At 65.8% G+C, this 95,609-nt stretch carries 92 protein-coding genes, 3 tRNA genes and 2 pseudogenes (1 of these 97 cut by a window edge); 79 read left to right on the top strand and 18 right to left on the bottom strand.

Annotated elements, in window-relative coordinates:
• From tuf to IBJ06_RS06775, 14 genes and pseudogenes are all read left to right on the top strand, one after another.
• Nucleotides 1-383, top strand: a pseudogene (gene tuf / locus IBJ06_RS06840) (elongation factor Tu); the annotation flags it as partial.
• A 227-nt stretch (nucleotides 384-610) separates the two neighbouring features.
• Nucleotides 611-742: a hypothetical protein gene (locus tag IBJ06_RS06835; protein ID WP_292158507.1), complete on the top strand. Its 132-nt coding sequence runs from the start codon at nucleotides 611-613 to the stop codon at nucleotides 740-742.
• 95 nt (nucleotides 743-837) lie between these two features.
• On the top strand, nucleotides 838-2,163 hold the full coding sequence (locus tag IBJ06_RS06830; RefSeq protein ID WP_292158505.1) for a hemolysin family protein: 1,326 nt from the start codon (nucleotides 838-840) through the stop codon (nucleotides 2,161-2,163).
• Nucleotides 2,164-2,306: 143 nt separating this feature from the next.
• Nucleotides 2,307-2,382: transfer RNA gene (locus tag IBJ06_RS06825), tRNA-Trp, on the top strand.
• A 72-nt stretch (nucleotides 2,383-2,454) separates the two neighbouring features.
• A complete protein-coding gene (secE, locus tag IBJ06_RS06820; RefSeq protein ID WP_292158503.1) occupies nucleotides 2,455-2,745 on the top strand; it encodes a preprotein translocase subunit SecE in 291 nt (96 codons plus the stop codon).
• Nucleotides 2,746-2,755: 10 nt separating this feature from the next.
• Nucleotides 2,756-3,331: a transcription termination/antitermination protein NusG gene (nusG, locus tag IBJ06_RS06815; RefSeq protein WP_292158501.1), complete on the top strand. Its 576-nt coding sequence runs from the start codon at nucleotides 2,756-2,758 to the stop codon at nucleotides 3,329-3,331.
• 66 nt (nucleotides 3,332-3,397) lie between these two features.
• Nucleotides 3,398-4,291 carry a hypothetical protein gene (locus IBJ06_RS06810; RefSeq protein ID WP_292158499.1) on the top strand — a complete coding sequence of 298 codons (894 nt, stop codon included), beginning with the start codon at nucleotides 3,398-3,400 and terminating at the stop codon, nucleotides 4,289-4,291.
• 153 nt (nucleotides 4,292-4,444) lie between these two features.
• Complete coding sequence (gene rplK / locus IBJ06_RS06805) at nucleotides 4,445-4,876, top strand: 50S ribosomal protein L11 (RefSeq protein ID WP_292158497.1); 432 nt, start codon at nucleotides 4,445-4,447, stop codon at nucleotides 4,874-4,876.
• Between the two features lie 4 nt (nucleotides 4,877-4,880).
• Nucleotides 4,881-5,570, top strand: a complete 690-nt coding sequence (gene rplA / locus IBJ06_RS06800; RefSeq protein ID WP_292158495.1) for a 50S ribosomal protein L1 — start codon at nucleotides 4,881-4,883, stop codon at nucleotides 5,568-5,570.
• Nucleotides 5,571-5,693: 123 nt separating this feature from the next.
• A complete protein-coding gene (locus tag IBJ06_RS06795) occupies nucleotides 5,694-6,767 on the top strand; it encodes an AI-2E family transporter (RefSeq protein WP_292158493.1) in 1,074 nt (357 codons plus the stop codon).
• Between the two features lie 79 nt (nucleotides 6,768-6,846).
• Nucleotides 6,847-7,428, top strand: a complete 582-nt coding sequence (locus tag IBJ06_RS06790; protein ID WP_292158490.1) for a DUF2059 domain-containing protein — start codon at nucleotides 6,847-6,849, stop codon at nucleotides 7,426-7,428.
• 299 nt (nucleotides 7,429-7,727) lie between these two features.
• Nucleotides 7,728-8,243, top strand: a complete 516-nt coding sequence (gene rplJ, locus IBJ06_RS06785) for a 50S ribosomal protein L10 (protein ID WP_292158488.1) — start codon at nucleotides 7,728-7,730, stop codon at nucleotides 8,241-8,243.
• Nucleotides 8,244-8,309: 66 nt separating this feature from the next.
• A complete protein-coding gene (gene rplL, locus IBJ06_RS06780) occupies nucleotides 8,310-8,699 on the top strand; it encodes a 50S ribosomal protein L7/L12 (RefSeq protein ID WP_292158486.1) in 390 nt (129 codons plus the stop codon).
• 150 nt (nucleotides 8,700-8,849) lie between these two features.
• Nucleotides 8,850-9,239 carry a hypothetical protein gene (locus IBJ06_RS06775; protein WP_292158483.1) on the top strand — a complete coding sequence of 130 codons (390 nt, stop codon included), beginning with the start codon at nucleotides 8,850-8,852 and terminating at the stop codon, nucleotides 9,237-9,239.
• A 22-nt stretch (nucleotides 9,240-9,261) separates the two neighbouring features.
• Here the strand turns inward: IBJ06_RS06775 and IBJ06_RS06770 are convergent, their stop codons facing one another.
• Nucleotides 9,262-11,208 (bottom strand): peptidase M61, encoded by a 1,947-nt coding sequence (locus IBJ06_RS06770; protein WP_292158481.1) that lies wholly within the window; start codon nucleotides 11,206-11,208, stop codon nucleotides 9,262-9,264.
• A gap of 159 nt (nucleotides 11,209-11,367) precedes the next feature.
• Between IBJ06_RS06770 and IBJ06_RS06765 the strand changes: the two genes are divergently transcribed.
• The 3 genes from IBJ06_RS06765 to egtB all read left to right on the top strand — a co-directional run bounded on the left by IBJ06_RS06765 (nucleotide 11,368) and on the right by egtB (nucleotide 15,307).
• The gene (locus IBJ06_RS06765) at nucleotides 11,368-11,673 is read left to right on the top strand and encodes an SCP2 sterol-binding domain-containing protein (RefSeq protein ID WP_292158479.1); all 306 of its coding nucleotides are present in this window, start codon (nucleotides 11,368-11,370) and stop codon (nucleotides 11,671-11,673) included.
• A 161-nt stretch (nucleotides 11,674-11,834) separates the two neighbouring features.
• The gene (locus IBJ06_RS06760) at nucleotides 11,835-13,046 is read left to right on the top strand and encodes an acyl-CoA dehydrogenase family protein (protein ID WP_292158477.1); all 1,212 of its coding nucleotides are present in this window, start codon (nucleotides 11,835-11,837) and stop codon (nucleotides 13,044-13,046) included.
• Nucleotides 13,047-13,147: 101 nt separating this feature from the next.
• Nucleotides 13,148-15,307: an ergothioneine biosynthesis protein EgtB gene (gene egtB / locus IBJ06_RS06755; RefSeq protein ID WP_292158475.1), complete on the top strand. Its 2,160-nt coding sequence runs from the start codon at nucleotides 13,148-13,150 to the stop codon at nucleotides 15,305-15,307.
• A 15-nt stretch (nucleotides 15,308-15,322) separates the two neighbouring features.
• Here egtB and IBJ06_RS06750 read toward each other — a convergent pair whose 3' ends face one another.
• Complete coding sequence (locus IBJ06_RS06750) at nucleotides 15,323-15,559, bottom strand: general stress protein (protein WP_292158473.1); 237 nt, start codon at nucleotides 15,557-15,559, stop codon at nucleotides 15,323-15,325.
• A gap of 67 nt (nucleotides 15,560-15,626) precedes the next feature.
• Complete coding sequence (locus IBJ06_RS06745; protein WP_292158471.1) at nucleotides 15,627-16,340, bottom strand: MBL fold metallo-hydrolase; 714 nt, start codon at nucleotides 16,338-16,340, stop codon at nucleotides 15,627-15,629.
• Nucleotides 16,341-16,525: 185 nt separating this feature from the next.
• Between IBJ06_RS06745 and tig the strand changes: the two genes are divergently transcribed.
• The 4 genes from tig (at nucleotide 16,526) to IBJ06_RS06725 (ending at nucleotide 21,477) form a co-directional block, all read left to right on the top strand.
• Nucleotides 16,526-17,869 (top strand): trigger factor, encoded by a 1,344-nt coding sequence (gene tig, locus IBJ06_RS06740; RefSeq protein ID WP_292158469.1) that lies wholly within the window; start codon nucleotides 16,526-16,528, stop codon nucleotides 17,867-17,869.
• A 938-nt stretch (nucleotides 17,870-18,807) separates the two neighbouring features.
• On the top strand, nucleotides 18,808-19,740 hold the full coding sequence (locus tag IBJ06_RS06735) for a hypothetical protein (RefSeq protein ID WP_292158467.1): 933 nt from the start codon (nucleotides 18,808-18,810) through the stop codon (nucleotides 19,738-19,740).
• A gap of 94 nt (nucleotides 19,741-19,834) precedes the next feature.
• Complete coding sequence (locus IBJ06_RS06730; RefSeq protein ID WP_292158466.1) at nucleotides 19,835-20,476, top strand: ATP-dependent Clp protease proteolytic subunit; 642 nt, start codon at nucleotides 19,835-19,837, stop codon at nucleotides 20,474-20,476.
• A 56-nt stretch (nucleotides 20,477-20,532) separates the two neighbouring features.
• Nucleotides 20,533-21,477: a hypothetical protein gene (locus IBJ06_RS06725; RefSeq protein WP_292158464.1), complete on the top strand. Its 945-nt coding sequence runs from the start codon at nucleotides 20,533-20,535 to the stop codon at nucleotides 21,475-21,477.
• Here IBJ06_RS06725 and IBJ06_RS06720 read toward each other — a convergent pair.
• Together IBJ06_RS06720 and IBJ06_RS06715 are read right to left on the bottom strand one after the other, a co-directional pair.
• Nucleotides 21,440-22,279: a hypothetical protein gene (locus tag IBJ06_RS06720; protein ID WP_292158462.1), complete on the bottom strand. Its 840-nt coding sequence runs from the start codon at nucleotides 22,277-22,279 to the stop codon at nucleotides 21,440-21,442. The two genes, IBJ06_RS06725 and IBJ06_RS06720, sit on opposite strands and share 38 nt — an antisense overlap.
• 4 nt (nucleotides 22,280-22,283) lie before the next feature.
• Nucleotides 22,284-22,913: an HAD-IB family hydrolase gene (locus IBJ06_RS06715; RefSeq protein WP_292158460.1), complete on the bottom strand. Its 630-nt coding sequence runs from the start codon at nucleotides 22,911-22,913 to the stop codon at nucleotides 22,284-22,286.
• Nucleotides 22,914-23,144: 231 nt separating this feature from the next.
• Here IBJ06_RS06715 and clpX point away from each other — a divergent pair, with 231 nt between their 5' ends.
• The 4 genes from clpX (at nucleotide 23,145) to IBJ06_RS06695 (ending at nucleotide 27,427) form a co-directional block, all read left to right on the top strand.
• Nucleotides 23,145-24,410, top strand: coding sequence for an ATP-dependent Clp protease ATP-binding subunit ClpX (clpX, locus tag IBJ06_RS06710; RefSeq protein ID WP_292158457.1), 1,266 nt, complete (start codon nucleotides 23,145-23,147; stop codon nucleotides 24,408-24,410).
• 239 nt (nucleotides 24,411-24,649) lie between these two features.
• Entirely contained in the window at nucleotides 24,650-27,049 is a 2,400-nt protein-coding gene (lon, locus tag IBJ06_RS06705; protein ID WP_292158455.1) for an endopeptidase La, read from the top strand.
• Nucleotides 27,049-27,324: an HU family DNA-binding protein gene (locus tag IBJ06_RS06700; protein ID WP_292158453.1), complete on the top strand. Its 276-nt coding sequence runs from the start codon at nucleotides 27,049-27,051 to the stop codon at nucleotides 27,322-27,324. Before lon ends, IBJ06_RS06700 begins: the two co-directional genes overlap by 1 nt.
• A gap of 26 nt (nucleotides 27,325-27,350) precedes the next feature.
• Nucleotides 27,351-27,427 (top strand) — tRNA-Val (locus IBJ06_RS06695).
• Between the two features lie 56 nt (nucleotides 27,428-27,483).
• Here IBJ06_RS06695 and IBJ06_RS06690 read toward each other — a convergent pair.
• Nucleotides 27,484-30,654, bottom strand: coding sequence for an autotransporter outer membrane beta-barrel domain-containing protein (locus IBJ06_RS06690; RefSeq protein ID WP_292158450.1), 3,171 nt, complete (start codon nucleotides 30,652-30,654; stop codon nucleotides 27,484-27,486).
• A 279-nt stretch (nucleotides 30,655-30,933) separates the two neighbouring features.
• Between IBJ06_RS06690 and IBJ06_RS06685 the strand changes: the two genes are divergently transcribed.
• From IBJ06_RS06685 to IBJ06_RS06665, 5 genes are all read left to right on the top strand, one after another.
• Nucleotides 30,934-31,755: an SPFH domain-containing protein gene (locus IBJ06_RS06685; RefSeq protein ID WP_292158448.1), complete on the top strand. Its 822-nt coding sequence runs from the start codon at nucleotides 30,934-30,936 to the stop codon at nucleotides 31,753-31,755.
• An 8-nt stretch (nucleotides 31,756-31,763) separates the two neighbouring features.
• A complete protein-coding gene (locus tag IBJ06_RS06680) occupies nucleotides 31,764-31,946 on the top strand; it encodes a hypothetical protein (protein ID WP_292158446.1) in 183 nt (60 codons plus the stop codon).
• A gap of 30 nt (nucleotides 31,947-31,976) precedes the next feature.
• Complete coding sequence (locus tag IBJ06_RS06675) at nucleotides 31,977-33,296, top strand: glycosyltransferase (RefSeq protein WP_292158444.1); 1,320 nt, start codon at nucleotides 31,977-31,979, stop codon at nucleotides 33,294-33,296.
• On the top strand, nucleotides 33,293-33,814 hold the full coding sequence (locus IBJ06_RS06670; RefSeq protein ID WP_292158442.1) for a phosphoglycerate mutase family protein: 522 nt from the start codon (nucleotides 33,293-33,295) through the stop codon (nucleotides 33,812-33,814). The genes IBJ06_RS06675 and IBJ06_RS06670 overlap by 4 nt, the downstream gene beginning before the upstream one ends.
• Nucleotides 33,815-33,878: 64 nt before the next feature.
• The gene (locus IBJ06_RS06665) at nucleotides 33,879-34,865 is read left to right on the top strand and encodes an SDR family oxidoreductase (protein WP_292158440.1); all 987 of its coding nucleotides are present in this window, start codon (nucleotides 33,879-33,881) and stop codon (nucleotides 34,863-34,865) included.
• Nucleotides 34,866-34,904: 39 nt separating this feature from the next.
• On the opposite strand, the gene IBJ06_RS06660 is transcribed toward IBJ06_RS06665, so the two are convergent.
• Together IBJ06_RS06660 and IBJ06_RS06655 are read right to left on the bottom strand one after the other, a co-directional pair.
• Nucleotides 34,905-34,981: transfer RNA gene (locus IBJ06_RS06660), tRNA-Asp, on the bottom strand.
• A gap of 90 nt (nucleotides 34,982-35,071) precedes the next feature.
• Nucleotides 35,072-36,736 (bottom strand): AbgT family transporter, encoded by a 1,665-nt coding sequence (locus IBJ06_RS06655; RefSeq protein WP_292158438.1) that lies wholly within the window; start codon nucleotides 36,734-36,736, stop codon nucleotides 35,072-35,074.
• 194 nt (nucleotides 36,737-36,930) lie between these two features.
• Here IBJ06_RS06655 and IBJ06_RS06650 point away from each other — a divergent pair, with 194 nt between their 5' ends.
• The 28 genes from IBJ06_RS06650 (at nucleotide 36,931) to IBJ06_RS06515 (ending at nucleotide 60,927) form a co-directional block, all read left to right on the top strand.
• Nucleotides 36,931-37,308, top strand: coding sequence for an NADH-quinone oxidoreductase subunit A (locus tag IBJ06_RS06650; protein WP_292158436.1), 378 nt, complete (start codon nucleotides 36,931-36,933; stop codon nucleotides 37,306-37,308).
• A complete protein-coding gene (locus IBJ06_RS06645) occupies nucleotides 37,299-37,886 on the top strand; it encodes an NADH-quinone oxidoreductase subunit B (RefSeq protein WP_286691410.1) in 588 nt (195 codons plus the stop codon). The genes IBJ06_RS06650 and IBJ06_RS06645 overlap by 10 nt, the downstream gene beginning before the upstream one ends.
• Nucleotides 37,887-37,909: 23 nt before the next feature.
• Nucleotides 37,910-38,518: an NADH-quinone oxidoreductase subunit C gene (locus tag IBJ06_RS06640; RefSeq protein ID WP_292158553.1), complete on the top strand. Its 609-nt coding sequence runs from the start codon at nucleotides 37,910-37,912 to the stop codon at nucleotides 38,516-38,518.
• A gap of 50 nt (nucleotides 38,519-38,568) precedes the next feature.
• Complete coding sequence (locus IBJ06_RS06635; RefSeq protein ID WP_292158551.1) at nucleotides 38,569-39,789, top strand: NADH-quinone oxidoreductase subunit D; 1,221 nt, start codon at nucleotides 38,569-38,571, stop codon at nucleotides 39,787-39,789.
• On the top strand, nucleotides 39,789-40,190 hold the full coding sequence (locus IBJ06_RS06630; RefSeq protein ID WP_292158433.1) for a hypothetical protein: 402 nt from the start codon (nucleotides 39,789-39,791) through the stop codon (nucleotides 40,188-40,190). The genes IBJ06_RS06635 and IBJ06_RS06630 overlap by 1 nt, the downstream gene beginning before the upstream one ends.
• Nucleotides 40,187-40,375 (top strand): hypothetical protein, encoded by a 189-nt coding sequence (locus IBJ06_RS06625; RefSeq protein ID WP_286691412.1) that lies wholly within the window; start codon nucleotides 40,187-40,189, stop codon nucleotides 40,373-40,375. Before IBJ06_RS06630 ends, IBJ06_RS06625 begins: the two co-directional genes overlap by 4 nt.
• On the top strand, nucleotides 40,375-41,043 hold the full coding sequence (gene nuoE / locus IBJ06_RS06620) for an NADH-quinone oxidoreductase subunit NuoE (RefSeq protein WP_292158428.1): 669 nt from the start codon (nucleotides 40,375-40,377) through the stop codon (nucleotides 41,041-41,043). The genes IBJ06_RS06625 and nuoE overlap by 1 nt, the downstream gene beginning before the upstream one ends.
• Nucleotides 41,040-41,327: a hypothetical protein gene (locus IBJ06_RS06615; protein WP_292158427.1), complete on the top strand. Its 288-nt coding sequence runs from the start codon at nucleotides 41,040-41,042 to the stop codon at nucleotides 41,325-41,327. The genes nuoE and IBJ06_RS06615 overlap by 4 nt, the downstream gene beginning before the upstream one ends.
• Nucleotides 41,327-42,640, top strand: a complete 1,314-nt coding sequence (nuoF, locus tag IBJ06_RS06610; protein WP_292158424.1) for an NADH-quinone oxidoreductase subunit NuoF — start codon at nucleotides 41,327-41,329, stop codon at nucleotides 42,638-42,640. The genes IBJ06_RS06615 and nuoF overlap by 1 nt, the downstream gene beginning before the upstream one ends.
• A gap of 3 nt (nucleotides 42,641-42,643) precedes the next feature.
• A complete protein-coding gene (locus IBJ06_RS06605) occupies nucleotides 42,644-43,141 on the top strand; it encodes a hypothetical protein (protein ID WP_292158422.1) in 498 nt (165 codons plus the stop codon).
• Nucleotides 43,141-45,186 (top strand): NADH-quinone oxidoreductase subunit NuoG, encoded by a 2,046-nt coding sequence (nuoG, locus tag IBJ06_RS06600; protein ID WP_292158420.1) that lies wholly within the window; start codon nucleotides 43,141-43,143, stop codon nucleotides 45,184-45,186. Before IBJ06_RS06605 ends, nuoG begins: the two co-directional genes overlap by 1 nt.
• A gap of 3 nt (nucleotides 45,187-45,189) precedes the next feature.
• A complete protein-coding gene (gene nuoH, locus IBJ06_RS06595; protein ID WP_292158417.1) occupies nucleotides 45,190-46,266 on the top strand; it encodes an NADH-quinone oxidoreductase subunit NuoH in 1,077 nt (358 codons plus the stop codon).
• Nucleotides 46,266-46,487: a hypothetical protein gene (locus tag IBJ06_RS06590; protein WP_292158415.1), complete on the top strand. Its 222-nt coding sequence runs from the start codon at nucleotides 46,266-46,268 to the stop codon at nucleotides 46,485-46,487. Before nuoH ends, IBJ06_RS06590 begins: the two co-directional genes overlap by 1 nt.
• 27 nt (nucleotides 46,488-46,514) lie before the next feature.
• A complete protein-coding gene (gene nuoI, locus IBJ06_RS06585; RefSeq protein ID WP_226634294.1) occupies nucleotides 46,515-47,006 on the top strand; it encodes an NADH-quinone oxidoreductase subunit NuoI in 492 nt (163 codons plus the stop codon).
• 142 nt (nucleotides 47,007-47,148) lie between these two features.
• Complete coding sequence (locus IBJ06_RS06580) at nucleotides 47,149-47,775, top strand: NADH-quinone oxidoreductase subunit J (protein WP_292158411.1); 627 nt, start codon at nucleotides 47,149-47,151, stop codon at nucleotides 47,773-47,775.
• Complete coding sequence (gene nuoK / locus IBJ06_RS06575) at nucleotides 47,775-48,083, top strand: NADH-quinone oxidoreductase subunit NuoK (RefSeq protein ID WP_123286749.1); 309 nt, start codon at nucleotides 47,775-47,777, stop codon at nucleotides 48,081-48,083. The genes IBJ06_RS06580 and nuoK overlap by 1 nt, the downstream gene beginning before the upstream one ends.
• Nucleotides 48,084-48,088: 5 nt before the next feature.
• Complete coding sequence (gene nuoL / locus IBJ06_RS06570; protein ID WP_292158408.1) at nucleotides 48,089-50,197, top strand: NADH-quinone oxidoreductase subunit L; 2,109 nt, start codon at nucleotides 48,089-48,091, stop codon at nucleotides 50,195-50,197.
• A gap of 16 nt (nucleotides 50,198-50,213) precedes the next feature.
• Nucleotides 50,214-51,698: an NADH-quinone oxidoreductase subunit M gene (locus tag IBJ06_RS06565; protein ID WP_292158405.1), complete on the top strand. Its 1,485-nt coding sequence runs from the start codon at nucleotides 50,214-50,216 to the stop codon at nucleotides 51,696-51,698.
• Between the two features lie 5 nt (nucleotides 51,699-51,703).
• Entirely contained in the window at nucleotides 51,704-53,158 is a 1,455-nt protein-coding gene (gene nuoN / locus IBJ06_RS06560) for an NADH-quinone oxidoreductase subunit NuoN (RefSeq protein WP_292158403.1), read from the top strand.
• A 4-nt stretch (nucleotides 53,159-53,162) separates the two neighbouring features.
• On the top strand, nucleotides 53,163-53,912 hold the full coding sequence (locus IBJ06_RS06555) for a biotin--[acetyl-CoA-carboxylase] ligase (protein WP_292158401.1): 750 nt from the start codon (nucleotides 53,163-53,165) through the stop codon (nucleotides 53,910-53,912).
• On the top strand, nucleotides 53,909-54,688 hold the full coding sequence (locus IBJ06_RS06550) for a type III pantothenate kinase (RefSeq protein ID WP_292158548.1): 780 nt from the start codon (nucleotides 53,909-53,911) through the stop codon (nucleotides 54,686-54,688). The genes IBJ06_RS06555 and IBJ06_RS06550 overlap by 4 nt, the downstream gene beginning before the upstream one ends.
• On the top strand, nucleotides 54,685-56,358 hold the full coding sequence (locus IBJ06_RS06545) for a ribonuclease J (RefSeq protein ID WP_292158399.1): 1,674 nt from the start codon (nucleotides 54,685-54,687) through the stop codon (nucleotides 56,356-56,358). The genes IBJ06_RS06550 and IBJ06_RS06545 overlap by 4 nt, the downstream gene beginning before the upstream one ends.
• Before the next feature lie 2 nt (nucleotides 56,359-56,360).
• Nucleotides 56,361-56,849, top strand: a complete 489-nt coding sequence (locus IBJ06_RS06540) for a hypothetical protein (RefSeq protein WP_292158397.1) — start codon at nucleotides 56,361-56,363, stop codon at nucleotides 56,847-56,849.
• The gene (gene mce, locus IBJ06_RS06535; protein WP_292158396.1) at nucleotides 56,846-57,271 is read left to right on the top strand and encodes a methylmalonyl-CoA epimerase; all 426 of its coding nucleotides are present in this window, start codon (nucleotides 56,846-56,848) and stop codon (nucleotides 57,269-57,271) included. Before IBJ06_RS06540 ends, mce begins: the two co-directional genes overlap by 4 nt.
• Nucleotides 57,271-57,528: a DUF1467 family protein gene (locus tag IBJ06_RS06530; protein WP_292158394.1), complete on the top strand. Its 258-nt coding sequence runs from the start codon at nucleotides 57,271-57,273 to the stop codon at nucleotides 57,526-57,528. Before mce ends, IBJ06_RS06530 begins: the two co-directional genes overlap by 1 nt.
• Nucleotides 57,529-57,612: 84 nt before the next feature.
• Nucleotides 57,613-58,929: a proline--tRNA ligase gene (gene proS / locus IBJ06_RS06525; RefSeq protein WP_292158391.1), complete on the top strand. Its 1,317-nt coding sequence runs from the start codon at nucleotides 57,613-57,615 to the stop codon at nucleotides 58,927-58,929.
• On the top strand, nucleotides 58,926-60,224 hold the full coding sequence (locus tag IBJ06_RS06520) for a lipoprotein-releasing ABC transporter permease subunit (RefSeq protein WP_292158389.1): 1,299 nt from the start codon (nucleotides 58,926-58,928) through the stop codon (nucleotides 60,222-60,224). The genes proS and IBJ06_RS06520 overlap by 4 nt, the downstream gene beginning before the upstream one ends.
• Complete coding sequence (locus tag IBJ06_RS06515; protein ID WP_292158386.1) at nucleotides 60,217-60,927, top strand: ABC transporter ATP-binding protein; 711 nt, start codon at nucleotides 60,217-60,219, stop codon at nucleotides 60,925-60,927. Before IBJ06_RS06520 ends, IBJ06_RS06515 begins: the two co-directional genes overlap by 8 nt.
• Before the next feature lie 4 nt (nucleotides 60,928-60,931).
• On the opposite strand, the gene IBJ06_RS06510 is transcribed toward IBJ06_RS06515, so the two are convergent.
• Nucleotides 60,932-61,762 carry an enoyl-CoA hydratase-related protein gene (locus tag IBJ06_RS06510; RefSeq protein WP_292158384.1) on the bottom strand — a complete coding sequence of 277 codons (831 nt, stop codon included), beginning with the start codon at nucleotides 61,760-61,762 and terminating at the stop codon, nucleotides 60,932-60,934.
• Between the two features lie 74 nt (nucleotides 61,763-61,836).
• Between IBJ06_RS06510 and IBJ06_RS06505 the strand changes: the two genes are divergently transcribed.
• The 18 genes and pseudogenes from IBJ06_RS06505 (at nucleotide 61,837) to lpxB (ending at nucleotide 81,803) form a co-directional block, all read left to right on the top strand.
• The gene (locus IBJ06_RS06505) at nucleotides 61,837-62,694 is read left to right on the top strand and encodes an NAD(P)-dependent oxidoreductase (RefSeq protein ID WP_292158382.1); all 858 of its coding nucleotides are present in this window, start codon (nucleotides 61,837-61,839) and stop codon (nucleotides 62,692-62,694) included.
• Nucleotides 62,695-63,020: 326 nt separating this feature from the next.
• Complete coding sequence (gene dnaE / locus IBJ06_RS06500) at nucleotides 63,021-66,482, top strand: DNA polymerase III subunit alpha (RefSeq protein WP_292158380.1); 3,462 nt, start codon at nucleotides 63,021-63,023, stop codon at nucleotides 66,480-66,482.
• Nucleotides 66,482-66,844, top strand: a complete 363-nt coding sequence (locus IBJ06_RS06495) for a GFA family protein (RefSeq protein WP_292158378.1) — start codon at nucleotides 66,482-66,484, stop codon at nucleotides 66,842-66,844. Before dnaE ends, IBJ06_RS06495 begins: the two co-directional genes overlap by 1 nt.
• A 178-nt stretch (nucleotides 66,845-67,022) precedes the next feature.
• Complete coding sequence (gene rpsB, locus IBJ06_RS06490; RefSeq protein ID WP_292158376.1) at nucleotides 67,023-67,931, top strand: 30S ribosomal protein S2; 909 nt, start codon at nucleotides 67,023-67,025, stop codon at nucleotides 67,929-67,931.
• A 92-nt stretch (nucleotides 67,932-68,023) separates the two neighbouring features.
• The gene (gene tsf / locus IBJ06_RS06485) at nucleotides 68,024-68,962 is read left to right on the top strand and encodes a translation elongation factor Ts (RefSeq protein WP_292158374.1); all 939 of its coding nucleotides are present in this window, start codon (nucleotides 68,024-68,026) and stop codon (nucleotides 68,960-68,962) included.
• A 133-nt stretch (nucleotides 68,963-69,095) separates the two neighbouring features.
• Entirely contained in the window at nucleotides 69,096-69,842 is a 747-nt protein-coding gene (gene pyrH, locus IBJ06_RS06480) for a UMP kinase (RefSeq protein ID WP_292158372.1), read from the top strand.
• Nucleotides 69,843-69,869: 27 nt separating this feature from the next.
• Nucleotides 69,870-70,427: a ribosome recycling factor gene (frr, locus tag IBJ06_RS06475; RefSeq protein ID WP_292158369.1), complete on the top strand. Its 558-nt coding sequence runs from the start codon at nucleotides 69,870-69,872 to the stop codon at nucleotides 70,425-70,427.
• A gap of 68 nt (nucleotides 70,428-70,495) precedes the next feature.
• Nucleotides 70,496-71,203: pseudogene (uppS, locus tag IBJ06_RS06470) on the top strand (polyprenyl diphosphate synthase); the annotation flags it as partial.
• Complete coding sequence (locus IBJ06_RS06465; RefSeq protein ID WP_292158367.1) at nucleotides 71,203-72,021, top strand: phosphatidate cytidylyltransferase; 819 nt, start codon at nucleotides 71,203-71,205, stop codon at nucleotides 72,019-72,021. The pseudogene uppS and the gene IBJ06_RS06465, both read left to right, overlap by 1 nt.
• Nucleotides 72,021-73,214, top strand: coding sequence for a 1-deoxy-D-xylulose-5-phosphate reductoisomerase (gene dxr, locus IBJ06_RS06460; protein ID WP_292158546.1), 1,194 nt, complete (start codon nucleotides 72,021-72,023; stop codon nucleotides 73,212-73,214). The genes IBJ06_RS06465 and dxr overlap by 1 nt, the downstream gene beginning before the upstream one ends.
• Nucleotides 73,215-73,251: 37 nt before the next feature.
• Nucleotides 73,252-74,469, top strand: a complete 1,218-nt coding sequence (rseP, locus tag IBJ06_RS06455; RefSeq protein WP_292158365.1) for an RIP metalloprotease RseP — start codon at nucleotides 73,252-73,254, stop codon at nucleotides 74,467-74,469.
• 29 nt (nucleotides 74,470-74,498) lie between these two features.
• The gene (gene bamA, locus IBJ06_RS06450) at nucleotides 74,499-76,901 is read left to right on the top strand and encodes an outer membrane protein assembly factor BamA (RefSeq protein WP_292158363.1); all 2,403 of its coding nucleotides are present in this window, start codon (nucleotides 74,499-74,501) and stop codon (nucleotides 76,899-76,901) included.
• A gap of 37 nt (nucleotides 76,902-76,938) precedes the next feature.
• On the top strand, nucleotides 76,939-77,517 hold the full coding sequence (locus IBJ06_RS06445) for an OmpH family outer membrane protein (RefSeq protein WP_292158361.1): 579 nt from the start codon (nucleotides 76,939-76,941) through the stop codon (nucleotides 77,515-77,517).
• A 15-nt stretch (nucleotides 77,518-77,532) separates the two neighbouring features.
• Nucleotides 77,533-78,534: a UDP-3-O-(3-hydroxymyristoyl)glucosamine N-acyltransferase gene (gene lpxD / locus IBJ06_RS06440; RefSeq protein WP_292158359.1), complete on the top strand. Its 1,002-nt coding sequence runs from the start codon at nucleotides 77,533-77,535 to the stop codon at nucleotides 78,532-78,534.
• A gap of 12 nt (nucleotides 78,535-78,546) precedes the next feature.
• Complete coding sequence (fabZ, locus tag IBJ06_RS06435) at nucleotides 78,547-79,008, top strand: 3-hydroxyacyl-ACP dehydratase FabZ (protein ID WP_292158357.1); 462 nt, start codon at nucleotides 78,547-78,549, stop codon at nucleotides 79,006-79,008.
• A complete protein-coding gene (lpxA, locus tag IBJ06_RS06430; protein WP_292158355.1) occupies nucleotides 79,008-79,796 on the top strand; it encodes an acyl-ACP--UDP-N-acetylglucosamine O-acyltransferase in 789 nt (262 codons plus the stop codon). Before fabZ ends, lpxA begins: the two co-directional genes overlap by 1 nt.
• Before the next feature lies 1 nt (nucleotide 79,797).
• Complete coding sequence (lpxI, locus tag IBJ06_RS06425; RefSeq protein ID WP_292158353.1) at nucleotides 79,798-80,637, top strand: UDP-2,3-diacylglucosamine diphosphatase LpxI; 840 nt, start codon at nucleotides 79,798-79,800, stop codon at nucleotides 80,635-80,637.
• On the top strand, nucleotides 80,634-81,803 hold the full coding sequence (gene lpxB, locus IBJ06_RS06420; protein ID WP_292158350.1) for a lipid-A-disaccharide synthase: 1,170 nt from the start codon (nucleotides 80,634-80,636) through the stop codon (nucleotides 81,801-81,803). Before lpxI ends, lpxB begins: the two co-directional genes overlap by 4 nt.
• Here the strand turns inward: lpxB and IBJ06_RS06415 are convergent.
• The gene (locus IBJ06_RS06415) at nucleotides 81,800-82,894 is read right to left on the bottom strand and encodes a transcriptional regulator (RefSeq protein ID WP_292158349.1); all 1,095 of its coding nucleotides are present in this window, start codon (nucleotides 82,892-82,894) and stop codon (nucleotides 81,800-81,802) included. The genes lpxB and IBJ06_RS06415 overlap by 4 nt on opposite strands.
• Before the next feature lie 103 nt (nucleotides 82,895-82,997).
• Here IBJ06_RS06415 and IBJ06_RS06410 point away from each other — a divergent pair, with 103 nt between their 5' ends.
• Nucleotides 82,998-83,276: a hypothetical protein gene (locus IBJ06_RS06410; RefSeq protein ID WP_292158348.1), complete on the top strand. Its 279-nt coding sequence runs from the start codon at nucleotides 82,998-83,000 to the stop codon at nucleotides 83,274-83,276.
• Here IBJ06_RS06410 and IBJ06_RS06405 read toward each other — a convergent pair.
• The 3 genes from IBJ06_RS06405 to gltX form a co-directional block, all read right to left on the bottom strand.
• Nucleotides 83,266-85,707, bottom strand: coding sequence for a DUF305 domain-containing protein (locus tag IBJ06_RS06405; protein ID WP_292158347.1), 2,442 nt, complete (start codon nucleotides 85,705-85,707; stop codon nucleotides 83,266-83,268). The genes IBJ06_RS06410 and IBJ06_RS06405 overlap by 11 nt on opposite strands.
• Before the next feature lie 141 nt (nucleotides 85,708-85,848).
• Entirely contained in the window at nucleotides 85,849-87,150 is a 1,302-nt protein-coding gene (gltA, locus tag IBJ06_RS06400; RefSeq protein ID WP_292158346.1) for a citrate synthase, read from the bottom strand.
• Between the two features lie 85 nt (nucleotides 87,151-87,235).
• A complete protein-coding gene (gene gltX, locus IBJ06_RS06395; protein WP_292158345.1) occupies nucleotides 87,236-88,630 on the bottom strand; it encodes a glutamate--tRNA ligase in 1,395 nt (464 codons plus the stop codon).
• An 11-nt stretch (nucleotides 88,631-88,641) separates the two neighbouring features.
• Here gltX and IBJ06_RS06390 point away from each other — a divergent pair, with 11 nt between their 5' ends.
• Nucleotides 88,642-90,810, top strand: coding sequence for a ComEC/Rec2 family competence protein (locus IBJ06_RS06390; protein WP_292158343.1), 2,169 nt, complete (start codon nucleotides 88,642-88,644; stop codon nucleotides 90,808-90,810).
• Here IBJ06_RS06390 and lexA read toward each other — a convergent pair.
• The 4 genes from lexA to IBJ06_RS06370 all read right to left on the bottom strand — a co-directional run bounded on the left by lexA (nucleotide 90,801) and on the right by IBJ06_RS06370 (nucleotide 94,018).
• A complete protein-coding gene (gene lexA, locus IBJ06_RS06385) occupies nucleotides 90,801-91,499 on the bottom strand; it encodes a transcriptional repressor LexA (protein WP_292158341.1) in 699 nt (232 codons plus the stop codon). The genes IBJ06_RS06390 and lexA overlap by 10 nt on opposite strands.
• A 98-nt stretch (nucleotides 91,500-91,597) precedes the next feature.
• Complete coding sequence (gene trpC / locus IBJ06_RS06380; RefSeq protein WP_292158339.1) at nucleotides 91,598-92,398, bottom strand: indole-3-glycerol phosphate synthase TrpC; 801 nt, start codon at nucleotides 92,396-92,398, stop codon at nucleotides 91,598-91,600.
• Entirely contained in the window at nucleotides 92,395-93,426 is a 1,032-nt protein-coding gene (gene trpD, locus IBJ06_RS06375; RefSeq protein ID WP_292158337.1) for an anthranilate phosphoribosyltransferase, read from the bottom strand. The genes trpC and trpD overlap by 4 nt, the downstream gene beginning before the upstream one ends.
• A gap of 1 nt (nucleotide 93,427) precedes the next feature.
• Nucleotides 93,428-94,018 carry an aminodeoxychorismate/anthranilate synthase component II gene (locus IBJ06_RS06370; RefSeq protein WP_292158335.1) on the bottom strand — a complete coding sequence of 197 codons (591 nt, stop codon included), beginning with the start codon at nucleotides 94,016-94,018 and terminating at the stop codon, nucleotides 93,428-93,430.
• A gap of 102 nt (nucleotides 94,019-94,120) precedes the next feature.
• Here IBJ06_RS06370 and IBJ06_RS06365 point away from each other — a divergent pair, with 102 nt between their 5' ends.
• Nucleotides 94,121-94,321 (top strand): peptidoglycan-binding protein, encoded by a 201-nt coding sequence (locus IBJ06_RS06365; protein WP_292158333.1) that lies wholly within the window; start codon nucleotides 94,121-94,123, stop codon nucleotides 94,319-94,321.
• 11 nt (nucleotides 94,322-94,332) lie between these two features.
• Here IBJ06_RS06365 and trpE read toward each other — a convergent pair whose 3' ends face one another.
• A protein-coding gene (gene trpE, locus IBJ06_RS06360; protein ID WP_292158331.1) for an anthranilate synthase component I crosses the window boundary here: on the bottom strand, nucleotides 94,333-95,609 show its 3' portion. Its footprint extends 223 nt past the window's final position; only the last 1,277 of its 1,500 coding nucleotides appear in the window; the start codon falls outside the window, past its right edge — the gene reads right to left on this strand; its stop codon occupies nucleotides 94,333-94,335.

Below are 95,609 nucleotides of genomic sequence, written 5' to 3'. Positions count from 1 at the left end.
AGGGCCAGGCGGGCGACAATGTCGGCGTGCTGCTGCGCGGCACCAAGCGCGAGGACGTCGAACGCGGCCAGGTGCTGTGCAAGCCGGGCTCGATCACCCCGCACACCAAATTCCTGGCCGAGGCCTATATCCTGACCAAGGAAGAGGGTGGCCGTCACACGCCGTTCTTCACCAACTACCGCCCGCAGTTCTACTTCCGCACGACGGATGTGACCGGCATCGTGCACCTGAAGGAAGGTGTTGAGATGATCATGCCCGGCGACAACGCCGAGCTGAACGTCGAGCTGATCACCCCGATCGCCATGGAAGAAAAGCTGCGCTTCGCCATCCGCGAAGGCGGCCGCACGGTTGGAGCCGGGGTCGTTTCGAAGATCACGGAGTAATCAGCCCCACAGGCTGAAAGACAGAGCGGCCCCCGGAGCGATCCGGGGGCCGTTTTGCCATGGACCGACGGCGTTCTGACCGGTCGCTCAGCGCAGCGCCCCGCCAAGCCCCGCCACGGTGTTCGCCGCCCGGGCGACAAACGCGGTTAAGGCGCCTCCGCACCGGTGCAGATGCTTGTTCCCCCTCTGAACCCTGACAGTCTGGCGGCGTTAGGGATCTGGAAACCATGCGCCGCTCGCTTCACATCGGACTCTTCATCGGCACCCTCCTGGGGGCGGCGGCCTGTGCCGCGCCCGGGCCGCATGACGGCAGCGTGGCCGGGCCTTACGGGTCGATTGAAGCGGGACGCGACCGCTAGGACGAAGGAATTCGTGGCGGACGGGGGAAAAGCCCCTTATCATCCGTCCTGCGGCAGTCGCAGATCGCGCCGCGTCATGGTTCCCGCCCCCCTAAATGTTACTCATCGCCATTGTCGTCGTTCTGCTGCTGATCGTGCTGAACGGCCTTTTCGCCATGACCGAACTGGCGGTCGTGACGTCCCGCAAGGCCAAGCTGCAGAGCCGGGCCGAGCGCGGGGATCGGGGGGCCCGCGCGGCACTGAACCTGTCGGAAGATCCCACCCACTTCCTGTCGGCGGTGCAGGTGGGGATCACCCTGATCGGCATTCTGGCGGGCGCCTATGGCCAGGCGGCGATCGCGGGTGACCTGAATGAGATCCTCGAGCGGATATTTCCGGCGCTGACCGCCTATACCGAAATCTTCTCCACCCTGCTGGTGGTCATCTGCATCACCTATGTCTCGCTGATCGTCGGGGAACTGGTGCCCAAGCGCCTGGCGCTGATCTTTCCCGAGAGCATCGCCGCCCGGATGGCCGCGCCCATCTCGACCGTCGCCATCGTCCTGCATCCCTTCGTGCTGCTGCTGACGGCCTCGACCTCGGGCATTCTCAAGGTTCTCGGTGTCAAGGACCGGGACGGCTCGGACGTGACCCAGGAAGAGGTCGAGTCGATGATCGCCGAGGGCACGGCATCCGGCCTGATCGAGCCCGAGGAGCAGGAAATGATCGAGGAGATCCTGCGTCTCGGGGACCGGCCCATCCGTGTGGCCATGACCCCGCGCCACGAGGTCTTCTGGATCGCGCTGGACGAGGATGAGGAGACGCTGCGTGAAGAGATCCGCACCTGTCCCTATTCCCGGATCGTTGTGGCCCGGGACGCCGATGTCGATAATCCGCTGGGCGTGGTCCACAAGAAGGATCTGCTGGACAGCCTGCTCGACAATGGCGAGTTCAACGTCGAGAAACTGGTCCAGACCCCGGCCTTCATCCCCCAGTCGACCTCTGTGCTGAAGGCGCTGGGGATCATGAAGGCGACCCGGGTCCACATGGCCTTCCTCGTCGATGAATACGGTGCCTTCGAAGGGGTGGTCACCGTCACCGACCTGCTCGAGATGATCGCCGGCGACTTCGACGAGGGCCATGACGAGGAGGAGGCCTACATCCGGCGTCGCGAGGACGGCAGCTGGCTGGTCGACGGCCAGGCCGACATCGAGGAACTGGCCGATACACTGGGGGAGGATTTCGGCGAGGTCGACGGCTTCCACACCGTGGCCGGCCTGATCCTGCACCATCTGTCGCGCGTTCCGGACGAGGGCGAGGTCCTGCAACTCGGTCGCTTCGAGGTCGAGGTCATCGACATGGATGACCGGCGGATCGACAAACTGCTGTTCCGGGCCGTGATCACGCCGGACGCATCGAAGGCTTCCGCGGGGGACGACTGAGTCCCTGGCGGAGGGGCGCTACAATGCGGCTACGGACTGAATGCCTGCTTGAAATGCGCCGCGCGGTGGGGCATACGCCCCTTCTGGTCAAGACCGCGCGCCGATGGGTCCGCCCACGGCGCGTTGTTCATTGTCCGGGCCACAGGAGTGTAGCTCAGCTGGTAGAGCATCGGTCTCCAAAACCGAGGGCCGGGGGTTCGAGTCCCTCCACTCCTGCCATTTCCCCTGTTGCCATCGCCTGGGAATGCCCATGTGGGGGGTGACAGTCCAAGAGTTTTGAAGAGACAGCAGATGGCCAAGGCGAAAACACCGGGTGGGCGTCGGACGGCGGGGGGCAAGGGCCCGATCGCCGCCCAGACCGTTTCGGTCGACGCTCCGGCGCCGAAAAAGCGGACCTCGCCGGTCCAGTTCTTCTCCCAGGTCCAGGCCGAGGGTCGCAAGATCGTCTGGCCGAGCCGCAAGGAGACCTGGATCACCTCGGTGATGGTCTTCATCATGGTGGCGCTGGCTGCTGCCTTCTTCTTCGTGGTCGATTTCGGCCTGAGCGCGATCTCGCAGCGCATTCTCGCCATCGGCTCCTGAGGATATCGACATGACCGACGCCGCACCGGCCGCGCCCGCCAACCCCCGCCACAAGTGGTACATCGTCCACGCCTATTCCAACTTCGAAAAGAAGGTGGCGCAGCATCTGGAAGAGCAGGCGCGCCAGCAGGGCCTGAGCGATTATTTCTCGGAAATCCTGGTCCCGGCCGAAGAGGTCGTCGAGGTCCGTCGCGGCCGCAAGGTCAACTCCGAGCGCAAATTCATGCCCGGCTATGTGCTGGTCAAGATGGAGCTGACCGACGAGGCCTACCACCTGGTCAAGAACACGCCCAAGGTCACGGGCTTCCTCGGTGCCCAGGGCGGCACCAAGCCGCTGCCGGTCTCGGAGCGTGAGATCCAGAACATCATCGGCACCTCGGAAGAGGGCGTCGAGCGGCCCAAGCCCCGCATCCACTTCGACATCGGCGAGACCGTCAAGGTCGTCGATGGGCCGTTCGCCAGCTTCGATGGCCAGGTCGAAAGCGTCGACGAGGACAACGCCCGCCTGCGCGTGGCCGTGTCCATCTTCGGCCGTCCCACGCCGGTCGACCTGGAATACAACCAGGTGGAAAAGGTCGCGGGCTAGGCTTCGTTACGGGCCCTGCTTTCGAACGACCGTTTTCGGTGATACCCCTTTCGCATGAGGGGACTGTTGGCACTGGCCAGTGTGGGGGTCGCGATCCTGTTGCAGGTCGCGCCAGCGCTCGCCCAGGACATTCCGCCGGATCAAGCCCTGCCCGAGACTCGCGTCGATGATATCGTCGTGGACGGTCGTCCGATCGAGGTGATCGCCGAGGAATTCGTGACAACCATCTCCGCCCCGCCGCGCAGGCGGGGACTGGCGCGCTGGAGCGACACGGTTTGCATCGGCGTGGTCAATTTCCGCAATGATATTGCCCACCAGATCATAGATCGCATTTCGGAAGTGGCCGAAAGCCTCGACATTCGGCTGGGCGAGCCGGGCTGCAAACCCAATCTGGTCATCGCAGGTACTGTCGACGCCAATGCCCTGGCGCGGGAAATGGTCCGCCGCTATCGCCGTCCGTTCTTTCGATACGGCTATACGCGGTCGAACCGCGGAAGCGGTGCCTTGGCCGCCTTCCAGACCACCGACGCTCCGGTCCGCTGGTGGCACATGAGCTTGCCCATCAATACCATCGACGGCTCGCCCGCCATTCGCTTGCCGGGGCAGGGTTACTGGGTATCTCCCTGCGCGGGGTCGAGGATCGGCGTGTGCGACGCCATTACCGACCATCTGACACGGCTGATTATCATCGTCGACATCGACCGGGTGGCGGGCACCACCGTAAACGAGCTGGCCGACTATCTGACGCTGATTGCGCTGGCCCAGATCGAGCCGGACGCTGACTACAGCGCCTTCGACACGGTGCTGAATCTGTTCGACCCGACGATGCAGGTTACCGGTCTGACCGACTGGGACCTGATCTATCTGGCCGCCCTCTATTCCGGCGAGGATGAGCGCCTTGACCCCCGCGAACAGGCCGCGCGCATGGTGCCCGCCCTGAGGGAGCGGGAAGGGCAGTAACCCCCATTTGCCAATCGGCGCCGCGTCCGCTATACGCGCGCCTCGCTCTGATCAGGGCGGTGCGGGCTTGCTCGCACAAATCCGTGGGAGGCCGCCATGCCGCACCACGGCTCATCCGCAGGGATTGATTTCCCCGCTTCATAGGAGAGACCAATGGCCAAGAAGATTCTCGGCTACATCAAGCTGCAGGTGCCCGCGGGCTCCGCCACGCCGTCGCCCCCGATCGGGCCGGCGCTCGGTCAGCGCGGCGTCAACATCATGGGCTTCTGCAAGGAGTTCAACGCGCGCACCGAGAAGGAAGCCAAGGGCACCCCGCTTCCGACCGTCATCACCGTCTATCAGGACAAGAGCTTCACCTTCGTCACCAAGACGCCGCCGGCGACCTGGTATCTGAAGGAGGCGACCAAGCTGAAATCGGGCGCCAAGGCCACCGGTCGCGAGACCGTCGGCAAGATCACCCGCACCCAGCTGCGCGAGATCGCCGAGAAGAAGATGAAGGACCTGAACGCCAACGACATCGAGGCCGCGGCCAAGATCATCGAAGGCTCCGCCCGCGCCATGGGCCTGAACGTGGTGGAGGCTTAAGACCATGACCAAGCAAACCAAGCGCATCAAGGCCTGGACCGGCGACCGCACGAACGCCCTGCCGTTCGGCGAAGCCATCAAACTGGTCAAGGACAACGCCAGGGCCAAGTTCGACGAGACCGTCGAGATCTCGGTCAATCTGGGCGTCGACCCGCGTCACGCCGACCAGCAGGTCCGTGGCGTGGTGAACCTGCCTTCGGGCACGGGCCGTGACGTCCGCGTCGCCGTCTTCGCCAAGGACGCCAAGGCCGACGAAGCCCGGGCCGCCGGGGCCGAGCACGTGGGTGCCGAGGATCTGTACGAAAAGATCAACGGCGGCTTCATGGACTTTGACCGCGTCATCGCCTCGCCCGACATGATGGCCCTGGTCGGCCGTCTGGGTAAGGTGCTGGGCCCGCGCGGCCTGATGCCGAACCCCAAGGTCGGCACCGTGACCCCGAACGTCGCCCAGGCCGTCAAGGACGCCAAGGGCGGTGCGGTCGAGTTCCGCGTCGAGAAGGCGGGCATTGTCCACGCCGGCATCGGCAAGGCCTCGTTCGCCCAGGACGCCCTGGAAGCCAACGTCAAGGCGATGGTCGACGCCCTGGTCCGCGCCCGCCCGTCGGGTGCCAAGGGCACCTACGTCAAGCAGATCAGCCTGTCCTCGACCATGGGACCGGGCGTCAAGGTCGACCCGGCCTCGCTGGGCGCCTGATTTTCTGGCACGAATGCGTGGAAAAGGCGGTCCCCCGGGGCCGCCTTTTTTCATGCCGCAGGGTCAGGATGGATACCTTGGCCGTCCCGGGACGTTCAGACCGGACACGGGCCGAGGACATCCATGAAATTTTTCAAGCGCCATGCCGAAGCGAGCGGCTCCGACTGGTCACCGGGCAAGATCGTGTTTGCGGTCGTTGCGCTCGTGGGCACGTTTTTCGCCTTTCAGCTGCTGGTCGCCCTGTCTCATCTGTGGCTGATGATGTTCGCGGCCGTCGTCTTCGCGGTCGTCATTCGCGCCGTGGCGGACCCGCTGATCAGGATCACGCGTCTGCCGGAGGTGCCCGTCGTCGTGGCATCGGTCCTGCTGATCATCGGGCCGATCGCCCTGGGGCTGACCCTGTTCGGCTCCGAGATCGCCAGTCAGGGTGCCGGCGTCATCGCGCGTATTCCCATGGGCTGGGACCGGATCCAGCAGGTGGTCGCGGATCAGCCCTACGCGGGGGAAATACAGGCCGCGACGGGGCAGCTGGGTGCCTATGCCGGACGGGCCATCGGTTGGGCGCAGACCTTCGCGATGGGGACCGCCGTTGCCCTGACCGGTCTGTTGCTGGTGATCGTCGCGGGAATTTACCTGGCGCTCTCCCCCGCGAGGGCCCGGGACGGGTTGGTCGCTCTGGTTCCCCTGGGAAGACGCGATCGCGTCCGGTACATCCTCGACACCATCGGGCGGGCGCTGAAGGGCTGGCTGAAGGGTCAGATCATTGCCATGATCGCGGTCGGGCTGGCGTCCGGCATCGGCCTGTCGATCATCGGCGTTCCGTCGCCCGTGGCCCTTGGCGTGCTCACGGGGCTTTTGAACTTCGTGCCGATTGTCGGGCCGATCCTGGCCACGGTCCCCGCGGTCCTGATGGCGGCCACGGTGGGCTGGGAGCAGGCGGCCCTGACCCTTCTGCTCTACTTCGTGGTCCAGCAGGTCGAGAGCATCCTGCTGGTGCCCCTGGTCCAGAAAAACGTCGCGAGCCTGCCGGTCATCGTGACCATCTTCTCCGTGGTGGCTTTCGGCTCCCTGCTCGGTCCCCTGGGTGTGATCCTTTCCGGTCCGCTCGCGCTGACGATCTTCGTCCTGGTGATCATGGTCTATCGGCAGGACGTTCTGGGGGACCGGACGATGCAGGCACCGGGTGAGACGCGCTGAAGGCGCGGCGGCGTTCCCTGCCTTTTTCTTGCCCGACGTGTTGCCCCGGCGCTTGCGCAGCCGGACCGGGATCGAAAGTATGACGGTGGATGTCCCGGAGTTGCCCATGCGCCGCCTGCTCTGCCTGATCACTACCCTGGCCGCCCTGCTGGCGATGCCGGCCCTGGCTACGGCCCAGACCGCCACCCCGGATCCCGGACAGGCCCGGCGCGAGGGGCTGGCGGCGCGCTATATCGAACTGTCGCTGGGCGGCAACGTCCGCGAGCAGGTCGAAAGCTGGATCGAGACCGACCTGTCCCAGGCCGATGACATGACGGCGGAGGAGCGGGCGTGGATGCGGTCCAATATGCCCAACCTCATCCTGGCCATGATCGAAGGGCTGAGCCGGGATCTGGCGCCGATCTATGCGGAGACATTCACGACCGAGGAGCTGGAGGCCATGGTCGCCTTCTTCGAATCCCCCCTCGGCCGCTCCATCGCCACCAAACAGTTCGATCTGGTCGCGCGTGAACAGGCCGTGGTCGGTGCCCAGATGCTGATCTTCCTCGAATCCATGTGGTCGAAATACTGCGCCGCCTTTGACTGCGAGGACGCCCTGACGGCTCCGGGCGTCAATATGCCGAAGGCGCGCACCCAGCGACGCCAGGATTTGCAGCGTTGATTTTTCCGCCCAGCCCTGTATGAAGCGCGCCTTGATCGGGTCCCCGGGCCCGATCTGCCTGTCCGAGAACTTCGGGGCGTGGGGGCCACCCATGCCATAAACGTCAGGGAGCCCCCTGGCACCGTGGGGAGATGGGGATGCAGACGACGCCCTCCGGCTCGCGCTCGCGGTCGGCATGGCCTCCGAGCTTCCTTCGGACATTACGACCGGCACACACGCCTCGCGGCGACGCGAACGCGTATGGGCCACCTCGTCGTCGGGAATAAGCCCGGCGATGAACCTCAAGACTGGAGACCGCAATGGACCGCGCACAAAAGGCCGAGTCGATCGAGACGCTGAAGGGCGTGTTCGCCGACGCCGGCGCCGTGGTCGTGACCCACAACCTGGGTCTGACCGTTGCGGACATGGAAGACCTGCGTGGCCGCCTTCGCAAGGAAGGCGGCGCGTTCAAGGTGATCAAGAATCGCCTGGCGCTCAAGGCGCTCGAAGCCGAAGAAGGCAGCGACTACCACGGCCTGTTCAAGGGTCCCGTGGGCATCGCCTATGCCGATGATGCGGTGACGGCTGCCAAGGTCACCGCTGAATTCGCCAAGGGCAACGACAAGTTCGTCGTTCTGGGCGGCTTCATGGGTGACAAGGTTCTGGACGCCAAGGGCGTGGAGACTCTCTCCAAGCTGCCCTCGCTGGATCAGATCCGCGCCTCGCTGCTGGGCCTGCTCAACGCTCCCGCGACCAAGGTCGCCGGCGTCGTTCAAGCTCCGGCGTCCCAGCTGGCTCGCGTGCTCAACGCCTATGCCACCAAGGACGCCGCGTAAGCGGACCGACCTCTTTCATCTCTGCAACCTCTCTACTGAAACCCAATCCTCCGAAGGAAAACTCAAATGGCCGATCTCGCCAAAATCGTTGAAGACCTGTCCGCCCTGACCGTCCTGGAAGCCGCCGAGCTGTCCAAGATGCTCGAAGAAAAGTGGGGCGTTTCCGCCGCCGCTCCGGTCGCCATGGCCATGCCCACCGGCGGCGCTGGCGGTGGTGACGCCGCTCCGGCCGGCGAAGAGCAAACCGAGTTCACCGTCGTCCTGACGGACGGTGGCGACAAGAAGATCAACGTCATCAAGGAAGTCCGTGGCGTGCGTTCGGACCTGGGTCTGAAGGAAGCCAAGGACCTGGTCGAAGGCGCTCCGCAGAACGTCGTCGAAAACGTCTCCAAGCAACAAGCCGAAGAGATCGCCAAGAAGCTGACGGAAGCCGGCGCCAAGGTCCAGATCAAGTAATCTGGCGCCATTCGGCCCTGTAACGACGAACGGCCCCGGTGGATCTCCGCCGGGGCCGTTTTCGTATCCCTGCGATTCCTTGGGATCGAGGGGCTGGACAACGGGAGCGCCAGTCCGCCAAATCTCCCGCCTGAATCAGGGGGACGACCGATGTCTGCACACACCACCGCGCTGATCGCCGCGCTCGCCGCGCTGGCGCTCGCCGCCTGTTCCGAGCAGGAGGCCAAGGCCCCCGCTGCCCCGACGCCGGCACCCGCAGCCGAGGTGCCGGCGCTGCCGGAGGGACCGCTGACCCAGATCGGGGCCGTCCGACTGATGAATGGCCTGCCGCTGGCCTGCAAGCCGATCGCCAGCCTGAAATTCGATATGCACCAGTGCGATGTGAAACGCGGTCTGGTCGAGGGCGATCAGCCGCTGATCGACGACTTGCGCACGCTGCGCGCAGAGCTGGACGCCCTGCCTGAGGGCGAGGTCACGGCGCGGTGCACGGCCCTCTATAACGAGCTGGGCGCGACACCCAAGCCCCGGGCCTGCTGGTAGCAGACCCGGGCCCGGGCGTTCGTCAGTCCCGCATCGGCGACAGGATATCGCCCAGCCGGTCCGGCGTGCCGGGGATGCGTTCCAGGCGTGGATAGCGCAGGCCGTCGTGGTAATCGATCTCCAGCGTCCGACTGCCCCGCGCATTACGGACTTCCAGCACGATGGGCGCGGGCGAGGTTCTGGCGGCCGTAATGGCGTTCGACAGCACCTCGGGCGAGGCCCGCTCGCCGTTTACCGATACCAGGGTCCAGCCCGCGCCGATCCCGGCGTTGAAGATCGGGCTGTCCCACTGCACGGCGACGATGCGGTTGCCGCCCGCCAGGTAGAAGCCCAGCGAATAGAGGTAGTCACCCGGCCCGCTGCCGTTGATGCGGGTCTCCACCTCGGTCGGGCTGTCGGTATAGACGAGGCGATAGCCGCCGCGCTCGATGCCATCCAGCGGAGCCCGGGCGTCGGGCCCGACGGCGTCCAGACGGTCGCGCAGGAAGCCCGCCCAGTCGTGTGGCACCACCGCGTTCAGCGCCGCGACGACGTCGTCGAACGTGTAGGGCGTCGCCTCCCACGATCCGTCATCGATGCCAAAGAACAGTCTGGCAAAGTCGTTCAGCGATTTGGTGTCGCCGGTCTTCTCGCGGATCAGGGTGTCGGCATCCAGCCAGATCAGGGCCGATTCCCGGTAATAGTCGCCCGTGCCGCGCATCCACGACGGCCAGGGGCTGGAGGCCCGATAGCCCAGCAGATTGTTGTTGGTCGTGTCCTGCAATGAGCGCCACTCGCGCCCGGACTGATACTGATAGAAGGCCGCGATCCCGGCAAAGGAGGCCAGCGCCTCCTCCGGGGTGCCCAGACCCGAGCGTACGGTCAGCACCTCACCCCAGTATTCGGTCTGGCCTTCATAGACCCACAACAGGGTGTTCTGGACCGGCACATTGAGGTTCGGCGTCAGCTGGTCGGCCGGCCGACGGAACTTGCCATTCCACGAGTGGACGAACTCGTGCGGCAGCAGGGTGCGGGTGCCATGGCTGGCTTCCCACCCGTCGCCGAAGAAGTTGGGCGGGGCGGTATTCTCGCTGGACCGGTGATGCTCCAGCCCGATGCCGCCCATCTCGCGGGTCAGGCCCAGCAGGAATTCATAACGGTCGAAATGGCGCGACCCGAACAAAAGATCGGCCTCATCGACCAGCGCCTCATACTTGGCCAGCTGTTCAGGCGTGGGAGCAATCTGCTCGGGCTGGTCGGCGACGATGTGCAGGGTCACCGGCGACCGGCCGCCCGGGTCCAGGTCATAGGCCCTGTAGTGCGCGCCGGCGAACATGGGACTGTCGGCCAGGGTCTCGAGGCTGACGGGGGCAAAGGTCGCCACGCCGTTCTCGAACGACACCGTGTCCATGGCCACCCCGTACTGCCACCCCTCGGGCAGGCGGATCGACGGGGCAAAGGTGATGCGGCTGTGACGATATCCCGCAGGATAGAGGACCGCCTTTTCCCACTGCATGTTCAGCATCGCCGATGCCATCACCACGCGCCAGTTGCTGGCGTCCGGCTGGGTCAGCCACTGGAACTCGACGACGATCTCGTCGACGCCCCGCGGCACCTCTATGTGGAAGGCATAGGGATCGATGGTATCGCGCAGCCACTCGATCCGGTCGCCATCGCCATGAATGGTCAGCCCCGCGATCAGCTGGATCGGCCCGGTTGCCGCGTGGTTGCCCGGGATGAATTTCGGATACAGCAGGGTCAGCGGCCCGGCGCTGACGGGAATGGTCTGGCGCACGCTGATGATCTTGCGATCGATGTCAGTGGCGTCGACCTCATAGCGGATCACGCCGGGATAGGCCTGGTCGACCGGAGCCGGGATCGCCGGAAGGGCACGGGGCAGGGCGGGCGTGCCCACCTGGGCCAGGGCGGGTGCTGCCACACCGAGGCTGAGGGCGATGGCCAGGGCGGAAACGGTCAGACGAAGACGCATGGAACACTCGCGGTCGTGAAAGGGGTCGGCGGCAGTTCGGACCAGTCCGTCCCCGGGGTCAACCCTGTTGACCGCTCACCCCATCTTTACGTGACGTGATCTTGGCAGGGGGCGGCTGGCGGGCTAGGCCATCAGCAACACCTCTCAGGGAGAAGACCCATGGCTGATCTGGCTACCGTCACCGACCACATTCGCGCTGCCGTCGGCGAAAATTCCGGCCTCGGCAAGACCGTCAAGCTCGACCTCGGCGACAAGGGCGTGATCTTCATCGACGGCGCCTCCGTGCCGAACAGCGTCACCAATGAGGACAAGCCGGCCGACGCTACCGTCTCCATGGCCTGGGACGACTTCATGGCCCTGTCGGAAGGCAGGCTCGATCCGATGATGGCCTTCATGCAGGGCAAGCTGAAGATCGCCGGCGACATGATGATCGCCCAGAAACTGGCCCCGCTGCTGAAGCGCTAGGCTGCGTTCTCCCTCCCCTTAATGGGGAGGGATGTCGGCGCGACGCGACGACAGGGTGGGGAACGCCGGTCCCGCACGGCCGGCGCCCGGCTTCACCCTTCCCCACCCGGTCGCTTCGCGACCACCCTCCCCACGAGGGGGAGGGAGAAGGAGACCTCTCCATGGAATTCCAGCACAGCGAAAAGGCCCTGCACTGGCAGGAGCGCGTCCGCCGCTTTCTGGATGACAGGGTCCTGCCGCGCGAGGCCGAATACTGGGCGCAGGTTCGCGAGGATTCGACCCGCCAGCCCCCCGCGATGGACGAGATGAAGGCCCAGGCGCGCGAGGCGGGACTGTGGAACATGTTCCTGCCCGGCGAACACGGCGCGGGCCTGACCAACCTCGAATACGCCCCGCTGGCCGAGATGATGGGCCGCCACCTGTGGACGGCCGAGGTGTTCAACTGCAATGCCCCCGATACCGGCAATATGGAAGTGCTCCATATGTACGGGGATGCGGCCCAGCAGGAGCGCTGGCTCAAGCCGCTGATGGCCGGCGAGATCCGCTCGGCCTTCCTGATGACCGAGCCCGAGGTGGCCTCGTCCGACGCGACCAACATCCAGACCCGGATCGAGCGCGACGGCGACCACTATGTGATCAACGGCCGCAAATGGTGGTCGACCAATATGGGCCATCCGAACGTCGCCGTGACCATCGTCATGGGCAAGACCGATCCGGATGCCGCCATCCACGCCCAGCAGTCACAGATCATCGTGCCCGTCGACACGCCCGGCTTCCGCGTGGAGCGGATGCTGTCCGTGTTCGGCTATGACGAAAAGCCGATCGGCCACGCCGAGGTCGTGCTCGAAAACGTGCGCGTGCCGGTCGAGAATTTGATTGCGGGCGAGGGCCGGGGCTTCGAGATCGCCCAGGGTCGTCTGGGGCCGGGCCGCATACACCACTGCATGCGCGTCATCGGCATGGCCGAGCGGGCGCTGGAGCTGATGTGCGAGCGCCTGCTGACGCGCACCGCCTTCCGCAAGGCCATCGCTGAGCACTCCGTCTGGGAGCAGAGGGTCGCCGAGGCCCGCACCAACATCGAGATGTGCCGTCTGCTGGTGCTCAAGGCCGCCTGGATGATGGACAATGCGGGCAACAAGGCGGCGCGCTCTGAGATCGCCCAGATCAAGGTCTCCGCGCCACGCATGGCGCTGAAGGTCATCGACGATGCCATCCAGGCCTTCGGCGGGGCCGGCGTCTCCGGCGACACCCCCCTGGCCGAGATGTACGGCATGGTCCGCACCCTCCGCATCGCCGACGGGCCGGACGAGGTTCACAACCGCACCATCGCCCGGCTCGAATACGCAAAGCACGGCGGGCGGCCGGTTCGCTGAGACGACACCGTTTTTGCGGCAACGCCTGAGGGGCTGATACGTTAGGTCGACTCGCGTCGGGCTTGTGGGCTCGATCCTCTCGCCGGACACCGGAGATGCCCATGAACGCGCCTGCCACCGTTCAGGATCAGAGCGCGCGGGACGTGGCCCGCTATCAGGCCTCGCGACGTGTCATGCCGGCCCTCGCCGACGGGCTGTCGTCCGAGGACCTGCAGGCCCAGTCCATGCCCGACTGCAGCCCCGGCAAATGGCATCTGGCCCACACCACCTGGTTCTATGAGGCGATGATCCTTTGCCGGGATCCGGAGTATCGCCCGTTCGACCCGGTCTGGTTCACCCTGTTCAACTCCTACTACGACGGCGTCGGCGAGCGCATCGCCCGGGACCGGCGCGGCCTGATCACGCGGCCCTCGCTGAACGATGTCCTGGACTATCGCCGTGAGATCGACCGCCGCATGGTCGAGCGCCTGCGCGCCGGCCTGACGGACGGGGAAGGGCGCTATCTGTTCGTGCTCGGCCTCAATCACGAGCAGCAGCATCAGGAGCTGTTCCTGATGGACGTGCTGAACCTGATGTCCTGTTCGCCGCTGGATCCGGTGGCCTATGAGGCCGAGCCCGGCTGGCGCGGTGACCATGCGGCGCGAGGCGGCTGGGAGGCCTTCGACGGCGGCCTGTTTACCCTCGGCCATGACGGCGCGGGCTTTGCCTTCGACAATGAAGGCCCGGCCCACCCCGTGCATCTTCAGCCGTTCCAGCTGGCCCGCGACCTGGTGACCAACGGCCAGTGGCTCGAGTTCATGGCCGACGGGGGCTATCGCCGGGCCGAGCTGTGGCTGTCCGATGGCTGGGCCACCGCCCGGGCCGAGGGCTGGCAGGCCCCCCTCTACTGGCAGATCGGGGATGCGGGCTGGACGGTCATGACCCTGACCGGCCGCCAGCCCGTCGATCCCGACGCTCCCGTCTGCCACGTCAGCCAGTATGAGGCCGACGCCTTTGGCCGCTGGTCCGGTGCCCGCCTGCCGACCGAGGCCGAGTGGGAGCACGCCGCCCGCACCCGCCCCGACGCCTTCACGGGTCTCGACGGTCAGGTGTGGCAGCACACGGCCAGCGCCTACGCTCCCTATCCGGGGTTCCGCGCCACGCCTGGTACAGCGGGCGAGTACAACGGCAAGTTCATGGCCAATCAGGGCGTCCTGCGCGGCTCGTGTTTCGCCACCCCGCCCGACCATCGCCGCCTGACCTATCGCAACTTCTATTACCCGCATCAGCGCTGGGCCTTCGCCGGTCTCCGCCTGGCGCGCGACGCTGACCCCCAGCCCGGAGCCCGGATGCCTGTTGACGACGAGACCGCTCAGTTCCGCGCCGATCTGGTCGAGGGTCTGTCGAAGCCGCAGAAATCCCTGTCGCCCAAATGGCTGTACGATGCCGAGGGCTCGCGGCTGTTCGAGGACATCACCCGCCTGCCGGAATACTATCCCACCCGTCAGGAGACGGCCCTGCTGCGCGACATGGCCCCCGACATCGCCCGTTTCATGGGCCAGAACGCCGTGCTGGTCGAGTTCGGCTCCGGCGCCAGCGAAAAGACCCGCATCGTGCTGGATCAGGCACCCGGCGTGGCCACCTATATGCCGATCGACATCAGCACCGATGCGCTTGAGGCCGCGACCGCCCGTATCCGCGAAGCCTATCCGGAGTTGGAGGTCAGTCCCGTCGCCGGAGACTTCCTCGACCTGCCGCCCCTGCCGGAACTGGGGCGCGGCCCGCGCACCGGTTTCTTCCCCGGCTCGACCATCGGCAATCTGACGCCGGATCTGGCCGTCCGCTTTCTGACCACGGCGCATGAACGGCTGGGCCCGGGTTCGCACTTCATCCTGGGGGTCGATCTGGTCAAGCCGGTCGAGGTGCTGGTCGCCGCCTATGACGATGCCCAGGGCGTCACCGCTGCCTTCAACCTCAATCTGCTGGTGCGCGCCAATCGCGAGCTGGGGACCGACTTTGATCTGGACAGTTTCCAGCATCGCGCCGTCTGGAACGCGGACCGGTCACGCATGGAAATGCATCTGGTGTCGATGCGGGACCAGGTCGTCACCCTCGACGGCACCGGCTTCCGTTTTCTGGAGGGCGAAACCCTGCACACCGAAAGCTCACGCAAGTTCACGCGGGACGCGGTGGTCGAGCTGGTGGAAAAGGCCGGCTGGCAGCTGGTCGAGTGGCGCCAGTCCGCCTCGCCCGCCGTGGCCCTCGCCCTGCTGCAGGGCTGAGGGCCGACGTTGCGCCTATTTGGGGCCGGCAGCGCCCGTCGTGGTCTCGGCCTGGCGGCTGCCGTGCGAGGCCTCACCGCCCTTGCGCCCGGCCTGGGCCGCGAGCGCCCGGTCCTGGGAAAAGCTGCGCTTCTCGCTGGGAACACTGGCACCGCCCTTGCGGGCAATGGCGCGCTGGCGCTCCGGGTCCATGGAGGCAAAGCCTCGTTTCGAGACTCCGGACGGGCGAGCGGGGGGCTTGGCCTCGGCCATGGTGTTGACCTTTCTGACTAATCGAGAACTGTGCAGAAAGAACCCCGTCGCCCCCGTCCGGTTCCGCTTACGGCGGGCCGCGACGTTCCGACTCAGGGGACAACCGTGCCCCCTGTCCGGACAGGGCCCGATCAGACACGAAGGGATTGTCGCGTCGCTCGGCTCCGAAGGTCGAATGCGGGCCGTGTCCGGGCACGAAGGTCACATCATCTCCCAGCGGCCACAGCCTGGTCACGATGCTGGTGATCAGGGCCTGGGGGTCGCTCTGCGGAAAGTCTGTCCGTCCGACGGAGCCCTTGAACAGCACGTCTCCGACCTGGGCAAAGCGCGCCGCCTCGCAATAGAAGATGACATGGCCGGGCGTATGGCCGGGGGTGCGGAACACCTGCCAGCGGGTCTCGCCCAGCCGCAGTTCGTCCCCCTCGTCCAGCCAACGGTCGGGCGTGAAGCTGCGCGCCTCGGGCAGGCCGTACGTCCGTCCCTGCTGCGGAATGCCGTCGATCCAGAACTGGTCGTCCGGATGCGGGCCGATGATGGGGGCACCCGACAGATCCTGCAGCTCGGCCGCCCCGCCGGCGTGATCCAGATGGCCGTGGGTGATCCAGATCTGGTCCATGTCCAGCCCCCGCCGCTGGATCTCGGCCAGAATGATCGGGCCGGATGCGCCGGGATCGATGACGGCCGTCTTCTTCGTCGCCGTGCACCAGACGACGGTGCAGTTCTGCTGCAGGGGCGTGACCGGACAGATGAACAGGCCGAGGGGGGAGGGGGATGCGCTCATCCCCCAGACATAGGGTGGTGGGCCGCGCCTGTGAACCGCAGAAGGCATGCCGCGCGTTGACCTTTGGCGGCGTTCTCGACATAAGGGCGGGCTTCGAGGTGCCGCTCCGAAGGGGGCGGCCCTGTTCGTTTATTCCCCCACGCGCGCGATCCCGAACGGTCGCGCCCCAGAGCGTCAGATCGTCCATGCAAGTCGTTGAAAAGTCCGCCGCCGGCCTCAGCCGCGTGATCGAGGTTATCGTTCCCGCCACTGAGCTGAACGAAAAGCTGGATGCCCGCATCAAGGAAGTGGCCCCCCAGATGAAGCTCAAGGGCTTCCGCCCGGGCAAGGTGCCGGCCTCGCATGTGCGCAAGGCCTATGGCCGGGACTTCATGGGCGAGATCGTCAACGCCACCCTGAACGAATCCAGCCAGAAGGCCCTGGAAGACGCCAAGCTGCGCCCGGCCGCTCCCGCCGAGATGAAGCTGACCAGCGACATGGACAAGGTCGTCGCCGGCCAGGCCGACCTCGCCTATGAAATGTCGCTCGAGGTTATGCCCGACTTCACTCCGGTCGACCCCAGGACGCTCAAGCTGGAGCGCCCAGTCTATGAGGCGACCGATGCCGACATCGAGGAAACCCTCAAGGAACTGGCCTCGCAATCCAAGTCCTATGAGGACAAGACCGGCAAGACGGTCAAGGCCGCCGACGGCGACCAGCTGACCATCGACTTCGTCGGCAAGATCGACGGCGAGGCCTTCGAGGGCGGCTCGGCCACCGACGCCGATCTGGTGATCGGCTCGAACCGCTTCATCCCCGGCTTCGAGGAGCAGCTGAAGGGCGCCAAGGTCGGCGAGGAAAAGGTCGTCGAGGTCACCTTCCCCGAGGACTATCAGGCCGCCCATCTGGCCGGAAAGGCCGCGACCTTCGACGTGACCGTCAAGGCCATCAAGGCCGAGGCCGAAACCAGGATCGACGACGACTTCGCCAAGCGGCTGGGTCTGGAAGACCTGGAAAAGCTCAAGGGCATCCTCAAGGACAACCTGAACCAGCAGTATGCCAATGCCGCCCGATTCAAGCTGAAGCGCGCCCTGCTGGACCAGCTGGATGCCGGTCACAGCTTTGACCTGCCGCCGAAGATGGTCGAGGCCGAGTTCGACGGCATCTGGCGCCAGGTCGAGGCCGACAAGGAAGCGGGTCGTCTGCCGGAAGAGGACGCCAAGAAGTCCGACAAGGCGCTCAAGGAAGAGTACCGCAAGATCGCAGAGCGCCGCGTGCGCCTGGGTCTGGTGCTGGCCGAGATCGGCCGCGCCAACAATGTCGGCGTCACCGATCAGGAGCTGAACAATGCCCTCATGGCCGAAGCCCGCAACTATCCGGGCCAGGAGCGTCAGGTGCTGGACTTCTACCGCCAGAACCCCGAGGCCGCCGCCCAGATGCGCGCCCCCATCTATGAGGAAAAGGTCTGCGAACTGATCTTCAGCCAGGCCGAAATGACCGACAAGCCGATAAGCAAGGACGAGCTGATGAAGGAAGACGACGAGGTCTGATCCTCCCGTCATCCATTACCGCTTCAACGCCCGGTCGCAGCCCTCGCGCCGGGCGTTTTGCTGTCCAGCAGGACGCCCCTCCGCCACCCGAGGGGCGGCGCGTAGCTGCCAGGCAGGTTCATCACAAGCCCGCAAAGAGCCCGCAAAGGACACAACGAGGTCGAGCCCGGACACCCCCCTTTGTGCCCTTCGTGCTTCCTTTGTGTCCTTTGTGATGAACCTCTTCCTGTTTTCTTCGTCACCCTCGGACTTGATCCGAGGGTCGGTCCGGGCACGCCGTCAGCCGTAGCGGGCGACACCGATCCTCGGGTCAAGCCCGAGGATGACGCGAGGCCGAGGGCAGCAACTATGATACCCGCCGCCGAATTCCCCAGCCCCTTCAACGCCCCCACCGTTTCTCGCACCGTTCTTCCCGACCGGGTCGCGGGGTGTGCAACCCTCTGCCCTGTCTCCGTCGCAGGAGAGGCGCCTCGGGACCCAGGCACTGATGCGGCGGCGGGGGCCGGTCGAGCGGGACTGCCCGGTGTAAACGCCGGGGCCCGGGGTGTTTCTGGACGCCTCGCCCGTCGCGGGCCGAGAGACTGGGACCTGCTGTCGAACCGGGACAGGCGAGGTCGGGACCGCAAGCTTTTGGGCGCCCCGACTCCCGGCTGAAGAGACAGTCCCCCCAGGCGCTCGCGTGAACCGACCGGGGCGGCGCCAGGCTATGGGGCCGAAACTCACACACGCTCCCTGACGGCGAAAGCACGGGAGCAACGGTTCCGGGCCCCCGGCCCGCGCGCCGCCCGCCTCTCCATCACCTCTGCCCCACGGGCGAGAGGGGCTTTGACATGCTCGACATTACAACGAAGTAACGCGCCTCTCGGTCGCGACGGCTTTATGGCGGTGGTGCGTTTGAGAGGGACTGCGTCCCTCATCTCACCTCTTCGGAGCTTTCCATGCTGGCCGCCACCGCCCTCGCTGCCCTGCTGATCACGACCGCGCCCCAGGACCCGGTGCCGGGGGCCTCTGTTCAGGATCCTGCCGAGACCCGCGTCGACGACATTGTCGTGCTGGGGCGACCGCTGAATGAGGCGGCGCGCGACTTCGTCTACAGCCTGGCGGTGCCGGCACGGGGGCGGGGTCTGGCGCGATGGCGCGACACTGTCTGCGTCGGCGTGGTCAATCTGCGCGGCGAGGCCGCCCAGTATCTGGCCGATGTCATCTCAACCCGGGCCGAGGATCTGGGTCTGAAAGTCGGCGCACCGGGTTGTTCGCCCAATGTCGTCATCACCTTTGCCGACGACGGGGCCGAGATGGCGCGCGCCATGGTCAGGGCCGAGCCCGCAGCCTTCCGCGTCGGCGGTTCGGGCATGGATCTGGGCCGCGCGGCGCTGGGTCGTTTTCAGGAAGGCGATGCCGCGGTGCGCTGGTGGCACATGGCCCTGCCGATCAACTCCGAGACCGGTCGGATCGCCGTGCGCATTCCGGGCGAGACCGACAACGAAGGCAATCCTTCCGCTCCCTCGATCAGCACCTTCGGCTCCCTGCTGACGACCATTGTTCGCGACGATCTGAACAAGGTGATCGTCATCGTTGACGTGGACGGCGTGGCCCACCTGACCGCGCCGCAACTCGCGGACTATCTGTCGATGGTGGCCCTGGCCCAGATCGACCCGCGCGGAGACACTTCGGACTTTCCCACTATTCTGAATGTGCTGGATAATCCGGCCGCGACGGACAGTATGACCGACTGGGACCTGGCCTTCCTTGAGGCCCTGTACCGGGACGACCGGGCGATGCGCCGTAACCCTGCGGTTCTGGCCTCCAGCATCGCGTCCGATCTCGCCCGGGGCCTGCGGGCCGAGCAGGAGGCGGTGCCCGAAAACTGACCCGCCTTGCGCCGGGTCCTTCGGGTCGCGATATTCCGGTCTCACACGGGTGCGACCGCCGAGTCGCGCCCCCCATGCAGTCAAGAAGGCCTTCATGCGCGATCCGATCGAACTGATGAACATGAACCTCGTGCCCATGGTGGTCGAGCAGTCCAGCCGGGGCGAGCGCGCGTTCGACATCTTCTCGCGCCTGCTTCGCGAGCGGATCATCTTCCTGACGGGCCCCTTCGAAGACGGCATGGCCAGCCTGATCTGCGCCCAGCTGCTGTTCCTGGAGTCGGAGAATCCGAAGAAGGAAATCAGCATGTATATCAACAGCCCCGGCGGTCAGGTGACCTCCGCGCTCGCGATCTATGACACCATGCAATACATCAAGTCGCCGGTCTCGACCGTGGTCATGGGCATGGCCGCCTCGGCCGGCTCGCTGATCCTGACGGCGGGCGAGGCCGGGCACCGGATCGCCCTGCCCAACGCCCGCATCATGGTGCATCAGCCCTCGGGCGGATTCCGCGGTACGGCCTCGGACATCGAGCGTCACGCCGAGGATATCATCAAGACCAAGCGCCGCCTGAACGAAATCTATGTCCACCACACGGGCCGCACCTATGAGGAAGTCGAAAAGACCCTCGACCGGGACCACTTCATGAGCGCCGACGAAGCCAAGGCCTGGGGCATTGTCGATCACGTTTACGACAAGCGGCAGCAGGCTGACGACGACGGCATCAAAACCGTCTAGGATCTCGCGTCACAAAATTCGGTGAGCCTTGAACGGCCACCGGCACGGAGGTCGGTATGATCGGTTCCCTCATGGCGGCGGCCCTTGCGGTGTCAGCGTTCCAGGACCCACCGGCTGCGTCACCGCCCGCCCAGGACCCGACGGTCTATCGCCTTGAGGAGATCGTCGTCGAGGGCACCCGGCTCGAGGAGCGGACGGCCGAGTACGTCCGCGAGGTCGCGGCGCCCGCCCGGGGGCGCGGACCGGCTCGCTGGCGGCAGGGGGTCTGTGTTGGCGCGGCGAACTTCGATCCCGAGGTCGCGCAGTACCTCATTGACCGGGTCTCCGATGTGGCGAGGGATCTGGGTCTCTCTGCCGGTCAGCCTGGCTGCGAGCCCAGCATCCTGATCATCGGCACCACTGACGGGGCCGGCTTTACCCGCCAGTTCGTCGGCATGCGCCCGCGACTGTTCGTGGTCGGCGGCGGCGGCATGGACCGGGGCCGGAATGCGCTCGAGGACTTCATGTCCTCGGATCGCCCCGTGCGCTGGTGGCACGTCAGCATGCCGACGGACTCCGAGACCGGCACGCGCGCGGTTCGCCTGCCGGGTGATCATGTTGGCAGCTATGATCGGGCCTTCGACGTCCTCGGCTACGCGCCCCAGGTCAGCGTGACCGTCGCCTCCCGCATCCAGTCCTCTATCGAGGATACGATGAAGCGCTCCTTCGTCATTATCGACGTCGACCGGCTGGGCGGTGTCTCGCTGGAGCAACTCGGCGACTATGTGGCCATGGTGGCGCTCGTCCAGGTCAATCCGGATGCCGAGACGGGTCGCTATGAAACCATCCTCAACCTGTTCGAGCAGCCCGACAGCATCGCTGGCCTGTCCGGCTGGGACCGCGCCTATATGGAGGGAATCTACGCGACGCGCCCGGGTCGGATCAGCACCATGGCCCAGGTGCAGTCCATCACCCAGGCGATCGTCAGCGCCTATCGGGGGCGGCTGGAGTCCGAGGAGTAAGGGCACACGGACGTCCGACCGCCGCGCTCGCCTCGCAGGTCCGGACGTCGATGATCTCACCGTCGCCGGTCCGCTCAAACGTCAGGCCGTCGTCGGCCCCGCACCGGACTTCATAGACCTCGGCGTCCGCAGTCCGGCCCCGGAACACCGCCTCGGTGACGTCGCAGCCCTCAGCCTCGGTCCCGGCCAGCCACAGACGGACTTCGCGGGCTCTCTCGGCGGCATCGGTAAAGCCGCACTCACCGCCCTGGGCCTCGACAATCAGGCAGGAGGTCACCGTCCGGCTGTCCGCGCCCTCAAGCCACGCTCCGTCGCGATCCCGGCAGCCGACCTCGATGAGAGGATGGCGGTCGGCGTCCAGCCCCAGCACCGCCACGGCATTGATGTCGCAGTCGATCCCGGCGTGGCGGGCCCGGGCCGTCAGCTCCGGCACCGGATCGGTATTGCCGGCCAGCTGGCACTGGGGCGGATTGGCCTGCCGCATCCGGTTTGGCCGCCGGTCCAGCCGGATGCCCTGCAGCATCAGGCAGGGATGCACCACGGCCGGGCGGGCGTCGAGGATCAGATATCCCGCCCCCTCCCGACAGGCGATCTCATACAGCCCGTCGCCCCGGACGTCATAGCCGCGCAAATCCACGTCGCGGATGTTGCAGGCCAGCCCCGCCTCGGCCACCAGCCTCTGGCCGTCTGCATCCACGGCGAAGTTGGGTCGGGTGCGCGGGGCAGACTCCTGCGCGAGGGCGGGGACAACCGGGAGGCCAGCCAGCATCAGGCCTGACAGAAGGACGGCGAGGCTACGCATGCCCTCAGGGTCGCCCTTTGAAACGGCGAAAGCCGGGGTAGGCCGCTCGGGCCAGCATTTCCGCATCACCCGAGGTATCGCCATAGGCGGCCTCCAGCACCACATCGGGGCCATAGGCGCGGTTCAGCCGTTCGACCTTTTCCTCGCCGCGACAGTTCTCGCCGACGAAGGCTCCCGTGACCCGTCCCTCCGCATCGAGAGCCAGCTCGGTCCCCAGCAGGGCCTCGGCGCCCAGGCGTCGGGCGAACGGGGCCACCGTCAGGGCCGGGGAGGCCGTCACGATCACGCGGTGCGCGCCCTTTGCGCCCCAGTCCTCCCAGCAGGCTAGGGCATCGGGACGCATGAACCGGTCCCAGACCTGGTCGGCGAATCGTTCGGCCTCTTCGGACAGCGTGAGGGCCTCGACCCCTTCCAGAAACCGTGCGACCGCCGCCGCCTTGATCCGGCCCCGGTCCCGATCCACCAGATAGCGGGCGGAGGCAGGCGCCAGGGCGACAAGGCCCTTCAACCACCCCCCGGTGCCGGCCCGCCAGCGCAGGAAGGCGGTAAAGCTGTCCGCCACCGTCAGGGTGCCGTCGAAGTCGAAGGCGACAAGGGGACCGGAAAGGGAAGGGGAAGCGGACAGAACGAGCACTCACTGGTCTGGCGGGGGGCGGGCCTGATCCCTATGTCAGAACTTCGCCTTGATGACAGGTCAAGTCGAAAACAGGAATGCTCCCCAATCCGGATGACGGATGGGGTTGTCGCCTCGCCCCGGATGGGGGATTGTCAATTTTTGAAGACCTTCGACCCTATTCTGTCGGAATCAGGTTCGCAGGAAGCGCGAATTCCCCGTATGGCGGGTTCGTGGAAGTGAGAAGGGTCGATGACCAAAGCCGCCGGTACAGACGCTAAAAGCACGCTCTATTGCTCGTTTTGCGGCAAGAGCCAGCACGAGGTCCGCAAGCTGATTGCCGGACCGACCGTGTTCATCTGCGATGAATGCGTCGAACTGTGCATGGACATCATCCGCGAAGAGCACAAGATCGGCTTCGTCAAGGCCAAGGACGGGGTGCCGACGCCCCGGGAGATCCGTGAGGTCCTGGACGACTATGTGATCGGTCAGAACCACGCCAAGAAGGTGCTCTCGGTCGCGGTGCACAACCACTACAAGCGCCTGAATCACGCGGCCAAGAACAACGACGTTGAACTGGCCAAGTCGAACATCATGCTGATCGGGCCGACCGGCTCGGGCAAGACACTGCTGGCCCAGACGCTGGCGCGCATTATCGACGTGCCCTTCACCATGGCTGACGCCACCACCCTGACCGAGGCCGGCTATGTTGGTGAGGACGTCGAGAACATCATCCTGAAGCTGCTGCAGGCCTCCGACTACAACGTTGAGCGGGCCCAGCGCGGCATCGTATACATCGACGAGATCGACAAGATTTCGCGCAAGTCCGACAATCCCTCAATCACGCGGGACGTCTCGGGCGAGGGCGTGCAGCAGGCCCTGCTCAAGATCATGGAGGGCACCGTCGCTTCCGTGCCGCCCCAGGGCGGCCGCAAACATCCGCAGCAGGAGTTCCTGCAGGTCGACACCGCCAACATCCTGTTCATCGTTGGCGGTGCCTTCGCCGGCCTCGAGAAGGTGATTTCCGCCCGGGGCGAAGGGGCCTCGATCGGCTTCGGCGCCAAGGTCAAGGAAGTCGATGAGCGCCGCATGGGCGACGTTCTGAAGCAGGTCGAGCCCGATGATCTGATGCGCTTCGGCCTGATCCCCGAATTCATCGGCCGTCTGCCCGTTCTGGCTACCCTTGAGGACCTGGACGAGCAGGCGCTGGTCACCATTCTGACCCAGCCGAAGAATGCCCTGGTCAAGCAATACAAGCGTCTGTTCGAGATGGAGAACGTCGAACTGACCTTCACTGACGACGCGCTGAACGCGGTTGCCGGAAAGGCGATCAAGCGCAAGACCGGGGCCCGGGGCCTTCGCTCGATCCTGGAGGGGATCCTGCTCGAGACCATGTTCGAGCTGCCGACCTTCGAGGGCGTCGAGGAAGTGGTCGTCAATGCCGAGGTCATCGAGGGCAAGGCCCAGCCGCTGCTCATCTATGCCGACAAGAAGAAGAAGGCCGACGGCGCGGCCTGACGATCGTCCGTGACGATGTCGGCCCAGAGTTCAGCGGGCCTATGACCGCCCGGTCAGGGGCGATGCCTCGCCTGTAAGCGCCGTCTGTGGGCGGATGTCGCGACCGCCTTGAACCGGGCGAACGAAACGCCACATACTTTTCCCGTAATGTCCGCCGAGAGTCGGGGACAGGGGGCATTTTGCCGTTGTCGGGAAATGCCTTGTGGGCCAGACGTAGCGACGTCGGCCAGGAGAGTAGAATGTCCGAGACCAAAACCCTTCCCGTCCTGCCGCTCCGCGACATCGTGGTGTTTCCGCACATGGTCGTGCCCCTGTTCGTCGGGCGCGAAAAATCCGTGCGGGCGCTCGACGAGATCATGAAGGGCGAAAAGCAGATCCTGCTGGCGACCCAGAAGAACTCGGTCGACGATGATCCGGGTCCCGATGCCATCTATCCGATCGGCGTGCTGGCCAATGTGCTGCAGCTGCTGAAGCTGCCGGACGGCACGGTCAAGGTGCTGGTCGAGGGCAAGGGGCGGGCGCGTCTGCTGCGCTTCACCGACCAGGCCGACTATTTCGAGGCCGAAGCCGAGGACATCGTCGATGAAACGACGGATCCGGCGCGCGCCGAAGCCCTTTCGCGCGCCGTGATCGAGCAATTCGAAAGCTATGTGAAGCTGAACAAGAAGGTCCCGCCCGAAGCGCTGACCTCCATCCCGCAGATCACCGATGCCTCCAGGCTGGCCGACTCCGTGGCCGCTCACCTGTCGGTCAAGATCGCCGACAAGCAGACGTTGCTGGAAACCATCGACGTGCCGGCACGCCTGGAAGGGGTCTATGCCCTGATGGAGGGCGAGATCAGCGTCCTGCAGGTCGAAAAGAAGATCCGCTCGCGCGTGAAGCGCCAGATGGAGAAGACCCAGCGCGAATATTATCTGAACGAGCAGATGAAGGCGATCCAGCGCGAGCTGGGAGAGACCGACGATGCGCGTGACGAGGTCATGGAGCTGGAGAATCGCATCCGCAAGACGCGCCTCTCCAAGGAAGCGCGCGCCAAGGCGGAGGCCGAGGTCAAGAAGCTGCGCAATATGAGCCCCATGTCGGCCGAGTCGACCGTCGTGCGGAACTACCTGGACTGGCTGCTGGGAATCCCCTGGGGCAAGGCGCGGGCCAAGGCCATCAACCTCGACAAGGCCGAGGCAATCCTCGAGGAGGATCACTATGGCTTGGAGAAGGTCAAGGAACGCATCATCGAATATCTGGCGGTGCAGGCGCGGACCAACAGCCTGAAGGGCCCCATCCTGTGCCTCGTCGGCCCTCCCGGTGTGGGCAAGACCTCGCTGGCCAAATCGATCGCCAAGGCCACCGGCCGGGAATATGTGCGCATGTCGCTGGGCGGGGTGCGGGACGAGGCCGAGATTCGTGGCCACCGCCGGACCTATATCGGCTCCATGCCGGGCAAGATTATCCAGTCGATGAAGAAGGCAAAGACCACCAACGCCTTCATCCTGCTGGACGAGATCGACAAGCTGGGTGCCGACTGGCGCGGCGACCCGTCCTCGGCCCTGCTCGAGGTGCTGGACCCGGCCCAGAACGCCAACTTTGGCGATCACTATCTGGAGGTCGACTACGATCTGTCGAACGTCATGTTCGTAACCACGGCCAACAGCCTGAACATGCCCCAGCCCCTGCTGGACCGCATGGAGGTGATCCGCGTCGCCGGCTACACCGAGGACGAGAAGGTCGAGATCGCCAAGCGCCACCTGCTGCCCAAGCTGATCAAGGATCATGGCCTCAAGGACGGCGAATGGATCGTGCCGGATGAGACCATCCGGGATCTGATCCGCTACTACACCCGCGAAGCGGGGGTGCGCTCGCTGGAGCGGGCCCTGGGCGGCCTGGCGCGCAAGGCCGTCCGGGAAATGGCCCGGGGCAAGCTGCTGACGATCACCGTCGATGCGGACAAGCTGGCCGAGTACGCGGGCGTTCGTAAATACCGCTATGGCGAGACCGACGAGGAGGATCAGGTCGGCATCGTCACCGGTCTGGCCTGGACTGAGTTCGGCGGCGATATCCTGACCATTGAGGCGATCAAGATGCCGGGCCGCGGCCGCATGACCGTGACCGGCAACCTCAAGGATGTGATGAAGGAGTCGATCTCGGCGGCCGCCAGCTATGTGCGGGCCCGGGCGCTGACCTTCGGCGTCAAGCCGCCGGTATTTGAAAAGACCGACATCCACGTCCACGTACCGGACGGCGCGACCCCCAAGGACGGTCCTTCGGCCGGGGTGGCGATGACGGTCGCCATGGTGTCCGTCCTGACGGGCATCCCGGTGCGCAAGGATATCGCCATGACCGGCGAGATCACCTTGCGGGGCCGGGTCACGGCCATCGGCGGGCTGAAGGAAAAGCTGCTGGCGGCGCTCCGCTCCGGTGTGAAGACGGTGCTGATCCCGCAGGAAAACGAGAAGGACCTGGCCGATTTGCCCGATACGGTGAAGGAGGCGCTGGAGATCGTTCCGGTCTCGACCGCCGATGAGGCGCTGAAGTGGGCTCTTGTCGGAACCCTCACCCCCGTGGAATGGGACGAGGCGACCGATCCCCTGCCGCCGCGGGTGCCGGGCACTGAACCGGGTCCCGACGCCGTCGTCAGCCACTGATGTCCCGGCCCGAACTGGTCGGACGCATCGCCCGGGCGGCCGACCTCACGCCCGATCAGGCGCGAGCGGCGCTGGATGCCGTGCTTGACGGCATTACCCAGGGCCTGGCGCAGGGCCACACCGTGCGTCTGACCGGGTTCGGGGCCTTCGTGCCTGCGGATCGGCCGCAACGGGAGGGGCGTCATCCGGCCACGGGCGAGCGGCTTGTCCAGCCAGCCACGCGCACGGTCCGCTTCAGGCCGGGCGAAGGCCTGAAAAGCGCCTTGAATGGCTGAGCCCACGCGGGCATAGCCACAGGGACGGGCGGCTAGCTCAGCTGGTCAGAGCACCTCGTTTACACCGAGGGGGTCGGGGGTTCGAACCCCTCGCCGCCCACCAGAAAAGAAAGGGCCGCCGGAGTGATCCGACGGCCCTTTATCTATGTTGTCCGCAGCCTAGAAGCGGAAGCTGGCCCGCAGCAGCAGCATGTAGCGCATATAGTCGCCGATCATCTCGGCATCGGCGCTGACACTCAGCATGCCCAGTTCATTCCCGACATTCAGGCGGAAACCGACGATGGGGCCGCCGCCCTCAATGGTATCCGGATCGAGGCTGAAGGAGGGGCCACCGCTGGCAAACCGGGCGATGGTCGAGCCCGGATCGACCGAGATATTCTGACGCCAGCCGATACGGAATTCCGGCTTGAGCCAGCTGTTCTCTCCCAGGCTATAGGCGACGTTCATGGCCGCAACGGCCGAGAACATATGTCCGTCACGCCCGTCGATGATCAGATCGAACCCGTCGCCGCCGCCGACTTCCTCGCGCGCATCCTCGCTGAGAGAGAAATACTCGGCGTAAACTTCGGGGCGCAGGGTGAAACGACCGTAGTCGCGCTCGTAGGATGCGCCCCCGGCTGCGGCGAGGGTATAGCCGTTCCAGCTGGATTCATTCGTGATGTTGACACCACCGCCGACCAGTTGACGCGTCGCGTCGAAAGAAGCGTAACCGGCCGCAGCCCGCGCCCACGTGGTCCAGTACTGACCCTGGGCACGCCAATAGAGCCCCAGCTCCACGAGGCTGGCGGTCAGGTTCTCCTGGGCCTCGGACTCGGGGTCCTCAAGATCCGAAGAGGTGAAGGCGATGCTGACGCCCACCGCGCCGTTGCGGGTGCCATACTCCACGCCACCCGCCACGCCGAAGCCTTCGGAGCGAAAGCCGTAGGTGTCGGTCTTGTCCTTGTCGGCGTAGAAGGTGATCTCTTGAACCCAGGCGCTGGCTTCCCCCGGCTGGGCAGAGGCGTTGCGACCGACCAGAGCGCGCGTGACCGCGTCGACCCCGCTTGCCAGGGACAGCAGCGGACCGCCCGAATGGTCGGGCAACATCTGCTCATAGAGATTGATGAAGTCGTCGCGACCGGTCTGGTTGAGGAAGGCGCTCAAAACGCGGGAATCGCGATCCAGAGCTTCGTAGATGGCATCATACGCTGATGCCTCGACACGGATGAAGCCGGCTTCCTCGGCCGTGCGGCGACGGACATCGACATAAACCTGATTGTTCGGCAGATCGGCTCCGGCGTCCAGAATGAAGAGGTAAGGGGCATTGGCCGCGATGCCGTCCATATCGAGGTTGCCGAAGTTCAGGGTACCGGCGTCGATGACGGTGAAGCGGCTGGGGCCATCAATCAGGGAGGTGAAGCGGACGCCCAACTCGGCACCATCCTCTACCGTCGCCGTCCCCGAGACGTTGAAACCTGAAGCCGAATTGGTGTTGCCGTCGATGTTTACAACCAACCGCCCGTCGCCACCGATCGTCAGGTTGGATATGTCGGTGGTGGTTGTCTGGTTGAGGTCCAGAACGCCATTTGCGACGGTGATATCGAGAAGGCCGTCGCTGTCCTCGATCGCGCCGCGCACGATGGCGCCGCCCGAGATCAGGAAGGTATCCAGTCCATCCCCGAAGGAAATGTCGCCGAGCACTGTGCCGTTGCGGATATCAACCAGATCCGCGCCGGAGCCCAGGCGGATGTTCCCGACCATCGCCGGTTCTCTATTGTCCGGCACGCCGTCGCCGTCCGTATCCGGCCCGTCACTGTCGGGGTCCACGATGCCTTCCTGGATCAGGGTGACACCCGTGGTGTTGGCCTCGACGTTGATGAGGGTAGTGGTGCCCGTAATCGGATCACCATTGTCGTTGGCAAAGATGTTCGCCTGCATCGATCCAGTGTTGGTGATCGATGTCAGGGTGCCGCTGAGATCCAGTATGCCCGTCAGGTCGGCTGTGCCACCGCCCGATGAGGCGAGGAACTGTCCGTTGTTGATGAAGACGGGCAGATTGGCACCCGCCTCGATCAACAGGGTGGTTACATTGGAAGTGACGTCAGAAGCTGAGGCGGCGGTGAGAGCACCGTTGTTGATGAACTGATCAGTGGACACGCCGGCAGAGAGCCGAATCGCGACGGCGTCCGCGTCATAGGCGAGGGCTGCGATCGTTCCCGAATTGAAGATCCCGCCTTCGATGAAGACCGAGTGGCCACCGTCAACGCCGAACTGGATGGCATTGGCCGTAACCCCATCATAGATGCCCTGGGCACTGATCTGGCCCTGGTTGATGAAGCCATAGGCGAGATCGCCCGTGCCCGCGACACCAAGTGTCACGTCCTGGGTCGCTGACCCCACCACAACCGCCGGAGCCTCGCCGTAAACATTGATCTCGGCCGTCGTTTCGGAACTGTCCGGCACACCATCGTTGTCTTCATCAGGGTTGTCATCGTCCTGATTGGTCGGAGGACGTCCGAAGGTGACACCCCCGGTGACATTACTCGCGATGATCACGGCAGGCCCGCCTTGAAGCAGGTCGTCAGCGTCAAGCTTTGCAATCACCTCGTCACTGGGGCGACTGGTGAACCGGTAACCTGAGGACGTTATTGCACCCTGGATGCTTAGACCGCCGTTGATATCACCGAAAATGCCTACAGCGGTGGATCCGCCCCCGACAGTCGTGATCGATCCGCCCAGATAAACGTTGCCGTCGATGGTTCCGAGACTGCGCACGGCCATGCTGTTGTCGCCGACCACCCGGATGGTCCCTTGCGAAACAAGATTTCCGATCAGGTCGCTTTCCACTGAGATGCCGAAAGACTCATTACCCTCAACGAGGATCGTCGAGCTGGTAAGCAGACTGAGGTTTCCTGTCACAGCCCCGGCACCGGCGAAGCGGATGCCGTACCGGTCGGTACCGGTAGCGAACGGCCCGTCGTTATCGCCGTCCTTGTCGGTGTCCTCAGCCTCGTGGGTGTCGGTCACGGCGATCGTGCCGGCTATCGTCAGGGTGGTGGTGTTTCCGGCCTGAACCAGAATGCCCGTGGAGCCGCTGGCCGAGTTTACCAGGGATATGCTGCCTCGCTCGTAGAGCTCAAACGTGTGGTTGGAGTCGATGGTCACCGCCGTTCCGGACGTCAGGCTGATCATACCGCCGTTGACGATAAAGATATTGGCCGGTCCGCTACCCGTCGCATTGGACGTGGTGATGGGTGTCGTGCGGGTCGTGTCGATGGAGACCTGAGCATTCGCACCGCAGGCGAAGAGAAGGGGAGCGATCGCCGCTGCGGTCGCATACAGATAACGCATTCGGAACAAACCCCTCGTGGAAACTCGCGAGCCGTCAGATTCAGACCATCTAGCAGGATGGTGCCGGTTCTGTCCCAAGTTTCCCGAATTTGAGGCGAATGCAAGGCCAAGAGGTTGATTTGGCCACTTCGGCGAGGGGTGTGGCTTGCGCGATTGGATATCTATGTGATATCATTTTGGTATGACTGGAGGGTGCAAATGACCGACGCTCAATCCCCATCGACCCGTTCTCATTCGCTGTCCCGGGAACATCCGGCCCGCACGGGAAACGGCATTCTGATGTTGTTGATCTCTCTGGCCCTGATGGTGGCCGGGGGCCTGACCATTGCCGCCCAATCCGGCTCGCCGCTCAATTTGGTCGGGGGGATACTGCTGCTTTCGCTCGGCTTCATCCTGATGTGCGGTCTCTATGCACTGCAGCCGAACGAGGCGATGGCCATCCTGCTATTCGGCGACTATCGCGGGACGGATCGTAAGACCGGCCTACGCTGGGTTCTGCCCTGGTACTCCCGCAAGAAGATCAGTCTGCGTGTCCGTAATCTGACCAGCGACAAGCTGAAGGTGAATGACAAGCGAGGCAATCCGATCGAAATCGCGGCCAACGTCGTCTGGCGGGTGGAGGATTCGGCCCAGGCCCTGTTCGATGTCGATGATTTCCGCGCCTTCGTGAACATCCAGGTGGATACTGCCCTGCGGGACATGTCGGCCCACTATGCCTATGACCACGGTGAGGAGCATGAACTGACTCTCCGCGCCGATGCGGAGGAAGTCGCCGCCCGCCTTCGCGAGGAACTGGTTGGCCGCATCGCGGTGGCCGGCGTGGCCGTGGACGAGGCGCGGATCGCGCACCTGGCCTATGCCCCGGAGATCGCCGGTGCCATGCTGAGACGTCAGCAGGCCGAGGCTGTGCTGGCGGCCCGCCGCCTGATCGTCCGGGGTGCGGTCGAGATGGTCGAGAGCGCCCTTGAGGACCTGAATGACCGCGGCGTTGTCGATCTGGACGAGGATCGCAAGGCCGCCATGGTCTCGAACCTGCTGGTCGTGCTGTGCGCGGACCGTGAGGCCCAGCCCGTGGTCAATACGGGCACGCTGTACGGCTGATCCCCGATATGCCGAAAGACCGCAAAGCCTTTCTGCTCAGAACCTCGCCCAAGGTCATGGCCGCGGTCGAGCGGCTGGCTGCCGCGGAGTTTCGCTCGGTCAATGCCCAGATCGAGGTTCTGATACGGGAAGCGCTGGGTCGAAGAGGGCGGCGGATCGACGAAGACAGGCCGGACACGGACGAGACTTGAGATTGTCCCGCGCTGGCGTTACGGGCGATCATGGTAAAGTCAAAGACCGGCCTGAAACAAAAATCTCTGACCGACAGCGCGGGTCGCGAGACCGGCCTGAAACTGGCCCGCAGTCTTCGGGGGCAGGAGGTTCAGGAGACTGAACTTCGGCTCATACCGGGCCTCGATGAAGAGGTTTCGGAAGCCTTTCAGGCCGTGAGGAAGGTTGCGGCGGATGTCCGTCCCCGGCTGGTCGACACGACGATGCTCTATGCGCCGCGATCCGGCGGGGTGAAGCGGTATCTTCTATCCAAGAAGGCTTGGCTGGCTGACCATCGACCGGACATCGCCCATAGCCTGGTTGTTCCCGGTGCCCGCCACCGGGTAGGCAGCGATGACATTGTGCGGTTGCATGCAGCGAAGCTGCCGTTCGGGGATGGCTATCGTTGGCCCTCCTCGGTGCGCCGCTGGGGTGCTTGGGTCGCGGCGCTGAAGCCCTCGGTGATCGAGGCGGGCGACCCCTATACACCGGGGCAGGGTGCCCTTGAGGCGGGGCAGAGGGTCGGGTGTCCGGTCATCGGTTTTTGCCATTCGGATCCGGCCGGGCTGGCTGCCCTTCATTTCGGCGAATGGGCCAAGAAGCCGGTCGAGAAGCGCTGGTCCCGCCTGTTCTCGCAATTCGACGCGGTGGTTTCCCCCAGCCGGTTCATCGCGCGCCGCCTGGAAGAGGCCGGGATCCAGAACATCGTCATCCGCCCGCTGGGGGTTGAGATCGACACCTTCCGGCCGGATCGTCGGGATCGGCAGTGGCTGCTGGATCATCTGGGCCTGCCCGACAGCGCGCGACTGCTGTGTTTTGCCGGGCGTCCGGCCAAGGAAAAGAACATCGACGTCCTGATCGAGGCCGTGCAGCTGCTTGGGGATCCCTATCATCTGGTTCTGGTCGGCGCCGGCACCGGCATGCCCCCTGAGGATCGGGTGATCGCCATGCCCTATGAGACCGATCCCAAGGCGGTCGCCAGGATCATCGCCAGCTGTGATGCCTTCGTCCACGCGAATGACAAGGAGCCGTTCGGCCTGATCGTGCTGGAGGCCATGGCCTGCGGGCGTCCGGTCGTCGGGGTCAACGCCGGCGGTGTGGCCGAGACGGTCGATACGACGGTTGGACAGCTGGCCGATCGGGCCGAACCCCGGGCCTATGCCGAGGCCGTTTCGGCCCTGTTCGAGCGGGATCTGGACGCCATCGGTCGGGCGGCCCGCATCAAGGCGGAGACCCGCTTTGCCTGGGATCGTGTGTTCGAGGACCTGTGCCGGGTCTATGGCGAGGCCAGCGGTGAGGCGGCGTTCACCCGGAGGAAAGCAGAATCATGAAAACCCTGATCACCGGGCTGGCCCTTGCCGTCGGGCTAACCCTGTGCGCGACCGGGGCTTCGGCCCAGACGGTCTACATTGTGCGCCATGCCGAAAAGGCCAGCGATACCGAACGGGACCCGGTGCTGTCCGAGGCCGGCATGGCACGTGCCGAGGCGGTGGCGGCCCTGTTCGCCGACCGGATGCCCGACCTGGTGGTGGTAAGCCCCATGCAGCGCACCCGTCTGACCGCCGCGCCAACGATTACGGCGTCGGGGGCGTTCGTGACCGTGAGCCCCCTCGACGGCGGCGTAGAAGCCCACGTGGCGACCATCCAACGGGGTGTGCTGGCCCTGCCGGAGGACGCGGTCGTCCTGATCTCGGGCCACAGCAATACCGTGCCGCTGATCGCGCGCGCCCTGGGTTATGAGACACCGGACATGCCGGAGTGCGAGTATGACCGCTTGATCCGGATCGAATTGAGAGAGGGCCGGGTATCCGGTGAAACGCTGAGATACGGCGCAGCCAGCACCTGCTGAAGCCTGACCGTTCGGAACATCGGATCGATCCGGTGCATTGGCATCCTGACCAAGGAGGCCAGCCATGAATGATCGTTTTGAAGCCCGCGCGGACCGCATCGCCGACCACGAACGCGATATCCAGTCGAATATCGACGCCCGGGAGGCCCGATCCGGTGGCGAAGAACCGACCGGGGCCGTGCAGGCGGGGGCGCGGACCTATCCCGAGCCGCCATTCCCGAAGCAACATCAGACCAAGCCGGGCGACGAGGCGGCTCTGGACCCCGCGCCAATGTATGATGCGCCCTTCTGGAAGGGGTCGGGCAAGCTGGACGGATTCGCCGCCCTGATAACCGGGGGCGACTCCGGCATCGGTCGCGCGGTGGCCGTGTTGTTCGCGCGCGAGGGCTGCGACATCGCCATCTGTCATCTGGACGAGGAGGGCGATGCCGAAGACACGCGCAAGGCCGTCGAGGCCGAGGGCCGGAAGGCGATCGTGCTGAAGGGGGATGTCGCTGACCCCACATTCGCGCAGGCCGCAGTCCAGGCGACCGTGGATGCCTTCGGACGGCTGGATGTCGTGGTGCCGAATGCCGCCTTCCAGGAGCATGTGCCGTCGTTCGAGGACCTGACCTACGAGCATTTTGACCGGACGCTGAAGACCAACCTCTATGGCTATTTCAACATCTGCCAGGCGGCTGTCCCGCACCTGAAGACCGGCGGGGCCATCGTGATGACCGGCTCGGTGACCGGGATCATGGGCAATGACCAGCTGCTGGATTATTCGATGACCAAGGGCGGCATTCACGCCTTTGCCCGTTCGCTGGGCACTCACCTGGCGCCACGTGGCATCCGGGTGAATGTGGTGGCACCCGGCCCGGTCTGGACCCCGCTCAATCCGGCGGATCGTGACGCGGAGGCGACATCGAAGTTCGGCTCGGGGACGGTGATGAAGCGTCCGGCCCAGCCCGAGGAAATCGCCCCGGCCTATGTCTTCCTCGCCTCACCGCAGTGCTCGAGCTACATCACCGGCGAAATTCTGCCGATCATCGGAGGCTATGGCGGAGGGTAGGGGAGGGGAAACGCGACGCCATTCCGACCATGTCAGGAATGGCGCGAGTGACGGGGCTCGAACCCGCGACCTCCGGCGTGACAGGCCGGCACTCTAACCAACTGAGCTACACCCGCGTTTCCCGTTCGGACGTTGCCGCCCGAAGGAGGGCGTCGTTTAGGCGGGGCCTCGACCGACGTCAAGCGGGTCGAGGCCCCATTTTTTCATCAACGCGGCGGAACCGTCTGGGCAGGGGGTGCCGAGGTCGCTGCTGCCTCTGGCGGAGACGAGGGACCGGTCAGGGCCTCCGGCTGAGCGGCCACGGCCGGCGGCGGAGGCTGGTAGCGCACGCTTTCACCGGGCCCTAGGGGAAGCTGGAAGGCCGCCCACAGGCCCGTCATAATCGCCCCGGTGATCGAAAAGGCGATCGAATATGGCAGCATCACCGCCATCAGGCTGCCGAGGCCGAACTCTTTCACCCATCGCTGGGCGAAGGTCAGAATCAGCGGGAAGTAGACCATCAGCGGCGTGATGATGTTGGTGGTCGAATCACCCATCCGGTAGGCGGCGGTCGTCATATAGGGGCTGACGCCTACCAGCATCAGCATCGGCACCAGGATGGGGGCCAGGAAGGCCCATTTGGCCGAGGCCGAGCCGACGAAGATGTTGACCAGGGCGGCCACCACCACGATCGAAACCAGCAGGATGAACAACTGCATCGCGCCGATCGGCTCGGTCGATCCCGGTTCGATCCCGGACAGGAGCCGGATCTGCTCCGCGCCCGCCACGGCCATGATCGGGCCCAGTCCCGACCAGTTGAACAGGGCGACGAAGTGGGCGGCGACAAAGGCCAGGACGATGTAGGGCCCCATGTCGGCCATGGCCTGGGAGGTCATGCGCACGATGTCGCGATGGCTCCTGATCGTCTTGGCCACGATTCCGTAGGCCGTGCCCGTCAACAGGAACAGCAGGAAAAAGGCCGCGACCAGCGAGTGATAGAAGGGCTGCAGGCGCGCGGCCTGGGTCGTTCCCTCGGGGTCGATGAGCGGGGCGCCAGGTGACAGGACCAGCCAGGCGAACAGGCCGATGACCAGCAGGGCGGCCAGACCAGCCCAGACCAGGCCCGCCCGCTCACGGCTTTCCAGCGGCTTTTCGGCGTCCTCGATGGGCGCGCCGGCGATCGGGGTCCAGGTGCCGAGGCGGGGTTCGACGATCTTGTCGGTCACCCACCAGCCGACGGGCACGAACAGCAGGGTCATGCCCACGATGAACCACCAGTTGCCCGCGATGTTGATCGAGAAGGACGGATCGACGAGTTGCGCCGCCGGCTCGGTAAGACCCAGCAGGAGCGCATCCAACTGACCGGGGAAGATGTTGGCCGAGAAACCGCCGGACACACCGGCAAAGCCGGCCGCGATCCCGGCGATCGGGTGCCGACCGGCCGCGGCATAGATGGCCGCCGCCAGCGGGATCAGAACCACATAGGCCGCGTCAGCCGCGTGGTTGGCGACGATGGCCACAAAAATCACAATCGGCGTCAGCAGGGCCCGGGGAGCTTTGGAAACGCCGGCCTTCATCGCCGACGAGAACAGGCCCGTGCGTTCGGCCACGCCTGCCCCCAGCATCACGACCAGGACATAACCGAGCGGCGCAAAGCCGGTCAGGGTCCTCGGCATATCCTCGAACAGACGTCGAAGATTTGCTCCGGAGAACAGGCTCTGGGCCGCGATCACATCGCCTGTGATCGGATTCAGGGCCTGCCAGCCCTGGGCGGCGGCGAAGACGCTGAAGCCCATCAGCCCCAGAATTAGCCAGACGAAGATGAAGACGGGGTCCGGCAGGCGGTTGCCCGCCTTTTCCACCCCGTTCAGCAACCAGTTGCCAATACCCATGTGCCAGATTCCCTCAGCTATGCCCCAGTCTTGGACGTGGACCTTGGCAAAGGCCGGGAAGCCTGTCGATTCCCCGGTATAAACTGCGAACCATTCTCAAGAAAAACCTTTTGCCGCATGGGTTTGAACCCGGGACGGCTTGGGTCTAGAAAGCGCCGAATCCGCCGTCTCCCCGGTGCGCGAGGCCCCATCTGATGAATGCATATCTGATCGAGTACCTGCCGGTCGTGATCTTCCTCGCGATCGGGGCGATCATCGGCATCCTGTTCATGGTCGGGGCCTGGGCCCTGGCGCCGTCCAACCCCGACTCCGAGAAGCTCTCGGCCTATGAGTGCGGATTCAATGCCTTTGACGATGCGCGCATGAAGTTCGATGTGCGCTTCTATCTGGTCTCGATCCTGTTCATCATTTTCGATCTCGAAGTCGCCTTCCTGTTCCCATGGGCGGTGTCGATGTTCGACCTGTCGACGGGCGGAATGATCTTCGCCTTCTGGTCGATGATGGTGTTCCTCGGCGTGCTGACCGTCGGCTTTATCTACGAGTGGAAACGAGGAGCCCTGGAATGGGAGTGATCGTCACCCCGGACGGCCGTCCCGCGAGCACCGCGTTTGGCCAGGGGGCCCGGTCCACGGTTCAGGGTTATGACCCCAAGATCCACGACAAATTCTTTGAGGCCGTGAACACCGAGGTCGGCAAGGAAGGGTTCATGACCGCCTCGCTGGATGACGTCATCACCTGGGCGCGCACCGGCTCGCTGATGTGGATGACCTTCGGCCTGGCCTGCTGCGCGGTCGAGATGATGCAGGCGTCGATGCCGCGCTTCGACATGGAGCGGTTCGGCATGGCTCCGCGCGCCAGCCCGCGCCAGTCGGACCTGATGATCGTGGCCGGAACCCTGACCAACAAGATGGCCCCCGCGCTGCGCAAGGTCTATGACCAGATGCCCGACCCGCGCTATGTCCTGTCGATGGGCAGCTGCGCCAACGGTGGCGGCTATTATCACTATAGTTACAGCGTTGTACGGGGGTGCGACCGGATCGTGCCGGTGGACGTTTACGTGCCCGGGTGCCCGCCGACGGCCGAGGCGCTGCTGTACGGCCTGCTGCAGCTGCAGAAGAAGATCCGCCGCACAGGGACCATCGACCGATGAGCGCGCTCGAAGCCCTGACCGCCATTGAGACGGCGCTGACCCCCCTGGGCACCGAAATGGTCGCCGAGCTGGGCGTCCAGGCCTGGGTCGCCCACGGCGAGTTGAACCTGGTCGCGGACCGGGACGGGATCGTGGAAGCCCTGACGGTCCTGCGCGACCGCTTTGGCTTTCAGCAACTGATCGACCTGTGTGGCGTGGACTATCCGGATCGCGAGGCGCGGTTCGAGGTGGTGTATCACCTGCTGTCGCTGACCCGGAATGTGCGCCTTCGCGTGAAGGTCGCGACGGACGAGGCCACGCCGGTGCCGAGCGTCACGCCGGTCTTTCCCTGCGCCGACTGGTTCGAGCGCGAGGCGTTCGACATGTACGGCATCCTGTTCTCCGGTCATCCGGACCTGCGCCGTATCCTGACCGATTATGGCTTTCAGGGGCATCCGCTGCGCAAGGACTTCCCGATGACCGGCTATGTCGAGGTCCGCTATGACGAGGCCGAGAAGCGGGTCGTCTATGAGCCCGTCAAGCTGAACCAGGAGTTCCGCAACTTCGACTTCCTGTCCCCGTGGGAAGGGGCCGATTATCCGGCGCCGGTCCTGCCGGGCGACGAGAAGGCTGCGGCGGGGGACAAGGCATGAGCAATCTGACGCCTGCTTCCGCGACGGTCGGCACGACCGTTTTTGACGACATGCCTGTCGAGCACGATGGCCGCACGGCCCATGCGCGCGAGATGGACGAGCGCAAGTTCACGATCAACTTCGGCCCCCAGCACCCGGCTGCCCACGGCGTGCTGCGTCTGGTGCTGGAGCTGGACGGCGAACTGGTGACGCGGGTCGATCCGCACATCGGCCTGCTGCACCGCGGCACCGAAAAGCTGATGGAGGCGCGCACCTATCTTCAGAACGTGCCCTATCTGGACCGGCTGGATTACGTCGCGCCGATGAATCAGGAGCACGCCTTCTGCCTGGCTATCGAAAAGCTGCTGATGCTGGATGTGCCCTATCGGGCGCAGCTGATCCGGGTGCTGTATTCCGAGATCGGCCGTATCCTGTCGCATCTGCTGAACGTGACGACCCAGGCCATGGACGTCGGTGCCCTGACCCCGCCGCTGTGGGGCTTTGAAGAGCGCGAAAAGCTGATGGTCTTCTATGAGCGGGCCAGCGGCTCGCGCATGCACGCCAACTACTTCCGGCCGGGCGGCGTCCACCAGGACCTGACGCCCCAGCTGATCGACGACATCGACCGCTGGTGCAAGGAGTTCCCGCGGGCGCTCAAGAACATCGACTCCCTGGTCACCGAGAACCGCATCTTCAAGCAGCGCAACGTCGACATCGGTGTGGTGACCAAGGCGCAGGCGCTGGAGTGGGGCTTTACCGGCGTCATGCTGCGTGGGTCGGACATCGCCTGGGACCTGCGCAAGTCACAGCCGTACGAATGCTATGCCGAGCTGGAGTTCGACGTGCCGGTCGGCAAGAACGGCGACTGCTGGGACCGCTATCTGTGCCGCATGGAAGAGATGCGCCAGTCGGTGCGCCTTATGGAGCAGTGCATCCACCGGCTGCGCAACTGTCCGGGTGAGCCGGTCATGGTCGAGGACCACAAGATCGTGCCGCCGCGCCGGGGCGAGATGAAGCGCTCGATGGAAGCGCTGATCCACCACTTCAAATTGTATACCGAGGGCTTCCACACCCCCGAGGGTGAGGTCTATGCCGCCGTCGAGGCTCCCAAGGGCGAGTTCGGCATCTATCTGGTGTCGGACGGCACCAACAAGCCGTACCGGGTCAAGATCTCGGCCCCCGGCTTCCGCCACCTGCAGGCCATGGACTGGATGAACCGCGGTCACATGCTGGCGGACGTTTCGGCCATCCTCGGCTCGCTCGATATCGTGTTCGGCGAGGTGGATCGCTGATGCAGGCCTTTGCCGTCCAGCCGATCTTCACGACGACGCAGGCGATCTGGTTCGCGGCGCTGCTGACGCTGGGCGTCGCGGTGCAACTGGCCTTTTCGCCGCGCCGCCGGGCGATCATGGGCGGTCTGACGTTCGCGGCGGCCTCGGCCGTGGTCGCGACCCCTGCGGTGGCGGGCATCACCCTGGTACGCGGGGCCTACCGGCTCGGCTATCTGGAGGAGGGCAGGGGCTTTATCGAAGCCAACCTTCGTTCGGTGGTCTGGATGAGCGGGGCCATCCTGCTGGGACAGCTGGTGGTGCGGTTCGTTCCGCCCTTCTCGCTGCTGACGCGTGCGCTGCGTGATGCCGGTCGGGATGTGTGGAAGGCGCGGGTCGGTCGCTGGATGGGGCGCGCGCGATGAGCCATACCCCCCTGAGTGATCTGGTTCGGCAGGGCTGGCAGGTCGTGAGCTATTCCGTCACCGACTCGAGCGGTGAAACCTGGCACCACAACTTCCTGCTGACTCGAAACAGTCAGCACAAGGTTCTGACGGTGCGAAAGAAAATGCTGGGTGACGGTGTCGTCGCCACGGAAATGGAAGTCTGATGAGCGTTCGTCGTCTCGCCAAGGAACAGCCGGCCTCGTTCGCCTTCTCGAAGGCGACCAAGGCCAAGTGCGACTGGTGGATCGCCAAATATCCGGCCGACCGGAAACAGTCGGCGGTCATCCCGATCCTGTGGCTGGTCCAGAAGCAGGAGGGCTGGGTGTCCGAGCCCGCCATCCGCGCCATCGCCGAACTGCTGGACATGCCGACCATCCGGGTGCTGGAGGTCGCGACCTTCTACACCATGTTCATGCTGGAGCCGGTGGGCACCAGCGCCCTGATCCAGGTCTGCGGCACGACGCCCTGCATGCTGCGCGGGGCCGGGGATCTGATGGCCGTCTGCAAGAGCAAGATCGGGCCCAAGGACAAGCTGTCCGCCGACGGGCGCTTCACCTGGCAGGAGGTCGAGTGCCTGGGCGCCTGTGCCAATGCGCCGATGGCCCAGATCAACGACTATTATTTCGAAGACCTGTCCGCCGACGATATGGCGCAGATCATCGACGACTTTGCCGCCGGCAAGACGCCGAAGCCGGGTAGCCGGGTGGGTCGCACCAGCTCCGAGCCCGAGGGCGGGGCGCTGACCCTGACCGATCCGAAGCTGTATGACGGTTCGGCCGCCGAACCGATCAGGAAGCTGCCGAACTCCGAGCCGGAGAAGGCCCCCGCATGACCGAGGCTCCTGATCTGGAAACCGAAGCGGGTCGCGCCGCCTACCGCAAGGAACTGCGGGCCGTCGCCATGCCGGTGCGGACGGCAGGTCTGGCGCTGATCCTTCTGGCCGCCGTGTTCGTGGTCGTGGCCTCGCGTGAGATGTTCGGCCTGACCGAAGACGCCATCATCATCGGCTATGGCATGCTGGCACTCGGCTGGGTGCTGGTGATCACCGCCGTCTTCATGCGCACCCGGCACCACCGGCAGCGTATGCAGACACTCAAACGAGAGACGTCCTCCTGATGGTCGGCATTCTTCAAGACAAAGACCGCATCTTCACCAACCTGTACGGCCTTCAGGACTGGACGCTGGACGGCGCGAAGAAGCGTGGCGCGTGGAATGCCACGAAGGACATGCTCGACCTCGGCCGGGACTGGGTCATCACCAACGTCAAGAACTCGGGCCTGCGCGGCCGTGGCGGTGCCGGCTTCCCGACCGGTCTGAAGTGGTCCTTCATGCCGAAAGAGGTGAAGGACCGCCCGCACTATCTGGTTGTGAATGCGGATGAATCGGAGCCTGGCACCTGCAAGGACCGCGAGATCATGCGCCATGATCCGCACCTGCTGATCGAGGGCTGCCTGATCGCCAGCTTCGCCATGCAGGCGCACGCCTGTTACATCTATCTGCGCGGCGAATATGTGCTGGAGCGCGAGCGCATGGAGGCTGCGGTCAAGCAGGCCTATGACGCCAGGCTGATCGGCAAGGACAACGTCCACGGCTGGGACTTCGACGTCTATATCCACCACGGCGCCGGCGCCTATATCTGCGGCGAGGAAACGGCCCTGCTGGAGAGCCTGGAGGGCAAGAAGGGTCAGCCGCGGCTGAAGCCGCCGTTCCCGGCGGGCGCGGGCCTGTATGGCTGCCCGACGACGGTCAACAACGTGGAATCGATCGCGGTCGTGGGCACCATCCTGCGGCGCGGGGCCGAGTGGTTCGCGGGCTTTGGTCGTCCGAACAACACCGGCACCAAGATCATGTCGATCAGCGGCCACGTGAACCGCCCGTGCAATGTCGAAGAGGCGATGTCGATCCCGCTGAAACAGCTGCTGGAGGACCATTGCGGCGGCGTGCGTGGCGGCTGGGACAATCTGAAGGCCATCATCCCGGGCGGATCGTCGGTGCCGATGATCACCCGCGAGATGTCTGAGGTCGCGTTGATGGACTTCGACAGCCTGCGCGATATGCAGTCGGGCCTGGGCACGGCGGCGGTCATCGTCATGGACCAGTCGACCGATCTGGTGAAGGCGATCGCCCGCATCAGCTATTTCTACAAGCACGAGAGCTGCGGCCAGTGCACGCCGTGCCGCGAAGGCACGGGCTGGATGTGGCGCGTGCTGGAGCGGATGGCCGTCGGCGAGGCCGATCCGACCGAGATCGACCTGCTGCTGGATGTCAGCAAGCAGGTTGAGGGTCACACCATCTGCGCGCTCGGCGATGCCGCCGCCTGGCCGGTGCAGGGCCTGATCCGCCATTTCCGCCACGAGATCGAAGACCGCATCTCGCAGTACCGCAGCCGCCGCGCGAACTTCGCCGGCCACGCGATCGCGGCGGAGTAGGAGATGCGCGCCACCCATACGCTGTTGGCCGGAGCCCTCGTCCTCGCCGCATGCGGCGAGCCGGCGAGCGAGCCTGCCGATGCGCCGACCCGTGTGGCTTCGACCGAAGGGCAGACGGGGGCGGGCCCGTCGGCCACACCCATGACGTTGAGCGAAACCCTGGTGGCGGATGTCTGCCGGGCGGGCGTGGGGGCGGTCTTTGGCCAGCCGGGTTCCGAGGTGGCGGTGCTGAACCGGGCGGGTGGCGTGATTACCGTGGGCTGGCGCGCGCCGGTCGACGGAGGCCAGTTGACTGCGGAATGCCGGGTTGAGGGGGACCGCGTGCTGTGGCGCCCGCTGGACCGGCCGGTCGCCGAAGAGAACCGCTGGATGGACCAGCCGGGCGATCCGGTGGTCACCTATTCGCTGGAGGGCTCGGCCGTGATGGTCAGCCAGAGCCTGCCCGATGGAACGACGACGACGACCGCTGAGGGCGTCACGACTGAAGAAGAGGCCCGCTGATGCCCGTCGCCAAGGTCAACGGCGTAGACGTCGAATTCGAGCCCGGCATGACCGTGCTGCAGGTGGCGGAGCGCGCCGGGGAAGAGATCCCGCGCTTCTGCTATCATGAGCGACTGTCGATCGCCGGCAACTGCCGGATGTGCCTGGTCGAGGTGAAGCCCGGACCGCCCAAGCCGCAGGCGTCGTGCGCCCTGCCGGCCGCCGATGGGCAGGAGATCTTCACCGACACGCCGATGGTGAAGAAGGCCCGCGAAGGGGTGATGGAGTTCCTGCTCATCAACCACCCGCTGGACTGCCCGATCTGCGATCAGGGCGGCGAGTGCGACCTGCAGGATCAGGCCATGGGCTATGGCCGCGACGGCTCTCGCTATGCCGAGAACAAGCGCGCGGTCGAAGAAAAGCACATGGGTCCGACCATCAAGACCTATATGACGCGCTGCATCCAGTGCACGCGCTGTGTGCGCTTCATCACCGAGGTGGCGGGCGTGCCGGACATCGGCATGATCTCGCGCGGCGAAAGCGCCGAGATCACCACCTATCTGGAAAGCTCGGTGAACTCGGAGCTTTCGGGCAACGTCAACGACCTGTGCCCGGTCGGGGCGCTGACGCACCGGCCGTGGGCCTTCCACTATCGGCCGTGGGAACTGAGGAAGACCGAGACCATCGATGTCATGGACGCCCTCGGCTCGAACATCCGGGCCGATGCACGCGGCGCCGAGGTCATGCGCATCCTCCCGCGCGTGCACGAGGGCATCAATGAGGAATGGCTGTCGGACAAGAGCCGTTACGTCGTCGACGGTCTGACCACCCGCCGGTTGGACCGTCCGTTCGTGCGCGAAAACGGCAAGCTGCGCGCCGCCAGCTGGGACGAGGCGCTGGGCGTCGTGGCCGACAAACTGAAGGCTGCCGCTGCGGATCGCATCGGCGTGGTCGCGGGTGACCTGCAAGACGCCGAGTCGATGAAGGCGGCGTTGGACCTGTTCCGGGCGCTCGGCTCACCCCACACCGACTGCCGCCAGGACGGATCGCCGCTGGGCGGTGACACCCGCGAAGGCTGGCTGTTCAATTCGGGCCTGGCCGGGATCGAGGCGGCGGATGCCGTGCTGATCGTGGGTGCGGACCCGCGGGTTGAGGCGCCGCTGCTGAACACGCGCCTGCGCAAGATCTGGCTGGCGGGCAAGGCCGAAGTCGCCCTGATCGGCCAGAAGGTCGATCTGAGCTATGATTACAGCTGGTTGGGTGCGGGATCGAGGACGCTGTCGAAGCTGCCCAAGGCGGCCACTGACATGCTCTCGAAGGCCGAACGCCCGGCCATCATCGTCGGCGCCGGGGCGCTGGCAGGCGAGACCGGGCCGGCCGTTCTGAACGCGCTGGGTGTGCTGGCGAAGAAGTACGGCGTCATCGCGGATGGATGGAACGGCTTCAACGTCCTGCACACGGCGGCCAGCCGGGTGGGTGGCCTCGACATGGGCTTCGTGCCGGGCGAGGGCGGTCTGTCGGCCACGGATATGGTCAAGAAGGGCCAGCTGGACCTGCTGTTCCTGCTGGGCGCCGACGAGATCGACGCTTCGGCCTCCGGCGCCTTCACCGTCTATCTGGGCAGCCACGGGGACCGGGGCGCGCATGGCGCCGACGTCATCCTGCCGGGCGCGGCCTATACGGAGAAGTCAGGCCTGTATGTGAATACGGAAGGCCGGGTGCAGATGGCCGAACGGGTCGTCTTCCCCAAGGGACAGGCCAAGGAAGACTGGGCCATTCTGCGCGCCCTGTCGGAGCGGGTCGGTCACACCCTGCCGTACGATACGCTGGACCAGCTGCGCGCGAAGCTGATGGCCGATCATCCGACGTTCGGGCGGATCGACTATCTGGCACCCGCAGCGGCCTTTGATCCCTCGAAGCTGGGCGTGAAGGGCGATCTGGGCGATGTCGCCTTCGCCAGCCCGATCCGCGACCCCTATCTTTCCAACCCGATCGCGCGGGCCAGCGCGACCATGGCCGAGCTGTCCGCCCAGCGGATCGCCCCGGTCGCGATGGCGGCGGAGTAAGCCATGGACAACGGTTTCTGGAACTCGCCCCTCGGCTGGACGCTGGCCTCGACCGGCGCGGCGCTGCTGATCAGCGTCGGCGTGCTTCTGGGCGTGGCCTTCCTGCTGCTGGCCGACCGCAAGATCTGGGCGGGCGTACAGATGCGCAAGGGCCCGAACGTCGTGGGTCCCTTCGGCCTGCTGCAGTCGTTCGCCGACATGCTGAAGTTCGTGCTGAAGGAAATTGTCGTGCCGGCCGGGGCCGACAAGACGGTCTTCCTGCTGGCGCCGATCATCACCGTCATCCTGGCCTTCATGGCGTGGGCGGTTATTCCGTTTGCCCCCGGCTGGGTGATGTCGGACCTGAACGTCGGCATCCTCTATGTTTTCGCGGTGTCGTCGCTGGGAGTGTACGGCATCATCATGGGGGGGTGGGCCTCCAACTCGAAATACCCCTTCCTCGGCAGCCTGCGATCCGCCGCGCAGATGGTGTCCTATGAGGTCTCCATCGGTTTGGTGATCATCAATGTGATCCTGCTGGCCGGGACCATGAACCTGACGTCGATCGTGACGCAGCAGGAGGGCTGGATCTGGAACTGGTTCGCCTTTGGAGGCGGAGCGGACACCTGGCCGCTGGTGCTGATCATGTTCCCGATGGCCATGGTCTTCTTCATTTCGGCGCTCGCCGAGACCAACCGGCCCCCGTTCGACCTGCCCGAGGCCGAGTCCGAGCTCGTGGCCGGTTATCAGGTGGAATACAGCTCGACGCCGTATCTGCTGTTCATGATGGGCGAGTACGTCAACATCGTCTTCATGTGCGCCATGATCAGCATCCTGTTCTTCGGCGGCTGGAACCCGGGCTTCGATGTGGCCCTGATCGGCCTGCCGGACTGGCCGCAATGGGCCGCGAACCTGTTCTATCTGCTGGTCCTGTGCGTGAAGATCGTCGTCTGGTTCTTCATGTTCGCCATGGTGAAGGCCTTCGTGCCGCGCTATCGCTATGACCAGCTGATGCGACTGGGCTGGAAGATCTTCCTTCCCACCTCTCTGGTGGCCGTCGTGGCCGTGTCGGCGTGGCGCGTCTTCGTGGTAGGGTCGTGATGCGCGCGGCCGCCCTGATCGTTCTGGCCGGTGTCGGCTTCGGGACCGGTGGGTGCACCTTTCCGGGTCCGATGCAGGAGGTCGCCGTCCCCGGCAGCCCGGCCGAACGGCTGGAGCGCCGCGAACGTCGGGATCAGGCCGAGACCGACCGGATACTTCATTGCCAGCGACTGGATCGGGATGATCCGCGCTGGGACCGTGACTGCAAGAACCGCCGCTGAGCCCCTGCAACCAAAGATCGCTTTGACATGATTTCCCGTATCAAACAGACCGTGAAGGGGGCCCTGCTGGTTGACGCCGTGGGCGCCTTCTTCCTGACCTTCGGCTATCTGCTGAAGCCCAAGATGACGGTGAACTACCCGTTCGAGCGGAACCCGCAGTCGCCGCGCTTCCGGGGCGAGCATGCCCTGCGCCGCTATCCCAATGGCGAAGAACGCTGCATCGCCTGCAAGCTGTGCGAGGCCATCTGTCCGGCCCAGGCCATCACCATAGAGTCCGAGCCGCGCGCCGACGGCAGCCGTCGCACGACCCGCTATGACATCGACATGGTGAAGTGCATCTATTGCGGTCTGTGCCAGGAAGCCTGCCCGGTTGATGCCATTGTCGAGGGCCCGAACAGCGAGTTCGCGACCGAGACGCGCGAGGAGCTGTATTTCGACAAGGCTCGCCTGCTGGACAATGGCGACCGCTGGGAACGCCAGATCGCGCGCAACCTCGAAATGGATGCTCCGTACCGCTGATGAGCGCCCTGTCCTTGCATAACCCGATCCCGAAGGCTTGCGGCCTTGGCAAGGCCGGACGCACGGGTCTAGAAGGTCGCCGCGCGCACGCGGGGGGCGACTCGGTCCCCGTAACCCCATTCGCCCCAGCCGGAGCCGTCGAGTGATTGCATCGATCGCCTTCTATCTGATGGCCACGGTGACCGTGGTCGCGGCCCTGCTGGTCGTTACGGCCCGTAACCCCGTGCACTCCGTGCTGTGGCTGATCCTGGCCTTTTTCTCGGCAGCCGGTCTGTTCGTGCTGATGGGGGCCGAGTTCCTCGCCATGCTGCTGGTCGTGGTCTACGTCGGCGCGGTCGCCGTGCTGTTCCTGTTCGTGGTCATGATGCTGGACGTCGATTTCGTGCGTCTGCGTGAGGGGTATGCCCGCTACCTGCCGCTGGCGGCTATTGTGGCCGGCGTGCTGCTGGCCGAGATGATCATGATCACCCTGGCGGTGGTGCAGGGCGGCGTGGCCGCGGACGCCACGGTGCCGGTCGTTGCCACGCCCGACCAGACCAATATCGAGGCCATCGGCCGGGTGCTCTACACCGACTATGTCTACTTCTTCCAGGCGGCCGGTATCGTGCTGCTGGTGGCCATGATCGGGGCCATCACCCTGACGCTGCGCCACAAGCCGGGCATCAAGCGCCAGAAGATCGACAGGCAGGTCGGTCGCGACGCGGGCAAGGCCATGGAGGTCAAGTCGATCCCGACCGGCCAGGGCGTTTCCTCCGAGGAGCTTTCCTGATGGACATCACCCTGTCCCACTATCTGGCCGTGGGGGCCATGCTGTTCACGATCGGGGTGTTCGGCATCTTCGTGAACCGGAAGAACGTCATCATCATCCTGATGTCGATCGAGTTGATCCTGCTGGCCGTGAACATCAACTTCGTGGCCTTCTCGACCCACCTGAACGATGTGGCGGGGCAGATCATGGCCATGTTCGTCCTGACCGTAGCGGCCGCCGAAGCGGCAGTGGGGCTGGCCATTCTGGTGACCTTCTTCCGTAACCGCGGCGACATCGCCGTGGACGACGCGTCCGTGATGAAGGGCTGATCGACGTGAGCTTCGAAACCCTGATCACCCTTGGCATCTTCGCGCCGCTGCTGGGTGCGGCGATCGCGGGCCTGACTGGACGCCGGATCGGCAACATCGCCTCCCAGGCGGTGACCACCGGCCTGCTGTTCTTTGCCTGTGCCGTGGCCTGGACGGTGTTTGCCCGGCACACCTGGGGCGGGATGGATGCCTTCACCATCGAGCTTCTGCCCTTCATCAATGTCGGTGATTTCCAGTCGACCTGGTCGATCCGGATCGATGCCCTGTCGGCCGTGATGCTGATCGTGGTGACGACCGTGTCGTCGCTCGTGCACCTCTATTCCTGGGGCTATATGGCCGAGGACCCCGACAAGCCACGGTTCTTCGCCTATCTGTCGCTGTTTACCTTCGCCATGCTGGCGCTGGTCACTGCCGCCGACTTCATGCAGCTGTTCTTCGGCTGGGAAGGGGTGGGGCTGGCCTCCTATCTGCTGATCGGGTTCTGGTACAAGAAGCCGACGGCGTCGGCGGCCGCCATCAAGGCCTTTGTGGTCAACCGGGTCGGTGACTTCGGCTTTGCCCTGGGCATCATCACCGTCTTCTGGATGTTCGGCACGATCCAGTTCGCCGAGCTGTTCCCCATGATCGCGGATCGCGCCGGCACGAGCTGGGAGTTCCTGGGCTACAGCTGGTCGGCGCTGGATCTGGCGGGTGTGCTGCTGTTCATCGGCGCCATGGGCAAGTCGGCCCAGTTCTTCCTGCACACCTGGCTGCCCGACGCCATGGAGGGCCCGACCCCGGTCTCGGCCCTGATCCACGCGGCGACCATGGTGACCGCCGGCGTCTATATGGTCTGCCTGCTCAGCCCGATCTATGAGTATGCGCCGACGGCGGCCATGCTGGTCGCCATCACCGGGGCGATCACGGCCCTGTTCGCGGCGACCGTCGGTCTGGCCCAGAACGACATCAAGCGGGTCATCGCCTATTCGACCTGTTCGCAGCTCGGATACATGTTCTTTGCGGCGGGCATCGGCGCCTATCAGGCCGCCATGTTCCACCTGTTCACCCACGCCTTTTTCAAGGCCCTGCTGTTCCTGGGCGCCGGCTCAGTGATCCACGGCATGCACCATGAACAGGACATGCGGAAAATGGGCGGGCTGATGAAGCTGTTGCCCATTACCTACGGCGTCATGATGATCGGCACGATCGCCATCACCGGCCTGGGCATCCCCGGACTGAAGTGGGGCTTCGCCGGCTTCTATTCCAAGGACTCGATCCTCGAGAGCGCCTTTGCCGCCGGGGCGGACAATCCGGTCGGGATGTTCGTCTTCTTCATCGGCCTGTTTGCTGCGGGTCTGACGGCTTACTACTCATGGCGTTTGGTGTTCATGACCTTCCACAACAAGCCGGTCTGGAAGGATGAACATGCTCCGGTCGAGCATCATCACGATGATCATGCGACCGACGCCCAGAAGGAAACCCACACAGAGCCGCTGATGAACGACGCCGTGGCCGCGCATCACGACCATGACAGCGCGCATGACAATCACCATCACCACGGACCGCTGAAGCCGCACGAAAGCCCCTGGGTCATGATCGTGCCGCTGCTGGTGCTGGCGGTGGGCGCGGTGGCCTCCGGCTTCGCCTTCTACGATCAGTTCGTCGGCTACCACGAGCATGACTTCTGGCGTGGTGCCATCTTTACCGGCCCGGAGAATCACGTGCTGCACGACAGCCACGAGGTGCCGACCTGGGTGCTTTGGGCGCCGCTGGTGGTGTCCGGCCTCGGCACGCTGATCGCCATTTACGTTTATGTGCTGAAGGAAGGCCTCGGCCGCAGGATGGCGGAACGGGGTGGGCCGCTGCACACCTTCTTCTACAACAAGTGGTTCTTCGACGAGGTATACGACTTCCTCTTCGTCAGGGGCACCAAGGCGCTCGGCGACCTGTTCTGGAAGGTCGGTGATGTGAAGATCATCGACGGTCTGGGACCGAACGGGGCCGCCTGGGCCTCGCTGAAATCCGCAGCGCGTCTGTCGAAGATGCAGTCGGGCTACGTCTATCACTATGCGTTCGTGATGCTGCTGGGCGTGGCCGCTCTGCTCGCCTTCGCCATCGCCACCTGGGGGGGCTGATCACGTGTCCCTGTTGATGTCTCACATCCTGAGCCTCGTCACCTTCCTGCCGCTCGTCGGGGCCGGGGTGCTGCTGGCCGTGCGCCTTCTGGGCAAGTCGGATGCCTCCGTCGCGCCGGCCGCCCGCCGCATCGCCTTCGTCACGACCCTTATCACGCTGGCGGTGTCGATCCTGCTGGTCGCGCGCTTCGATGCCTCGAACGCCGCCTATCAGTTCGTCGAGCACTATCAGTGGTTCGCGGGCGCCGCTTATCACATGGGCGTGGACGGGATTTCGATCCTGTTCGTCCTGCTGACCGCCTTCCTGCTGCCGCTCTGCATCCTGGCCAGCTGGACGACGATCAAGGACCGCGTCGCTGACTATATGATCGCCTTCCTGGTGCTTGAGACTCTGGTGATCGGCGTCTTCACCTCGCTGGACCTGTTCCTGTTCTACATCTTCTTCGAGGGCACCCTGGTGCCGATGTTCCTGATCATCGGCATCTGGGGTGGTCAGAACCGCATCTATGCGGCCTACAAATTCTTCCTCTACACCCTGCTGGGCTCGGTGCTGATGCTGCTGGCCATGCTGTGGATGGCGGCGGAAGCGGGCACCACCTCGATCCCGCTGCTCAAGGAGTATGCCTTCAGCGAGACCGTGCAGCCGTTGTTGTGGCTGGCCTTCTTCGCCTCCTTCGCCGTCAAGATGCCGATGTGGCCGGTCCACACCTGGCTGCCCGACGCGCACGTTCAGGCGCCGACGGCGGGCTCGGTCATCCTGGCCGGCATCCTGCTGAAGCTGGGCGGCTACGGCTTCCTGCTGTTCAACCTGCCGATGTTCCCGCAGGCGTCCGAAATGTTCCGTCCGCTGGTGTTCGCCCTGTCGGCCATCGCCATCGTCTACACCTCGCTGGTCGCCTTCCGTCAGACGGATATCAAGAAGCTGATCGCCTATTCGTCGGTGGCCCACATGGGCTTTGTCACCATGGGCATATTCGCGGGCAATGATCAGGGCGTGCAGGGCGCGGTCTTCCAGATGCTGAGCCACGGTCTGATCTCGGGCGCGCTCTTCCTGTGCGTCGGCGTAGTCTATGACCGGATGCACACGCGCGAGATTGCCTTCTATGGCGGTCTGACGTCGAAGATGCCGTGGTTCGCGGCCATCTTCCTGATGTTCACCATGGCCAATGTCGGCCTGCCGGGCACCTCGGGCTTCATCGGTGAAATCCTGACCCTGACGGCGGTCTATGAGGTGTCGACCTGGACGGCGCTGTTCGCGGCCTCGGGCGTGATCTTCTCGGCGGTCTACGCGCTGACCCTGTACCGCAACGTCATGTTCGGCGAGATCACCAACCCGGCGCTCAAGGCCATCACCGACATCGACCGCCGTGAGCTGATCGTCTTCGTGCCCTTGATCGTGGGGACCCTGTGGCTGGGCGTCTATCCGGCGGCTGTGCTTGACCTGACCTCGACCTCCGTCGAGGCCCTGACTGCCGGCTTCCGCGCCGCGATCGGTGGATGATCCCCATGCCTGACCTGTCCTCCGCCCTCCAGCTCGCCGCCTCTGAAGTGACCCTTGCCGTCGGGGCCATGGTCCTGCTGCTTCTCGGTGCCTTCATGGGCGAGAAGTCGACCCGGCTGATCTCGATCCTGTCGGTGGCCCTGCTGGTTGCCGCCTCGGCGCTCGCGATCAATGCCCCGTTGGGCCAAGCCTTCAACGGCGCCTTCGTGGCCGATCCGCTGGCGGTCTATGGCAAGGTCGCCATCTATCTGCTCAGCGCCGTGGCCGTGGTGCTCGGTGACGGCTGGATGGCGCGTACGCGCATTGCCCGGTTCGAATATCCGGTGCTGATCGTGCTGGCCTCGGTCGGCATGGCGATGATGGTGTCGTCGGGTGACCTGATCTCCCTCTATGTCGGGATCGAGCTGCACTCGCTGGCCCTCTATGTGCTGGCGGCCTTCCACCGCGATGACCTCAAGGCCTCCGAGGCGGGGCTCAAGTATTTCGTGCTGGGCGCGCTGTCGTCCGGCCTGCTGCTGTATGGCGTCAGCCTGATCTACGGCTTCTCCGGCTCGATGCAGTTCGAGGACATCGCCCTGTCGGCCCGGTCGGTGGCAGATGGTGGCTCCGCAGGCCTGATCTTCGGTCTGGTCTTCCTGCTGTGTGGTCTGGCGTTCAAGGTCTCGGCCGCGCCGTTCCATATGTGGACACCCGACGTCTATGAGGGGGCGCCGACGCCGGTCGTGGCCCTGTTCTCGACGGCGCCCAAGATGGCCGCCATGGTGCTGGTCGCCCGGGTGCTGAGCGAGGGTTTTGGTGCCATCCATGACCAGTGGGCCCAGGTGCTGGTGCTGATCTGTCTGGCCTCGTTCGTGGTGGGGGCCATCGGCGGCCTGGCGCAGCGCGATCTCCAGCGGCTGCTGGCCTATTCCTCGATCGCCAACATCGGCTACGCCCTGCTGGGGATTGTCGCGGGTACGGAGGCTGGCCTGCAGGCCATGCTGATGTTCATGACCCTGTATGTGATCGACCAGATCGGCTTCTTCGCTGTGCTGCTGTCGCTGTCGCGTGGCGGCAAGCCGATCCGCCGGATCGCCGATCTGGCCGGGCTGAAGAAGACCCGTCCGCTGACCACCGTGGTCCTGACCATTCTGTCGCTGTCGGTTTTGGGCATGCCGCCGTTCTCAGGCTTCTGGGGCAAGTATTATGTATTCGGGGCTGCGGCGGACGCCGGCTACTGGATGGTGGCGGCGGCGGGTCTGGTGGCCTCGGTTGTGGCGGCCTTCTACTATCTGCGGATCATCAAGCTGATGTGGTTCGACCCGCCGCTTGACGAGCAGGCCACGACCGATGCCCAGCCGATCGAGGCGCGCACCCTGGCCCTGGCCTCGGCCGCCTTTGCCTTCCCGGTGGTGATCGTCGGACTGATCTGGCTGGAGCCGCTGACCGCGATTGCTGCATCCGGCTTCGGAGCCGGGTAGGGCGGTGTCGCCCGCCGAGCTGCTGATCCTCGACGAGATCGACTCCACCAATGCCGAGGCCCGGCGACTGGCCGAGGCCGGGCACACCGGACCGATCTGGATCGCCGCCCGCAGCCAGACCGCCGGGCGCGGCCGACGCGGCCGGGCCTGGTCCAGCCATACCGGCAATCTGGCCGCCACCCACCTGTCGGTGACCCGGCGGCCACCGGCGGAGGCGGCGCAGGCGGGCTTCATCGCTGCACTGGCTGTGGCCGATCTGCTGGACCGTTATGTCCCGCCGCCCTGTGTGACGATCAAATGGCCCAATGATGTGCTGGTGGAGGGCCGCAAGATCTCCGGGATACTGGTCGAATCCGGGCCCGCGCCGCCCGGTGGCCTGTGGCTGGCGGTCGGAATCGGCGTGAACCTGGCCCATGCTCCGGACGATGTGGAGCGCCCGGCCACCGCCGTCGCCCGCCATCTGGCCGAGGGCGTGATGCGGACCCCGACGCTGGAGGAGGCCCTGCCGGTTCTGGCCGAGGCCTGGGCGGGCTGGACGACCCGGCGCGAGTCTTTGGGATTTGAAGTCATCCGGGACGCCTGGACCCGGCGGGCCCACGGCCTGAACGCCCCGGCCGTCGCCCGGCTGGGCCATGAGACGGTCGAGGGTGTGGCCGAAGGGCTGGCTGACGACGGCGCCCTGCGGCTGAGGCTGGCCGACGGCTCGCTTCGGCTTATATCGGCAGGCGACGTCTTTTTTGGAGAGAGTGCCTGATGCTGCTGGCGATCGAACAGGGCAACACCAATACGCTGTTCGCCGTGCATGACGGTGAGCGCTGGATCGCCCAGTGGCGCACGGCGACTGCCGCCAGCCGCACGGCGGACGAGTACGCCGTATGGCTGACCCAGTTGCTGGCGATGAGCGGGCTGGACCTGACGGCGCTCGACGGCTGCATCATCTCCAGCGTCGTGCCGCAGTCGATCTTCAATCTGAGGAACCTGTCGCGGCGCTATCTGGACGTCGAGCCCATGGTCATCGGCCAGAATGTCGACCTGGGCATGGAGGCGCGGATCGACAAGCCGTCCGAGGCCGGGGCCGACCGGCTGGTCAATGCCATCGGCGCGCATCTGAAATACCCGGGCGACCTGATTGTCATCGATTCCGGCACCGCCACGACATTCGATGTCGTCGCCGCCGACGGGGCTTTCGAGGGCGGGGTGATCGCGCCCGGCATCAATCTGTCGCTGCAGGCCCTGCACGAGGCTGCCGCCATGCTGCCGCGCATCGCCATCCAGAGGCCCGGCCGCGTGATCGGCAAGGACACGGTGACCAATATGCAGGCGGGCGTGTTCTGGGGCTATATCGCCCTGATCGAGGGCCTAGTCCAACGCATCAAGGCCGAGTGGGGCAAGCCCATGACGGTCATCGGCACCGGGGGCGTCGCCTCCCTGTTCGAGGGTGCCACCGACCATATCGATCATTTCGACCCTGACCTTACCCTTCGCGGCCTGCTGGACGTCTGGCGTCGCAACTCCGGAAAAACAGTATGAGTAAAGCCAAAACCGACGAACTGGTCTTCCTGCCGCTGGGCGGGTCCAACGAGATCGGCATGAACCTGAATGCCTACGGGTTCGGGCCGGCCCATGATCGCAAGTGGATTCTGGTCGATGTCGGGGTGACCTTCGGCGACCACACGACGCCGGGTGTCGATGTGATCGTGCCCGATCCGACCTTCCTTGAGGGCGAGACCATTCTCGGCATCGTGCTGACCCATGCGCACGAGGACCATATCGGGGCGCTGGGCTGGCTGTGGCCGCGTCTGAAGGCGCCCCTCTATGCCACGCCGTTCACGGCCTATCTGATCCGCGAAAAGCTGCGCGACGCGGGCCTCGGCGACCGGGTCAAGATTCATGAGGTGCCGCTGGGCGGGACCATCGATCTGAATCCCTTCCACATCGAAATGGTGACCATCACCCATTCGACGGCCGAGCCGAACGGTCTGGCCATCACCACGCCGCTGGGTCTGATCCTGCACACGGGCGACTGGAAGATCGACAACGACCCGGTGGTGGGTGAACGCACCGATATCGACACCATCCGCCGCCTCGGCGACGAGGGGGTGCTGGCCATGGTGTGCGATTCCACCAATGTGTTCGTCGAGGGATCGGCGGGGTCGGAAGGCGAGGTCCGCGATGCCCTGGCCGAGCTGATCGGCGGTCTGTCAGGGCGAATCGCGGTCGGCTGTTTCGCGTCGAACGTCGCGCGCCTGGACAGTGTGGTGCGGGCCGCAGAGGCAGCGGGCCGGCGTGTAGCCCTGGCCGGACGGTCGATGCACCGGATCACGGCGGCGGCCAAATCGGTCGGCATGCTGTCGGACATCAAGCCCTTCCTGAGCGAGGAAGAGGCCCGGCGCTGGCCAGCGGATCAATTGCTGTACCTCTGCACCGGCAGTCAGGGAGAGCCGCGCGCCGCCCTCTCGCGTGTGGCCGAGGGCAATCACCCCTTCATCAAGCTGGGCAAGGGCGACCACTGCATCTTCTCGTCGCGGATGATCCCGGGCAATGAGCTGGCCATCGGACGACTGCAGGATGCCCTGTCCGAGCGCGGCGTGCGCATCTACACCGACCGGGATCATCCGGGCATCCATGTCTCGGGCCACCCGTGCCGCGACGAGTTGCGCCAGATGTACCAGTGGGCGCGGCCGCAAATCGCCATTCCGACCCACGGCATGCGCCGCCACATCGCCGAACATGCGATGCTGGCCAAGGAGATGCAGGTCCCCGAGACCGTGACGCCGCGAAATGGCGACATGGTGCGGCTGGCCCCGGGACCGGCGGCGATCATCGACGAGGTGCCCTCCGGCCGTCTGTTCGTCGACGGCGGCATGCTGGTCGAAGAGATGGGCGAGGCGCTGCGCGAGCGCCGCCATGCGGCCTCGAACGGCCTGATTCTGGTCAGCTTTGCTCTCGACCGGCGGGGCAAGCTGGCGTCCAGCATCGATGTGCGCGGGATCGGTCTGCCCGGCGATGAGGATCAGCCGCTGGGCGATCTTCTGGACGAACTGGCCGAGCGGGCCGAGGATGCGGTCCGCAAGCTGAAAGGCGAGGCGCTGGAAGACGAAATGGTCATCGAACAGGCGGTCGCCCGGGCGCTGAAAAAGGCCAGTCAGGGCATCTGGGATCGCCGGCCCATCGTAGAAACCATTGTGCTGAGGGTCTGAAGATGCGCGTCCTTCCTGTGATGATCGCCGCCGCTGCTCTGATGGGCGTCTCGGCCTGCAGCGAGCCGGAGCCAGCCCCGACGCCCGACGCTCCGGTGCGGGCAGCCGTGTTGCCGGTGGCCTTTGTCGAACGCTTTTTTGAGGCACCCGGGGCGCCGACAGAGTCCGCCGTCGCCGAAGCTTTTCTGGCTCAGGACGTTGCTGAAGCAATTGAGGCGGGTGCCACCCCTCACGACTTCCGTCGTAACCTCGTGACGCCGCCCGAGGCGGCCGCCATCACGAATCCGCCCCCTTACGAGTTCGAGGAGGTTACGAGCTCGGACGACAGCGCGGTCGTAAGGGTTACGGGCGGGGTGCTGGGCCCCGCCATGTTGTACACCCTGTGCCGAACCTCTGCGGGCGAATGGCGGATCGCGGAGGTCGAGGAACAGGGGCACTGGTTGCTGCGCAGCGATGTGAACCTGCCGGACAGCCCGGTGGTCTGCGGATGATCGGTCGTCTCAATCATGTCGGCGTAGCGACGCCCTCCATTGCCGACAGCGTGGCGATGTACCGCGACCTGCTGGGAGCGACCCGGGCGCACGACCCGTTCGACCTGCCGGCGCAAGGCGTGCGCGTGTGCTTCATCGATCTGCCGAACAGCCAGATCGAGCTGATCGAGCCGCTGGGCGACGACAGCCCGATCCACGGATTTCTGGCCAGGAACCCGAAGGGCGGACAGCACCATGTCTGTTTCGAGGTCGAGGATATTCTGGCCGCCCGCGACGCCTTGCGAGCCAGGGGGGCAACCATCCTTGGCACGGGGGAACCCCGCATCGGGGCGCATGGCACGCCGATCCTGTTCGTCCATCCAAAGGATATGGGCGGGGTCCTGGTCGAGCTTATGGAAACGCCGAAGGATGGAGCGCACTGATGCCGATCGGGCCGATCACCATGTTTTCCATCTATGTCATCTGCTGGTGGGTGGCGCTCTTCATGGTCCTGCCGCTTGGCATGAACCAGCGGGACCAGAAGCCCCCGACCGACGGAGCCCAGTGGGGTGCGCCCGACAAGCCGGACCTGAAGCGGAAGTTCATCACCACCACCTGGGTGGGCGCCATCCTGTGGGCTGTGATCATGGTGGTCATCTTTCTGGGGCTGGTTCCCATGCCGGATGTCGGCGGGACCTAACCTGCCCGCAGACTGGTCTAGCTTTTGGGCCTCCGTCCCGGCTAAAGCACGGACTGACCCTGTTGCTCGCTTCCGGATGTGCCCATGCGCCTGTCGCGCTATTTCCTGCCCACGCTGAAAGAGGCGCCCGCCGACGCCCAGATCGTCTCGCATCAGCTGATGCTGCGGGCGGGTCTGATCCGTCAGGAGGCCGCCGGCATCTATGCCTGGCTGCCGCTGGGGCTGCGCGTGCTTCGGCGCATCGAGCAGATTGTGCGCGAGGAACAGGAACGGGCCGGGGCCGTCGAGCTGCTGATGCCGACGCTGCAGCTGGCCGACCTCTGGCGCGAGTCGGGCCGCTATGACGCCTATGGTCCCGAGATGTTGCGCATCAAGGACCGGCACGAGCGTGAGCTGCTGTACGGCCCCACCAATGAGGAGATGATCACCGACATCTTCCGGGCCTATGTGAAGAGCTACAAGTCGCTGCCGCTGAACCTGTTTCACATCCAGTGGAAGTTCAGGGACGAGCGCCGTCCGCGGTTCGGTGTCATGCGCGGGCGCGAATTCCTGATGAAGGATGCCTATTCCTTCGATCTGGACGAGGCCTCGGCCCGCAAGGCCTACAACCGCATGTTCGTGGCGTATCTCAACACCTTTGCCCGCATGGGGCTGAAGGCCGTGCCCATGCGCGCCGATACCGGCCCGATCGGTGGCGATCTCAGCCACGAGTTCATCGTTCTGGCGGACACCGGCGAAAGCCAGGTGTTCTGCGACCGCAAGCTGGTCGAGATGCCGGCTCCGGGCGGGGATGTCGACTGGAATGACCTGCAGTCCATCGTCGACCAGCGGACCGCCCTCTATGCGGCGACCGAGGAGATGCACGAGGCGGCCCGTTTTGAGGCCGAGACTGCCGAGGGCGACCGCCTGACCGCGCGCGGCATTGAGGTCGGGCACATCTTCTATTTCGGCACCAAATATTCGACGCCCATGAAGGCCCGGGTCCAGGGCCCCGACGGGCGCGACGCCGATGTCCATATGGGCAGCTATGGCGTGGGCGTCTCCCGCCTGCTGGGCGCCATCATCGAGGCCAGCCATGACGCCTCCGGCATCATCTGGCCCGACGCCGTGGCGCCGTTCGATGTCGTCGTAATCAACCTGCGGGCCAGCGACGAGGGCGTCTGCAACGCGTGCGAGGAGGCGGTCGGTCGTCTGGAAGCGCTCGGCAAGGAGGTGCTCTACGACGACACCGACGAGCGCCCGGGCGGCAAGTTCGCCACCGCCGACCTGATCGGCATTCCGTGGCAGCTGACCATCGGCCCCAAGGGACTGGCGGACGGCGTCGTGGAGCTGAAGCGCCGGGCGACCGGCGAGAAGCTGAGCGTGCCTCTCGATGAGGCCATTGCCCGGCTGACCGCATGACCAGGATCGGCGGCAAGACCCCGAAGCCGGCCGGGCCGTTCTCCGCCTGGGAGATCGGGCTGGCGCTGCGCTACCTGCGCGCCAAGCGCAAGGAGGGCGGCATCGCCCTGATCGCCATCATCTCCTACGTCGCGGTGGCTCTGGCGGTCATGGCGCTGATCGTGGTGATGAGCATCATGGCGGGCTTCCGCGCGGAGCTGCTCAGCCGCATGCTGTCGTTCAACGGGCACATGTATGTGCAGGGCCAGGTGCTGAACGACCCGGAACGGGATCTGGCGCTTGAGCGACTACGCGAGGTGCCGGGCATCGTCAGCGTCACCCCTCTGGTCGAGTCTCCGGCCATGTTCCAGGCGTCCGGCCGGGCGACCGGCGGTCTGGTGCGCGGTATCCGGCCCGAGGACATGACCTCGATGACCTATGTCTATGACAGCCTGTCACAGACCGCGCGCGACATGTTCGGCCGGGGGAATTATGGCGGGGACTACGTCCTGATCGGGAAGTCGCTGGCCGAGGAATTGGGCATCGGGGTCGGCTCGCCCATCACCCTCTATTCGCCTACGGGGGCAGATAGCGCCTTCGGCAATCTGGGGGGACTGTCCAAGACCTATGTGGTCGGCGGCATCTTCAGCTCGGGCACGGCGGACTACGACCGGGCCTTTGTCTTCATGCCCCTGGAGCAGGCGCAGCTGTTCTTCGGCAAGGAAGGGCTGTGGGACATCATCGAAATCAAGACGGCCGAGCCGGATCGCGTGGAGGCCCTCCGGGCCCCGGTGCGCGCTGCGGTGGGCGAGGGCAATCTGGTCAGTGACTGGCGTGATCGTCTGGCCGCCTTCTGGGGCGCGCTGAAGGTCGAGCGGGTGGCGATGAGCATCATCCTCGGCCTCGTCGTGGCGATCGCCGCGCTCAACATCATCTCGGGCATCGTCATGCTGGTGAAAAACAAGACGCGGGACATCGCCATCCTGCGGACGGTGGGGGCCAGCCAGTCATCCATGTTGCGGGTCTTCTTCATTTCGGGCGCGGCCATTGGGGTGGCGGGCACGGTCACGGGTCTGGTGCTGGGTCTGCTGTTCTGCCTGAACATCGGGACCATCCAACACTTCCTGGAGTGGGTCTTCCAGGTCGAGCTGTTCAATGCCGACGTCTATATGCTGGACGCTGTCCCGGCCCTGGTGGATCCCGTTGACGTGTTCTGGGTGGCGATGTGGTCTTTCTTCATGAGTTGCGTGGCCGGCTTGATCCCGTCGTGGCAGGCGGCGCGCCTCGATCCGGTGGAGGCCCTTCGCTATGAATAGCCCCACGCCGCCCGTGCTGTCCGTGCACGACCTGACCCGGACCTATGAGACCGCGGCCGGCGGGCTGACGGTCCTGCGCGGCGTCAATCTGGATGTCCGGGCGGGCGAGATTGTCGGCCTGATCGGGCCGTCGGGGTCTGGAAAGTCCAGCCTGTTGCATGCCGCCGGTCTGCTCGAGCACCCCACCTCGGGCGAGGTGCGGATCGACGGGGAGGCCGTGGGCGGCCTGCCCGAGCGGGCGCGCACCCACATCCGTCTGGCGCGGATCGGTTTCGTCTATCAATTCCATCACTTGCTGCCGGAGTTTGATGCCCGGGATAACGTCGCCCTGCCGCTCCGCATCGCGGGACACCGGCTGGGAGCTGCGCGCGAGCGGGCCGAGGAACTGCTGGAGGCCCTGGGGCTGGCCGATCGGCTGACCCATCAGCCATCGCAGCTGTCGGGGGGAGAGCGCCAGCGGGTCGCCGTGGCCAGGGCGCTTGCCAACCGACCGCGCCTGCTCCTGGCCGATGAGCCGACAGGCAACTTGGATCCGACCACCAGCCAGACGGTGTTCGAGGCGCTGCACGATCTGGCCAAGAAGTCCGGCGTCGCGGCCCTGATCGCCACCCACAACATGGAATTGGCCGGCCATATGGACCGCGTCTTTGCGCTGAAGGACGGCCATCTGGAAGAGCGGCCGGCGGAAAGCCACGCCTACTGAGCGATCACGGCTTCGGATAGGGTTTGAGATCGGCGAACCGGGCCGGACTCTTCGTGGCCCGGGCCTGAATGGCACCCAGGATGTCTGCGGTGTTCCAGATCGAGCCCTGCATGACCGCGGCCCATTCCAGTCCGTCAGCCACAGTATGGTCGCGCGCATAAGTGATGGCGGCCTTGGACCCCGAGATCGCCAGTGGGGCCTTGGCGGCGATCGCCTGCGCCATCTCAATGGCGGCGGCCTGCAGGGCATCGGCGTCGGGCAGGACGGCATTGACGAAGCCGAGGCGCTCCGCACGCCCGGCCGTCAGGCTTGTCCCCAGATAGGCCAGTTCTCGCACCACGCCCTCGGGCAGCAGCCGGGGCAGGCGCTGCAGGCTGCCGACGTCGGCCATCATGCCGATGTTGATCTCCTCGATACGGAAATAGGCCTCCGCCGAGGCAAGCCGCAGGTCGCAGGCGGCGATCATGTCCAGCCCGGCTCCCACGCAGGCCCCCTGGACTGCGGCGATCACCGGAAAGCGCACCCGCTCCAGCATCGACAGGGCGTCCTGCAGGTCGCGCGCGGCCTGGTGGAAGGCCTGCCGCTCGGCGGCGGTATCCGTGCCCATGATGGCACCACCGGTGAAGACGGAGATGTCCATGCCGGCGCAGAAGTTCCGTCCTTCGCCCGACAGGACCATGGCGCGCACCTCACCGGTGGCGTCCAGGTCTTTCAGGGCCGGTCCCAGCCCCGCCCAGAAGCGCATGTCCAGCGCATTGGACGCTTCCGGGCGTGACAGCCTCAGGTGGGCCACGGCTCCCTCGCGGGTGATCTGAAAGGGCTGGGTCTCGGTCATGTCAGTGCCATCGCGATTGGAGGTAAAGCCGATGCTATCGGTTTTCCATCGAAATGCACTGGAGGGCCCTGACGATGTCGCTCAATGGAAAAACCCTGTTCATCACGGGGGCCAGCCGCGGAATCGGTCTTGCCATCGGCCTGCGGGCCGCCCGGGACGGTGCCAATGTCGTCATCGCCGCCAAGACCACCGAGGCGCACAAACACCTGCCCGGGACCATCTATTCCGCTGCCGAGGAGATCGAGGCGGCGGGCGGCAAGGCCCTGCCGCTGGTGGTGGATGTGCGGAGCGAGGACTCTGTCATGGCGGCGGTCGAGGCCACGGTCGATCGGTTCGGCGGCATCGACATCTGCGTGAACAATGCCTCGGCCATCCAGTTGACCGGGACGCTGACCACCGACATGAAGCGCTACGACCTGATGCACCAGGTCAACGGGCGCGGCACCTTTCTGGTGTCGAAGGCCTGTATTCCGCATCTGAAGCAGGCGGCCAATCCGCATGTGCTGGCGCTGTCGCCGCCGCTGGACCTGTCGCCGCACTGGTTCGGCTCGCACGTCGCCTATTCGATGGCCAAGTACAATATGAGCCTCGCGATGCTGGGCATGGCCGAGGAGTTCAAGGGCGACGGCATTGCCTTCAATGCCCTGTGGCCGCGTACGGCCGTGGCCACGGCGGCCATTGAGTTTGCCCTGACGGGCAGGGAGGGCCTGGCCCATTGCCGCACGCCCGAGATTCTGGCCGACGCGGCCCACGCCCTGTTCTGTCTGCCGGCGCGCCAGAATACGGGCCGCTTCCTGATCGACGACAGCTTCCTCTACGAGCAGGGCGTGCGGGACTTCGACATCTATCGCGTCGATCCGAGCAAGCCGCTGATGCCCGACTTCTTCGTTCCGGCGGACAGTGTGCCGCCGCCCGGCGTCAAAATCGGCTGAAGTCGGTTCGTCTGCCGCGTCCTCCCGCCCGGAGCCGGGCGGCACGAAAAAGGTTGGGCAAATCCGGTTGACAAAGAACGTAAGCAGAACATAGAACAGACGCAGAACATTATCACGAGGTTGATCATGGCGCGCTGGGTTCGGGAAGTTTTGTCACTGGCATCCTGCGGCGGCTTTGTCTGGATGGCCTGGCAGGCGGCGCTGCTGGCCTATTGATCCACCGACCTGTCGCGCGGCTGGGGATGGATTGGAACGGGCGGGGTTCTTGAGGCCAGAATCCTTCCATAGTCATCGGATGTGTGGGCTGCGGGCCAGGGAGACGGTCGGTGACAGAGGCGTTCGGCGACAGCTTTGTCCATTTGCGGGCCCGGTCTGCCTATTCCCTGCTGGAAGGGGCGATAAAGGCCTCTGGCCTGGGCAAGCTGGCCGCCGAGGCCGGGATGCCGGCGGTGGCCATCGCCGACCGAGCCAATCTGTTCGGCGCCCTCGAGTTCAGTCAGGCCACCCGGGCGACCGGCGTCCAGCCGATCATCGGTTGCGCCCTTCCGGTGACCGGCATCGGCGGTCAGAGGTCCGAACGCTGGGCGCGTCTGCCCACGGTGGTGCTGTTGGTTCAGAACGAGGTGGGGTGGCAAAACCTGTCGGCCCTCTCGTCACTGGCGTATCTGGAGGCGGGCGATCTGGCCGAGCCTGGCGTGGCATGGGAACGCGTCTGTGAGCACGCCGATGGCCTGATCCTGCTGTCGGGCGGGCCGGACGGGCCGGTCGATCCCCTGTTCGTGCAGGGCCGGGACGCAGACGCGCACGAGGCCCTGGTCGGGATGGCCCGGGTTTTCGGCGACCGCTTCTACGTCGAACTGCAACGCCACGACCTGGCTGAGGAGCGACAAGCCGAGGCGGGACTGGTGGCCTGGGCCTATCAGGCCGAAGTGCCGCTGGTCGCCACGAATGACGTCTATTTCATCCGGTCCGACCGGGCCAGGTCCCATGATGCCCTGCTGTGTATCGCCGACGGGGCCTTTACCGGCCAGGACGACCGTCGTCGGGTGACCTCGCACCACTGGTTCAAGTCGACATCCGACATGCGGACCCTGTTCGCAGACCTTCCCGAAGCCTGCGACAACACGCTGGAAGTCGCGAGGCGCTGTGCCTTTCTGGTGCCGACCCGCGCGCCGATCCTGCCCCGGTTCGATACCGGCGAGGGGCGCGACGAGGCGGATGAACTGGCGTTTCAGGCACGGGAAGGGCTGAAGGCCCGGCTGGCGACGGTAGAGGCTGCCGCGCCGGAGCAGGCCTATTGGGACCGGCTCGAGTTCGAGGTCCGGGTCATCCAGCAGATGGGGTTCCCGGGCTACTTCCTGATCGTGTCGGACTTCATCAAATGGGCCAAGCTGCAGGGCATTCCGGTGGGGCCGGGTCGCGGGTCCGGTGCGGGCTCCTTGGTCGCCTGGGCCCTGACCATCACCGATCTGGATCCCTTGCGGTTCGGCCTGCTGTTCGAGCGGTTCCTGAACCCCGAGCGGGTGTCCATGCCCGACTTCGACATCGACTTCTGTCAGGAGCGTCGGGAAGAGGTGATCGCCTATGTGCAGAAGCACTACGGCGAGGATCGCGTCGCCCAGATCATCACTTTCGGCACGCTGCAGGCGCGGGCCGTGCTGCGGGATGTGGGCCGGGTGCTGCAGATGCCGCTGGGTCAGGTCGACCGGCTGGCCAAGATGGTGCCCGCCAATCCCGCCAATCCCGTCACCTTGGCCCAGGCCATTGAGCTGGAACCGCGCCTGAAGCAGGCGCGCGACGACGAACCGGCGGTGGCAACCCTGCTGGCCACTGCGCTGGAACTGGAAGGCCTGTATCGCAATGCCTCGACCCACGCGGCAGGCATTGTCATCGGCGACCGGCCGCTGGTCGAGCTGACCCCGCTGTACAAGGACCCACGTTCCGAGATTCCGGCCACCCAGTTCAACATGAAATGGGTGGAGCCGGCCGGGCTGGTGAAGTTCGACTTTCTGGGGCTGAAGACGCTGACGGTTCTGGACCGGGCGCGCGGCTATCTGGAGCGGCGCGGCGCGGCGGTCGATTTCTCGCTTCTGCCTCTGGATGATCGCGCGACGTATGATCTCATGGCCTCAGGTCAGACGGTCGGTGTGTTCCAGCTGGAATCCCAGGGCATGCGTGACACCCTGCGCAAGATGCGCTGCGAGTCGATCGAGGAGGTCACCGCCCTGATCTCGCTCTACCGGCCCGGTCCGATGGAGAACATCGACGTCTACATCGACCGCAAATTCGGCCGGGCCGAGGTCGATACCCTGCACCCCTCGCTCGCCGAGGTTCTGAAGGAGACCTACGGCGTCATCATCTATCAGGAACAGGTGATGCAGATCGCCCAGATTCTGGCGGGCTATAGTCTGGGTGAAGCCGACCTTCTGCGTCGCGCCATGGGCAAGAAGAAGAAGGAGGAGATGGACTTCCAGCGGGCGCGCTTCGTCAAGGGCGCCTCGGAACGCGGTGTGTCCGAAGAGCAGTCGGGCGGCATCTTCGACCTGGTGGCCAAGTTCGCCGGCTATGGCTTCAACAAGTCGCACGCCGCCGCCTATGCGATGATCAGCTATCAGACGGGCTGGCTGAAGGCGAACCACCCGGTCGAATTCTTCGCCGCCTCCATGTCGCTCGACATTTCCAACACCGACAAGCTGGCCATCTTCTACCAGGATGCGCGCAAGGCAGGGGTGACGATGCTGGCCCCCGACATCAACCGGTCGTCGGCCGATTTCGACGTGACGTGGGACGAGGAGGGCAGGGGCGCTGTCCTGTATGCGCTCGGGGCCATCCGCAACGTCGGGCTGGAGGCCATGCGCCACGTCGTCCAGGTCCGCGAGGAGGGCGGTCGCTTTGCCGATCTGTTCGACTTCCTCGAGCGGGTCGATCCAAGGGCGGTCAACAAGCGGGCGCTGGAGGGCCTGGCCAAGGCCGGCGCGCTGGACAGCATCCATCCCAACCGTCGCCAGATCATTGAGCAGGCCGATACCCTGATGGCCTATTGCCAGAGTGTGGCCGCAGAGCGTGCGTCGTCGCAGGTCAGTCTGTTTGGTGCCGATCAGGCCCACGCGGCCCGGCCCCGGTTGAAATCCGTCGAACCTTGGGTCGGCCCCGAGCGACTGGATCAGGAACTTTCGGCGGTGGGCTTTTACCTGTCGGGCCATCCGCTGGAGGACATGGAGGCCGCCCTGCGCCGCAAGCGGGTGACCTTCGCCGCCGAGGCCCTGTCACTGGCCGAGGGCGGGCACGAGGCCTTCCTGATGGCCGGGGTGGTCCGCCGTCGTCAGGAGCGGACCAGCGCCAAGAGCGGCGAGAAGTTCGCCTTCGTCAATTTCTCGGATCCGACCGGCGAGTTCGAATGCTTGTTCACGCCGGATGCGCTGCGTCGCTATCGTGATGTGCTGGAGGTCGGCGCGGCCCTGATGGTCAAGGTGCGGGCCAAGGCCAGCGATGGCGAGGTGCGCTTCTTTGGAGACGAGGCCAGCCGCATGGACACGGCCATCGAGCAATCCGATGTGAACCTTCGGGTGCATGTGTCCGGGCGGGCGGCGGACCCTGCGGCGCTCAAGGCCCGGCTGGACCGGTCGCAGCTGAAGGGCGCCGGTCGGGGCGGCGAGGTCAGCCTGATCGCCACCCTGGAGGGGCGCCGCGAGGTCGAGGTGAAACTGCCCGGTCGCTACCGGCTGGATCCGGCCTTGCGCGGCGCGCTCAAGACTGTGCCGGGCGTCGTGTTATTGGAGGAGGCCTGATGAGCGAGGCGACAACCCACAAGGGGTCCTGCCACTGCGGGGCGGTGGCTTTCGAAGCCGATATGGACCTGTCGGGCGTGATCGAGTGCAACTGCACCCACTGCTATCGCAAGGGGCTGATGCTGGGTTTCGTCACGCCCGACGCGTTTCGCCTGATCCGGGGCGAGGACCGGTTGAGCGAATATCTATTCAACCGGCATGTGATCAGCCACCGGTTCTGCCGGGTATGCGGCGTCGAGCCCTTCGGGGCCGGAAAGTCCCCGGATGGTCGCGACATGATCGCCGTCAACGTCCGCACCCTCGATGACATCGAGCCCTGGACTCTCGAGACGATCCGCTTCGACGGGCTGAACAAGGTCTGATCGTCCCGCGTGGGAGCCGGGCGCTTGCCCTTTCCGGCGATCTCGCCTATATGCCCGCGCACTTCACACGCAGGCGTGGCGCGGTCCGGGGAGACATCCCGGTCGAGCCGTTCCGAGGGACCCGTCGGTCCTTTTCACCGTCTGCGGCGGATTGAATCGGAAAAAGGACGACACGATCATGGCTCTGCCTGAATTCTCGATGCGCACCCTGCTGGAAGCGGGCGCCCACTTCGGCCACCAGACCCACCGCTGGAACCCGAAGATGGAGCGCTACATCTTCGGCTCGCGCTCCAACATCCACATCATCGACCTGTCGCAGTCGATCCCGCTGCTGCACCAGGCGCTGGTCGCCGTGCGCGATGTTGCCGCCAAGGGCGGCCGCGTGCTGTTCGTGGGCACCAAGCGTCAGGCGTCGGATCCGGTGGCCGAGGCCGCCAAGCGCTGCGCCCAGTACTATATGAACAACCGCTGGCTCGGCGGTACCCTGACCAACTGGAAGACCGTGTCCGGTTCGATCCAGCGCCTGCGCGAACTGGACGCCCTTCTGGAAACCGGTGGCGAAGGCCGCCAGAAGAAGGAACTGCTGACCCTGACCCGCGAGCGCGACAAACTGGAGCTGTCGCTGGGCGGGATCAAGGACATGGGCGGCCTGCCGGACATCATGTTCGTGATCGACACCAACAAGGAAGCGATCGCCATCCTGGAAGCCCGCAAGCTGAACATTCCGGTGATCGCCATCCTCGACACCAACTGCGATCCCGACGGCATCACCTATCCCATCCCGGGCAATGACGACGCCGCCCGTGCCATCCAGACCTACTGCGACCTGATCGCCGACGCTGTCCTGGACGGGCTGGCCGCCGGTCAGTCGGCCTCGGGTATCGACATCGGTGCCTCGGAAGCCCCCCCGGTCGAGCCGGCCCTGAACGCCAAGGCCCCCAAGGCTGAGGCCGAAGCCGCACCGGCGGACGCCGATCCCGTCGCCGAGGAGATGATCGCCGCCGAGGAAGCGCCCGCTGCCGAGGAAGCGCCCGCTGCCGAGGAAGCTGCTCCGGAAGCCGCCGAGGCGGACAAGGCCGAGGCCTGAAACCCGGCGGTTCACCGCGACCGCCAAACTGTTACGCGGCCGGGCTAAACCAGCCCGGCCGTTCCCGCATTACGAATATCAGGAGATTGAACATGGCCGAGATCACCGCCGCCCTCGTGAAGGAACTGCGCGAGCGTTCGGGCGTGGGCATGATGGACTGCAAAAAGGCCCTGCAGGAAACCGACGGTGACATCACCGCCGCCATCGACTGGCTGCGCGCCAAGGGCCTGTCCAAGGCCGCCAAGAAGGCCGACCGCGTCGCCGCCGAAGGCCTCGTGGCCGTCGCCACCCGTGAAGACGGCAAGGGCGAGATCGGTGCTGCCATCGAGTTTAACGCCGAGACCGACTTCGTGGCCCGCAACGACCTGTTCCAGGACGCGGCCAAGTCGTTCGCCCAACTGGGCCTCGAGCACCACACCGTGGAGGCCATCCACGGTGCCACGCTCGAGAGCGGATCGACGGTCCAGGACGAAGTGACCCGCCTGATCGCCACGATCGGCGAGAACATGCAACTGCGCCGCGCCGCCCGCCTGTCGGTCGACGAAGGCGTCGTCGCCTCCTACGTCCATAATGCCGTGTCGCCGGGCGTCGGTCGCATCGGTGTGCTGGTCGCGCTGGAAGGCGCGGGTGACAAGGCTGCCCTGCGCGAGCTGGGCCGCAAGATCGCCATGCACGTCGCCGCCACGGCGCCGCTGTCGCTGAACACTGACGATCTGGATCCCGCGGCCGTAGAGAAGGAACGCGCTGTCCTGACCGAAAAGGCCAGGGAAGAAGGCCGCCCCGAGAACATGATCGACAAGATTGTGTCTGGTCAGATCGCCAAGTTCCAGAAGGACGTGGTGCTGTCCAAGCAGCCGTTCGTCATGAATCCCGACGTCACTGTCGAGCAACTGGTCGCCGACACGGCCAAGGAGCTCGGCTCCTCGAACCTGAAGCTGGCCGGATTCGTCCGTCTGGCGCTGGGTGAGGGCGTTGAAAAGGTCGAAGGCCCGGACTTCGCCGCCGAAGTGGCGTCGATGACCGCCGGCTAAGGGCCGATTGGTCGAATACCGTTCCGATCTGTGATCGGAGCGTTGCATACGGGGGCGCGTTGGGCTTTGAAGGCCCACGCGCCCCTTGTTTATGGCCGCCGACCCGCGCGGCTTCCATGTTTACGGATAGATCATGCCCTCACCCGCGTCCGGATATCGATACAAGCGCGTCCTGCTGAAGGTGTCGGGCGAGGTCCTGATGGGGGATCAGGGGTTCGGTATCGACATCGGTACGGTCGATTCGGTCGCTGAGGCCGTGGCCCGTGTCGCCCGTCAGGGGGTTGAGATTTGTCTGGTGATCGGCGGAGGCAACATCTTCCGCGGCGTCTCCAAGGCCGCTGCCGGTATGGAGCGCGCCACGGCAGACTACATGGGCATGCTGGCAACCGTCATGAATGCCCTGGCCATGCAGGGGGCGCTTGAGAAGATCGGCGTCCAGACACGCGTGCAGAGCGCCCTGACCATGAATGCCGTGGCCGAACCCTATATTCGCCGCCGCGCCCTGCGGCACCTTGAGAAGGGCCGGGTCGTGATCTTCGCCGCCGGTGTCGGGGCCCCGTTCTTCACGACGGATTCGGGGGCTGCGCTGCGGGCCGCGGAAATGGGCTGCGATGCCCTGCTGAAAGGCACCAGCGTCGACGGTGTCTACAGCGCCGACCCCAAGAAGGTGCCGTCAGCCACCCGCTACGATACCCTGACCTATCATGATGTGCTGGCGAAGGACTTGCGCGTCATGGATGCCTCGGCCGTCGCCCTGATGCGCGACAGCGGCATTCCGATCGTTGTCTTTTCGATCCGGGAGGACGATTCCCTCGACAAGGTGCTTCGTGGGGAAGGTGCCTTCACCGTCATACACTCCGGCGCTAGAAGCGACGGCTGAGCGAACTGAGACGAGAGCGAGACCAAGATGGCAAAGCCCGACCTGAAAACCTATCGCGACCGCATGGACAAGGCGGTCGGCGCGCTCAAGGAGGAGTTCGCGGGACTGCGAACGGGCCGGGCCAATGCCGGCCTGCTGGATCCGGTCCAGGTGGAGGCCTACGGCTCGACCTCACCGCTCAATGCCGTGGCCGCCATCAGCGTGCCCGAACCGCGCATGATCACCGTCAATGTCTGGGACCGGGGCATGGTGGTGTCGGTGGAGAAGGCGATTCGCGCGGCCGGTCTGGGCCTGAATCCCATCGTCGACGGCCAGACGTTGCGCATCCCGGTGCCGCCGCTGACCGAGGAACGCCGCCGGGAACTGGTGAAGCTGGCCGGCAAATATGCCGAGCAACAGAAGATCGCCGTCCGCAACGTGCGGCGCGACGCCAACGATGATCTCAAGAAGGCGGAAAAGGCCAGCGACATCAGTCAGGATGAGCAGAAGAAGATGGAAGCCGAGGTCCAGAAGGATACCGATGCTGCCATCAAGCGCATCGACGAGATGATGAAGGCCAAGGAAATCGAGATCATGCAGGTGTGACGACGCCCGGCCCCCCCACCGCGTCAGATGCGTCTTCTTCCCGGACCGGTGCGGTTACGGGACCGGCCCATGTCGCCCTGATCATGGACGGCAACGGCCGCTGGGCGGCGGGGCGGGGCCTGCCACGCGCCGCCGGCCATCGCGAGGGGGTCCAGGCGCTGAAGCGCACCGTCAGGGGGGCTGCCGACCTGGGTATTCAGTGCCTGACCGTCTTTGGCTTTTCGACCGAGAACTGGAAGCGCTCCACGGAGGAGGTTTCTGACCTCATGGGGCTGGTGCGGGCCTACGTTGGCAGCGATCTGGACCGGCTGAAGCGCGAGGGTGTGCGGATCCATATTCTCGGACGCAGGCAGGGGCTGCCGGACGATATCGCCGCGATTGTGGACCGGGCCGAGCGGGAAACCGCCCACAATGATCGCTTTCTGCTGCAGGTCGCGTTCAACTATGGAGGCCGGGCCGACATCACCGATGCGGTCAACGGGCTCCTCCAGCAGGCCATCCGGCGCGGCGAGGGTGCTCCTGACATCACCGAGGAGGACATCAGCGCCGCCCTGTCGACCCGTCGCGGGCCGCCAGTGGACCTGATCATCCGCACCTCCGGCGAGCAGAGGTTGTCCAATTTCCTGCTGTGGGAAGCCGCCTATGCCGAGATGGTGTTTCAGGACATCCTCTGGCCGGATTACGGGCCCGACGCGCTGAACGAGGCCGTCCGCGAGTACCGTCGTCGGGACCGGCGCTTTGGCGGACGGGCAGAGCCGCAGGCGGTCGCGTCCTGATGGCCATTCCCTTCGGCAATCTGGGGATGCGGGTGGTCTCGGCCCTGGTGCTGGCACCTCTGGCGGTGCTGGCGATCTGGGCCGGAAGTCTCTGGTTCCTCGCCATCATGCTGGCGGCCTGTGTGGTGCTGGCACGGGAATGGGCCGAGATGAGCGCCCCCCGGAACGCGGCCCCGGTCTTCTGGGCCGTGGCCCTCGCCCTCATCGCAGTGACCGCCATCGCTCACACCGGCGCCATGTCGCCGGCCCTTGTGACACTGGTGTTTGCGGCTGCAGCGGCCGGTCTGTTCGCGAAACGCGTCGGCCAGGAAGGCCTCGATGCGGCCTACGGGGTTCTCTACCTCGGCTGGCCGGCCATTCTGCTGATCTGGCTGCGGGACGGCCAGTCGGGCGTCGGACTCAGCTGGACCATTCTCGTCTTCGTGGTGGCCTGGTCGGCCGACGTGGCGGCGTTCGTGGTCGGCAGCGTGCTCAAGGGCCCGAAACTGTGGCCCCGATACTCCCCAAACAAGACGTGGTCCGGCTTTATCGGAGGTCTGGTCGCCGGAGCCCTGGCGGGCGGCGTGATTGCCTGGTCCATTCCTCTCGACGTGCCGCACCCTGCGTGGGGCTTCCTGCTGGGACTTGCGGCAGCTCTGGCGACCATGGCCGGAGATCTGTGGGAGTCAGCCATCAAGCGGCGCTTTGGCGTCAAGGATGCCGGCGGTCTCATTCCCGGCCATGGCGGTCTGCTTGACCGGGTTGATGGCCTGATGTTTGCCGCCGTGGTGCTGGCCGCCGCGCGCCTGCTGTTCATTCTCATGGATGCGACCGCGTGATGCATCGCCGCGTCAGCATTCTGGGGGCGACAGGCTCGGTCGGCGGCTCGACCCTGGCCCTCATGGACGAGGCCGAGCGGGCAGGTACGGCCCGGTTCGAGGTCTCTGCCCTGACCGGAGGGCGGAATATCCTGCGTCTTGCGGAAGCGGCGCGGCGCTGGCGTCCCGAACTGGCTGTCACGGCATGGCCCGAGTTGAAGCCCGAGCTTGAGGACGCGCTTTCGGGCACCGGAATCGCGGTCGCCGCCGGAGAGGAGGCGCTGGTCGAGGCCGCGCTGCGGCCGGCGGACTGGATCATGGCCGCCATCGTCGGCGTCGCAGGCTTGCGGTCGACCTGGGCTGCGGCCGGAACGGGTGCAGTCGTGGGCCTGGCCAACAAGGAGAGTTTGGTCTGCTGTGGCCCGGCCCTGATGGAACGGGCGACCCGCGCCGGGGGGCGCATCCTGCCGGTCGATTCCGAGCATTCGGCGATCTATCAGGTTTTCCCCCATGATCGCCCCGAAGGGGTACGGCGGCTGGTGCTGACAGCGTCCGGCGGCCCGTTTCGCCTGACGCCGCTTTCCGGGCTGGCGCGGGTCACGCCCGAGCGCGCCGTGGACCACCCGAACTGGAGCATGGGGGCCAAGATTTCCGTCGACAGCGCGACCCTCGCCAACAAGGGCCTGGAGATGATCGAGGCGGCCTATCTGTTCGGTCTGCCCGAGACGCGGATCGACGTTGTGGTCCACCCGGAGTCGATTATCCACAGCCTTGTGGAATGCGTGGATGGATCAACCCTGGCCCAGATGGGGCCACCGGACATGCGGACGCCGATCGCCTATGCCCTGGCCTGGCCTGATCGCATGGCCTGGCAGGCCCCGCCGCTGGATCTGGTATCTCTTGGGCAATTGACCTTCGAAGCCCCGGATACCGAACGATTCCCCGCTTTGGACCTGGCCCGTCAGGCCCTGAGGGCCGGAGGCGCAGCGCCCGCCATCTTCAATGCCGCCAATGAGGTGGCGGCCCTCGGTTTTCTTGACCGTCGTCTGGGCTTTCTCAATATTGCCGCAGTCATAGCCGACACGCTGGAAATGGCGTCGGCGTCGGGCCACGTCGATCCGTCCGGGACTGCCTGCGAGGCAGCCCTGGCCGTGGATCGGCAGGCCCGTCGGCTGGCGCGGATTTGTCTGGACCGTCGTGAGAAGGCTGCATGATCCTGTCCGGATCGACGAGGGGGAGTAGAGCGACCGCATGACGGACTTCCTGGCCCAGGCGCCGCTCTATGTGGTGCCCTTTCTGCTTGTCCTGACGCTGGTGGTGACTGTCCACGAACTGGGCCATTTCCTCGTGGCGCGGGCATTTGGCGTCAAGATCGACCGTTTCGCCATCGGCTTTGGCCGTGGACTGCTGAGTCGCACCGATCGCCACGGCACGGAATGGCGGCTGGGGTGGATCCCGCTGGGTGGCTATGTGAAATTTTCCGGTGACCTGGATCCGTCCAGTGTGCCGGATCAGGCGGGTCTGGCGGAGCTGAAGGGCCGGATCATCGCCGAACGGGGCCCCGCGGCCATACGGGATTATTTCCACTTCAAGCCGGTCTGGCAGCGCGCGTTGATCGTGGTGGCCGGGCCGATGGCCAATTTTGTCCTCGCCATCTTCATCTTCACCCTGCTGTTCTCGCTGATCGGCGTCCAGATTCTGCCGGCCCGGGTGGCCCAGGTTTCCGCCGGAAGTCCCGCGGCATCGGCGGGCTTCCAGCCCGGGGATCTGATCACGGGCATCAATGGCCGCCGGGTCGAGGATCAGCGTGACGTGACCACGATCGTGTCTCTCAGCAGCGGCGAACGGTTGCGGTTTCAGGTCGAACGGGGGGGGGCGGAGTTGACTCTCATTGCCGTGCCGGAGCGCGAGACCATCACCCATCCCGTCGCCGGACGGATCAGCGTCGGGCGGATTGGCCTGGGCCTGCTGCCGGCTGTCGATGAGGTCAGGCACGTCCGCTATGGTCCGATCGAGGCCATGGGAAGGGGGGTCTCCCAGACGGCGGACGTTCTGGGGACCAGCATGCGCTACATCGGTCGCATCTTCACGGGTCGCGAGAGCGGCGACCAGTTGAGCGGCCCGATCGGTATCGCCAAGGCCTCCGGAGCCCTGACCAGTGCGGCCGTCGAGGCCAATCCGGACCCGGGAGCGACCGCTTTCAATCTGATTGTCACCATGACAAGCTTCGCTGCCATACTTTCGATCGGAATTGGCTTTCTAAACCTTCTGCCGATACCGATCCTGGATGGGGGACACCTGGTTTTTTATGGCTATGAAGCTGTTGCCAAGAAGCCTGTTGCGGCCCGCTTTCAGGAGGCGGGGTTCAGGGTCGGTCTTGCTTTGCTGGCAGGTTTGATGTTGTTCGCCACCTGGAACGATCTACAAAAGCTGAACCTGTTCAAATTCCTCGGCGGGCTCGCTTCGTGAGCCAGCGCCAGCCCCCGATGGGACCCGTGATGCACAAATCTTCCTTTTCCGCTTCTTCTGTTCTCGCCGGTCGCGTCAGTGCGGTTGCGCTGGTGATCGGCGCGGGCCTGGCCGGACCCGTTCTCGCCCAGGAGGCACCGCCGCCCGCTGCGGCCCAGCAGACCGCTCAGGATCCCGGACAGGAAGAGCGCTGGCTGGTGACGGCCATTGAGGTACGAGGCAGCAATCTGCGTATCGAGGACGCCACTGTGCTGTCCTATCTGCCCATCCGTCCCGGTGACATGGTCGATCCCGTGGTGCTGGACGTTGCCGTGCGCACCCTGTCGCGCACCGGTCTGTTCGCCGACGTCCAGATGGGCGTCCAGAATGGCGTCCTGATCGTCGAGGTGGTCGAGAACCCCATCATCAATCAGGTGATCTTCGAGGGGAACGGCGCGATCGGCGACGACAAGCTCCGCGAGGAAGTCACCATCCGCCCCCGCGGCATCTACACCCGGGCCCGCATCCAGGACGACGTGGGCAAGATCGTGGAACTGTATCGCCTGTCCGGACGGATTTCGGCCAGCGTCACGCCCAAGATCGTTCAGCTGGAACAGAACCGCGTCGATGTGATCTTCGAGATCGATGAAGGTCCCGAGACCGGTCTGCAGGCCATCACCTTCATCGGCAACCGGGCCTTTTCCGACCGCGACCTGCGCGAAGTCATGGTCTCCAAGCAGTCGCGTTGGTGGCGGCTGTTCACCAGCAACGACAACTACGACCCGAACCGTCTGGATTACGACCGCGAACAGCTGCGCGAGTTCTATACGAACCGGGGCTATTACGACTTCCGCGTTCTGTCGGCGGTTGCCGAGCTGCTGCCGGACAACAGCGCCTTCACCATCACGCTGACGGTGGACGAAGGGGATCGTTACAATTTCGGCGAAGTCAGTGTGGTCACCGAGAACGACCGGCTGAACGCTGACTTCCTCAGGCTGATCCTGCCGATCCGGACGGGCGATCTGTATGAAAGTCGCAAGATCGAGCAGGCGGTCGACACCCTGACCTATGCCGCCGGTTCGGCGGGCTACGCCTTCGTCGAGATCACGCCCAGCTACCGCCCCAACCCCGAGACCGATACGGTCGACGTCACCTTCAACGTCCGCGAGGGTCAGCGGGTCTATGTCGAGCGCATCAATGTGGTGGGCAATACCCGGACCATCGATCCGGTCATTCGTCGTGAACTGGCCCTGACCGAGGGGGATGCCTTCAACCGGACCCTCGTCGAGCGTTCGCGCAACAATCTGCGGCGCCTGGGCTTCTTCAAGGACGTGACGATCGAGGAGGTGCGCGGTTCGGCGCCCGATCGCTCGGTGGTCAATGTCACCGTCCAGGAGCAGCCCACCGGCGAACTGTCCGTCGGTGCCGGGTTCAGTTCCGTCGACTCCTTTGTCGTGAATCTCGGGGTCTCCGAGAGCAACTTCCGGGGGCGGGGTCAGGCGGTCGTGGCCCGTATCGAATGGGGCTCCCTGCGCCAGAACATCGACTTCCGCTTCACCGAGCCGAAATTCATGGGCCGGGACCTGCGGGTCGGTTTCGATATCTTCCATTCGCGCTACGACCTGAGTGAATTCTCGTCCTACGATTACCGGTCGACCGGCGCGGGTCTGCGCCTGTCGTACCCCCTGAATGGCTATACGCTGTTCAGCACCCGCTACTTCCTCAAGGCGGATGAGGTGATCGTCCCCGCCAGCTTCTGTCGGGGCGGGCAGGGGTCATCTGCCCTGTGTGATCAGGTCGGGTCCTTTGTGAACTCCTCGGCGGGCTACACCGTCCTGGTTGACCGGCGAAATGATCCTGTGCGACCGACCCGCGGCTGGGTCGGCACGATCCGTCAGGACCTTGCCGGTCTCGGCGGGGATGTGAATTACATACGCTCCGAAGCCGAAGCCTCGGCCTATTGGGGCATTCGTCCGGAATGGGTGGTCACGGCCCAGTTCCAGACCGGCTATGTGTCAGGGTGGGGGGGCGACCCCGTCCGGATCAACGACCGCTTCTTCAAGGGCGGTAACAGCTTCCGCGGTTTCGAAACCGCCGGCCTCGGGCCGCGCGATACCCTGACCACGGATGCCCTCGGTGGGAACTTCTATGTCATCGGTACCCTGGAGTTGACCGTGCCGAACGGTCTGCCCGAAGAATACGGAATCCGCACCTCGCTCTTCACCGACGTCGGCACGGTCGGCGTCCTGGATGACCGCTATCTGTTCGACCCCGTGACGGGCCTGCGAAACACGCGCATCGTCGACGATCTGGCGATCCGCGGCTCCGCCGGTATCAGCATTCACTGGCGCGCCCCGGTGGGGCCCATCCGCTTCGATATCTCCAAGATCTTCGCGAAAGAAGACTACGACAAGACCGAGGGCTTCCGCTTCTCGACCTCCACCCAATTCTAATAGGCGTCATCTCCGACGCCGTTATGTGAGTAAGACCATGAAGTTGTTCGCAATCGCCGCCGTTGCCCTGGCGACCCTGACCGCCACCCCGGTTCTGGCCCAGGCCGCTGGCCCCCAGAACCCCGGTCCGGTCATCCCGGGTCTGTGCGTCTATAACAATGCCCGCCTGATGGCCCAGTCGACGGTCGGCCAGTCGGTGCAGCAAGGCATGCGTCGCCTGACCGACGAAGTCGTCAACGAACTGGCCCCCTATGGCCAGACGATCGGTGCCGAAATCCAGGCCCTGCAACAGGGCCGGGACACCATTCCCCAGGACGAGTTCGCCCAGCGCAGCCGTGCCGTGCAGCAGCGTATCTCCGAAGCCGAGCAACTGGAGCAGACCCGTGGGCAGGAGCTGGAGTACACCCTGTCCCAACAGCGTGTGGCCATCGCTCGCGCCGTCGACCCCATCCTGGTCGCTGTCTATCAGGAACGTGGTTGCGGCATCCTGATCAGCGGTGAGGCGGTGTATGAGGCCAACCCGCAGATGGACATCACGGACCTCGTCATCCAGCGCCTGAACAGCCAGCTGCCCTCGCTGTCGTTCAACCGCATGCCGGTTCCGGTCCAGCAATAGGCGCATCGGGAGAGGATGCCGGACAACCGCTTCTTTCAGACCCTCCCCGAAAGCACGGTCGATGACCTGGCCGCCGCCATCGGGGGGCAGGTCGTTCGGGGCGGTGACAGGATTATATCGGGGGTAGCCCCGCTGGCCCGGGCGGCGTCCGGCGATCTGACGTTCCTCTCTGACCGTCGCATGAAATCGGCCCTGGCGGAGACCCGCGCCGGGGCCGTACTGCTGTCGGAAGCCTTGGCCGATCAGGCACCGCCAGAAGCCGCCGTGATCCTCTCGACCGAGGTGCAGGCCGCCTGGGCCCGGGCTGCCGATCTTTTCTACCAGCCCTATTCCATCGACCTGTCGGCCACGCCGGGGGCCTGGTTCGAGGACGACAGCGTGATCGTGGAGCCGGGCGTCGTTCTGGGTCAGGGCGTCAGCATCGGTCGGGGAACGCGAATAGGCGCCAATACCGTGATCGGCCCCGGGGTCCAGATCGGTCGCGACTGCCAGATTGGCTCCCTGGTCAGCCTGTCCCATGCCCTGATCGGAGATCGCGTCCGCATTCTGGCCGGTGCGCGCATCGGCGAGGCCGGCTTTGGCGCGGCGCCTTCAAAGACGGGCCCGGTCGATATCCCGCAACTGGGACGCGTTATCCTGCAGGACGGCGTGACGATCGGGGCCAACACCTGCATCGACCGCGGGGCGTTTAACGACACGGTGATCGGCGAGAACTCCAAGATCGATAACCAGGTCCAGATCGGCCACAATGTCGTGATCGGGCGCAACGGCCTTCTGGCGGCGCATACGGGACTCTCGGGCTCGGTGACGGTGGGCGACAATGTCATGTTCGGCGGTCGGGCCGGGGTCGGTGACCACATCACGATCGGCGAGGGGGCCCGGGTGGCGGCCGGTGCCGGTGTCCTGGCCGACATCCCCCCTGGCGAGACATGGTCGGGTTATCCCGCCAAGCCGCTCCGCCAATCCTTGCGCGAAGCCGTCTGGTTGGCCAAACAGGTCAGCAAGACCAAGGGCTGACGCGAGGATTCGATGGCAGACGACCGGATTGACTATGCCGAGGTGATGCGACGACTTCCGCACCGCTACCCCTTCCTGCTGGTGGACAGGGCCGAGGATTTCGTGTCGGGCACTTCGATCACCGGCATCAAGAACGTCACCCACAACGAACCCTACTTCCCCGGCCATTTCCCGATCGATCCGGTCATGCCCGGCGTGATGATCGTCGAGGCCATGGCCCAGACGGGGGCGCTGTTGATGTCCAAATCGCTGGATGTCTCGGTAGAGGGCAAGGTCATCCTGTTCATGTCGATCGACGGTGTGCGCTTTCGCAAGCCGGCCCGCCCGGGTGACCAGCTCCGGATGAAAGTGATCGTCACCAAACAGCGCGGCGACATTTTCAAATTCCGGGGCGAGACCTTCATCGACGGCAAACTCGCGGCCGAAGCAGATTTCGCGGCCATGGCCTCGACGGTCGAACAGCCGATCCGCTGATGGCCATTCATCCCACCTCTTCGGTCGATGCCAGCTGTGAACTTGCTGACGACGTCGAGATCGGTCCGTGGTGTACGGTCGGCCCGGACGTAACGCTCGCGGTCGGCGTCCGGCTGGTCAGCCATGTCGTCATCCCGCGCGACACGATCGTCGGCGCGGGCACGGTTATTCATCCCTTCGCCGTCATCGGGGGCGATCCCCAGCACACGGGCTACAAGGGCGAGCGCGTCACCCTGACGATTGGCGAGCGCAACATCATCCGCGAGCATTGCACCTTCAACCGGGGCACGCCCCAAGGCACGGGCGAAACCGTGATCGGGTCGGACAATCTGTTCATGACCGGGGCTCACGTCGGCCACGACTCCATCGTCGGCAGCCAAATCACCTTTGCCAACAATGCGACGCTTGGCGGGCATGCCGAGATTGGAGACAGGGTCTTCCTCGGTGGCCTGTGTGCCGTGCATCAGTTCGGACGGGTGGGGCAGGGCGCTATCGTCGGCGGTCTCGCTGCGGTGACCCGCGACGTCATCCCCTATGGTTCGGCCTGGGGCAACCATGCGCAACTGCGGGGTCTCAATCTGATCGGCCTGAAGCGGAAGGGCTATGACAAGGCGGCCATCCGGCGCCTGCTGGCCGCCTATCGCGATCTGTTCGAGAGCAAGGACCAGCCTTTCGCCCAGCGCCTGGAGGCGGTCGCCGGCACCTATGCCGACCTGCCCGAGATCGTCGAGATCGTGGACTTCATTCGCCGGGATACCCGTCGTCCGCTCTGCCTGCCCGAGGGTTGAGATGGTCGCGCGGGGAAAGCTGGGCCTGATCGCCGGGGGCGGGGCCCTGCCGCTGGCGGTCGCGGCCCGGTGTGAGGCCGAGGGACGCGACCTGCACGTCATCCGTCTGGCCGGGTTCGCGGATTCCCATCTGGTTCGCTATCCGGGCGTCGAGGCCGGCATGGCCGAGATCGGCCGCATCCTGTCCGAGATGAAGTCGGCGGGCTGTCAGGTTGTCTGCCTCGCGGGCACCGTCAGCCGCCCCGACTTCAAGACCCTGCGCCCCGACCTCAAGGGTGCGACCCTGCTGCCGGGCATCATTGCTGCGGCGACCAGGGGTGACGACGCCCTGCTGCGCAAGATCCTGTCGATCTTCGAGAGCGAGGGGTTCGGAGTCGAGGGAGCCGACGACATTCTGGGCGGCGACAGCCTGCCGGTCGGCACTCTGGGCCGCGTTCATCCCACAGCGGAGCAGCTTTCTGACCTCAGGAAGGCGCTGCACGTCGCGGAAAAATCAGGCGAACTCGATATCGGGCAGGGCGCGGTCGTTTGTGACGGCCTGGTGCTGGCGGTCGAGGCTCAGGAAGGTACCGACGCCATGCTGCGCCGGGTGGCGGGTCTTCCCGCTGACCTGCGAGGCAGCCCTGCACAGCCGAAAGGCGCACTCGGCAAGGCGCCCAAACCCATCCAGGACCTGCGCGTCGACATGCCGGTCATGGGCGTGCGCACGCTCGAACTGGCGGCCGAAGCTGGCCTTGCCGGGGTGGGGGGGCAAGCCGGGCGTCTGATCCTGATCGACCGCGCTGCCATGCTCGAGACGGCCGACCGGCTGGGCCTGTTCGTCTGGGGTGAAGCCTCGTGACCCGCCCCCTGAAGATCATGCTGGTCGCCGCCGAGGCGTCTGGCGATGCCTTGGGGGCCGGGCTGGCGCAGGCGTTGAAGACGCGGCTGGGTGACAACCTGACTCTCGTCGGCATCGGTGGGCCGCGTATGGCCGCCGAGGGCATCGCCAGCCCCTTTGACATCGCTGACCTGTCGATCCACGGCTGGCTGGAGGGTCTGAGGGCCTATGGCCTGGTCAAGCGACGCGTGGCGGACACGGCGGAACTGGCCGCGCGCGAGCGGCCCGATGCCGTGGTCCTGATCGATAGCTGGGGCTTCACCATCCGCGTGGCCGAGGCCGTCCGGGCTCTCATGCCGGAGGTGCCTTTGATCAAATACGTCGGGCCCCAGGTCTGGGCGTCGCGTCCGGGCCGGGCGAAGACGCTGGCGGCAGCTGTCGATCACCTGCTGGCGCTCTATGCGTTCGATGCGCCATGGTTCGAGCGCGAGGGCCTGCCGACCACCGTCGTGGGCTCACAGGCGCTGCATGTCGACATGTCGGCGGCCGATCCGGAGGCGTTCCGGGCCGAGCGCGGCATCGCCCCCGATGCTCCGCTGCTGCTGGTCCTGCCCGGTAGCCGTCCGTCCGAGATCCGTCTGATGACCCCGGTCTACGCCGAGACGGTCGCCAGGCTGAAAGCCTCCCTGCCCGACCTGCAGGTTGCGGTGGTCGTCGCCGGAACCGTGGCCGCTAGCGTTCGCGCCCAGGTCACGAACTGGCCCGTTGAAGCCCATCTGGTCGAGGAAGTAGACAAATACGCCGCGATGAAGGCCGCGACCGTCGCGCTGGCCACCAGCGGCACCGTTTCGACCGAGCTGGCGCTGGCCGGCGCCCCCATGATCATCGCCTACCGCTTCCAGCCGCTCAGCTATGCGATCATGCGGCCCTTCTTCACCGGCAAATACGCGACCCTGTTCAATCACGCCGCCGATGAGGAAATCGCGCCGGAATACATCCAGAAGGATGCCACGCCGGACAAGCTGGTCCCGGCCGTCGAGCGCCTGCTGAACGATCCCGCCCTCTGCGCGGGCCAGTCCCTCCGCCAGACCGCCGCCCTCGACCTCATGGGCCGCGAAGGCCGCGATCCGTCCGAGATTGCGGCCGACGCCGTGCTGGAGGTGATCGCCGCCCGGTCCGCCGGCTAATCGGCCTGCATCCCCCGTCGCGCAAGGATCATGGCGCCGACCAGACAGGGGGCGAACAGCAGGCCTTCGAGGCCGCCGGTGACGCTCTGGGCGATCGGGCCGAAGCCGGTCTCGCCGAACCAGCTTCCGATCATGCCCAGCTGCAGTTGCGACTCCGGGAATGTCCTGGCCAGCAGGTCAAGGCTACCGCCCATCAGCCGGCCGCCGAACAGCGGAATGGCCATGCCCGCCAGCGCCGCCGCCACTCCGGCCGTGATCATGCAGCGCCGAAGGGGCAGGGGATCACGCCCGCGCGCGCCCAGCCATAACCCCAGACCGATGGCGCCGCCCAGAATAAAGCCCTCCATGCCCCCCGTGATGTCGCCCGGCGAGCGTCCGATCAGCAGGTTGAAGGCATCCAGCCCCAGCAGCTTGACCGCCCCGCCCACGGTCATGCCACCCAGCGCGCCGCCGAAGATGATCCAGGGGCCGGGCCGGCGTCGTCCGAGGCCGGTGGCCGCCATGCCGATGCCGACCGCCGCCCCGCCCATCAGGGCCACCAGGGTGGTCAGCCACACCAGCACCAGCAGGATCGACCCCGACCCCATGCCTGGCTGCAGCGGATGGGCGACCGCAATCAGCCCATAGATCAGCCCGCCGATCACCCCGGCCAGGCCACCGCCCAGGACGCCCGCGCCGCCCAGCAGCAGGGTCCGCTTGAGGTCATAGGGAGCGTCAGCGGCGAGCAGCTCAGCAGCAGAGACCGGCGGTCGCGGCTCGGCCTGCTCCGTCTCGACCGCTGACACAGGGGCAATGAAGCGATAGCCGTGCTTGGGGACCGTTTCGATGAATCGCGGCCGGCCCGCAGTGTCGCCCAGCTGTTTCCGGAGTGCGCGGATGCACTGGGTCAGGGCCTCGTCCGTGACCGGCACTCCGCGCCAGACCTCGTCCAGAAACTGGTCCTTGGTCACCAGCTGGCCCGGCCGCCCGACCATCAGGATCAGGGCGTCCAGATAGCGGCCATTGATGTCGACGACCGCTCCGTCCCGCGTCAGCCGCCGGTTCGTGGGATCAAGGGTGAAGGCACCGAAGCGAAGGCCGTCTGGCGTCAATTTCAGCAATTCCTCAGCCGTCGCTCATGCCGCTCAGGCGCGGCGACCTCACAGTGCGAGCGTCCACCAAGGCGGGCGCAAAGGCAATGCGAGGAATGATATCATGGTTGATCTGATCCTGCCGGGGCAGGGGGCCGGCCTGGTGCGTTTGCTGGGGCAACGTCGAGGACGTCCGACCCGACTGCGCCTCAGCGGTGGTCGGGACGTTCTGGCCTTGAACTGCGCCTGGGGCATGGACTATGCGGCCGAGTGGGAACACCTGACGCTCAACCTGTCGCCCCGGGTGCCGGCCGCGCCCGTGTCCGCCCTGTCCTCGGCCGAGGTGATCACGGCCGAGGATCCGGACACGGGGGCCCTCCTGTATCGCGGCTTCAGCCGATGAGCGCCGCGATACCCGTCAGGGTGTCGCGCAGACCGGCCCGACGCTTGCCGGCCTGATCACGGCCGGAGGGGTCGATTTCGCCGGCGAGAGCCAGCAGATCGCGGGCGAGGGCGGGATCCTTGCGATTGCCCTCCACGAGTGGTTCTGCCCGATCCAGAGCCGCCGCGACGCGGCCGGCCAGCCCGGTGTCCAGACCGCCGTCGCGGGCGAACTGGTCCAGATAGGCGCGACCCACGACCGGGTGGGCCGGCCAGGTGACGGGGTATTGCTGCTGCGGATTGACCGTGCCGCCTTCGTCCGCCATGGCGGCGGCCGCGATCTCGTTCGCCGTCAGATGCTCGCTGGGCGTCAGGGTGAAGACGTCCAGGCCGCGTCCGATTTCCGAGCCATAGACCCGGCCGTTGTACCAGTAGACCGACCAGTAGCCGCCCGAACCCTGGCGCTCGGCGTTGACCGGACCCCGGTCAAAATAGGCGATCTCGAATGCATTCGAGGAATCAGTGAAGTCGCTGATCGACAGCCCGCCCTGGTACCAGGCCTGGACGAACAGATCACGTCCGGGCACCGGGATCAGCGAGCCGTTGTGCGCGACGCAGTTCTCGAGCTCGGTCTGGGCGGCCGGCAGCTTGTAATAGCCCCGGAACTCCATCTTGCCGTCGACGATGTCATAGATGGCGTTGGCGCCCCAGGTCATGGGATCCTGCACGCGGCAGCGCGGACGCCCGCCACCGCCCCACTCGTCGGTGAACACCACCTTCGTCGCGTCATTGTTGAAGGTCGCCGAATGCCAGTAGGCAAAGCCCTCGTCGACCACGGCATCGATACGCCGCGGCGCCCGCGGGTTGGATACATCGAACAGCACACCGTTGCCGGAGCAGGCGCCCGCCGCGATGCTGCGGGTCGGGAAAATGGTGATGTCGTGACAGTGATCCGTCTGCCGGGTGGTCTGCGTTCCCTCACCATGGTCCCCGCCGCGCCACAGGCCAGCAATCTCGCCCGTTTCCTCATCCATAAAGACGGCGGGGCTGTCGATGATGCGCGACCGGGACGGGTCGGCCAACGGAATCTCGATGACGTCGACACGGAACAGGGCCGTGCGTTCGTCGCCCGGCTGGCCGACGACGCAGCCGGCCAGTTCGCGCTCGTCGCGCACACTGGCGGTGCCCGAGTTGTAGACGATCAGGTGGCGCTCGTCCGAGGCTACCACCGTGTGGGTGTGTGAACCGCGACAGGTCTGCACCTGACCGACCTGGACCGGGCGCACCGGATCGGAAATGTCGAAGATGCGCAGGCCCCGGAAGCGGTCCGGGCTGGGGTCAGGTCCCACACCCTCGCGTCCACAGTCGACACGACCGTTGGTCGACTCGACCGACATCAGCATCAGGTTGCCGTAGATCGACACATCGCCCTGTCCGCCCGGGCAGACGATCGAGCTGATCAGCTGCGGCTCCGGCGCGTCGGTCAGGCGGTACAGGTTGATCCCGTGGTAATTGCCCACCGCCAGCAGGTCCCCCTGGAAGGCCATGTCGGTGTTCGAGAAGCTGAGGAAGGGGGCACGACGCCCGGTTTCGTCCCCGACGCGCGGCGGCAGCCCCTCGGGGTTGCTGGGATCGAAGAAGCCGGTCGGCTTCGGCAGGCTGGCGATCAACTGCATGTTGAGCGCCGCTTCTTCGGCGTCACGGAACCCGGCCCGCAGATTTGTGCGGGGATCGGGCGAGGCCGACCGGATCATGCCCGTCATGCGGTTGATCTCGGCCTGCTGTTCATTGGCGATGTCATTGACGAAGCGGAACAGGATGGGGTCGTAGGCCGAGCCCGACCGGGCCAGCAGCTGGGACACCATGATCAGGGCGCCCTCGTGATGCGGGATCATCAGCTCGAGGAACAGGCGGTCGAATTCGGGTCCCCGGGCCGCCGTCAGTCGGGCCACCTGCTCGGGGGTGGCCATTCCCGGCATGCCGACATGACCGCCGTGGGCGGAATGATCCATGCCGCCGTGGGTGGAGTGGTCCATCCCTCCGTGGGCAGCGTGGTCCATGGCGCCCGTCGGCTGCGGCATCGGCGCCATTTCGCCGCGCTCGGTCAGCCAGCCACGCATGAAGGCGATCTCGTCCTCCTGCGACGCCAGGATTCGCGCCGCAAGATCCAGAATGGCCGGGGTGTTGGTGCGCTGGGCCGCGAGCATCGACATCTCGACGGCCTGGCCATGGTGCAGGATCATGCCCTGCATGAAGGCGACGTCGTCCGCGGAATAGCGGTTGTCGGCGATCCGGGCGGCTTCCCGGCCTTCCAGCGTGCGGCTGGCCTGTCCGGGCGCACCCGGCTGGATAAGGGGAGCTTGCTGGGCAAAGGCGCTGCTGGCGAACAGAAGGGCACCCAGGGCAGCGGAGCCCCCGAGCAGCTTGCGGATCGACGGATCGGATTTCTTCAACGACTTTACTCCCCAGGACAGTGGTCCCGTATGGCTAGCACGGGCTTTTCCGTGGCCAAAGCCCGGGAGGAACAGACGCAAACGAAAAGGGCGCGACCGGTGCCGCGCCCTCTCGAACGGTTCCGCGAAAGGCGGGTCCGGTCAGCCCCGCTGTTCGATCGGGGTGTAATCCCGGACCGTCGGACCCGTATACAGCTGGCGCGGGCGGCCGATCTTCTGCGACGGATCCTCCATCATCTCCTGCCACTGGGCGATCCAGCCCACCGTGCGCGCCAGGGCGAACAGCACGGTGAACATGGTGGTCGGGAAACCCATGGCCGACAGGGTGATGCCCGAATAGAAGTCGACGTTCGGGAACAGCTTGCGCTCGATGAAGTACTCGTCGTTCAGCGCGACCTTCTCCAGCTCCATCGCCACCTGCAGGAGCGGATCATTGGGGTCGCCCACGGCCTTCAGCACCTCATGGGCGCTTTCCTGCATGACCTTCGCGCGTGGGTCATAGTTCTTGTACACGCGGTGGCCGAAGCCCATCAGCTTGTACTTCTTGTCCTTCACGCCGGCGATGAACTCGGGGATCTTGTCCGGCGTGCCGATTTCCTTGAGCATGTTCAGCGCCTCTTCGTTGGCACCGCCGTGCGACGGGCCCCACAGGCAGGCGATGCCGGCGGCGATACAGGCGAACGGATTGGCGCCCGACGACCCGGCCAGGCGGACGGTCGAGGTCGAGGCGTTCTGCTCGTGGTCGGCGTGCAGAATGAAGATGCGGTCCATGGCCTTGGCCAGTACCGGATTGACCTCATAGTCCTCGGCCGGAACAGCGAAGCACATCCGCAGGAAGTTCTCGGAATAGCTGAGGTCGTTGCGCGGCGACACGAAGGGCTGGCCGACGTGGTACTTGTAGGCGCGCGCCGCGATGGTCGGCATCTTGGCGATCAGGCGGATGGCCGAGATGTTGCGCTGGACCGGATCATGGATGTCCAGGCTGTCGTGATAGAAGGCCGACAGGGCACCGACCGTGCCGACCATGATCGCCATCGGGTGGGCGTCGCGGCGGAAGCCCTCGAAGAAGCGGTCGAACTGCGAGTGCAGCATGGTGTGCATGGTCACGCTGTTCTCGAAGGCCGCATATTGCGCAGCCGTCGGCAGCTCGCCGCGCAGCAGCAGGTGGCAGACCTCGACAAAGTTCGACTGCGAGGCCAGCTGGTCGATCGGATAGCCGCGGTGCAGCAGCACACCCTTGTCGCCGTCGATGAAAGTCAGGGCGCTTTCGCACGCCGCCGTCGAGGTGAAGCCGGGATCGTAGGTAAAGGCGTCGGTCGCGCCATACAGTTTGCGGATGTCGATCACGTCCGGGCCCGTCGAGCCGGACAGGACCGGCAGGTCGACGCTCTTGTCGCCATAGGTGAGGGTGGCGGTGCCGGTCGGGGAGGTCGTATTGGTCATCTGCGTCCCTGTGTGCATGCCGACCGGGTGCCCCCGACCGGGGCGAACCGCTAGGAGTCGCGATCCGCAAATGAGTTATGGCCGTTCACTTAGTATGTTGCAGCGCATCATCCAAGCGACCGAGGGCGTCTTCCCGCGATAATGAGGCCAGGGTGCGTGCGATATCGGGAGAGGCTGCCCCCCCCGTCAAGGCCGCGCGTAGTGGCGGGCCGATCTTGCCAAAGCCGACGCCCTCGCTCTCGGCAAAGGTTTTCAGCGTCGAATCAAGCGCCTCGACCGTCCAATCAACCTGATCGCGCAGCCCGGGGATTAGCCTCGCGAGACGTTCGGTCGCCTCGGGCGTCAGCTGACCGGCCGCCTTTTCCGAAATGCGGATCGGGCGGCGGGCGAGCGCGAAGGCCGCCTGGTCGCGCAGTTCAATCAGGGTCGTGGCCCGGTCCTGGATATGCGGAATGACCCTGACGAGGGCGGCCTTCTCATCCTCGGCCCGCGCCACCAGATCGACCAAGCGGGTGACATCTGCCTGCCGGATCCAGTGGGCATTGACGTGCGCCAGCTTGGCGAAGTCCAGCCGTGCCGGAGCCTTGTTGATCCCGGAAAGCGTAAACCATTCAATTGCTTGTGCGTCATCGAACAGCTCGTCGTCGCCATGGGCCCAGCCGAGGCGGGCCAGATAGTTGCGCATGGCCTCAGGGAGGTAGCCCATGTCGGCATATTCGTGCACCGCCTGGGCGCCGTGGCGCTTGGACAGTTTGGCGCCATCGGGGCCGTGGATCAGGGGGATGTGAGCGAACACCGGGCGGGTCCAGCCGAGGGCGTCATAGATCAGGGCCTGACGCGCGGCATTGTTCAGATGGTCATCCCCCCGGATCACATGGGTCACGCCCATGTCATGGTCGTCGGCAACAACCGCCAGATTATAGGTCGGATTTCCGTCAGAACGCAGCAGGACGAGGTCGTCCAGATCCTCGGCACGCCAGCGAACCGTGCCCTGAACGGCGTCCGCGATCTCCACGCTTTGACCCAGCGGACGCCGAAAACGGACTACATGCGGCTGGTCCGGGTCGCCTTCGGACGGGTCGCGATCACGCCAGGGCGAGACAAAGGCGCGCTTTTCGGCCTTGGCCTCGTCGCGCAGGCGACCGGTCTCTTCGGTAGAGGTCCAGTCGCGATAGGCATGGCCAGTCTCTACCAGAACCTCGACAACCTCGCGGTGGCGGTCGGCGCGGGCGTGCTGAAAGACGGGCGAGGCGTCGGCGGTCAGGCCCAGCCAGTCCAGCCCGTCGAAAATCGCCTTCACCGCCGCCTCGGTCGAGCGCTCGCGGTCGGTGTCCTCGACCCGGATCAGGAAGCGTCCGCCATGGTGACGCGCAAAAAGCCAGTTGAAAAGCGCCGTTCTTGCACCCCCAATATGCAGGTATCCCGTGGGAGAGGGAGCAAAGCGCGTGACGACGTCAGTGGGGGCGTGGGGATCGGTCAAGGGGAACGGGATTGGCCAAGGTTCAGGACGAGGCCGCCCTTATAGCGCCTGAGGGGCCTCTGCCCAGCCTCGCAAGGCGATTTGCCGGGCGGGTCGTCGAGGGCGCGCGCGCGGCCCTTCTGGCCCAGACCGACCGCTGGCGCCTGTGGGCCCCTGTGGCGTTCGGGGGCGGGTGCGGTCTCTATTTTGTGCTGAAGGCCGAGCCGCCGCTGTGGCCCCTGCTGCTGGCGGCGCTGGTCAGCGCGGGTCTGTGGGCCGGAGCACGGCGACAGGGCTTCGGGCGTGCCGTCACCGTCCCGCTGATGCTGCTGACCTGCCTCTGTGCCGGTCTGTCGGTGACCAAGATGCGGTCGGACAATGTCGCCGCGCCCATCGCCCCGGCGACAGGTGATCCTGTGGTGGTCGAAGGCTGGGTGCTGGATGTCGACAGCCCGGGCACGCGGGGCGCGCGGATCATCATGGCACCGGTTCGAGTGCAAGGACTGGCGCCCGACCACACCCCGATGCGGCTGCGCGTCACGGTGCGCGGCGAGACTCCCCGGCCGGGCGACGCGGTCAGCGTGTTCGCCATTCTCAACCCGCCGCCGGGGCCGGCCGCGCCCGGGGCCTACGACTTCGGCCGTACGGCCTGGTTCCAGAGCATGGGCGGGGTGGGCTTCGAACTGGGCCAGACCCGTTGGATCGACCTGCCGCCGCCACCACGCTCCCTGCGTATCCGGATGGCGGTCAACCAGTTCCGATTTGGACTGGCCGAGCGGCTGGTCGAACGGCTGGGCCCCCGGGTCGGCGGGGTCGCGGCGGCCATGACGACCGGCCACGAAAGCTGGATCGCGCAGGAAACCTACGACACCATGCGGGACTCGGGCCTGATCCACATCCTGTCGATTTCGGGCCTGCACATGGCGATTGTCGGCGGCTTTGTCTTCTTCGCCGTTCGCTTCGGCATCGCGCTCTGGCCGTGGCTGGTGCTGCGGGTGTCGGGCAAGAAGGTCGCCGCCTGGGCGGGGTGGATCGCGGTGGCGGCCTATCTGGTCATATCCGGCGCGCCTCCGCCCGCCGAGCGCGCGGCGATCACGGCCTCGGTCGCCTTTCTGGCCATCATTCTGGACCGGCCCGCTATCAGCATGAATGCGCTGGCGGTGGCCGCCTTTGCCGTCCTGCTGCTTCAGCCCGAAGCGATCGTCACGCCGGGCTTCCAGATGTCGTTTGCGGCGACGGCGGCGCTGGTTGCGCTGGCCGAGTCCTGGCCGCGCCGCCCGCGCGAGATCAAGGTGCCCCTGCCCATCCTGATTGTGCAGAGGGCCGGCACCTGGGTGGGGCTGGCGATTCTCGCCAGCTTCGTCGCCGGCATGGCCACCGGACCCTTCGCCATGCAGCATTTCAACCGGACGGCGGTCTATGGCCTGCTGGCCAATATGATCAGTTCGCCGATCGCCGACTTCCTCATGATGCCGATGCTGGCGCTGGGCGTGCTGTTGCAGCCCCTCGGCCTCGGCGGGCCGTTCCTGACGGTGGCGGGCTGGGGGATCGAGGCGATCATGGCGGTCGGGGCGTGGATATCGACCCTGCCGGGGGCGGTGATCCATACCGCCAGCGCGCCGGTCATCGCCCTGCCGGTCGCCTTCATCGGCATTCTGGTGCTGTGCCTGTGGCGAGGGCGGCTGAGGTGGCTGGGCCTCCCGCTGGCCTGTGCGGTGCTGGTCTGGCCGCGACACCCGACGCCCGATCTCTGGATCGCCGATGCGGGCACCAATGGTGCCATCGTGACCGGGGACGACGCTCTCGTGATCCGCAAGGTCGGGGCATTTTCCCGCGATGTCTGGTCCGGGCGGCGCGGGCTGACTCTGGTCGAGCGCCCGGCGGAAGGCTGGGCCTGCGGACGGGTCCATTGCGCACCCGAGGTTCCGGGTCCGCTGGCCCTGTGGTGGGGGCGGGCGGCCCCCGACGACGATCAGCTGGCGGCCCTGTGCCAGTCGGCCGAGGTGGTCAGTGTACGGGTCGAGCTGGCGCGCCTGCCTGAGGCCTGTTCCGATCGGCTGGTGCTAGACGGGCGTGACTATGCCACGGGCGGCAGCGTCGAGCTGTGGCGCACAGAGGGCGGCTGGCGCGCCCTGTGGTCAACGACCGAGCGCGGCGCGCGTCCGTGGAACCGCCTGGGCGACCCTGATTATCAGGAATAGCGGCGGATCAACCCGACCAGACGGCCCTGCACCTTGACCTGATCCGGGCCGAAGATGCGCGTCTCGTAGGCCCGGTTGGCGGGCTCGAGCGCGATGGAGGCGCCGCGTTTGCGCAGTCGCTTCAGCGTGGCTTCCTCTTCTTCGACCAGGGCCACGACGATCTCGCCGCTGTTGGCGGTCGTGACCTGACGGATGATGGCGAAGTCGCCGTCCAGAATGCCCGCCTCGATCATCGAATCGCCCTCGATCTCGAGCAGATAGTGTTCGCCGGCACCCAGCAGGGCCTCGGGCACCGCCATGCGGTCGCGCTCGTGCTGGATGGCGGAAATGGGCGTGCCCGCCGCGATCTTGCCCAGCAGAGGCAGCTCCCGCGTGCCGGCGCTCTCGTGATTGGCATTGGCCGCAGGCCGACCGCCGCCCTCGATGACGTCGGGCACGAACGGGCCGCGCGCCCGGCCCGATTGAGCGGCCGCCTGGTCGGGCAGTTTCACGACCTCCAGCGCCCGCGCCCGATGCGCCAGACGGCGGATGAAGCCGCGCTCCTCCAGCGCCGTGATCAGCCGGTGAATGCCCGACTTGGACGCCAGATCCAGCGCCGCCTTCATCTCGTCAAAGGAGGGCGAAACCCCGGTCTCGCGGATACGCTCATGAATGAACATGAGCAGTTCGTGCTGTTTGCGCGTGAGCATGGAGACCTCTGACCCGAATCTGTTCCGCCTGTGGACAATAGCGGAACACACCGCGAACGTCCATGCCATGTTCGTGAGGTGTTCTGGTTAAGGAGGGGTTAGCGGGGTGCCTGACCCACCAACGCCCGCGTCGCCGCTTCCACATCCGCCTGCCGCATCAGACTCTCGCCGACCAGCAGGGCGTCGGCGCCGGCGGCCACGACGGTGGCCACATCCCCGGGCGTGAACAGGCCGCTCTCGGCGACGAGGGTGGCACCCTCGGGAGCCAGCGGGGCGAGGCGGGCGAAGGTTGTGATGTCGACCTCGAAGGTTCTGAGCGACCGATTGTTCACCCCGATAAAGTCCGCGCCCAGCGCCACGGCGCGGGCCATTTCGGCCTCGTCATGGGTCTCGACCAGGGCGTCCATGCCAAAGCGCCGGGCCTCGTGCAGCAGCTCTGCGGCCAGGGTGTCGTCGACCATATCCATGATGATCAGGATGCAGTCGGCCCCCAGCGCCCGGCTCTCGGCCACCTGCCAGGGATCGACGAGGAAATCCTTCCGGAGGCAGGGCAGGCGGGTGGCCCCGTGAGCCGCGACCAGAAAGGCGTCATCGCCCTGAAAGCTCGGCCCGTCGGTCAGCACCGACAGACAGTCGGCGCCGCCGCGTTCATAGGCCTTCGCCAGTTCCAGAGGGTTGAAGTCGGCGCGGATCAGGCCCTTGGACGGGCTGGCCTTCTTGATCTCGGCGATCAGGCCGGGGCGACCCGTGGCGCGCCGGGCCGTAAGCGCCGCCTTGAAGCCGCGCACGCGCGGGGCCTCCAGCGCCTCGCGATCGATCTCGTCCAGTGAGGTGGCCGCCTTGCGTGCCGCGACATCCTCGCGCTTGTAGGCCGCGATCCGGTCCAGAACGTCGCTCATGCGTCCGGCTCCGGCCGGGTGTGGCTGATCGCGGCCAGCCGGGTGAGCGCCAGCCGCGCCGCGCCGTCGTCGATGGCCCGGGCGGCCAGAGCCACACCCTCGTTCAGGGTCCCGGCCCGGTCGGCCACCACAAGCGCCGCCGCCGCATTCAGCAGCACAATGTCGCGATAGGCACCGGGCGCGCCATCCAGCAGGTCCGACAAAGCCTTGGCATTGGCCTCGGCATCGCCGCCGACCAAGGTTTCCGGATCGGCGCGGGGCAGGCCTGCGTCTTCGGGCGTGACGGTGAACCGGCGCACCTTGCCCTCGTGCCATTCTGCCACCTCGGTCGGGCCGGTGGTGGTCAGTTCGTCCAGCCCCTCGCCGTGGACGGTCCAGGCGCGCTCGGCCCCCAGACGCCCCAGCACCTCGGCCAGCGGCTCCAGCAGGGCGGGGTCATAGACGCCCATGACCTGACGCCTCGCGCCCGCCGGATTCGACAGCGGTCCCAGCAGATTGAAGACGGTTCTGAAGCCGATCTCGGCGCGGATCGGCCCCACGTGGCGCATGGCCCCGTGCCAGGCGGGCGCGAACAGGAAGCAGATGCCGGCCTCATCCAGTGCGCGCCGCTGGATCTCCGCCGGGGCCATCAGATCGACCCCCAGCGCCGCCAGTACATCGGACGAGCCGGACCTGGAGCTCAGCGCCCGGTTGCCATGCTTGGCGACCTTCAGCCCCGCACCCGCCAGCACCAGGGCGGCAGCCGTCGAGACATTCCAGGTGTGGCGTCCGTCCCCGCCGGTGCCGCAGGTGTCGATCACGGGACAGGGCACGGGAAAGGGGGTGGCGGCCTCACGCATGGCGGTGGCGAAGGCGGCGATCTCCTCCACCGTTTCCCCGCGCATGCGCAGCGCCGTGACGGCGGCGGCGACCTGGGCGGGGGTCGGCTCACCCCGGAGGCAGGCGGCGAAGAAGGCCTGGGCGTCCGGCCCGGCCAGCGGACGGCCCTCGATCAGCTGGGCCAACAGCCCCTTGAACCCGTCCGACATCTCAGGCCGCCTGTGTGCGGCGCACGCCCGCCAGATCGAGGAAGTTGGCCAGCATGGCATGGCCGTGCTCGGTGGCGATCGACTCGGGGTGGAACTGCACACCGTGAATTGGCCGTGACACGTGGCTGAGGCCCATGATCTCGCCATCCTCGGTCCAGGCGGTGACGGTCAGGACGTCGGGCAGGGTCTCGCGCCGCACGGCCAGCGAGTGATAGCGGGTGGCGGTAAACGGCGAGGGCAGGCCGGCGAACAGGGTCTGGCCCTCATGATGGATGGGCGAGGTCTTGCCGTGCATCAGCGCCTTGGCCCGGATCACCTCGCCGCCGAAAATCTGGCCGATGGCCTGATGGCCCAGACAGACGCCCAGGATCGGCAGGGTCTCAGGTGCCTGTTCGATCAGCGACAGACAGATGCCCGCCTCGTTCGGCGAGCATGGACCGGGCGACAGCAGCACCGCCTCGGCCCCGGCGGACAGGGCCTGATCGACGGTCAGCTCGTCATTGCGCACCACGCGCGTCTCGACGCCCAGCTCGGCCAGATAGTGGACGAGGTTCCAGGTGAAGCTGTCGTAGTTGTCGATGACGAGGATCATGAGCGGCTTCTAGAGCGAGGGGACGCGCGCGCCAAGCGGCGGAGCGTAAACCGCGCGTTAACCCAATCAGCCTGGTCTGAGGCCTGAGAGGGAGGCCCGACCATGGACATCACACCCCAGCTTGCCGAAGCCCGCCGTCTGCTGGACGGGGACGCCCCGAAACCTGCGACGCGACAGGCGATCGGGGCGCTGGCGGCCATGGGTCTGCTGGCGGCGGCGGCGATGCTGATGGCCGGTGCCGTGGTGCTGGGCCCGGGCGTCCAGTTCGAGGACCCCGCGCCCGTGGCCTCAGTCGTTTCCTGAGACGAAACGCCCTAAACGAATCTCCAAGCGTCTTCCGCGGCCCGGATGGGCGCCCGGGCCTTGGCCAGGGTCTCGGCATATTCGGCGGCCGCGTCACTGTCGGCCACGACGCCCGCGCCGGCCTGCACGTGGATCTGGCCGGGGGTGAACAGGGCGGTGCGCAGAACGATACAGATGTCCGCCTGACCGTCGGCCGAGATGTAGCCGACCCCGCCGCCATAGCCGATGCCGCGCTTTTCGGTTTCGAGCTCGTCGATGATCTCCATGGCCCGGACCTTGGGCGCGCCCGACAGCGTGCCGGCGGGCAGGGCGGCCAGCAGGGTGTCGACGGCGTCCAGTTTCGGGTCGGCCTTGCCCGTCACGTTCGAGACGATGTGCATGACCTGGCTGTAGCGTTCGACGACGAAGCTTTCGGTGACGGTGACGCTGCCCGGGCGGCTGACGCGGCCGACATCATTCCGGCCCAGATCCAGCAGCATCAGATGCTCGGCCCGCTCCTTGGGATCGGCCAGCAGTTCGGCCTCCAGACGCTGGTCCTCTGCCTCGGTGGCGCCGCGCGCGCGGGTGCCCGCCAGCGGCCGGATGGTGACGCCGCCGTCCTTCAGCCGCACCAGGATCTCGGGGCTGGAGCCCGCCATCTGGAAGCCACCGAAGTTCAGATAGAACAGATAGGGCGAGGGGTTCTGGCGCCGCAGCGAGCGGTAGAAGGCGAACGGATCGCGCGTCCATTCGGCGGACAGCCGGTGGCTGAGCACCACCTGAAAGATGTCACCCGCCTCGATATAGCGCTTGGCCCGGTCGACCATGGCGGCATAGGCGGGGCCGTCCACCCGGGTCCGGAACCCAGGCGCGGGCAGGGGTTCGGCGCGTGGGCGGGACAAGCCCGCGTCCAGCCGGGCCTCGAAATCGTCCAGCCGGGCGATGGCGTCGGACAGCGCCTGATCCGCCGGGGTCTGGCCGTCGGGATAGGCGGCCGCGACCAGCACGATCTCGTGGCTGACGGAATCGAAGATGGCGACCAGCGACGGTCGCGTCAGCACGGCATCGGGCAGGTTCAGGGGGTCGGGATTGGCCTCGCCCAGCGGCTCCAGCAGGCGCACCATGTCATAGCCAAACGCCCCGAACAGGCCGGCGGCCATCGGCGGCAGGTCCGCCGGCAGATCGAACCGGCTGGCGGCCATCAGGTGCCTGAGCGAGGTCAGGGCGTCGTCCGGCTCATCGACGAAGCGGTCAGTCGCCACATCGGGGCCACGGGCCAGCGCCGCCTTGCCGTCGCGACAGCGCCAGA

Source organism: Brevundimonas sp., assembly GCF_016742135.1.
GTDB lineage: Bacteria > Pseudomonadota > Alphaproteobacteria > Caulobacterales > Caulobacteraceae > Brevundimonas.
This window is presented reverse-complemented; position numbering and strand designations above follow the sequence as displayed.

Bases quoted from the DNA above. Each gene is read 5' to 3' on its own strand.
- IBJ06_RS06835 (WP_292158507.1), top strand. From the start codon at position 611: ATGCGCCGCTCGCTTCACATCGGACTCTTCATCGGCACCCTCCTGGGG.
- IBJ06_RS06830 (WP_292158505.1), top strand. From the start codon at position 838: ATGTTACTCATCGCCATTGTCGTCGTTCTGCTGCTGATCGTGCTGAAC.
- secE (WP_292158503.1), top strand. From the start codon at position 2,455: ATGGCCAAGGCGAAAACACCGGGTGGGCGTCGGACGGCGGGGGGCAAG.
- nusG (WP_292158501.1), top strand. From the start codon at position 2,756: ATGACCGACGCCGCACCGGCCGCGCCCGCCAACCCCCGCCACAAGTGG.
- rplK (WP_292158497.1), top strand. From the start codon at position 4,445: ATGGCCAAGAAGATTCTCGGCTACATCAAGCTGCAGGTGCCCGCGGGC.
- rplA (WP_292158495.1), top strand. From the start codon at position 4,881: ATGACCAAGCAAACCAAGCGCATCAAGGCCTGGACCGGCGACCGCACG.
- IBJ06_RS06795 (WP_292158493.1), top strand. From the start codon at position 5,694: ATGAAATTTTTCAAGCGCCATGCCGAAGCGAGCGGCTCCGACTGGTCA.
- IBJ06_RS06790 (WP_292158490.1), top strand. From the start codon at position 6,847: ATGACGGTGGATGTCCCGGAGTTGCCCATGCGCCGCCTGCTCTGCCTG.
- rplJ (WP_292158488.1), top strand. From the start codon at position 7,728: ATGGACCGCGCACAAAAGGCCGAGTCGATCGAGACGCTGAAGGGCGTG.
- rplL (WP_292158486.1), top strand. From the start codon at position 8,310: ATGGCCGATCTCGCCAAAATCGTTGAAGACCTGTCCGCCCTGACCGTC.
- IBJ06_RS06775 (WP_292158483.1), top strand. From the start codon at position 8,850: ATGTCTGCACACACCACCGCGCTGATCGCCGCGCTCGCCGCGCTGGCG.
- IBJ06_RS06770 (WP_292158481.1), bottom strand. From the start codon at position 11,208: ATGCGTCTTCGTCTGACCGTTTCCGCCCTGGCCATCGCCCTCAGCCTC.
- IBJ06_RS06765 (WP_292158479.1), top strand. From the start codon at position 11,368: ATGGCTGATCTGGCTACCGTCACCGACCACATTCGCGCTGCCGTCGGC.
- IBJ06_RS06760 (WP_292158477.1), top strand. From the start codon at position 11,835: ATGGAATTCCAGCACAGCGAAAAGGCCCTGCACTGGCAGGAGCGCGTC.
- egtB (WP_292158475.1), top strand. From the start codon at position 13,148: ATGAACGCGCCTGCCACCGTTCAGGATCAGAGCGCGCGGGACGTGGCC.
- IBJ06_RS06750 (WP_292158473.1), bottom strand. From the start codon at position 15,559: ATGGCCGAGGCCAAGCCCCCCGCTCGCCCGTCCGGAGTCTCGAAACGA.
- IBJ06_RS06745 (WP_292158471.1), bottom strand. From the start codon at position 16,340: ATGAGCGCATCCCCCTCCCCCCTCGGCCTGTTCATCTGTCCGGTCACG.
- tig (WP_292158469.1), top strand. From the start codon at position 16,526: ATGCAAGTCGTTGAAAAGTCCGCCGCCGGCCTCAGCCGCGTGATCGAG.
- IBJ06_RS06735 (WP_292158467.1), top strand. From the start codon at position 18,808: ATGCTGGCCGCCACCGCCCTCGCTGCCCTGCTGATCACGACCGCGCCC.
- IBJ06_RS06730 (WP_292158466.1), top strand. From the start codon at position 19,835: ATGCGCGATCCGATCGAACTGATGAACATGAACCTCGTGCCCATGGTG.
- IBJ06_RS06725 (WP_292158464.1), top strand. From the start codon at position 20,533: ATGATCGGTTCCCTCATGGCGGCGGCCCTTGCGGTGTCAGCGTTCCAG.
- IBJ06_RS06720 (WP_292158462.1), bottom strand. From the start codon at position 22,279: ATGCGTAGCCTCGCCGTCCTTCTGTCAGGCCTGATGCTGGCTGGCCTC.
- clpX (WP_292158457.1), top strand. From the start codon at position 23,145: ATGACCAAAGCCGCCGGTACAGACGCTAAAAGCACGCTCTATTGCTCG.
- lon (WP_292158455.1), top strand. From the start codon at position 24,650: ATGTCCGAGACCAAAACCCTTCCCGTCCTGCCGCTCCGCGACATCGTG.
- IBJ06_RS06700 (WP_292158453.1), top strand. From the start codon at position 27,049: ATGTCCCGGCCCGAACTGGTCGGACGCATCGCCCGGGCGGCCGACCTC.
- IBJ06_RS06690 (WP_292158450.1), bottom strand. From the start codon at position 30,654: ATGCGTTATCTGTATGCGACCGCAGCGGCGATCGCTCCCCTTCTCTTC.
- IBJ06_RS06685 (WP_292158448.1), top strand. From the start codon at position 30,934: ATGTTGTTGATCTCTCTGGCCCTGATGGTGGCCGGGGGCCTGACCATT.
- IBJ06_RS06680 (WP_292158446.1), top strand. From the start codon at position 31,764: ATGCCGAAAGACCGCAAAGCCTTTCTGCTCAGAACCTCGCCCAAGGTC.
- IBJ06_RS06675 (WP_292158444.1), top strand. From the start codon at position 31,977: ATGGTAAAGTCAAAGACCGGCCTGAAACAAAAATCTCTGACCGACAGC.
- IBJ06_RS06670 (WP_292158442.1), top strand. From the start codon at position 33,293: ATGAAAACCCTGATCACCGGGCTGGCCCTTGCCGTCGGGCTAACCCTG.
- IBJ06_RS06665 (WP_292158440.1), top strand. From the start codon at position 33,879: ATGAATGATCGTTTTGAAGCCCGCGCGGACCGCATCGCCGACCACGAA.
- IBJ06_RS06655 (WP_292158438.1), bottom strand. From the start codon at position 36,736: ATGGGTATTGGCAACTGGTTGCTGAACGGGGTGGAAAAGGCGGGCAAC.
- IBJ06_RS06650 (WP_292158436.1), top strand. From the start codon at position 36,931: ATGAATGCATATCTGATCGAGTACCTGCCGGTCGTGATCTTCCTCGCG.
- IBJ06_RS06645 (WP_286691410.1), top strand. From the start codon at position 37,299: ATGGGAGTGATCGTCACCCCGGACGGCCGTCCCGCGAGCACCGCGTTT.
- IBJ06_RS06635 (WP_292158551.1), top strand. From the start codon at position 38,569: ATGCCTGTCGAGCACGATGGCCGCACGGCCCATGCGCGCGAGATGGAC.
- IBJ06_RS06630 (WP_292158433.1), top strand. From the start codon at position 39,789: ATGCAGGCCTTTGCCGTCCAGCCGATCTTCACGACGACGCAGGCGATC.
- IBJ06_RS06625 (WP_286691412.1), top strand. From the start codon at position 40,187: ATGAGCCATACCCCCCTGAGTGATCTGGTTCGGCAGGGCTGGCAGGTC.
- nuoE (WP_292158428.1), top strand. From the start codon at position 40,375: ATGAGCGTTCGTCGTCTCGCCAAGGAACAGCCGGCCTCGTTCGCCTTC.
- IBJ06_RS06615 (WP_292158427.1), top strand. From the start codon at position 41,040: ATGACCGAGGCTCCTGATCTGGAAACCGAAGCGGGTCGCGCCGCCTAC.
- nuoF (WP_292158424.1), top strand. From the start codon at position 41,327: ATGGTCGGCATTCTTCAAGACAAAGACCGCATCTTCACCAACCTGTAC.
- IBJ06_RS06605 (WP_292158422.1), top strand. From the start codon at position 42,644: ATGCGCGCCACCCATACGCTGTTGGCCGGAGCCCTCGTCCTCGCCGCA.
- nuoG (WP_292158420.1), top strand. From the start codon at position 43,141: ATGCCCGTCGCCAAGGTCAACGGCGTAGACGTCGAATTCGAGCCCGGC.
- nuoH (WP_292158417.1), top strand. From the start codon at position 45,190: ATGGACAACGGTTTCTGGAACTCGCCCCTCGGCTGGACGCTGGCCTCG.
- IBJ06_RS06590 (WP_292158415.1), top strand. From the start codon at position 46,266: ATGCGCGCGGCCGCCCTGATCGTTCTGGCCGGTGTCGGCTTCGGGACC.
- nuoI (WP_226634294.1), top strand. From the start codon at position 46,515: ATGATTTCCCGTATCAAACAGACCGTGAAGGGGGCCCTGCTGGTTGAC.
- nuoK (WP_123286749.1), top strand. From the start codon at position 47,775: ATGGACATCACCCTGTCCCACTATCTGGCCGTGGGGGCCATGCTGTTC.
- IBJ06_RS06565 (WP_292158405.1), top strand. From the start codon at position 50,214: ATGTCTCACATCCTGAGCCTCGTCACCTTCCTGCCGCTCGTCGGGGCC.
- nuoN (WP_292158403.1), top strand. From the start codon at position 51,704: ATGCCTGACCTGTCCTCCGCCCTCCAGCTCGCCGCCTCTGAAGTGACC.
- IBJ06_RS06545 (WP_292158399.1), top strand. From the start codon at position 54,685: ATGAGTAAAGCCAAAACCGACGAACTGGTCTTCCTGCCGCTGGGCGGG.
- IBJ06_RS06540 (WP_292158397.1), top strand. From the start codon at position 56,361: ATGCGCGTCCTTCCTGTGATGATCGCCGCCGCTGCTCTGATGGGCGTC.
- mce (WP_292158396.1), top strand. From the start codon at position 56,846: ATGATCGGTCGTCTCAATCATGTCGGCGTAGCGACGCCCTCCATTGCC.
- IBJ06_RS06530 (WP_292158394.1), top strand. From the start codon at position 57,271: ATGCCGATCGGGCCGATCACCATGTTTTCCATCTATGTCATCTGCTGG.
- proS (WP_292158391.1), top strand. From the start codon at position 57,613: ATGCGCCTGTCGCGCTATTTCCTGCCCACGCTGAAAGAGGCGCCCGCC.
- IBJ06_RS06520 (WP_292158389.1), top strand. From the start codon at position 58,926: ATGACCAGGATCGGCGGCAAGACCCCGAAGCCGGCCGGGCCGTTCTCC.
- IBJ06_RS06515 (WP_292158386.1), top strand. From the start codon at position 60,217: ATGAATAGCCCCACGCCGCCCGTGCTGTCCGTGCACGACCTGACCCGG.
- IBJ06_RS06510 (WP_292158384.1), bottom strand. From the start codon at position 61,762: ATGACCGAGACCCAGCCCTTTCAGATCACCCGCGAGGGAGCCGTGGCC.
- IBJ06_RS06505 (WP_292158382.1), top strand. From the start codon at position 61,837: ATGTCGCTCAATGGAAAAACCCTGTTCATCACGGGGGCCAGCCGCGGA.
- IBJ06_RS06495 (WP_292158378.1), top strand. From the start codon at position 66,482: ATGAGCGAGGCGACAACCCACAAGGGGTCCTGCCACTGCGGGGCGGTG.
- rpsB (WP_292158376.1), top strand. From the start codon at position 67,023: ATGGCTCTGCCTGAATTCTCGATGCGCACCCTGCTGGAAGCGGGCGCC.
- tsf (WP_292158374.1), top strand. From the start codon at position 68,024: ATGGCCGAGATCACCGCCGCCCTCGTGAAGGAACTGCGCGAGCGTTCG.
- pyrH (WP_292158372.1), top strand. From the start codon at position 69,096: ATGCCCTCACCCGCGTCCGGATATCGATACAAGCGCGTCCTGCTGAAG.
- frr (WP_292158369.1), top strand. From the start codon at position 69,870: ATGGCAAAGCCCGACCTGAAAACCTATCGCGACCGCATGGACAAGGCG.
- IBJ06_RS06465 (WP_292158367.1), top strand. From the start codon at position 71,203: ATGGCCATTCCCTTCGGCAATCTGGGGATGCGGGTGGTCTCGGCCCTG.
- dxr (WP_292158546.1), top strand. From the start codon at position 72,021: ATGCATCGCCGCGTCAGCATTCTGGGGGCGACAGGCTCGGTCGGCGGC.
- rseP (WP_292158365.1), top strand. From the start codon at position 73,252: ATGACGGACTTCCTGGCCCAGGCGCCGCTCTATGTGGTGCCCTTTCTG.
- bamA (WP_292158363.1), top strand. From the start codon at position 74,499: ATGCACAAATCTTCCTTTTCCGCTTCTTCTGTTCTCGCCGGTCGCGTC.
- IBJ06_RS06445 (WP_292158361.1), top strand. From the start codon at position 76,939: ATGAAGTTGTTCGCAATCGCCGCCGTTGCCCTGGCGACCCTGACCGCC.
- lpxD (WP_292158359.1), top strand. From the start codon at position 77,533: ATGCCGGACAACCGCTTCTTTCAGACCCTCCCCGAAAGCACGGTCGAT.
- fabZ (WP_292158357.1), top strand. From the start codon at position 78,547: ATGGCAGACGACCGGATTGACTATGCCGAGGTGATGCGACGACTTCCG.
- lpxA (WP_292158355.1), top strand. From the start codon at position 79,008: ATGGCCATTCATCCCACCTCTTCGGTCGATGCCAGCTGTGAACTTGCT.
- lpxI (WP_292158353.1), top strand. From the start codon at position 79,798: ATGGTCGCGCGGGGAAAGCTGGGCCTGATCGCCGGGGGCGGGGCCCTG.
- IBJ06_RS06410 (WP_292158348.1), top strand. From the start codon at position 82,998: ATGGTTGATCTGATCCTGCCGGGGCAGGGGGCCGGCCTGGTGCGTTTG.
- gltA (WP_292158346.1), bottom strand. From the start codon at position 87,150: ATGACCAATACGACCTCCCCGACCGGCACCGCCACCCTCACCTATGGC.
- lexA (WP_292158341.1), bottom strand. From the start codon at position 91,499: ATGCTCACGCGCAAACAGCACGAACTGCTCATGTTCATTCATGAGCGT.
- trpC (WP_292158339.1), bottom strand. From the start codon at position 92,398: ATGAGCGACGTTCTGGACCGGATCGCGGCCTACAAGCGCGAGGATGTC.
- trpD (WP_292158337.1), bottom strand. From the start codon at position 93,426: ATGTCGGACGGGTTCAAGGGGCTGTTGGCCCAGCTGATCGAGGGCCGT.
- IBJ06_RS06370 (WP_292158335.1), bottom strand. From the start codon at position 94,018: ATGATCCTCGTCATCGACAACTACGACAGCTTCACCTGGAACCTCGTC.
- IBJ06_RS06365 (WP_292158333.1), top strand. From the start codon at position 94,121: ATGGACATCACACCCCAGCTTGCCGAAGCCCGCCGTCTGCTGGACGGG.